Origin of the sequence: Streptosporangium amethystogenes (assembly GCF_000721075.1) — a bacterium.
In the GTDB taxonomy this organism is placed as follows: domain Bacteria; phylum Actinomycetota; class Actinomycetes; order Streptosporangiales; family Streptosporangiaceae; genus Streptosporangium; species Streptosporangium amethystogenes.
Window position 1 is genome coordinate 1 of sequence record NZ_JOEQ01000032.1, and the last position, 95,712, is coordinate 95,712.

The following is a 95,712-nucleotide window of genomic DNA, read 5'->3' on the forward strand; positions in this document are numbered from 1 at the left end:
GCGGCTTCCTCCAGGTCTGTGTCCGCAGATGCCTGAATCACGGTACTCATCAGGTGTATCTCCTTGATCAGGAGTTACACCGAAAACCGTACAGTCCCGGCCAGCGGCGGACGTCCCGACCGGAAGAGTCATCGAGCGAATGACCGGGCAAGTGGTCCGGTGGCGTTGACGTGCGCATGGTGGGCCTCGCCTTCTGGGCCTTCGGTGCGGTCATCGTGAGCACGTGGTCGGGCAAGGGGGCCGATATCTGTTCGGGGTTGACCTCGCCGAGCAGGAGGACGCGGTGCTCGAAGCGTCCGGTGCGGTGCGGGCGGCCGGCTGTTTCCTTCTCTTTGACCTCGGCGGTCACCACCAGTTCCCGGTCGTCTGTCTCGACGTCGATGCCGGCGGCGAAGCCGTCGTGCACGATGCGTTCGCGGTTCTCCGAAAGGTGCAGCGCTATATCTCGTCACGCTGCTCGATCTTGGCGAAGTTGGACGGGACGTCATTGGGACCTTCAGCTGGGTAGAGAGCATTGATGGGTGATGCTTGCGCTGCCGGTCCCGGGGTGGACGTAGGTGCTCTTCTCCCTGGTTCCGGGGTCGGATCCGAACTGAGTAGGGGTGTTCATGGTGAGTCGGGTGGTGTGGCTGTCGCGATTGTCCCGGTCCGACGTCGGTCTGGTGGGTGGGAAGAACGCCTCGCTAGGCGAGATGATCCAGAATCTGGCCGGGAGCGGGATCCGGGTGCCCGAGGGGTTCGCGACCACGGCGGATGCCTATTGGGAGTTCGTGGCGGAGAACGGCCTGCAGGAGCAGGTGGCCGGGCACATCGCCCGGTTGCACGAGGGCGTCGAACTCGGCGAGGTCGGCCGGGCCATCCGGGATCTCTTCCTCGCCGCCGAACTGCCTGCGGCGCTGGCCCGTGAGATCGGGGATGCGTACCGGGAGCTCGCGTCGTCGGCAGGTCGCAGGGATCAAGAGGTGGCGGTGCGCAGCAGCGCCACCGCGGAGGATCTTCCGGAGGCCAGCTTCGCCGGCCAGCAGGAGACGTTCCTCAACGTCGTGGGCGTCGAAGCGCTCCTGGACGCCTGCCGCAAGTGCTATGCGTCGCTGTTCACCGATCGGGCGATCAGCTATCGAGAGCATCACGGGTTCGACCACTTGGCGGTGGCGTTGTCGGCAGGGGTACAGCGGATGGTCCGCGCGGACCTGGCCGGCGCCGGGGTGATGTTCTCCATCGACACAGAAAGCGGCTTCCCCCGCTCCGTATTGATCAATGCGTCGTGGGGCCTGGGCGAGACGGTGGTCAGCGGCCAGGTGGATCCGGACGAGTACGTGGTGTTCAAGCCGCTCCTGGGCCGCGGCGGGCTGTGCCCCATCGTGTCCCGCAGGAGAGGCGGCAAAGAGCGCAAGGCGATCTACGCGGCGGCCGGCACTCGGATCGTGGACACCTCTGCGGCGGAACGCCTCGGGCAGGTCCTCGATGATGGTGAGATACTCGCGCTGGCCCGCTGGGCCGTACAGATCGAGGATCACTACGGCACCGCTATGGACATGGAGTGGGCCAAGGACGGCCGCACCGGTCAGCTGTTCCTGGTCCAGGCGCGACCTGAGACGGTGCAGACGCGCAGGGAAGCCGCGACGCTGCGGGAGTATCGGCTCACCGACTCCGGTGCGCGGCTCGTCCGCGGGCTGGCGATCGGCGACGCCATCGCCGCGGGCAAGGTGTGCAACCTGCGCGATTCTGGGGAGATCGACCGGTTCGTGACCGGGGCGGTGCTCGTCACCGCGATCACCGACCCGGACTGGGAACCGATCATGAAGAGGGCGGCGGCAATCGTCACCGATCACGGCGGCCGAACGTCGCACGCCGCCATCGTCAGCCGCGAGCTCGGCGTGCCCGCCGTCGTCGGGTGCGGTGAGGCCACCCGCGTTCTCGCCGATGGCCTGCAGGTCACGGTGTCATGCGCGGAGGGGGATGAGGGCGTCGTCTACGAAGGAGCCCTCGCCTTCGAAGAACGCGACGTCGACCTCGGCGACCTCCCGGTGACCCGCACCAAGGTGATGCTGAACCTGGCCAACCCGGCGGCGGCGTTCCGCTGGTGGCGGCTGCCCGCCGACGGCGTCGGGCTGGCCCGCATCGAGTTCATCGTCAACAACCACGTCAAGGTCCATCCAATGGCCTTGCTCCACCCCGACCGGCTCAACGCCTCCACCAGGCAGAAGATCGCCGAACTCACCTGCGGATACGACGACAAGCCAGACTATTTCGTGGACACCCTCGCCCACGGCGTCGCCCGTATCGCGGCCTCGCGCTGGCCTGAACCGGTCGTGGTCAGGATGAGCGATTTCAAGACCAACGAGTACGCCCGCCTCATCGGTGGTGAGCCGTTCGAGCCCGCGGAGGAGAATCCGATGATCGGCTGGCGCGGAGCCAGCCGATACTACAGTTCCGGCTACCGGGACGGCTTCGCCCTGGAGTGCCGTGCCATCCGGCGGGTCCGTAACCAGATGGGACTGACCAATGTCATCGTGATGATCCCGTTCTGCCGCACCCTGGAGGAAGCCGACCACGTCCTCAAGGTGATGGCCGAGGAACACCTCGTGCGCGGCCTGGACGGCCTGGAGGTCTACGTGATGGCGGAGATCCCCGCCAACATCGTGCTGGCGGACGAGTTCTCGGCCCGCTTCGACGGCTTCTCCATCGGCAGCAACGATCTCACCCAGCTCACGCTCGGGGTGGATCGTGACGCCGAATCCCTGGCGCACCTGTTCGATGAGACCAATCCGGCCGTCACCCGGAGCATCCGGCACCTCATCTCCACCGCGCACGCCCACGGGCGCAAGGTCGGGCTCTGCGGGCAGCGGCCCAGCGACGACCCGAACTTCGCCCGCTTCCTCGTGACCGCCGGGATCGACTCGATCTCGGTGACCCCGGACAGTTTCTTCGCGGTCAAGGCCAATGTCGCCGCCGCTGAGCGCGAGAACGCTATCGCTCCATAGCAACGCGACGCAGGCGCCGGATCACGATGTGGCCGATGACCGGCGCCGGGGGGAGCCGAGCCCTCACCTGGCCCTCCGTTAGGGGGTACCACCCGGCACGGGAAATTGGCTCGTAACGCATGGGGGCATCGTGATCGTGGCGGGTGTGGACGGCTCGCGGGCGAGCCTCGTGGCGGTGGCATGGGCGGTACGCGAGGCCGCCATGCGAGGCGTCACGGTCCGTCTCGTGCACGTCATGCCAGGCCTGGATTCATCCGCGGGTGCTTCCTGCGAGCAGGTGCGGCGATGGTTGCGCAAGCATGCCATGGTGGTGGTGACAGACGCCCTGCGGCACGCGCGGCGGGAAGAGGGCGAAGTCGAGGCGGATACGCAGGTGCTGACCGGTGATCCTCGGCTCGGATTGGTCAGGGCTTCCAAGGACGCCGAACTCCTGGTCGTCGGAAGCCACGGGACGGGAGGGTTCTGGGAGCAGTTGGCCGGCTCGGTGGCGCTGGGCGTGCCTGGCCAGGCCAGCTGTCCGGTGGTCGTGGTACGCGCCCCACCCGAGCAGTCGCGCAACGAGGTGGTCGTCGGCGTCGACGGCTCGGCGGGCGGCCGTGCCGCAACGGATTTCGCCTTCGCAGAGGCCGCACTGCGCGGCGCCGAACTGCACGCGGTCCACGCCTGGAGCCCGGTGAGCGATGGCCGGGCGGCGAAGGGCCCCACACGGGAGGCGGGCAGGCGCCTGCTGGCGGAGACGGTCGCGGATTTCCGCACGCGCTATCCAGGGGTCAAGCTGGTGACGCGGTCGATCCGTGGACATCCCGTGGACGTGCTGCTGAGGGCGTCCGCAGGAGCCGGCCTGCTGGTCATGGGATCACGGGGGCGCGGCCCTGTCACCGCGTTCTTCGGATCGGTCAGCCATGCGCTGGTCCAGTACGCCGCGTGCCCGCTGGTCGTGGTCGCCGTGGCTGACGAGGAATGATCGGTGTTTGCGGGTTAGCGGGGTGAGCGTCCACAAGTCCAGGCCGGTCCGCTTGGGGAACGCGGTGGCCCGATAGCGTCTTCATGCCGCCGGAGCGGACCGTGACGTCGACGGGGTTAACACTGGTGCCGTGAACGCGGATGAGCACCAGTCCTGCCCACGGCCGACGCGAATGCGGACGTCGAGGAGGTCCTGCACCAGATGGTCGAGTACAAGATCCGTCGTCTGCCGGTGCTGGAGAACGAGGAACTCATCGGCCTCATCAGTCAAGCCGATCTCGCGGCGAAGCTGCCCGAGGACAAGGTCGGCGAGCTGGTGGAAGCGATCTCGGCAACCTCCCGCTGAGTGCTCCACGCGTCATCGCCGGGCGGGCAGGAGGCGGCCGGCAGCGGCAGACGGAGAATCGCGATTATGGCGGCGTCATCATCGAGATGCCCACCAGTGTAGGCGAGGAGATCGTCGCATACCCGCTCCAGCAGCCCTTGTGGGGCCTCCTGCGTTCAGGAGGCGATCCGATCGGCCATCGGATAGAAGCGCTTCGGTCACGCCATCGGTGTAGAGCAGTAGCAGATCGCCCTCCTCGAACCGGAACGAGCAGCCGGTGTGCCCCTGGTGTTCGCAGAGGCCCCCACCGCCCAGCGGCGGCGGCGGATGCTCGCACTGCAACGGCGTGACCCGGCCGGCGTGCACCAGCAGCGGCGGCGGGTGACCACAGCTCACCATGGTGAGCACCAGCTCATCGACTGCGATGTCCATCGCGGCTGCGGTCACGAAGTGTTCTCTTCGCCCTCGGGGCATTCCTCGGCGAACGGGTACGGGTTGAACCCAACGCTGTCCTCCAGATCAGCAACCAGCTCCGGCAGGGTCAGCCCCCAGCGGGCGGCCTCGCGGAAGGCACCGACGAGCGCGGCGGCGTGACAACCCTCTGACCCGCGGCGCGCCCATGCTCTCGCCGTGGTCGTGGCTGCGGGCAGGCCGGGAGGAGGTCTGAAGACTCAAAGTAGGACGTGCTCGTCCGGGGCGGGGGCGATCGCGTGCCAGCCGAGTTCGTCGCGGATGCGGCTCCGCAGCGTGGCGGCCGCGTCGGGCTCGCCGTGGACGACGTAGGTCGCCTGCGGCGGCTGGCGGGCGGTGTGCAGCCAGGCGATGGTCTCATCGGCGTCGGAGTGCACGGAGAACCCTGGCAGGTTCACGATCTCGGCTCGCACGGGCACGTAGCGGCCGTGGATCTTGAGTGCGGTGGCGCCGTCGACGAGGCTGCGCGAGCGCGTCCCGAGCGCGGCGAAGCCCACGATGAGTACGGTCATGCGCGGGTCAGGCAGCAGGTAGCGCAGGTGGTGTAGGACCCGGCCGCCGCTGGCCATGCCGGAGGCCGAGATGATGATCGACGGCTGGTCCGGCTCGTTGACGCTCATCGACTCCTCGACGGTGCGCAACTCCCGTAGCCAGGGCGGGGCCAGCACGTCCCGGGTGATTCCGGGGCGCAGCTCCGGCGAGCCGGAGGCGATCGCCTCCAGGTACACGTCCCGGGCGGCCAATCCCATGGGGCTGTCCACGTAGACTGGCACTTTGGCGATCATGCCCTTGTGCCGCAGCTCGTGCAGCCGGTAGACGATGACCTCGGTGCGGTCGACGGCGAAGGCGGGAATGAGCACCGAACCGCCGCGGCGCACCGTCCGGTTGACGGCCGTGGCGACTTCCCACAAGGTGCTCGCGTCGTCGTGGCGGCGGTTGCCGTACGTCGACTCGACCAGCAGCGTGTCCGCCCCGTGGAACGGCGCCGGCGGGTTGAGCAGCGGATGGGTCGCACGCCCGAGGTCGCCGGTGTGGACGAGCGTGGCGCCGCCAGGCAGGGTGATCTCGCTCCACGAGGAGCCGAGGATGTGCCCGGCCCGATGCAGGCGCAGCCCGATACCGGGCAGCTCGGCGGGCTGCTCGTGCTCCAGAGGAACGAATAGCTTCAGGGCCTTCTCGACGTCCTTCTCGTCGTAGAGCGGCAGGGCCGGACGATGCGTGGACCAGCCGTAGGCGTTGGCGTGCTCGGCCTGCTCAGCCATGAGCTTGGCGCTGTCGCGTAGCACGATCGCGGCCAGCCGCGCCGTGTCCGGCGTGGTGTGGACCGGCCCGCTGAAGCCCTGCCGCACCAGCGCGGGCAGGTAACCGCAGTGATCCAGGTGCGCGTGGCTGAGCACGATCGCCGACACCGACGAGGCCGGGACCGGGAATGTGGCCCAGTTCCTGCGCTGTAGCTCCCGCTCTCCCTGAAAGAGCCCGCAGTCGAGCAGGACGCGGTTCCCGTCAGGCAGGTCGAGCAGGAATTTGCTGCCCGTCACGGTGCCGACCCCGCCAAGGAAGGTCAGCTCCGGCGATCTCGTGCCGCTCCTGCCGATCGTCATCATTTGCCCCAGGCGAAGGTGTCGTGCCTCCACTCGAGCTCATCGATCACATCAACCACCCCGTCCACGCGGGCGATCATCCGCATGGCGATCGCGGTCTCGCTGCGGCGCTCCATCCAACCGCTCGGCGTCACGTTCCCCTGGCGCACCTCGACCGTGACGCTCGGGGTCTCCATCCACGGCGAGCGCTCCAGCACGTCCTCGCGGATCTCGCTGGCGATGTCGGCAACGGGGCGCACGAACACCTTCAGCAGATCGTGGCGGCTGACGATGCCTTGCAGTGTGTCGTCGTCCGCGACAACGATGAGGCGTTTGACGCCGTGCTCATCCATCAGGCGGGTGGCCATCACGACCGAGGCCGTGGCGGGCACGGTTACGGCGGTCGTGGTCATCACCTCGACGGCAGTGTCCCCGGTGGCCTTGCGTTTGACGTCGGGGCCTTTCTCGGACGGGCGGTGGCGCAGCCGGGCGCGCACCGGCGGCTTGTAGCCCTCGGCGTAGTAGCGCTCGCGAAACTCCTCCTTGCACAGCAGGTCCGCCTCAGACACCACGCCCAGGACGTGGTTCTCGGCGTCGACCACCGGTACGGTGCTGCCGCCGTGAACGATGAGCACCTCGGCGACGTCCTTGAACGGGGTAGTGCCGTTGACCGAGGCAACCTCTGAGGTCATGATCTCCTTGACCGTGGTCCGCACGGTGGCTCCTCCCTTCGAGACTTGCCTGTCCTCACAGCAGCGCGGGACGCGTCCACGCAGGTAAGGCGGAGATCCCGCACGGCGGAGCCGTTCGTCAGAGCTGCCTTATACCGGCCGCCGTTGCAAGCGCTCGGTCATCCGGATGTGGCCGATCGCCGGATCATGGTGAGCCCGTCGTTTCCGGTCGTGGAGAGCCCAGCTCACCCTCCGGCCGCCGATTTGCGGTAGTGGCCGGTCCCCTCCCTGCCAGGCAGCGGATCCAGATGTCGATGCGCGCCCCCGCGCGGGGAGGCAATGCTGTGGCTCGGGTGTCGAGCGCGGAGCAGTGAGTGGTCGGCGCGGCCGGTCCGCATGGCAAGTGCGCAGCCGACAGCCCCGCCTTCGGCCGGGTCGGCTGCACTGTGCAACCGCAGGGCGCAACCCGGCCGTCCGCGCCTTCCGACCGCTCCGATAAGGGGTGCCGCTCAGGCAGGCGCATAGGTGAGGCAGTCCGCGGCGTTCTCCACATAACCGACCGTGATGCCGGGAGCCTGGCATTCGAACTGGACGTTGTGCTGGCAGTCGGACATCTTGCAGGCGCCGACGTGGCCTACGGCTAGGGGTCGCCTCCCTTGGCCGGAGCCTTGAAGTAGGTGTCGCAGTGGGCATGACGGACGTCACCTACGGTGATGGCCAGTGCGTGACAGCTGCGGTCGGTGTTGTACGCACACGCATCCACTTCGCATGCGTTGACAACAGGCATCTCCGTCGAAATCCCTCCGGAACGTGACATGAGGCCGAGGCCGATGAGCGGCTCCCCAGGACCGCTCGGTGATGCTGCCCCGGCTTTCAGGAGCCACTCTGCGTTGCCATGAAGCGGGGTGAAAGCTTGGCATTGCGATGGTCGGGTAGTTCCCGCGGCTTGGCGATCGACCATCAGGTGAGCGGGATGTGGGCTTGGCCGATGATGGGGCCGGAAGACGCGGACGCGCCCGGCCTGGCAGGCATGGTCGGCCATCCGTGTCGGCGGTCGGGCGGCGAAGCTGTCCCCGTTCGGCTCCTCGCCCGCCTTCCTCACCGTGCAGCGCGTTGGCCAGCCGCACCTGGTAGCGCCGCTCTCCCCGGCGCTCGGCTTCGGCGTCATGCTCGGCCTGGTCACCCTCGCCGGTGTAAACGCCGAGCGTCATCAGCGCGGTCACCAACTGGTGCACCGAGGCAGGCTGTTCGGAGCGAGGCGCGGCGGTCATGGCGCTCACCGCAGTCCGTGCGCGGCCGCGGTACGGGCATAACCGGCCAACTCGGCCAGGCCGAGGCCCGAGCCCATGAGCGTCATCACCGATGCCCACAGGTCCGCGGGAAGCGGGAGCTCAGGCCGGGCCGGCGGGGAACAGCACGCGCGGCTCCAGATCCAAGCGCGTGATCGGTGCCTGGTCCGGCGGCGTCAAGTTGATCACCCAGTTACCGAACCGGCGCACCGTGTGCGTGATGTACGGCGAGATCGTGGCCAGGTCGTCGACGTCGACCGGCTCCCCCTCGCCGGCCAACTGATTGGCCGCGTCCGTGATATCGCAGGCGGTCGAGTAAATCACGCAGTTCGCGATCAGCTCGTTAAACTTGATCACCTTCTGCAGCGAGGCGGTGGTCCAGCGCAGCGGGGAGACTGGGTCGCCGACCTCCCGCGGCTTGATTAAAGCCTCGAGCGCCGGCACCGGCCAGGGTCATGCTCAGTGGCCGGCCTGCGTCCACCGCCAGGACGACGCACCCGTCCCAGCACCGCCGCACCGCCCGCGAGCTCGACGCGTCCCCGCGCGATCGTCGACTGCGACACCTCCGCCAACCGGGCCACCACCGCGATCCCGCCATGCCCCAGAGAATCGGCCTCCGACGCCAGATACAGGCGCCGCTGCCGCTCATCCAGGTGCGGCAGCAACGCCGAGAACTTCACATCGAGCGCCGCCAGAGCCGTCTCCGAAATCCCCACGGACGCCCAGATATCACGCCACACACCGACGTCGCTCTAAAACCGTCAGTAATTTCCTTACGGCTCCTCACCAGTTGGTCTCTCCCGCGAAATATTTGGCCGCCCGGCGCAGGATGTCGCGCTCCATCTCCAGCTCCCGGATGCGGGCCTTGAGCTGCTTATTCTCCTCTTCCAGCACGTCGTCGGACGATAGCGCGCCACGCGCCGGCCTCCTCACCGGGCCCCGCTCCTTCGCGCCCGCAGTGCCGTCCGCCTGCGCCTGACGCACCCAGTTACGCAGCGTCTCCCGGCTGATCCCCAGGTCCTCAGCCACCGAGGCCAGCGTCCGTCCCGGATCGGACAGGTACAACGCGACGGCATCCGCCTTGAACTCCGGCGGATACGACTTCATCGCCACGTGGAACTCCTTGTCTCCGGATTTCCATCATCCGGTATTCAAGGTGTCCACACCTCGGGGGCAGGGCCCCTGGTCCTCAGCGACGCCGAGCGGGAGCAGTTGGTGCGCTGGGCCAGGCGGGCGAAGACCGCGCAGTACCTCGCCCTGCGGGCCAGGATCGTGCTGCGCTGCGCGGAGGGCGGGACCAACCGGCAGGCCGCGATGGACCTGGGCATCGACGAGTCGACGGTGGAGCGCCGGCGGGCCCGGTTCATCGCCAAGCGTCTCGATGGTCTGCAGGACGAGCCGCGGCCCGGCCGGCGGCCGTCGATCCTTCTCGACCAGGTCGAAGACGTCATCGTCGCGACGCTGGAGTCCACACCGGGCAGCGACACGCACTGGTCGCGGGCCTCGATGGCCGCCCGCACCGGGCTGTCGAAGTCGACCATCGGGCGGATCTGGAAGAAGTTCGACCTCAAGCCCCACCTGCAGGACGGCTTCAAGCTGTCCACCGACCCGCAGTTCGTCGACAAGGTCGTCGATGTCGTCGGCCTGTACCACAACCCTCCCGAGCGGGCGGTTGTGCTCTGCGTCGACGAGAAGAGCCAGATCCAGGCGCTGGACCGCTCCCAGCCGGTGCTGCCGATGATGCCGGGCATGCCTGAGCGCCGTACCCACGACTACCTGCGGCACGGCATCACCAGCCTGTTCGCCGCCTTCAACATCGCCGACGGCGCCGTCATCGGCGAACTCCACCGCCGCCACCGGGCCATCGAGTTCAGGAAGTTCCTGGTCACGATAGACAAGGCCGTGCCCCGCGAGCTCGACGTGCACCTGGTGTGCGACAACTACGCCACCCACAACACCGCCGAGATCAAAGCGTGGCTGGCCAGGCACCCACGCTTTCACGTTCACTTCACCCCGACCGGCTCCTCCTGGATCAACCAGGTCGAGCGCTGGTTCAGCCTGCTGACCGACAAGCTCATCCGCCGCGGCGTCCATACCTCCGTCAAAGCCTTGGAAGACGACATCAAGGCCTGGATCGACACCTGGAACGAGGGCCCGAAACCCTTCACCTGGACCAAGACCGCTGATGAGATCCTCAACTCCCTGGCCGACTACCTCGCCAGGATCACTCCGCCAGCCACCGAAAACAAGCAAACAAATTAGACCCGCTATTTCAGGCGCAGGACACTAGCCGCGGCTACTCGCCCGTCTCACCGTCCACGGCCTCCCGGAGGAGGTCGGCGTGGCCGTTGTGGCGGGCGTACTCCTCGATCATGTGGACCAGGATCCACCGCAGGGACGGGGTCTCGCCGCCTGACCAGGACCGCTTGGCCAGGCGGCCGGGGTCACCCTCTTCGAGGGCACGGGCGACCGCCTCGCGTGAGCGGTCGACGGACTTCTGCCAGAGAGCGAACAGCTCCTCGGGGGAGTCGTCGGCGGCGGAGTTCCACTCCCAGTCCTCGTCGGCCTTCCAGTCCACCGTGTCCCACGGCGCGGGCCGCTCCTCGCCGCTCAACCAGCGGGTGAACCAGTCGTCCTCGACGTAGGCCAGATGCTTGAGCAGCCCACCCAGCGTCATCGTCGAGACGCCGACCCTGGCCGTGAGCCCGGCGTTGTCGAGACCCCGGCACTTCCAGGCCAGGGTCGCACGCTGATAGTCGAGGAAGCCTAGAAGGGTTGCCGTCTCGTCGCCCGCGAGAGGCGGTTCGGGCCGACCGTGCTCGTCCACATCAGTCATGACCGGCAAGCATAGCAACTGTGATCACGGATGGTCAGGGACCAGCAGCCCCCTGTTCTGGGTACGTGACATCCGATCTGACCGTGATCAGACGCAGCTCGGCGGTGTAGAGCTCGCCGTCGGCGTCCGGCAGCCAGAGGTGCTCCACGTCCGGCAACATCTCGGTGAGGGTGATCTCGCCATCCTCCGACTCCGCGGTGCGGCGGATCAGCTTGGCCAGCAGGTTCACCATCGGCAGGCTGCGGAAGTCCACCGCCAGCGGCTTCTTCTCGCTCGGCACCCGGACGAAGCCGCGTTCGGGCAGGCCGTGCCGGAGCCGCCAGAGGCGGGCGGCGGCGTACCGCGAGCTCTCGTCCTTCAGCGCGGCCCAGGCGGGCTCGGCGGCCGGGAAGGTCCAGGCCTCGCGGCTCATGACCAGCCGGTCGATGGTGACGCGCGGCCGGTGCGGGGCTCGGCCGAGCGGGCGGAAGGAGTTGACCGTCAGCGCGGTGAGCAGGTCTCCGGCGGCCTCCAGGAAGGGGTGGGTCCTGCTCTCCTGGCGATGCCGGACCACGAGGTCCTCGCCTTCCCGCGTCACGAACAGGTCCACGATGGAGTGCAGGGTCACGCCTAGCGGAGGGTCGGCCGACTCGACTCCGATGCTCAGGTAGGCGTTGCTCGGCAGCATGAGTTCCGGGGCCCGGGACATGCGGGAGGTGGTCAGCGGCGAGTCGGCCCGAGGGACGATCAGGAGCCGGCCGTCCGGATGGGTGGCGGCCATCGCCTCGCGCAACCGGCCGGGATCGGGGTGCTGACTGACGAAGCTCCTGTTCTCGATGGTGTTGGCCGCGCAGTGCAGCTCGCCGAGCACGTAGCCGGCCTCGCCTCGGGCCAGGGCCTCGGCGTCAGGAGCGATCAGCATCAGGTCAGGGGAGAACCAGCGGGCTCCGCTCCACCGCGGCGGCCCCGCCGGGAACTCGAGAGCGACCTGATCGGCGATGTCGGCGGCCGAGATCTGGTGCTCTCGGGCCTGGGGCTCGCAGATCTCGGCCGAAGGCAGGCCGAGGATCCTGGCCCACTTCTCCTGGAACTCCGCCACCACCTCGTGGACGATCTCCGACTCCGGGCTGAGCGTGAGCTGCCCGAGCTCCGGCATGAGCGTGGTCAGGAGCTGGAGCAGCGGCAACTCCTCGCGGCCGGTCCTGGCGCTCTCCCGGTCGAAGGTCTGGCGGGCCAGCACGGCATAGCGGTCGCCGACCGTGTTGACCAGCCAGGACGCGCTGTCGAGCAGGAGCCCGAGCGGCGCGGCCAGGGTGGCGATCGCCTGGTCGCCGATCCGGGCCTGGGCCGAGCGGACGGTGTCCTGGTAGACCAGGGTACGGCCAGCGTACAGGCCACCCGAGCGGCGGCCGGCCTCGCGGCCGGTGAGCCGTTCGAAGGTGTCGGCCAGCTCCTGCTGGGCCTTCATCAGCAGCTCGGCGTCGCCGGCGGCGGCCACGCCGTCCCGTGCCGCGACCAGCTCCTCCAGCGGCAGCCGGGCCAGATCGCGGACCGACGGGTCGGCGATCGCCTCGATCCTGGCCGCCAGCGTCCGCTCCGGCCAGGTCTCCAGCGGGCCGGACAGGTCGATGCGGATGGCGCCGACCTCGCGCAGCCGCAACAGGGCCGCCACCGTAGCCGGGACCGGCGGGTCGCCGACGATCTCCCGCACGGTCCGCCGGCCGTCGCACCGGGCCAGGACCCTCAGCTCGGCGATCGTCAGCGTCACCGGCCGGTCGAAGGGCCGGCGCAGCAGCCCGCCGGTGAGCGAGGCCGACCGCGCGCGCCGGGGCCGCAGCCAGGGCCACACCTCCGGCCGGCCGGCGAGCGTGTCGGCCAGCGTGCCGATCGCCCAGTCCTCGAAGTAGGTGGTCCGGCTGGACAGGAAGCCCGTGCCGGGATCCACGACGATCCCGATCTCCTCCGGCACCACGCGGGCCCAGCCGAACGGGCCGAAGAAGCCGACCGTGTCGTTCTTGAGGCAGTAGCGCTGCAGGTAGGTCGCTATGGTCAGTTCGTGGCGGCGGCCGCTGCGGTTGGCACGCGACTCACCCGCCGCCGCCTTGTCCAGCGTGAAGCGGACCACCTGCGGGCTCTGCCAGGCCACCGCCTCGCGGAACTTGCCGTCCGCCGCGATCCGGCCGATCGCGGCGTTGAGCCGCTCGGAGGCGGCGGCGTAGGCCTCCGGATAGCCGGATCCGGAGTCCGCCGCAGCGGCGAGCTCCTCGTCGCAGATCTCCAGGAACCTCCTGGCCGGGAATCCGGCGCCGCGCAGCGCGACGTCCCGCCAGGCGGACCAGCCGGTACGGCCCAGCGGCGCGAGATGGCCGGCCATCAGTTGTCGATCTCATCCAGGAGAGCGGCGAACTCCGCTCCGCCGAACCGCTCACCCTGAGCCTGGAGGATCAGCTGCGCCAGCCCCTCCACGGTCGGGGCCTCGAAGACCTGCCGGAGGGAGATCTCGATCACGAAGGACTCCCTGATCCTGGCGGTGAGCTGGGTGGCCAGCAGGGAGAAGCCGTTCAGCTCGAAGAAGGTGTCGTGGACGCCGACCCGCTCGGCCTGGAGCAGCTCCTCGAAGATCTCGGTCAGGCGGAGCTCGATCGGCGTGCGAGGAGCCACATAGGTGTCGGCGAGGGAGAGGTCGGACTCGGGCAGCGGAAGCACCGCGAGGTCGTAGCCGCCGTCCGGAGCCAGCTCCAGGCTCTCCTGGAGGAGCAGGTGGCCGGGGATCAGGCGGTCGGGCAGCCGGTTGCGCAGATGCTGCGCGATTTTGACCGTGCCCTCCTCGGGGTCGGGCCCGACCAGGTAGGCGACCAGCGCGAGATCACCTTCCGCCATGACCTGCTCGGTGACCAGCGCGTCGCGGATCTCCGGGAGCTCGCGCAGGATGGCCACGACGTCCCTCAGGTCGTCCCCGGGGTTCTCGCCGGCCCTGGCGACGAACTTCAGCGTGCCGTCGGTCCAGCGCCGGGCCAGGTCGCCGGTGTGGTCGCTGCCCACGCACAGCTCGGCCACCTCGCCGGTGGCCGCGTGCCGGTCGCCGGGGTGGCTCAGCCGTACGGCGGGGCCGTTCCCGAGCGGCACGACCGTCGGCGCGGACTCCTGGCTCCAGTCCGCCGGGACCGGGTAGGCGGCGGCGGGCCGGCCGTCGCGGCCGAGGCGGTGGACGCCGACGGCCCGGCAGTCCGGGGCCAGGTTGCGCAGCGTGGTGATGTCGCAGGCCAGCAGGTCGCCGGAGTTCTCGATGAAGGCGTGGCGCAGAGCGGGCAGGTGGCCGCCGGCCAGGGATCGCAGGATCGGCGGCGTCAGGTAGACGACGGTAATCTCCTCGGCGCGCAGCCAGTCGAGGAGGTGTTCGCCTTCCTCCCGCAGGACCAGGGTCCCGCCGGCGGCCAGCGCGCTGGAGATCGCCGAGGTCACGTGCCCGGACAGGCCGGACAGTACGGCGAAGCGGTCGTCGGCGGTGAAGTCGGCTTGCGGAGCCGCAGGTCCGGGCAGCGCCAAGGGCAGATCGGCGTGTGGAGCCGCCGGTCCGGGCGGCGACGAGGGCGGATCGGCTTCCGCGTCGTCGGGTCCGACGAAGGGGCTGAGGTCGAGGACGGCGGCCGATGCGCCGGCTGCCGGGCTCACGTCCGCCACCACGTCCACTCCGAGAAGGTGGACGGGCACTGACCCGCTGTCCTCGATCACCGAGTAGGGCACCTCGGCCGCCACGCAACCCAGCACCGCGGCCACGAACCCGGCCGACTCCCGGCGCACCACGCCGTAGTGGGCCCGGTCCCGGCCGGCCAGCGTCTTGGCGACCCGGCCGCTGGCCTGGGCCAGCCACCGGTGGCTCCACTCCCCTTGGCCGTCGCGGACCGTACTGCCCGGCAGTCCCGGACGGTGCTCCGCCTCTCCTGACGGGAACTCCTCATGAGCGTCGGGCAGCGGGTAGTCCAGGATCTTCCGCTCCGGATCGGCGACCGCCGTCTCCAGCAGGGCCTGGAGATGCGTGAGGAAGGTCCGCATCATCTCCGGGTCGTAGCGGTCGGCGTTGAAGTCGAGGAAGATCTGGAGCGCTTCGTCGATCTCCTGCGCGGTCATGGTGAGGTCGAACTTGCTGGGCAGCGTGATCGCCTCCAGCGGCTTGACCTCGATCCCGCCGATCCGCTCCGGCTCCGGGCTGTCGATCATGTTGAGCAGCACCTGGAAGAGCGGAGAGCGACGAGGGTCGCGCGGGACCTGGAGTTCCTTGACGATGACGTCGAAAGGAGCGTCGGCGTGGGCCAGGCCGTCCAGCGTGACCTGCCTGGAGCGGCCGAGTAGCTCGGCGAAGCTCGGCTCGCCGGAGAGGTCGGCCCGGAAGGGCAGGGTGTTGACGAAGAAGCCGATCAGCCCGTCGGTGCCCTCGGCGGCGCGTCCGGCCACCGGCACGCCGATCACCATGTCCTGCTGGCCGCACCAGCGGGACAGGACGGCGGTCACGCCGGCCATCATCGTCATGAACATGGTCACGCCGTGCCGGCGGCACAGCTCGTGCATCGCCGAGGTCAGCGAGGTCGGCAGGGCGAGTTCGAGGTGGTGGCCGGGAGACTGGCGCAGCGGGGTCAGGCTCTGCCTGGTGGGCAGCGCGAGCGGCGGCGGCGGGTCGGTCAGCCGCTGGCTCCAGTAGCCGACCTCTCGCCGCAGCGCGTCCCCGGTCAGGGTCTCGCGCTGCCAGACCGCGTAGTCGCGGTACTGGATCGGCAGCTCGGCCAGTCCGGCGCGTTCCACGTCACCCCCGGCCTCGTAGAGGGCCGACAGCTCGCGGACCATGAGGCCGACCGACCAGGCGTCGGAGACGCTGTGGTGCATGGTGACCGACAGCAGGTGCTCGTTCTCGTCCAGGCGGAGCAACGCGCAGCGGAAGAGCGGCCCGGCGGCCAGGTCGAACGGGGTGGCGGCCTGCAGATCGGCCAGTAATCGAGCGGCCTCGCGCGGATCGGCCGGCCCGCTGGTGAGGTCGGTGAAGTCGAGGGCCCAGTCGTCGGGAAGCTCGTCCACGACCTGTGTCGGCCGGTCGTTCACCACCGGGAAGCGGCTGCGCAGCGTCTCGTGGCGCTGGAGGATCGCGCGGATGCTCGCCTCCATCGCGGCCAGGTCGAGCGGGCCGGTCAGCAGCCGCCGGCCGTGCACGTTGTAGGCCGCGCCGGGCCGTACCTGGTCCTCCAGCCACAGGCGCTCCTGCTCGTAGGAGAGCACCGGCTCGGCGTCGGCCGGCCGACGGCCGACGGCACGCGTACCGGGCACCGGCCGGGCGCCGGCGACCACCGCGGCGACCGTTGGTGAGGCGTAGAACTCCTTGATCGGGATCTGCAGGCCCACCTTCTTGCGGATGCGGGCCACGACCTTGGGGACGAGCAGCGAATGACCGCCCAGCTCGAAGAAGTCATCGAAGATCCCGAGATCCGGGCAGCCCAGGGCCTCGCGCCAGATGGCGGCGACGGCCTCCTCGTCGGATGTACGGGGAGCGTGTGCCATAGCCACAGGGTAGGCAGGCCGTACCGGCAGGGCGATGCCCCACTTCATGTGACATCTCAGCGCGCAAGCCGCTGGGTACCTTCGTGGTCCGGAGGTACGATGCGAAGCGATCTTCCTGACTTCCCCACGGCTGCCGACACGACCACCCTGGCCGAGCTGCTGAGCTGGCGGGCCAGCCGCCAACCGGAGCGCGTCGGCTTCGTGTTCATGGGCGAGCACCTCGGCGACGAGCGTCCGGTGACCTACGAGCAGCTCGACCGGCGGGCCCGGGCCGTCGCGGCCGAGCTGCGGCGAGCCGGTGTCGGCTTGGCCGACCGCGTCCTGCTGCTCTACCCGCCTGGTAAGGACTTCCTCACCGCCTTCCTCGGCTGCATGTACGCAGGCGCGGTGGCGGTGCCCACCTTCCCGCCCGACCCGATGCGGCTGGAGCGGACGCTGCCTCGCCTGCTGACGATCGTGGCCGACGCGCAGCCGGCCGCGCTGCTCACCATCGCGGCGCTGCTTCCGCTGGCCGACCAGCTTCCGCTGGGAGAGCTGGCCTGGATCGCGACCGACACCGCGCCGGACACCGACGACCGGACCGGATCCGGCGCCGACGCCTCCACCCTGGCGCTGCTCCAGTACACCTCGGGCTCCACCGCCGAGCCCAAGGGTGTGATGCTGACCCACGGCAACCTGCTGCACAACTCCGGGCTCATCCAGGAGCTCTTCGGCACTGACGAAGAGGTCCGCGGCTTGAGCTGGCTGCCGCCGTACCACGACATGGGCCTGATCGGCGGGCTCATGCAGCCGCTGTTCGCCGGGTTCCCGATGTGGCTGATGTCGCCGATCGACTTCCTTCGGCGGCCGGCGAGCTGGCTGGAGGCCATGTCGGGGCTGGGGCTGACGCTGAGCGGCGGGCCGAACTTCGCCTATGACCTGTGTGTCCGCAAGACCACGCCGGAGCAGCGGGAACAGTTCGACCTCAGCCAGTGGAGCGTGGCCTTCAACGGGGCCGAGCCGATCCGGCGGGCCACGCTGGAGCGCTTCGCCGAGGCCTTCCGGCCGGCGGGTTTCCGGCCCGAGGCGTTCTTCCCGTGCTACGGCCTGGCCGAGGCGACGCTGATCGTCAGCGGCGGCTTCGGCGTGCCCGCCGGAAAGGGGCCGGTCGGCTGTGGCCGGAGCGGCTCTGAGCAGGAGGTGCTGATCGTCGATCCGGTGACGGCGACGCCATGTCCCGCCGGTGAGGAAGGCGAGGTGTGGCTGCGCGGGCCGAGCGTCGCGGGCGGCTACTGGAACCGGACGGAGGAGAGCCGTGAGGTGTTCCAGGCCGTGTCGGCCGAAGGCGGCGGGCCGTACCTGAGGACCGGTGACCTGGGCAGGTCGGCCGATGGCGAGCTGACGATCACGGGCCGGCTCAAGGACCTGATCATCGTCAGGGGCCGCAACCACTACCCGCAGGACCTGGAGGCCACCGCCGAGCGGGCCGACCCCGTGCTGCGGCCGGGCTGCGGGGCCGCGTTCACCGTGAACGACGAGCCCGCGATCGTGCATGAGATCGTCCGTGGCGTTGAAGACGTGGACGTTGCGGCGGTGGCGCGGGCGATCCGGACTCTGGTGGCCGAGGAGCACGGCCTCCACCTCGGACTGGTGGTGCTGATCCCGGCCGGGCAGCTGCCCAAGACCACCAGCGGCAAGGTCCGCCGCCGGGTCTGCCGGGACCTGCTGCTGGCCGGAGAGCTGCCCGAGGTCGGCCGCAGCTCGATCGACCTGGAAGGTTTCCTGCGCGAGCAGACCGCCGCCGTCTGCGGCCTGCCCGCCGAGGATCTCGCGCGCGAACTTCCGCTGCTGGCCCTGGGCCTCGACTCGCTCGCCGCCCAGGAGCTCGCCCAGCGGGTCCAGACCGAGCTGGGAGTACGGCTTCCGCTCGAAGACCTGCTCGGCGGCGCTTCCCTGGCCGACCTCACCTCGCTGTCCGACTTCGCCTCGCCGGCGGCCCAGGAGGCCCAGGCGGCCGAAGGCACCGCGCAGGTGTCGGAGGGCCAGCGGGAGTTGTGGCTCCTGCACCGGCTCGACCCGGAGAGCACCGCCTACACCACGGCCGCCGCCTTCCGGCTGCACGGCTCGCTCGACGAGGAGGCGTTACGTCGGGCCTACGGCCGGCTCCAGCAGCGGCACCAGGCCCTGCGGACGGTCTTCGCCGACCGGGACGGCGAGCCGGTGCCCGTCGTCCGAAAGAACTGCCAGGGCTTCTACTCGGTGGCCGAGCTCGGCGAGGCCGGGCTGCAAACGAGGCTGGAGCACGACGCGAACCGGCCGTTCGACCTGGCCATCGGCCCGTTGGCCCGGCTGCACCTCTACCGGCTCGCCGACGGCACGCACGCGTTGCTCTTCGCCGCGCATCACGTCGTGACCGACTTCTGGTCCACGATGATCCTCGGCCGGGAGCTGGAGGCCCTTTACGGCGAGGAGAGCGGCGGCCCGGCCGCTGAGCTACCGGCGCCGGCCGAGGCCGGCTCGTTCCCGCGATCGGAGCAGGCGGGACGGGGAGACCGGCCGGTGCTCAGCGGTCCGGGCGGGACCCGCAGGTTCCGGCTCGGCACGTCCCTGGCGGCCGGGCTGGCCGATCGCGCGGCGGCCGAAGGCACGACGCTCAACGTCTTCCTGCTCGCCGCCTACCAGGCACTCCTGCACCGGGTCACCGGCCAGGACGACCTGACGGTCGGCGTCCCCTTCGCCGCTCGCACGCATGCCCGCCTGACCGGCCTGGTCGGCTACTTCATGAACCCGGTGCCGATCCGGAGCCAGGCCCGCGACAGCTTCCGTGAGCTGCTGGCCGAGACCAGGAGCCAGGTGATCGGCGCGCTGGAGCGGCAGGACCGCCGTGACGGCGACCGCTTCCGGGCCATGTTCGTCTTCAACCAGCCGGCCTCCGCCGACGTCGCGACCTTCCCGGCGCTGCTGCTCGGTCACGCCGGCCTCCGGCGCTCGTTCGGCGGGCTGCGGGCCGAGTCGTTACCGGTCGGGCTGCGCGAGTGCGCCATGGATCTGGAGCTGTCGCTGACCGTCCTCGACGGCGACGTCCATGGCTGCCTCCGCTTCCGGACCGACGCCTTCGACGAGGAGGCCGCCGACCGGTTCGTCCGACACTTCACCGCCCTGGTCGAGGCGGTGGCCGCCGAACCCGCCGCCGTGCTGGGCTCGGTGCCGCCGGCCACCGCGCAGGAGCTCGATCTGCTGCTCGGCGAGTGGAGCACCGGCGGGCCAGCGAGCGGCGCGGAGGTCCCGGTGTCCCGGCTCATCGAGGAGCAGGCCGCGCGCTCGCCGCATGCGACCGCCATCGCGGCGGGCGGCGAGTCGCTGTCCTACCAAGAGCTGGACCAGCACGCGAACCGGCTCGCGCACCTGCTGCGGGCCAAGGGCCTCGGCTCCGGCGGGAGAGTGGGCATCTGCCTGGAGCGAGGCTCCGGCATGGTCGTCGCGATGCTCGCGGCCGGCCGGGCCGGCGCGACCTACGTGCCGATCGACCCGCTGACCCCGGCCGGCCGCGTGGCCGCGGTCTTCGCCGACGCGCGCGTGGACGTCGTGGTCAGCGAGGAGGCCCTGGCCGGGAAACTCCAGGACGTCGCCGTCCCGGCGGTCCTGCTCGACGCCGACCGGCCGGAGATCCTGAGCAGCCCGGTCACCGCGCTCGCGCCGCCCGAGCCGGGTGATGCGGCCTACGTCGTCTACACCTCCGGCACGAGCGGGACGCCGAAGGGAGTGGAGGTCCCGCACCGCGCGCTGTCGGCCTTCACCCGGCAGGCCGCCGAGCTGTACGGCATCGGCCCGGCCGACCGGGTCCTGCAGTTCGCCTCGATCGGCTTCGACGCCAGCGTCGAAGAGATCTATCCCACCCTCGCCCACGGCGCTCGCCTGGTTCTGCGCACGGACCGCATGCTGGCCGACCCGGGTGCCTTCCTAGCCGCCTGCGAGGCCCAGGGAGTGACCGTGCTCGACCTGCCCACGGCCTTCTGGCACGAGCTGGTCGACGCGCTGGGCGCGGACGGGACGCTGCCGGCCTCGGTGCGGCTGGTCATCATCGGCGGCGAGAAAGCGCTGCCGGAGCGGGTGGCCGCCTGGCAGTCCAAGGTCGGGAACCGGGTCCGGCTGGTCAACACCTACGGGCCGACCGAGGCGACCGTGGTCGCGATCGCGCATGAGCTCGACTCGCCCATCGACGCACCGGACAAGCCGGGCCGTGGCATGGCACGGACGGCTCGGGCAGTGCCCATCGGCCGGCCGCTGGGCGGGGTCCGGGCCTACGTGCTCGACGCCGTCGGCTCGCCGGTACCCGCCGGGCTCACCGGCGAGCTGTATCTCGGCGGCGCCGGCCTGGCCCACGGCTATCTCAACCGGCCGGGCCTGACTGCCGAGCGGTTCGTGGCCGACCCCTTCGGCCCTCCCGGCGGGCGGCTCTACCGCACTGGTGACCTGGTCCGCCACCTGCCGGACGGCACGCTGGCCTTCGTGGCCCGCGCCGACCGGCAGCTCAAGCTGAGCGGCTACCGAGTGGAACCCGGCGAGATCGAGGCGGCACTGCGCGCGCTGGACGAGGTCGGCGACGCGGTCGTGACCCACGACGGGCAGTCCCTGCTCGCCTACGTGACGCCGCAGACGTGCGAGCCCGCCGAGCTGCGGACAAGGCTGCTCGCGACCCTGCCCGGCTACATGGTGCCGGCCCGTTACGTGCCGCTGGCCGTACTGCCGAGGACCCTGAACGGCAAGATCGACCTCCGCGCGCTGCCCGAGCCGCCCGAGCAGGTACGGCGGAGCGTCCCGAAGTCCTTCCAGATACCGGAGGAACGCGCGCTGGCGGGGATCTGGCGCGAGGTGCTCGACGTGACGGAGGTCGGCCGGACCGACGACTTCTTCATGATCGGCGGCCACTCGTTGTCGGCGACCAAGATGCTGGCGCGGGTCAACGACGTGCTCGGCCGGGATCTGCCGCTCCGGGTGGTGTTCGAGACGCCGGTCCTGGCCGCGCTGGCGGAGCTGATCCGCCTGGCGCCGAAGGGGATCTCCCGGCGGGTGCCGCCGGCGCCGCGCGACCAGCCGCTGCCGCTCTCCTTCGTGCAGGAGCGGATCTGGTTCCTGCAGCAACTGGACCCGGAGGGCACCACCTACAACGTGCCGCGTGCGCTACGGCTGCGCGGCAAGCTCGACGTCGGCGCGATCGCCAGGACCCTTGACGACCTCGAGATCCGGCACGAGATCCTGCGCACGACCTTCCCCGAGGACGACGGCGAGCCGTTCCAGGAGATCGGCGAGCCGCAGGGCATCCCGGTGACCGTCGTCGACGGCACCGAGGAGGGGCTCAAGGAGTTCATCCTCGCCGCCGGGCAGGAGCCCTTCGACCTGGCCAAGGGTCCGCTGCTGCGGGTCACGCTGGTCCGCCTGGCGCCGGAGGACCACGTCCTGGTCGTGGTGGAGCACCACATGGTCCACGACGGATGGGCCCAGGGAGTCTTCCTCCGCGACTTCCTGGAGCTCTACGAGGCCCACGCCACCGGCCGGCCGCCACGACTGCCCGACCTGCCCGTGCAGTACGCCGACTTCGCCTTCTGGCAGCGGCGGACCTTCCAGGGTGAGCGGCTGGACTCGCTGGTCGACTACTGGCGCGAGCGGTTGCGCGGAGCGCCGCCGCTGCTGTCGGTGCCCGGCGACTGGCCCCGTCCGGCGGTGCTGGGCTCGCAGGGCGGCGAGGAGACCCTCTACATCGAGGCTCCGCTGGCGGCCAGGCTCCGGGAGTACGGCCGGGAACACGACGCCACCCTGTTCATGACGATGTTCGCCGCCTTCGCGGTGCTGCTGCGCAGGCGCAGCGGGCACGAGGACATCGTGGTCGGCAGCGGCATCGCCAACCGGCAGCGGCCCGAGCTGGAGAACCTCCTCGGGATGATCATCAATACCGTGCTGATGCGCGTGGACCTCTCCGGCGGTCCAGCCTTCCCCGAGGTGGTGGATCGCGTGCGGGAGTCGTGCCTGGCCGCCTACGCGCACCAGGACATGCCCTTCGAGAAGCTGGTGGAGGTCCTGCGTCCGCCGCGCAGCCTCAGCCACACGCCGCTCTTCCAGACGATGTTCAACTTCCTCGACACCCCGATGCCCTCGCTGCTGGTCCAGGGGCTGGAGATCGAGGTGCTGAACGCGCACAACCGCTCATCCAAGTTCGACCTGAACGCGGTGGTCATCCCGCACGCAGCCGAGCGGCTCGGGGTGATGTCGGGGGAGACCGGGCCGGAGCGGATCGCGGTGCTGCTGGAGTACAACGCCGATCTCTTCACCGCCGACACGATCCGCGGCCTGCTCGCCGAGTACCTGCAGATCCTCACCGAAAGCGTCGAATCATGAGCTCGCTGCCCGCGCTGTTCCTGGAGAACTGCGTCAAGTATCCGGAGCGGACGGCAGTCGTCGCCGGTTCCAGGACCCTGTCCTACCAGGAGCTGGCCGAGGCGGCCGGAAGCCTGGCGGCCGAGCTCGGCCGCCGTGGCGTGAGCCGTGGCGAGCTCGTCGGCGTGCGCCTGGCCAGGTCGGCCGACGCCGTGGTGGCCATCGTCGGCGTGCTGCTGTCCGGCGCGGCGTACGTGCCGCTCGATCCGCGCTATCCGGCCGACCGGCTGCGGCTGATGACCGAGGAGTGCCGGATCACGCACACCGTCGGCGAGAACGTGCCGGTCTGGGGCCATCCGGCGGCGAGCGTCCAGCCGGAGCTGGACGAGGACGACGCCGCCTACGTGATCTACACCTCCGGCTCCACCGGACGGCCCAAGGGCTGCGTGGTGACCCACGGCAACGTCCTCAGCCTGCTCGACGCGGCGCTGCCGCTCTTCGACATGGGACCGGACGACCGGTGGGCCCTGTTCCACTCGATCAACTTCGACTTCTCGGTCTGGGAGATCTGGTCGGCGCTGGCCACCGGCGCCGCGGTGGTCGTCGTGGATGAGGATGCCTCCCTCGACCCCGGCGAGCTGCTCGACCTGCTGATCAGGGAACGAGTCACCATCCTGAACCAGGTCCCGTCGATCTTCCGGATGCTGATCGAGGCCCACGAGGACGAGGGCTGCCCGCCGCTGCCGCTGCGCTACCTCATCTTCGGCGGCGACGCCGTCGACCTGGAGGCCACCTCGCGCTTCCTGGCGTCGCTGCCCGCCGCCGCCAGACCCGTCGCGATCAACATGTACGGCATCACCGAGACGACCGTGCACTCCACCTTCAAGGAGCTCGACCCGGACACGCTGCGCGGCTCCAATCCCTCGCCGATCGGCAGGCCCCTGTCCTCCCTGGGCATCACGCTGCGCGACCCGGACGGGGTGGAGGTGCCCGACGGCGAGGTGGGTGAGATCTGGGTGTCCGGGGCCGGCGTGGCCGCAGGCTACTTCCAGCGCGACGAGCTGACCGCCGAGCGGTTCGTGGTGGTGGACGGCACACGGCACTACCGCTCCGGCGACCTGGCCCGGCGGCTGCCGGACGGGGAGTTCCAGTACCTCTCCCGGGCCGACCGCCAGGTGAAGCTGCGCGGGATGCGCGTCGAGCTGCCGGAGATCGAGGTCGCCCTGCGGGCCTGCACCGGGGTGAAGGAGGCGGCGGTGCTGCTGGAGAGCGACGAGGCGGTGGGCGAGCTGCTGGTGGCCTACGTCGCGGCCGGGACGGGCTTCGACCCGGGACAGGCCCGGGCCGAGTGTGCCCGGGTCCTGCCGTCGCACATGGTGCCCACCAGGTTCGAGCGGCGCGACTCGCTGCCGCTCTCGCCTTCGGGGAAGGTGGACTACCGGGCCCTCAGTAGATGACGCGGTTGTCGGCCGCCGGCCGCCAGCCGCGCGAGCCGCGGAGGTTGCGGGTGATGTTGAGCCGCTTGAGCCAGCGGTCGGAACCGTCGTAACGGGCCTGGAACGACCTGCGGCCGTGCACCGCGCGGAAGTTGTCGACGAACACCAGATCGCCGGGACGCAGGCGGACGTCCCGCATCTTCGCCTCGATCTGCGCGCACAGGGCCTCGAAGGCCCGCAGCGAACGCTCGGACCAGCCCTCGGTCTTCATGTGATACGGATCGAGCGCCATGTAGGGGTCGACGTTGTCGCCGAACAGGATCGGCCGCTTGACCGGGTCGTCGTTCCACGACTGGATGAGCTCGAAGCTCCGGATCCGGAGCCGGTCCACGACCGGGTCGCCGGTGGACTGCCGCGCGTTCTGCGGCTGGTGCGAGTTGTCCGGCATCTGGGTGAACTCCGGCTCGAACAGGGCCGCGACGTCGAGCGAGGACCAGTCGAGGTCGGCCGCGTCGCAGATCATCGTCGCCACCGCGTCCGGGTTCTTCAGGCACATGAGCGCCACGTAGTCGCCGCGGCAGGGATGGAAGGCGTCCTCGGTGTGCCAGGAGAGGTGCTGCAGGCTGTTGGAGCCGATCTCGTAGTTCTCGTGGCCCTTGATCGGCAGCACGTCGTGCATGATCCGGCCGTCCTGCTGGGTCGCCCAGCCGAAGACGTCGCCCAGCACGGACGCGCAGAGCAGGAAGAATATCTCCTGGGTGAAGGCGGGCGAGCCGTACTGGCTATCGCGCCAGTGTTCGGGAGTGGGCCCGAGCAGCTCCTCCTCCATCGGCAGGCCGGAGACCACGCAGACGGCGGAGGGCTCGCTGAGGCGGTATTCCTCCAGGAACTCCACCAGGCCCACCGGGAAGGACCTGGCCAGCACGCGGGCCCGGCGGATCAGCGTGTCGTCCTCAATGGTGTCGTGGGTCTTGGCCAGCTCGGCGAGCAGCGGCGCCACCTGCGCCACGTCCTTGTCGCTCAGCGCGTATTCAGGCACGGCACAGTCCTTCCACGTAGTCCTTGGCCCCGTGGAGCTCTTTGCGCATCCATTCGAGCTGTTCGGCGTATTCCTCGGGGGAGTCGCCAGGCGACTTCACATTGGTCATGATCAACTCGCTGCCTAGGTGGTTGGGGGCGACCCGGTAGGGGATGAAGACCTCGGCGCCGTCGGAGAGGACCACTTTGTGGTCCAGCAGCAGCAGGTCCCGGTCGAAGCAAGTGGCGAGCACGACCGGCCCCTGCGGGCCTGTGACGTCGAAGGTCTTCTCCGACGTCCTGGTCACCGCGAGGGCGAAGGGCGAGAACCTGGGCCACTCCTCGACGTCGGCCATCGCCTGCCAGACGAACTCCGGCGGGGCCTCGATCGAGACGCTGTAGGTGTCGGACCGCTCAGTGCGGTGCTCCATGCACATCCTCCTCCAGTCTGGCGGCGAGCTGTCGTAGCGACGGGTTGGCGAACAGGTCGCGGACCGGCACCTCGACGCCGAAAGCGACGCGGAGGCGGGCGACGAGCTGCGTGGCGTGCAGCGAGCTGCCGCCCAGGCCGAACAGGTCGTCGCCGACGCCGACCTGTTCGGCCTCGAGCAACTCGGCCACCGTGGCTACCAGCCAGCGCTCGGTCTCGGTGGCTGGCGGCAGGTACGGCTCCGCCGCCTGGACGGGCGGCCCGGCCGGCTCGGCGGCCAGCGAGCCCCGCTCGGCGTCCAGAGCGAGTGCCGTGGTGAAGCCGCCGGCGTGCTCCGCGTGGGTCAGGACGAGGGTCGGAGCAGCTGCCTGGCCCGGAGCGGTGACCTGGCCGGAGCCGGTGGCCTCGCCGGAGGCCGGCTGCTCCTCCGCCGTGACCTGTACGGCCTGGCCGCCCACCTTCCAGACCGCCAGCAACGCGGTGATCAGGTCGGCACCAGGCGGCAGACACAGGCCGACGGTGTCGCCGGCGGCGACGTCGGCGCGGCGCAGCCGGTTGGCGATCCGGCCGGCCGCCGCGTCGAGCTGCCGGTGCGTCCAGCGCGTGCCGTCGCCGTCGACCAGAGCCGCTTCGCCATCACCGGGATGCCGCGCCAGCAGCTCGGTGTCCCGCAGGGCCCGCTCGCGTTCGGCGGCGGTCAGGATCTCCAGGTCGGCGGCACGGCGCTCCGGCGCGGCGACGCCTTCGGCCAGCGCGGTGAGGTAGTGGTCGATGAACCGGTCGATCCGGTCGGCGTCGAACAGGTCGGTGGCGTACTCGACCGCCACCGGGAGGCTGCCGTCCGGCACGTCCGCGACGTCCACGGAGATGTCGTAGAGGGCATAGCGCTCCGGCACCACGATGGGCTCGATGCTCACCTCGCCGAGCGAGAGGTCGGTGGCGCCGATGGCGCGGGGCAGCAGGGTGAGACCCACCTGGAAGAGCGGATTGCGACCGGCCGCCCGCTCCGGCCGCAATGCGTCCACGACCAGGCTGAACGGCACGTCCTGATGCGCGGTGGCGTTCAGGATGGTCTCGTGGCAGCGGCGGGCCAGCTCGCCGAAGCTGGGCTCGCCGTCGAGGGAGGTCCGCAGCACCACAGTGTTGCCGAAGAAGCCGACCAGCGACTCGATGTCGGGCCGGGTCCGGCCGGAAAAGATGGAGCCGATCGGCAGGTCCCGCTGCCCGGTGTAGCGATGCAGCACGACCAGCAGCGCCGCCTGCAGTACGGCGAGCAGAGAGACCTGGTGTTCGCGCGCGCAGGCCCGCACGGCCTGGCTCAGCTCGGCGGGCAGCTGCTGGTCGAGCGTGTCACCGAGGCCGGTGGGCCGCTCCGGCCGCCTACGGTCGGCGGGGAAGTGGACGGTGGGCAGCCCGGCCAGGTTCTCCCGCCAGTAGCCGAGCCGGCGTTCCAGCTCCGCGCCGCGCAACCGGCGGCGCTGCCAGGCGGCGTAGTCGGCGGGCTGCACCGTCAGCGGCTCCAGGCCGGCCTCGCCTCCTGCGGCGTAGAGGGCCGACAGCTCGCCGCCGAGCACCGCGGCCGACCAGCCGTCCGCCACGATGTGGTGGAAGACCAGCACCAGCGCGTGATCGTCCGGGGCCAGCCGGGCCAGCGCGTACCGGAAGACCGGCCCACGCGCCAGGTCGAAGGGCCTGGTGCACTCCTCGGCGGCCCAGCTCTCGACCTGGTCGGCGGGCAGGTCGATCGGCTCCAGTCGGACGGCGGCGGGCGGGTCGATCACCTGGATCGGCAGGCCGCCCTCGTTCACGAACCTGGTCCGCAGCGCTTCGTGCCGCGTCACGAGGCCGTGCAGGGCCCGCTCCAGCACCTCGACGTCCAGCCGGCCGCGGATCCGCAGCGGGAAGGGGATGTGGTAGGCGGTCGAGGCGGGGTCGTACTGGTTCATGAACCAGACCGCCTCCTGCTGGAAGGTGCAGGCCAGCGAGCCGTCGCGAGCGACCGGGACGGGACCGGCGTTCAGCGCCGACCGCTCGGCGAGCTTGCCCGCCAGGCGACGCTGCAGCTCGGCGATCTCCTGATCCAGCTCGTCGTCCAGCCCCACGCCTTGCTCCGCGTCCGCCTCCGGCGTGGTGTCCGGCGCCGGGCTGCCGCGGCCAGCGTCCAGGAGGGCCTGGGCCATCCGGCGGACGCTGGGATGGGAGGCGAGCAGGCCGACGCTCGCGCCGTCGATCCGGCTGACCACGCGCACCGCGGCGAAGGAGTCGCCGCCCAGGTCGAAGAAGCTCGCGGTCGGGTCGAGCTCCGGCAGGGCGAGGATCTCGCGGAAGACCTCCGAGATCTTCTCCTCCAGCAGCGCCGCCTCCGCGCTGAGCGGTTCGGCCGCCGTCACGGAGGCGGCTGGAGCGGCCTGCGCGACGGAGTCGGGACCGGCCGCGCTGATCACGGCCGCGAGGTGGTCGGCACTGGCCAGCGACTCGAAGACGGCGTGCAGGCGGGCCAGGACGTCGTCGATGAAGCCCTCGTCGAACCGCTCGCGATGGATCAGCACCTGCAGCTCGGAGACCGGCTGCGGCGCGACCGTCAGCGTCAGCGGGAAGCTGATCTTGTCGTAGAGAGCGTCCCGGTGGAAGGCGGGCTGTCCGGGCTGCCCAGAGCCTGCGGAGTTGACGGCCAGAGCGGCGTTCTCCAAAACCACCAGGCTCTCGAAGAGGGACCGGCCGGAGGCGCCGGCCCAGGTCTTGATGTCGGCCAGCGGTGTGTACTCATACCGGCGCGTCTGCGCGTAACGCTCCTGGATATCACGCAGCCAGGCGCCGACGTCGCCGTCGTCCGGCACGCTCACCCGCACCGGCAAGGTGTTGGCGAACAGGCCGACCATCCGCTCGACCTGCGGCAGCTCGGCCGGCCGGCCGGAGCTGGTGGAGCCGAAGACGACGTCCGAGCGGCCGCTGTAGCGCCGCAGCACCGCGGCCCACGCTCCTTGCACCATCGTCCCGAAGGTGACGCGGTGGCGTGCCGCGGCCTCCCTCAGCCTCTGGCCGAGCCGCTCGGGCAGGTCCACCGTCTGGCGGGTGACCTCTCCGGTGCCGCGCAGCGGGTCCCAGGACCTCAGCGGGACCAGGCGGCTGGGCTCGACGCCGGCGAGCGTGCGGGTCCAGAAGTCCTTGGCCGCCTCGGGGTCCCGCTGCTGCAGCCAGGCGATGTAGTCGCGGTAGGGCGGCGGGTCGGACGGGCTGGCTCCGCCGGTGAAGCGAGCCATCACCTCGGTCATGACGACCGCCACCGACCAGCCGTCCAGCAGCAGGTGGTGGTAGGTCCACGTCAGGCTGTGCCGGTCGTCGGCGAGCCGGACCAGGTGGAGGCGTTGCAGCGGCGCGGCCGTCAGGTCGAAGCCGGCCGCGCGGTCCTCGACGTGCAGCCGTTCGAGCCGGTCACGCTGCTGCGCGGCGTCGAGTCCGCGCCAGTCGTGCCGGTGCACGGGCAGTTTCACGTCCCGGTGGACGACCTGCAGCGGCTTGTCGAGCCCCTCCCAGTGGAAGGAGGTGCGCAACGAGGGATGCGCTTCGAGGACAGCGTGCCAGGTCTCCTCCAGGGCCTGGTCGTCGAGCGGCCCCTCCACCTCGTACATGTGCTGGCTGAGGTACATGTCGGCGGCGCCGTCGTGCGTGCTGTGCAGCAGCATGCCCTGCTGGAGCGGCGAGAGCTCGTAGATGTCCTCGACGTTGTCCATGACCTACTCCACTCTCGACAAGGTCTCCAGCAGTTCCGCCGGCGCGTCCTGGAAGCGGTGATGGCGTCCGGGGAAGATCAGGAAGGTGGTCTCGCCGCAGCCGGCCCACCCCTTCATCTCCTCGGGTCCCACCTCTTCGTCCTCGCTCCAGCCGATGGCGGTGATCGGGGTGGCGAGCCGTACCGGATCGGGCACGAGGTATCGCCGGCTCACCTCGACGTCCACCCGGAGGATCTTCAGATAGATGGCGACCAGCTCAGGATGCGGCGTGTTGCCCTGGTCCCGGATGGACTCCTCCAGCTCCGCCCGGAGCTCGGCGTCGCTCATCTTCAGCATCCGGCCGACCGGCCCGTCCTGCGGCGCGAGCTGCGAGGAGACGAACAGCCGCGTGGCCGGCCGGCCCGCCCGCTCCAGCCGCAAGGCGACCTCGTAGGCGGCGTAGGCCGACCAGCAGTGCCCGAACAAGGCGAAAGGCACGTCCAGGTACGGCCGGAGCCCCGCGATCATGGAGTCGGCCAGGGCCTGGAACGTGTCCGGCATCGGGTCGTCGAAGCGGCTCAGCCGGCCCGGCAACTCCACCGGCAGGAACTCCACGGAGTTCCGCTCCGGAGGCCAGGCGCCGAACACGCTCGTGCCGCATCCCGCGTGCGGGAGGCAGAACACCCGTCCGGCGGCGCTCGGCGAGGGCTCACGTTCCAGCCAGGCCGTCATCTCAGCGTGCGCTCAACGGACGCAGGTCGGTCCAGGTCCGCTCCACGTACTCCAGGCACGCCTCGCGGCTGTCCTCACCGTGGACCGTGCGCCAGCCGGCTGGCACCGGGAGGTGGCCCGGCCAGAGCGAGTGTTGCTCCTCGTCGTTGGCCAGCACCAAAAAGACGCCATCGGGATCATCGAACGGGTTCATGCCAAGGACTCCTTCGAGAGGTGAGAAGAGGAACCGCTTCTACCGGGGCACCGCCGTACCGAGGACACGCACGCGGTCACCGGCCAGCGTCATCTCCAGGCGGCCACCACGCTCGGACAGTTGCAGCGCGGTGAGCCGGGCCAGGTCCAGCCGGGCGGCCCAGTGAGGAGCGAGCTTGCAGTGCGCGGTGACGCACACCTGGTCCTCGTTGACGCCGAGCGCCGGGAAGAAGGTGCGGGAGACGAAGTCCACCCCGGCCTGCTCCGATGCGGCGGTCACGATGTGGCCGCGGTACGGCTGGGCCGCCAGCGCGGCGAAGTCGGGGTCGACGGCGGCCACGGCCTGCGCCGAGTCCACCTCGACCAGGATGTCGTCGCTGGAGACCGCGCAGCGGGCCGCGCCGATGCCCAGCGCCTCCAGCAGCCCGGCGGGCGGCTCGCACGGCACGGGCGGAGCCGCCGGCAGCTCGATGGAGACCAGGTGGCCGTCACGCTCGGCGTGCAGGACGCCGTTGTCGGAGACGAAGGTCAGCCGTTTGAGCTCGTCGTCCAGGTCGAACAGGTGGCGGGCACTGGCGATGGTGGCGTGCCCGCAGAGGTTGATCTCCTTGTACGGGGTGAACCAACGCACGCGGTACTCGTCCGGCGCGACGACCGGGACCACGAAGGCCGTCGTCGGCAGGCCGATCTGGTGCGCCTCCCGCTGCATCGCCTCCTCCGCAGGGAAGGCCCGCGTGACCACGACCGCGGCCGGGTTCCCGGCGAAGTTCGCGTCGGCGAAGGTGTCAAACACGTGGAACCGCATGCGCGGGAAGCTCCTCCCAGGTGCGGAAGACGCGGTCGATGGCCTGGCCCATCCCCCACACCTCCTGGTACGGCGGGCCCTCCGGCCCGTTGTCGATGTCCCGCTGCCGCGCGTAGGCCGCGATGGTCCAGTCCGGCGTGGCGGGATAGCGGTGGTGGTAGTCGTGGTTGGGCAGGTCGCCCACGATCACGAGCAGCCGTGACGGCAGGTGGTAGCCGAGGGTCAGCGCGGTCCAGCGAATCCAGGCCCACACCCCGTCCCCCTTGGCCGGCACCGGCCCGCCGCAGAAGCGGGCGGAGGTGTTGGCCGCGGTGTAGAAGCGGTGGCCGAACTCGGGATTGCGCGGCGCGAGCCACTCGTGCTCGCCGAGCCGGTCGAGCAACGCGCTGAGCTGCGCGAAGACGATGACCGGGACGGCGAAGGCGAGCAGGAGGACCAGCAGGCCGTTCGCGAACCAGAACGGCAGCGACAACCACCAGCCGAACCAGAGAGCGAACAGCACGCGGCGCACCAGGCCGCCTCGCAGGTTGCTGACGACCCGGCCGGCGAAGCCCTTCCAGTAGAAGACCGGCGAGAGGAAGACCAGCCACGCGCGCCGCCACAGCCGAGCCCGGGTCATCCCGGGCCGGAAGCCGAGGTCGGCCAGGAACTGCACCGGTGGGTCCACCTCGGTCGCGAAGACCTCCCGCCGGTGGTGGTTGTCGAAGTGCTCTTCCTTGAAGTCGCGGAAGGTGTGGAAGACGCTCAGCACTGTGACGGCCTCGCCCCAGAACCGGTCGCCCGAGGGACGGCCCGAGAACCTTCGGTGCAGCGCCTGGTGCGCGATGACCAGGACCATCATGCGGGCCCCGGTCACAGTCAGGACCCAGCCGGCCAGGAGCGCCAGGACCCAGAACCCATGCGTCGTGGCCACGGCGACGGTCGAGACCGCCAGGCCGGCGAAGAACAGCGTCAGGGTCACAGCCAGGTAGGAGGCCCAGGTGTGGCGGAGCAGCGGCCGCTGGCCCGGCAGGGCCTTACCGGTCTGCCAGGTCCAGAAGTGCTGCGTCCACGACGGGAAGCGCAGGTAAGTGGCGCGAACGTCTTCCACGGTTCACGCTCCGAGACCGGTCTCCGTCGACAGCCGGTCGAAGAAGCGCGTCCAGAGCCGCCACATCTCGTCGGCCGCCTCGAAGACCAGTCGGGCCTGCTCGGGGCTGTAGTCCGCCATCAGCGTGTGCTCGGCCTCCTCCACGTGGTCCGGCTCCTGCTGGACGTGGATGGAGACCCACTCGTTGTCGCTGATGCCGGTGGCCCGCTCGATGGCCGCGCCGATGCTGGAGACCATGAGCAGGTCGGTGTTCTCGGTGGCGAAGATGAAGCCGATGGCGCTCTCCCGGCTCTCCGAGCCGCGGCGGTAGCCCTCGACCAGAGCGGCGGTCTCCTCGAACGGCTCGGTCTCGGTGACCCGCGCGCGGTCGAAGCCGCACTTGTCCATCGAGTTGACGTAGATCACCTCGTGGGCCTGCTCGACGTGGCCGCCGCCGGCCTCCTGGTTGAGGATGCGCGCGATGGCGCTCTTGGAGGCGATGTCCGGCAGGACCGCCACGCAGCGGGCCAGGAAGGTCGGGAAGTAGTGCAGCGGATGCCACCACTGCTCGATGAGGACCTCCGCCTGCTCCTTGGTGACCGCGGAGGACTTCACTGCGGCGAAGAAGGGATGGTCGCGGAAGGCCTGGTAAACGGCGCTCTCATTGAGCTGCTCGTTGAGGGACAGTGTCGCGGTCATGCTTGCCCACTCCCTGAGGGTCGATCCAATGTGAAGTACTGGTGCAACTCGGTGGCGTGGGGCAGCACAGCGGGATCCGCGCTGGCACGCGAGAGGTCGAGCATGGTCTCCCAGACGAAGCCGTCGCCGCCGTCGCGGCGGAAGTGCGTTTTGACGACGATGGCGAAGACCTCGTTAAAGGTGTCCATGGTCAGCACCGTCGACAGCCGCGCCAGTGCCGCGCGCTCGGCGTCGGGAAGTGGCGGCCGCTGGACGATCCGGCCGGGCTCGATCGTGCCGTTCCCCTCGTCGGGGATGGTGAGGATCGGGCCGTCCTGGGGCCGGTCGGCGAAGTCGAAGATGATGTGGATGCGCGGCTCGGCGGAGAAGGAGGCCACCGAGTGGATCTGCGAGGCGTCGAAGTGCCACACCTCGCCGGCCTGCATCCGGTAAACCTGGTTGTCCTCGCTGAAGAAGCAGTCCTCGTGCGTGGCCAGCGGGATGTGCAGGCGGTGGGCCGAACGAGCGTCCTGCGGGATCTCGGCGAGCTCGATGTAGTCGCGGTGCGGGACGATGACGCTCTTGGCGAAGACCGCCAGCCGGACGAAGGTCAGCCGCGTTGTGTTGGCCACCGACGTGATGATCTCCTGGATGTACGGCAGCTGCCTGCCGTACTCGGTGAAGGTGGAACGGTCCTGGTAGTCGTAGTTGGTGAGCAGGCCGTCACCCTCGTCGCCGCCGGTGGCCCAGAGCATGGCGCTCTTCCACGGGCCGCCGATGAGGTAGTTGCTGTAGGCCTCGGAAAAATTGAAGGTCAGCGCGTGCTCCAGGTCCTTGGCGAGCCGGGCCTGGTCGAGCTGGAGCGTGCTCACGTACTGGGTGCGCATCAGACGGTCCTTTCCAGCCGGTCGACCGGGGTGAACGGCTCTCCCCAGAAGTTCTCGCCGTGGAGCCGGTTGAGCCCGTGGTCGTCCTGGCCGGCGACCAGCACGCAGCCGTGCCGGTCGAGGTTGAAGCGGTGGCCGAACTCCTCGAACTCGGTCATGCCGCCGTAGACCCGGACGTGCGTGGGGACGGTGCGGATGGCGAAGCCCATGCGCTGCCGGTTGCTGATGTTGGGGTTGGAGCCGTGGATGCAGCGCGCGGTGAAGATGATGAACTCGCCGGGCTTCATCTCCAGGTGACGGACGTCCTGCTGGTCCGGGTCCCAGTTCTTGTCGATCTTGATGTCGTTGTAGTTGTAGCCGAAGAAGGAGTTGTCCTTGGCGGCGTTGTTCCACTTCATCGGCGCGGTCTCGTCGTAGCGCCATTCGCGGTGGCTGCCGGGGATGACCTTCATGCAGCCGTTCTGGATGGTCGCCTCGGTGAAGGCGACCCAGGCGGTGAGCTCCATGGGGTTGCCGGGGACGCGGTCGGTCGCCTCCAGCATGCCCTTGTCGGCCTCGCCGATGGCGTAGGTCTCGACCTGGTGCCAGCCGGTGCCGGTGTCGCCGGGGTTCTTCGGGAAGAACTCGGTGCGCCAGCAGATGACGTCGGAGCCGATGAGGGCCTGCTTGCGCCGGACGATCTCGGGCTCGGTGATCAGCTTGCTCAGGCCCGGGATGTCGAGGTGCCGGTCGTAGTTGACCGGGTTGTCGAAGGCCTTGCGTGCGTTGTTCTCGGGGTCCAGCAACGCCTTGCGCTGGATCTTCCACCACGCCTTCATCTCCTCCGGCTCCCAGAGGGTGAAGGGTCCGATGTAGCCCTGCTCCGCGAATGCGGCGCGGTCGGCGTCAAGATTCATTATGTGCACTCCCCTGGCGTTCCAGCGCGGCGTCCAACTCTTTGGCGGTCTGACTGACGTGTTCGGCTCGCATGAGTCCCCAGTGGTCGCCCGGCACGGGGATGACGGTGAAGGCTCCCGTGCAGAGCTTGCGCAGTGCCGCGGCCGACTCCGCCTGCCGTACGGGATCCGTGCCGGACGCCTGGAACAGGTGGACGGGACCGGCGTAAGGCGGCGGCTGATAGGCCATTGCCGCCGCCATGCAGGCCCGCGCGGTGTCGAGAGTGGCGCGCAGGTGCCGGCTGGAGGCTCCGTCGGCGATCGGGGTTCCCATGAGCTGGATCCAGGTCTCGCCTGAGGTCAGGTCGCGCAGTCCGGTCCCGGTCGGGTCGTCCAGCTTGGTCACCACCTGGTCGAGCAGGCCCAGGAAGGGGGTCTCGGCCATCGGCAGGCCGGTGATCGGGTCGATGACCGGGTTGGCGTCGAGCAGGCCGAGGAAGCCGATCTCGGCTCCGGCAGCGGTGAGCTGCTGGGCGATCTCGAAGGCCAGCACGCCGCCGAAGGACCAGCCGGCCAGCAGGTAGGGGCCATCGGGCTGGATCGTGCGGAGCTGCTCGACGTGGATCGCGGCGATCTCCGGCAGGGAGAGCCCGAAGCGCGGCGGGTCGCCGGTCCAGCCGAGGCCGAGGATGCGGACCGGAGCCTGGGAGGCACGGGCCAGCTCGCGGTAGCCGAGCAGCTCGCCGCCGAGCGGGTGGGCCAGGTAGAGGCTGCGTCCGCTCGGGCCCTGCCGTACGGTGACGATCTGGGAGGACTGGCGCTTGGCCGCCGAGACCGGGCCGTCGGTGCCGAGTGCGGCGACGAGGTCCTCGACGGTGCTGGCGTCCAGCAGGACGGAGAGCTCGATCTGGCGGCCGATGGCCTGGCCGAGCTCGGCGACCACCCAGGTGGCCAGCAGCGAGTCGCCGCCGACGTCGAAGAAGTCGTCGTCCTCCTCGAAGTCGTCGTGGCCCAGGACCCGGATCCACAGGTCGGTGACGAGCTGGGGGAGATCCTCGGTGGGCTCCGCCTCGATCTCGGGCAGCGGCAGCGCGGCCAGGGCGGCTCTGTCGATCTTGCCGGAGGTCGTGCGCGGCATGGACTCCACGAACAGGACCCGGGAGGGGACCATGTACTCCGGCAGCAGCTCGCGCACATGGTCGGCGACCTCGCGAGGCGACAGCGAGCCCTCGGTCTGCACGTAGGCGACCAGCACGGACAGGCCGCCCAGCACCTGGCGCAGGCCCACCACCGCGGCGCTCACGTGAGGATGGCCGACCAGGACGTGCTCCACCTCGCCGGGTTCGACGCGGAACCCGCGGATCTTGAGCTGGTCGTCGGAGCGGCCGACGAACTCGTAGGTCTCGTCGTCGGCGCGGCGCACGAGGTCGCCGGTGCGGTAGAGCCTGCCGCCCCACGGGGAGGCGACGAAACGCTCGGCGGTGGCCGCCGGCGCGTTGTGGTAGCCGCGGGCCAGGCAGTCGCCGGCGACGTAGAGCTCGCCGACCTCGCCGTCGGGCACCTCCTCCAGCCGCTCGTCCAGGACCCGGCAGGTCACGCCGTCGACCGGCGTGCCGATCGCGGGCAGCGGCGGCCAGGTCGAGGGGTCGCCGGGCAGCGTGAAGCTGGTGACCAGGTGGGCCTCGGTCGGCCCGAAGTGGTTGTCGAGGCGGCAGCCGTCGAGAGCGGTGAACAGCTCGCGGATCGCCGGGGTGATCAGCAGCCGCTCGCCGGCCGTGACGACGTGCTTGAGCGAGGCCGGCACCAGCCCGCTGCGGGCGGAGGCCTCGGCGAGCAGCTGGAGAGCGACGTAGGGCAGGAACAGCCGCTCGATCCGCTGGCTCACGATGGTGTCCAGGAGGGCTCGCGAGTCCCGGCGGGTCTCCTCGGCGGCGACGATCAGCGTGCCGCCGGTCGCCAGGGTGGAGAGCACCTCCTGGAAGGTCACGTCGAAGGAGGCGGCGGTGAAGTGCAGCGTGCGCAGCCCCGGCTCGCCGCTGGCGACCTGCCAGCGGATCAGCCGGTCCAGCCCGCGGTACGGCATGGCGACGCCTTTGGGCACGCCGGTCGAACCGGAGGTGTGCAGCACGTAGGCCGGCGCGTCCAGCGAGTACGGCTGCGCGTCCGGCCCGTCGGTCGCGGCCAGACCGTCGCGGGTGATCGTGACGCGGGCCGCGAGCCGGCGGGTCAGCGTCTCCAGCCGCGCGGGCGGCAGGTCGGAGTCGATCGGGCAGTAGGCGCCGCCGACGGCCAGCACCGCCAGCATGGCGACGATCGTCTCGGCAGAGCGGCCGAGCAGGACCGCGACCGTTTGCTCAGGTCCGGCTCCCGCGTTCCGCAGCCGGCCGGTCAGGTCGTCGACCCGGCTGATCAGCTCGGCGTAACTCAGCGAAGAGCCATCTGCCAGGTCCACGAGCGCGCAGGCCGCGCCGTCGGTCCTGGCTTGCTCCCGGACGGCTTCGAAGGCGAAGGAAACAGCCAAGCGAGGCTCCTCAGATGGCGTCTGCGGCTTTCGCATCGAAGCTATAGGCGCCCCTCGCGGTCCTGGAGTCACCGGAACAGGGCACAAATCGCCGGTTTAGCCGATTTGTCCGGTGAACGTGGGACAGGCGCTTCCCTTGAATCCTCCGACGGCCTCTTCTTTCACTAGTCGCGACAGAGGTGAGGAGCGATCTTGATCAACAGCCAGAATTCCACGCAAGAGTGTGTCGGGCCCATCGCCATCTCTCCCGGCACCGTCAACGCGCTCGACGGCCTGGCCAGGAGCGCCGGGACGGACGATCTCGCCCCGTTCACCGTCTGCGCGGCGGTAGTGGCCGACCGGATCGTGGCCCCCCGCCGGGTCCGGGTGATCCGCGGCGACCTGGAGGAGGTCGTGCCGCTGGCGACCGGGCCGGTGGATCCCGACCTTAGCCTCGGGGACGCCGTGGCCCGGATGAACCACGGCCGCGACACCACCCGCTCGGCCGAACCTGCGGACGTCACCGTGCTGCTGTCCAAGGACGGCATGCAGCTCTACGTCGAGACCGAGACCGGTGCCGAGAGCTGGGCCCAGACCTTCACCCGCCTGCTGGCCGGCGCGGCCCGCCGTCCCGACGCGCCGCTCAGCCTTCCCTCGCTGCTCCACCGGCCGCTCACCCGGCCCGTGGAGGAGCAGGCCGAACGCACTCCGGACGCCGTCGCCCTGCTGGACGAGGACGGCCTCACGCTCACCTACCGCGAGCTGAACGAGCAGGCCAACCGGCTGGCGCACTTCCTGATCGAACACGGCGCCGCCCGTGGCACGCGGATCGGCATCTGCATGGAGCGGAGCGTCGACCAGATCGTCGCGATCCACGCCGTGGTCAAGACCGGCGCCGCCTACGTTCCGCTCGACTCCGACCTGCCGGACCTGCGGCTGGCCTACATGCTGGAGGACGCCGCGCCGCTGCACGTCCTGACCGACCCGGCCTGCCGTGATCGCGTTCCGGAGGGCTCCTGGAGCGTCCACGACCTCGGAGCCGACCGCGAGCGCTGGGCCACGCGGAGCACCGCCAACCCGATGATCGAAGGAGCCGCCGCCGACCTGCTGCACATCCTCTACACCTCGGGCACTACCGGCCCGCCCAAGGGTGTGGCCTATCCGGCGGACGGCGCACTCACGCACCTGGAGTGGATGCAGTCCCGCTATCCCTTCCGACCCGGCGACACCGCCGTCTTCAAGACCTCTCCCGGCTTCGACGTCTCCATCTGGGAGATCTTCTGGCCGCTCTACCACGGCGCTCGGCTGCTGGTCTGCCGTCCCGGCGGCCACCGCGACCCAGGCCATCTGGCCAGGCTGGTCGAGGAGTACTCGGTCTCGGCCTTCTTCCTGCCGCCGACCATGATGGCCCCCTTCCTGGAGGAGGTGCAGCCGGCCGGCGCCGCCGCCCTGCGCCGGGCCTTCTGCGGCGGCGAGCCGGTCACGCCGCGGATCCGCGACACCTTCCACACCACGCTGCCGGCGGCGACCCTCGTCAACTGCTACGGGCCCACGGAGGCGGGCAACGTCACCGACCTGGTCCTGCCGCAGACCCCGGGCAAGCCCGTCCCGCTGGGCCAGCCGTCGGCCAACTTCCGGCTGCTCGTCCTGGACGAGAACCTCCAGCCGGTGCCGGCCGGAACGCCTGGCGAGGCCTACATCGGCGGCGATCCCGGCCTGGCCCTGGCCTACTGGCAGGCTCCGGGACGCACCGCGGAGCGCTTCGTCGCCGATCCCTACGGGCCACCGGGCTCGCGGCTCTACCGCACCGGCGATCTCTGCCGGCAACGGGACGACGGCCTCCTGGAGCACCTGGGCCGGATCGACCGGCAGATCAAGATCCGAGGGCTGAGGGTGGAGCCCGGCGAGGTCGAGGCGGTGCTCGGCGCGCATCGGGCGGTCGCCGACTGCGCGGTCATCGCGCACGGCGAGCCGCTGCGGCTGCTGGCCTTCGTCGTACCTCAAGGCGACGGATTCGACAGCGAGGAGATCCTCGCTCACGCGGCGGAGAGGCTGCCCGGCCACATGGTGCCCGCCCGTGCCGTGGCGGTCCCGCGCATCCCCGCTACGGTCAACGGCAAGATCGACCGTGAGGCCCTGCTGAACCTCCCCGCACCTCAGCCACCCCGCGAGATCGTGCCGCCCTCCGACGAGATCGAGGCAGCCCTGGCCGAGATCTACAGCCGCGTCCTGGACGTCGGACGGGTCAGCGTGCTCGACACCTTCACCCATCTCGGCGGCGACTCCGTGCGTGCCTTCCGGCTCCTGGCGGCCTGCGAGGAGCGCTTCGAGGCCCGGCCCGCCGTCGCCGAGCTGCTGACAAGTCCCCTACGCGAGGTGGCCGCGGCGATCAAGGCCGCCGGACGGTCCCCAGTAGATGGGACAGGTAACGGATCGGCACCCGAGCCTACGGTTTCCCCATGAGCCAGCTCGCGAACCTGACCATCCTTGAAGTCGATGCGCTGACCGACCTCGACGGCGGCCTCAACCTGACTGACGGCCATGCGCGGCTGGTTCTAACGGAGGAGCAGGCCGCCATCGTCGCCCGAATCCCCGAGATGTTCACCGAGGCCTGCCGCCGGCCCTTTCCCGACGTAGAACGGGAGGCCCACCAGGCCTTCCTGGCCGCGATCGGCCAGCACAGCGCTCCGGTCGGCACCGGCCGGATCCTCAGCTGCTACTCCTCGACCCTGGCCACCGACATCGTGGCCCGGGCCCTGCCCAGCGGCGCCACGGTTGCCGTCCTCCACCCGACCTTCGACAACATCGCCGATCTCATGGTCACCCGCGGCCTGACGCTGGTGCCGCTGTCGGAGGCCCAGCTGCTGAACCAGGAGTGGCCGGGCTCGCCGGTCAGCGCCATCGCGGTGACCCACCCGAACAACCCGACCGGCCTGATCACGCCGGAAGGCCACCTGCGGTCCCTGGCCGAGCACGCCGTACGGCACGGCCAGACGGTCATCATCGACGCCAGCTTCCGCGGGCAGGTCCGTGAGGCCCAGTACGACACCTACGCGGTGCTCGACGAGGCCGGCGCTGACTGGATCGTCATCGAGGACACCGGCAAGCTCTGGCCCACCCACGAGCTCAAGATCGGCCTACTCGCCTACAGCGAGCGGACGACCCTGCCCATCATGCGGGCCTTCTCCGAGTCGCTGCTGGCCGCCTCGCCGGTGGTGCTCCAGCTCATCAAGGAGCTGTCGGCCGACTGGGTCAACGGCGGCTACGAGCGGGCCAGGGAACTGGTGGACACCAACCGGGCCACGCTGGCCAAGGCGATCGAGCCGGTGGGGCTGCGGCTGGCCGATCCCACCTCGCAGATCAGCGTCGCGCGGGTGGAGCTGCCCGCCGAGGGGCTCGACTCCTCGCTGCTGCACAAGGCCATGCTGACCAAGGGCGTCCACGTGCTGCCCTGTGCCCCCTTCCACTGGGCGGATCCCGAGGAGGGATTGCGCTACATCCGCCTGTCGCTGGCCCGGCCGTACCAGACCGTCGAGACCGGAGCCCGGCTGCTGGCCGCCGCGTATCGGGAGTTGCGGTGAAATATGACCCGTTCGACTACCGCGTGCACGAGGACCCCTATCCCGTCTACGCGTGGATGCGGGACAACGCGCCGCTGTACCGGAACGACGAGCGTGACTTCTGGGCGTTGTCGCGGCACGCGGACGTAGGAGCGGCGCTGCGCAATCCGGCGCTGTTCTCCAACACCTACGGCATCTCGCTGGAGCCGGAGCTCTGGGGAGCCCACGCGCAGAAGACCAGCTTCTTCCTGGCCATGGATCCGCCGTCGCACGGCGTGCACCGCGGACTGGTGTCCAGCGTGTTCACGCCGCGGCGGATCGCCGCCCTGGAGCCCCGGGTCCGGGAACTGGCCCGCGAGCGGCTGGAGCCCCTGCGGGACCTGAGCCGCTTCGACTTCGCCGCCGACTACGCCGCGGCCCTGCCCAACGACGTGCTGTGCGAGATGCTCGGCATCCCGGCGGCGGACTGGGACCAGATCCGGGCCGACGCCGACCAGATGAACCAGCGCGAGGACGGAGTGGACGAGCGCGGCCCCAACTCGGTGGCCGCTGCGCTGCGGCTGGCCGCCTACCTGGGAGCCTTCGTCGTCGATCTGCGCCGTGACTCTGGGGACGACCTCACCTCCACCATGATCAAGGCGGAGGTGGACGGAGAGAAGCTCACCGACTCGCAGATCGTCGGCTTCCTGTTCGTCATGATCGGCGCCGGCAACGAGTCCACCGGCAAGACCATCGGCAACGCCTGGTACCAGGGCTGGCTCCACCCCGAGGCCAGGCGGAAGGGCCTGGCCGGCCGGGCCGCCGACTGGTACAGCGAGACCCTGCGCTACGACTCGGCGAGCCAGATGACCGCGCGGCTCGTCACCGCCGAGACGGTCGTCCACGGCACCAAGCTGCCCGTGGGAGCCCGCGTGGCGCTCCTTCCGGCCTCGGCCAACCGCGACGAGCGGGCCTTTCCCGACCCGGACCGCTACGACCTCGATCGCGACACCCGGAAGATGATCAGCTACGGCCTCGGCCCGCACCACTGCCTCGGTTCGGCGCTGGCCAATCTTGAGATGGAGGTCGCGCTAGACGAGATCGGCGTCCTGATCGAGGACTACGAGCTCGATCTGGCCGGTGCCCGCCGGGTGCACTCTCCCCACCAGCGTGGGTTCGCCTCCCTGCCCACCACGGTCCAGCGCCGTTCCCGGCCACGGGGGTGAACCTTGTCCATCTCCATCTCACGACAAGGACGGTTTCCCCGTGACCGACTTCGAGATCCGCGCGAACGACCGCCGCCTGCCGGACGCTGAACGCGCGGAGATCCTCGCCGCGCCGGGATTCGGGCAGCACTTCACCGACCACATGATCACCATGCGCTGGTCGGCGGGCAGCGGCTGGCATGACGGCCGGCTGGAGCCCTACGGTTCGTTCACCCTCGACCCGGCCAGCCTGGTCTTCCACTACGGCCAGGAGTTCTTCGAGGGCATGAAGGCCTACCGCCGGGACGACGGCTCGGTCGCCCTGTTCCGGCCCGAGGCCAACGCCGCGCGGTTCAACCGGTCGGCGCGGCGCATGGAGATGCCCGAGATGCCGGTCGAGATCTTCGTCCGGGCTCTGGAGCTCCTCGTCTCCCAGGACCAAGCGTGGGTCCCGCACACCTTCGGCGAGAGCCTCTACCTGCGGCCCTTCATGATCGCCACCCAGCGCGGCCTGGCCTTCACACAGCCCTCCTCCAGCTACCTGTTCTGCGTCATCGCCTCTCCCGCCACCGCCTACTTCGGTGGCGGGACTCCGCGTGCGCTGACCGTCTGGTTGTCGGAGGACTACTCGCGCGCGGCCCCCGGCGGCACCGGCTTCGCCAAGGCCGGCGGCAACTACGCCGGTGCCTACGCCGCCTCCCGCCAGGCCGTCGAGCAGGGCTGCGACCAGGTGGTCTGGCTCGACTCCGGCGAGCACCAGTGGGTGGAGGAGATGGGCGGCATGAACCTCTTCTTCGGGTACGGCGAGCGGATCATGACTCCGTCGCTCACCGGCACGCTGCTGCCCGGCGTCACCCGTGACTCGCTGCTGACGCTGGCGCCTCGCCTCGGCATCGAGGCCGAGGAAGGCCGGATCTCCATCTCCCAGTGGCGCAAGGAGTGCGAGAGCGGCGTCATGACCGAGGCCTTCGCCTGCGGCACGGCCGCCGTGATGGCGCCGGTCGGCACGGTCCGCGGCGTCGGCAAGGAGTGGCTGATCGGCGACGGCCGCCCGGGCCCGGTCACCCTCCGCCTGCGCGAAGAGCTCCTGGGCATCCAGTACGGCCGCCGTCCCGATCCGCTCAGCTGGGTGCACCGAGTTTGCTGAGCAACTGCTCCAGCTGATCGGCCGACACTCGCGCCAGCGGGAAGTCCGCCGGCGCCGGTCCCGCGCCGATCAGCTCTCGCAGCTTCTCGAGGTAGCCGTCGGCCAGAGCCTGGATGCTCTGGCAGGCGTGCAGGTCCTCGCTGTAGCTCCAGCGGACCACCAGGCTGCCGGCCACGATCGAGGCCTCCACCTCCACCGGATACGGCCGCCGCCCGTGCGGGCTCGCCGCGTGGCTCAGCAGCCGGTCCAGCGGGCCCAGGTAGGAGAAGCGGAGCTCGGCGGGGGAGTCCGGCAGCGGGTCGGAGCCGTGATGCAGGAGCCGCCAGCCGATGCCGCCCAGCGGCGCGGCCTTGGTCGCCGTGACGCCGTCGAGCAGCACCGGGTAGGAGCGGCTGAACCAGCCCACGGTCCTGGTCAGGTCGACGTCGTCGAAGATCGGCTCGCGGTCGTGCCGTTCGAGGTCCACCACGTGACGCTCGGCCCCGGTCCATCCGCTGAGAGTCCGGCCGAGGGCCGTCAGCAGGATCGTCTCGATCCCCTGCGGACCCCGCGACAGGGCGGCGGTGGCCTCGGCGTCGAGCGTGGCGACCACGCTCCGCTCCGAAGAGATGAGTCCGGCGTGCTCGGCCGAGCCGTCGTAGGGGAGCCGTCCGACGTGCTCGGACAGCAGCGCCGACCAGTGCTCGCGCTGCGACTGCACGGCAGGCGTGCCGGCGTGCCGGCTGAGCCGCCGGGCCCAGGACTGCCAGGAGGTGGTCTTGTCCGCGAGCTCCCGGCCGGCCAGCAGGGCCTCCAAGTCCTCCAGGAGGATCCGCATGGAGGTGGCGTCGGCGGCCAGGCGGTGGACGGTCAGGACGATCCGGTCCGGCCGTCCGGCGCCGGAGTGCACCAGCGCCAGCCGCAGCAGCGGGCCGACCGCCAGGTCGAGCTCGGCCTCCGGGCTCTCGGCTAGCTGCCGGATCCGGCCGGCCCGCTCCTCCTCGCCGAGGCCGGACAGGTCGTGGACGTCCACCGGGATCGCGTCGCCGCACGGCGCGATCCGCAGCCTGGTCCGCTCGCCGGCCATCAGGAAGCGCTGCCGCAGCCCGTCGTGGTGGGCGACCAGCCGCTCGGCGGCCTGCCGTACCTGATCGGGATCTGCCGTGCCGGACAGCTCCAGCGTCGCCGAGACGGTCCAGCGGCGCGGCTCGTCGTGTCCGGCCAGCGCGAACCGCTGCTGCTCCGCCACCAGGTGCACCGGTCCGGTCACCTCGCCCTGCTCGGCGTCGACCACGGCTCCCGCCACCGCCACGCCGGCCAGCAGGCCGACAGTCGGATTGGCGAACAGGTCGTACGGCTCCAGCCGGATCCCGGCCTCCTGAGACCTGGCCACCACCTGGATGGCCAGGATGGAGTCACCGCCGATCTCGAAGAAGTTGTCGTTGACGCCGATCTCGTCGACGCCGACGACTCCCGCCACGATGGCGGCCAGCCGCTGCTCCAGCGGCGTCCGGGGAGCCACGAACTCCTCGGACAGCTCTGGCCGCCCGCCGTCCGGCGCGGGCAGCTTGGCCCGGTCGACCTTGCCGTTGTGGTTGAGCGGCAGCTCGTCGATGTCGATGAAGACCGAGGGCACCATGTACGGCGGCAGCGTCTGCTCCAGGAAGCGGCGCAGCTCCGCGTGGCTGACCGCCGGCTCGGGACGCCGCACGATGTAGGCCACCAGCCGCCGGTCACCGGGCGTGGGCTCGTGGACCGTCACCACCGCCGCGGCGAGTCCGGGATGCTCGCTCAGCATCGACTCGATCTCCAGCGGCTCCACCCGGAAGCCGCGGATCTTGATCTGGGTGTCGACGCGGGAGATGAATTCGAGGCTGCCGTCGGCGCGCTGCCGGATCAGGTCGCCGGTGCGGTAGAGACGCCGTCCGGGACGCGCGGGGTCGGCGACGAAACGCATGGCGGTCAGACCGGGCCGGCCGAGGTAGCCGCGGGCCACGCTGGCCCCGCCGATGTACAGCTCGCCGACGCCGCCAGGCGGGACCGGCCGCAGCCGGCTGTCCAGCAGGTGGAGCTCGGCCGAGGGGATCGGCGTGCCGATCGGCAGGTTGGGCCAGTCGTAGTCCGGGTCGGCCGGGTCCAGGCGGTAGAAGGTGGAGCTGACCGTGGTCTCGGTCAGGCCGTAGACGTGCATCAGCGGCACGCCGAGCCGCCGCCACAGGGCCAGCCGCTCGGGCAGAATCCGCTCGCCGCCGATGATCACCAGTCGCAGGCTCGGCGGCAGTTCCCGGCCCTGCCGGTCGAGCTCGCGGACCCACTCGTGCCAGTAGGCGGTGGGCAGCTCGATGACGGTCATCCGCTCGCGTTCGATCAGGTCGGTGAGATCGGCCTGGCCGCTGATGAAGTGCTGGGTGGGGATGACCACCGCGCCGCCTGCCAGCCAGGTCGGGAAGAGCTCCTCGACGTGCACGTCGAAGCCGGCCGAGGCGAACTGCAGGAACCGGTCGCCGGAGCCGAGCCCGAGCCGGTCGACGATGTCACGGGCGAAGACCGCCAGGGACCGGTGCTCGATCATGGTGCCCTTGGGCCGGCCGGTCGAGCCGGAGGTGTAGATCACGTAGGCCAGCGCGTCCGGGCTCGGCGCGGGCAGCTCGCCGTCGAGCTCGTCGAGCGGGTCGTCGAGATAGACCACCTGCTCCGGCAGGCCGTCACCGGGAACCATGTCCCGCTGGGTGACCAGAGCTCCGACCTCCGCGTCGGCCAGCATGAAGGTGATGCGCTCCGGCGGATAGGTGGGGTCCACGGGGACGTAGGCGGCTCCGGCCATCAGGACGCCGAGGATGGCGACGGGCAGCCGTGGGGAACGCTCCACCAGGATGCCGACCTTGGTGCCCTCGCCGACTCCTCGTGCGCGCAGGTGCCGGGCCAGCCGCTCGGCCTCCCGGTTGAGCTCGCCGAAGCGGGTCGGGACGCCGTCGCAGACGACCGCCGGAGAGTAGGGGGCCAGCGCGACCCGCCGGCGGAAGAGCTCGATGAAGGTCGGCCCTTCGGCGCTCTCCCTCTCCGCTTCCACGACGGGTTCGGGGCCGCCGAGCACCACACTCTCCACCGGCTGGTCCGGCGTGGCGACGATCTGGCGCACGATCTCATGGAGCTGGTCGGCCAGGAGCCGCACGGTCTCCGCGTCGAAGAGCTCGGTCATGTACTGCCACTGGAGCTCCAGCCGGTCGTCCTTCGGGATGACCGCGACGGTCAGGTCCACCGAGGCCAGGCCGAGATCCATCGGCTCCGGCGTCAGCCGCAGTCCGGGCAGCTCCAGCGCGGTGTCGGGGACGGTGAGCACGTTGAGCCACATGCCGCTCAGCGAGGTCTGCGAGGCTTCGCGGCCCAGGCCCAGGGCCTCGATCAGCCGGTCGAACGGCACGTCCTGGTGGTTGAGAGCGTCGGAGACGGTGTCACGGGCCTGGCGTACGACCTCGCGCAGTGTGTGGCCGGAATCGAGCCGCATGCGCAGCGGAAGCGGGTTGGCGAAGCAGCCGATGAGCCGCTCGGTCTCGACCCGCGTGCGGCCGGAGACCAGGGAACCCACGACGAGGTCGTCCTGCTCCAGGTGCCGGTGCATGAGCACCGAGCAGGCGGCGAGCATGACCGTGCCGAGCGAGGCGCCTTCCTGCTCCAGGAAGCGGCGCAGCTCGGCGCTGAGCTCGACAGAGAGGTGGACCGAGACCACGTCGCCGGTGAAGGCCGGCCGGGCCGGATACGGCCGGTCGGTCCGCAACGCCGAGCCGGTCGGGATGCCCTCCATCACCTCCCGCCAGTACTTCACCTCCTCGGAGATGCGCTGCTCGTCGAAGAGGTCGCGCTGCCAGGCGGCGTAGTCGCCGAACTGGATCATCGGCGGCGGCGGGGGCACTCCCTGGCCGCTCTGCGCGAGATAGAGCTGCGCGACCTCCTGCACGATGATCGACAGCGACCAGGCGTCCGAGGCGGCGTGGTCGGTGGCGAACAGCGCGACCTCGGTCTCCTCGGCCAGGTGGAACATGGTGATCCGGAGCCGCTGCGGGTCCTTCGGATCGAACCGGCGCGAGACCTCCGCCAGGCAGCGCCGCCGTAATTCGTCCCGCTGTTCGTCCGGTGCGAGGTCGGACAGGTCGACGACCGGGATCGGTACGCGGCTCACCTCGTGCACCGTCTGGATCGGCGTGCCGCTCGCGTCGAGGCCGAAGGTGGATCTGAGCACCTCGTGCCGCTCGACCACCTGGGTGAGCACCGCGCTGAGCAGATCCAGGTCCAGCTCGCCTTCGATGCGGAAAGCACCGGTGATGTTGTTGGCGCCGCGGAAGCGCTCCACGGCCCATTCCCGCTGCTGCGCGATGCCCAGCGGGGTCGGGCCGGAACGGTCTCGCGGCCTGATCCTATCGTCCGGCGGGGACACCCGTGCTGACATCAACTCGGCGAGCCTCCGCTCGAGAAGCTCCCGCTTCTCGGGGGGCAGGGCGGCGATCCGACTCAGCTCATCAGTCACTCGGCAACCGTAGGCTGCCCGGCGATAACCGAAATGTCCCGTGAAGTCGGGACGGTAATGAAGAGAGGGAAATCTATAGCTTTGTGGCGGGTCCGCGTGTCGCGAAGGAGTGTTATGAAGCCGTTCGATGACAACCCGCGCAGCGCCAGCCGTACTGTTCTCGGCCAGCGATGATGGCGACGATGGCCATGCCGCGGTGCGTGCACGAGATGGTGGCCGAGCAGGCCGCCCGCACGCCGGATCGGATCGCGATCAGTTACGTGGGGGCCACCCTCACCTACCGCCAGCTCGACCGCGCCGCCGATGCTCTGTCGGTACGGCTGCGCGAGGTCGGGGTCGGCGGAGGGGCGGTGGTCGCCGTCGTCATGGGCCGCACGCCTGAGCTCATCGTCACTTTGACGGCGATCCTCAAGTCCGGCGGCGCCTATCTCTATCTCGACCCCGCCGAACCGCAGGCCCAGCGTGCCCGGATCGTGCGGGACGCTCAGGCCAGGTTCGCCGTCGTGGGTGTGGATTTCCTTGATCACGCGCCGGAGGTGGCCCAGGTGCTGCCGCTGGAGCGTGACATGATCGCTTTGGCTGGCTCCGCGACCGATCCCCTCGGCGGGCTCACGCATCCGGACACCCCGGCCTACGTCTGCTACACCTCCGGCTCGACCGGCGAGCCCAAGGGAGTGGTGGTCTCTCACACCGCCATCTGGCGGCTGATCGACCAGCCCACCTGGATCGACGTCCGCGACGACGACGTCTTCCTGCAACTGACCCGGGTCGGGTTCGACGTCTCCACTTTCGAGATCTGGATGCCGCTGGTGCGCGGCTGCCGGCTAGCGCTCGCGCCGACCGGGCACGCCGACCTGGAAGAGATCGTGGCGGTGGTCAAGGCGGAGGAAGTCACCGTCCTCTGGCTGACCACCGGCCTCTTCCACAAGATCGTCACCCATCACCTCGACGGCCTGGCCGGCGTCCGGCACCTGCTGGCCGGCGGCGACGTCCTCTCGCCGACGCACGTGCAGCGGGTGATGTCCCACTATCCCGGCCTGATCTTCACCAACGGCTACGGCCCGACGGAGAACACCACCTTCAGCACCTGCTGGACGACGAGCCAGATCAGCTCCGCCTCGCGGGTGCCGATCGGCATCCCTATCGACGGCAGCACCGCCGCCGTGCTCGACGACCGGCTCCGGCCGGTGGCGCCGGGCGAGATCGGCGAGCTGTGGGTCGGTGGCCACGGCGTGGCCATCGGCTATCTCAACCGGCCCGGCGCGACCGCCGAGAAGTTCGTGGCCGACTGCGACCCCTCCGCACCACCAGGCAGCCGGATGTATCGCACCGGCGACCTGGCGCGCTGGGAGGAGGACGGCACGCTGGACTTCCTCGGCCGGGCCGACCGCCAAGTCAAGATCCGCGGGTATCGGGTCGAGCTGAGCACCGTCGAGGTGGAGCTCTCCTCCTACGAGGAGGTGGAGCAGGCCGCGGCCCTGACCTACACCGACGGTGCCGGCGACACCAAGCTGCTCGCCTACGTCGCGGTCGGCCAGCAGGTGGACCCCGAGGAGCACGGCGCGTTCGGCGTGACGCTGCGTGAGCGGCTGCAGGCGGTCTTCCCGGCGCATCTGGTGCCGTGGGCGGTCATCGTGCTGCAGGACATCCCGCTCAACCCGAACGGCAAGGTGGATCGTTCCGCCCTGCCCACCAAGATCCCTCGCAACGTGTGGAACGACTACGTCGAGCCGCGCGACCCGACCGAACAGCTCCTGGCCGAGATCTGGAGCGACGCGCTGGACGTCGAGCCGATCGGGGTCGAGGACAACTTCTTCGAGCTCGGCGGCCACTCTCTGCTCGCCGCCGAGCTGCTGGCTGTTCTGCACCACACCTTCGACGTCAAGCTGCCGGCCCGCACGTTGTTCCTGCGGCCAACCATCGCGGATCTCGCGGAGGAGCTGCGTCGCCAGGGCGTCGACAAGGAGGCCACCAATGCGGGAACCCGATAGCGGCTGTCCGGTCGGCGGGCTGGCGGACCCGATGCTCTACACGAGCCTCGACTTCCGCGAGCGCTGGGACGACCTGCGCGACCTGGACCACCTCGAATGGCAGCAGGCCGACGAGCGCAACGGCTTCTGGTCGGTGCTGAAGTACCACGACGCCGACCGAGTGCTCCGCGACGCGGCCACCTTCACCTCCGAACGCGGGACCTTGCTCAACATCATCGGAGTGGAGGACCCGGCCGGCGGCAGGCAGATCGCCGCCACCGACCCGCCGCGCCACACGATCATGCGGGCCCGGCTGCAGAAGGCCCTGTCCATCAAGGCCGCCGAACGCCAGCACGAGCTCATCCGCGACCTGATCCTGGAGATCATCCAGCCGCTGGCCGACGACGGATCGTTCGACTTCGCCCAGGCCATGCTGATGTTGCCGGTCGCGGTCGGCGGCGAGATGATGCGGCTGCCCCGCTCGGACTGGCCCCGGCTGGAGAAGCTGCTCAACGCCTCGATCGCGCCGGACGACCCCGAGTACCGGATGCCAGGCGGCCCCAGGAGCACGCTCGACCAAGCCCACCGCGAGCTGTTCGCCTACTTCCAGGACATCTACCACGAGCGCCACCGCAACCTCGGCGACGACCTGATCAGCGTCCTGATCACCACCGAGGTGGACGGCCGGACCATGACGCCGGGCGAGGTCATGTCCAACTGCTACAGCGTGCTGCTCGGCGCGGTGGTGACCACGCCACACTCGCCGAACTACGTCATGTCCGAGCACATCGGCGACGGGTTGCTGGAGAAGTGGGCCGCCGACCAGTCGGTTACCGTCTCCGCGGTGGAGGAGGCCCTGCGGCTGGCCTCGCCGGTCAGCCACTTCATGCGCTACGCCGTCAAGGACACCGAGGTCCACGGCACGGAGATCAAGGCAGGGGACGCGGTGGTCACCTGGCTCGGCGCGGCCAACCGCGACGAGGAGGTCTTCCCCGACGCGCAGCGCTTCGACCTGCGCCGCAGGCCCAACAAGCACCTGGCCTTCGGGATCGGCCCGCACTACTGCGTCGGCCACACGCTGGCCCGGGTCACCCTGCGGATCCTCTTCACCGAGCTGCTCACCCGCTTCACCGGCTTCGAGCCGGCCGGTGAGCAGGTCCGGATGCACTCCAACTTCATCTCCGGCTACAAGCACCTGCCCATCGCCGCGAAGGTCATCGCCTGACCCGAACTCCAGGAGGCCCGTCCCATGTCCCAGCAGAGGCAGCGCGACAAGTGGCTGCCCGCCATGCCCTCGGCCTCGGCGACTGGACGGGTCTTCCTGATCCCGTACTCGGGCTGCGGAGCCAGCATGTACCGCAGGTGGCCGCGGCAACACGACGGCGTCGAATTCCTGCCGGTCGAGCTGCCCGGACACGAGACACGCTTCGCTGAGCCCACCTACCAGAGCTACCAGGAACTGGCCGCGAGCATGGCGGACGCGCTGGAGCCGTACCTCGACGTGCCCTTCGCCTTCTTCGGCCACTGCGGCTCGGCCCTGGCCGCCTACGAGACCTCGGCCGAGCTGGTGCGCACCGGCAGGCCCGCGCCGGCCAACCTCTACGTCTCCTCCGAGGTCGCTCCGCAGGACGGCCCGGCGGGCCGCTTCCTGTCCATGAACGACGTCGAGCTCGGCGCCGAGCTGGAGAAGCTGATCCGCGAGCTGGGCGGCACGCCTTCGCCCGAGCTGATCGAGCTCTACGTCGAGGTGCTCCGCTCCGACGTCGAGGTCAACAAGCGCTACGTGGTGCCCGATCCACTGCGGCTGCCCGGCCCGATCACCGCGATCGGCTGGACCGAGGACGACGAGATCCCCTACTCGACCATGGGCGGCTGGGACGCGTGCGGCGAGGCGACCTCAGTGCTCCTGAGGGGCAAGCACCATCGCTTCCTTGACGGCTCCGCCGACCTGCTGGAGGTGCTGTGCACGGGTCTCAAAGCCAAGCGCTGACGGGTGACCGCCGCTGGCTCAAAAGATTCAGCCGCCCCTCGCCGGGCGGCGTCCAGCTTCTCTGCTTCCACAGCGGCGGCGCCAGCGCGGGCATGTTCCGCCACTGGGCCACGCTGGCGGCCCCGGGCATCGACGTGGTCGCGGTCCAGTTACCCGGCAGGGCCGACCGCTTCGGCGAGTCTCCCTACCGCCGGATGGGCCCGCTGATCGACGACTTCATCACCGCCGTCGAGCCGCTGCTGGCCCAGCCGTTCGCGCTGTACGGCACGAGCATGGGTGCCCGCGTGGCGTGGGCCTTCGCTCACGAGTTACGTGAGCGGGCTCTGCCGCAGCCGCGTGCTCTCTATGTGGCGGCCAGCGCCGCTCCTTGCCTGGACGACGGGAACTGGACCTGGGAGGGCCGGGACGACGGCCTGGAGGGTTACGTCCGCGAGATGGGCGGCACTCCGGCCGAGGTGCTGGCCGAACCCCAGCTGCTCGCCGTCCTGCTGGCCACGCTCGACGCCGACCTGACCGTGCTCAGCACGCATGGCTTCCAGCCTGCGGCTCCGCTCGACCTGCCGATCCACGCGTTCGCCGGCTCGGATGATCCGGAGTCGCCGCCTGAGCGAATGATGGGCTGGAAGGCCGAGACCACCGCCGGGTTCGATCTCACCTCTGTTCCCGGCGGTCACTTCTTCGACCGGGAGGGCGACAGCCTGGTCATCGAGACGATCGGGGCCGACCTGGGCTTGGGCAGGGAGAAGCCATGACCGGCATGCGAACCTTCGTAGTGGTCTGGAGCGGCCAGTTCGCCTCGATGGTCGGCACCAACCTCGGCGGCTTCGCCCTCGGGGTCTACGTCTACCAGCAGACCGGCTCGGCCATCCAGCTCGGCACCGTCTTCGCCATCGCCTTGCTGCCCTCGATCCTGATCTCGCCGCTGGCGGGGACCTTCGTCGACCGGTGGGGAGCCAAACGAGCGCTCCTGCTGAGCAACATCGGCGCCATGGCGATCACCTTGACCCTGGCGGCGCTGCTCGTCACCGACACCTTCGCCATCTGGCACGTCTATCTCGTCGTGGCCGGACTCTCGTTGCTGTCCGCCTTCGAAGGGCCGGCCTTCGGCTCGCTGGTGCCGTTGCTGGTGCCTAAGGAACACCTGGGCCGCGCCAACGGCCTGCGGATGTTCGCGCTGTCGGTGAGCGAGCTGCTGGCTCCGATCTCGGCGGGTTTCCTGCTGCTGCTCATCGGCATCGAGGGCATCGTGCTCATCGACGGCCTCTCCTTCGGCCTGGCTCTGATCACGCTGCTGGCCGTACGGGTGCCCAGCCCGAGGCCGCGCAAGGCGGTGCAGACCGAAGGTGAGCCGGAGGAGGAGCCGCGCGTGCAGTTCAGGGAGGCCTGGCGTTACGTGGCCGCCCGCACGGGCCTGCTCGCTCTCATGATCTTCTTCGGCGCGGTGAACTTCAGCGCCGGCTTCATCGACCTGCTGATCACTCCGCTCGTGCTCTCCTTCGCCTCCTCGGACGCGCTGGGCACGGTCATGACGATCGGCGGTCTCGGCATGCTCGTGGCCAGTGGAGCGGTGAGCATTTGGGGTGGGCCGAAACGCCGGGTCCGCGGCCTGTTCGTGATGAGCCTGCTCCTCGCGGCGGCCACGGTCATCGGCTCGTTGCGGCCGAACGTCGCGATGGTCGCCGTGGCGGCCTTCCTCTTCATGGGGGGCCTGGCCGCCTTCATGGCCACCAACCAGGCCGTCTGGCAGTCGAAGGTGGAGCCGGGGATGCTGGGCCGGGTCGGCGCGCTGCAAAACATGGTCATCTCGATTCCGCAGCTCATCGCCTACTGCGTGGCCGGCCTGCTGGCCGAGCGGGTCTTCGAGCCGCTGGTCGGCCGCGATGCGGTCGCCTCTCCCAGCCTCGCCGTGCTCATCGGCGACGGACCGGGGAGAGGCATCGCCTTGCTAATCATGGTCATGGGAGGTCTGATCTTACTCTCCGTGACCATCGCCGCACTCCACCCGCGGCTGCGGCGTCTGGAGGACGAGCTCCCGGATCAAATTCCAGACGAACAAATTCCGGCGAGCGGCCTTTCCGGAAATAGTTGAAATATCTCCTGACCACAAGACTAACTCAGAATCATGAAGTTCTACTTCATAGTGATTTCTATTGCATTGGTCAGTGGTTCTGGCGATGATTGACGAAGTCACCGTGGAGTGGGGCCACGTACGATTCGCCTGGGAACGATCCAGCAAGCACAGGAGATGCCGATGATCAGGGTCGCCGCCATCGCGGATTCGCCGATTTACTTGGTCGGTCTCGTCCATACGCTGAAGACCGCCGGAATGACCGTGACCTTCGGATTCAGGATCGACGAGGAGCAGCTGTCCTGGGACGTGGACGTGGCGCTGCTCGACATCAACTCACTCACCCCGGACGATGGCCTCTCCTACATCAGGAGGCTCTCCGGACGCGCGGGAATCCTCATGCTCCACGAGGACCGCGTGGATCTCGACCCCTACCTCTACGCGGGGGCCTGTGGCGCCATCAGTATCCGGGAATCGGCCCGGAACGCGATCTCCACGATCCAGGCCGTCGCCTCCGGAAACCGCGATATTCCCGCGGCCAAGGGCTCTCAGCCGGCCCGCGCCAAAACCGCCGGAGTGCCGCTGTCCGGACGCGAGAAGCAGGTGCTCTACCAGATCTCCCGTGGTCTGACCCACGGGCAGATCGCCACCAGGCTCGGCATCAGCCCGCACACCGTCGACACCTACGTCAAGCGCATCAGGACCAAGCTCGGAGTGGGGAACAAAGCCGAACTCACCCGGGCGGCCATCACTGCGCGGGCCAGCTAGCGTATCGAGCGAGGAATGAAATCATGAAATTAGTCCTTGCCGAACTCGAAGAATGGATGCGCCTCTATTACCACAAAGTCGATCACGATATCGGCAGCAGTGGTGTGCGCGATATGACCATTAATGAACTGGCATCCATCTGTGAATTTGAGCTTTCCGAGCTCGGGCCGATGATATTTCATGACAGCGAGAGTTTCGGCGGTAGTCGTTTACGGAGAGCGCTCGCCGACCGCTGGACCGGCGGTGACCTGGACCCGGTGATGGTCACCCACGGTTCCAGTGAAGCGATCTACATCGTGATGCACACCCTGCTCGACCCCGGCGACGAGGTCATCGTCGTCGATCCGGCCTACCAGCAGCTGTACGACATCGCCGCTGGTCTGGGCTGCCGGATCACCCGCTGGGCCCTCAACCGGGACGATGGCTTCTCCGCCGACCTGAGCTCGCTCAGGAGGCTGGCGAGGGAGAGCCGTCCGCGGATGATCGTGGTCAATTTCCCGCACAATCCCACCGGCGTCTCCATCACCCCGCAGCAACAGCGCGAACTGATCGAGATAGCCGAGGAGGCCGGCGCGTGGCTCGTGTGGGACCACGCCTTCGGTGAGCTGACCTACACCACCGAACCCCTCCCGCTGCCCTTCGGCTCCTACGCCAAGTGCATCGCTTTCGGCACCTTCTCCAAGAGTTATGGCCTGGCCGGTCTGCGCGTCGGCTGGTGCCTGGCGCCACCGGAGTTGCTGCACAGGATGGCGGTGCTGCGTGACTACATCGCTCTCTACGTCTCGCCGATCCTGGAGTTCTTCGCGGAGAAGGCGGTCAGGAACGCCGACCGCATCGTCTCCCTCCAGCGCGAGCACGCCAGAGCGAACCTGAAGACCCTGCTGGACTGGGCCGAAGAGCTGCCCGGCCTGGTCAAGGTCCGCCCGCCGGCGGGCGGGGTGGCCACCTTCGTGGAGTTCCCCGGCCATCCCGACGTGACCGGACTCTGCCGCCGCCTGGCCGAACAGGAGCGAGTCCTGCTCGTCCCCGGACACTGCTTCGGCGAGTCCTTCAGCGGTTACGCGCGGCTGGGCTTCGGCGGCACCTCGACCGAGCTGAGCGCCGGTCTGGCCGGCATCCGCCGACTGCTGCTCGGGTGACGCCCGCGTGAGCAGCCTGCTCGCGATCAGCGACCTCCACATCAGCCATCCGGACAACCGGCACCACCTTCACCGGGTCCTTCCCTACTCCCCTCGCGACTGGTTGATCGTCGCCGGCGACATCGCCGAGCGGAAGAGCGACATCCGGTGGGCACTGGAGATGCTCAGCGAGCGGTTCACCAAGGTGATCTGGGCTCCGGGAAACCACGACCTGTGGACGACCTCCGGTGACCCGTCGGCTCCCCGAGGCGAGGAGCGTTACCGGGAACTGGTGAAGCTGTGCGGAGAGCTCGACGTCATCACTCCCGAGGATCCCTACCCGGTCTGGGAAGGAGACGGCGGGCCGGTGACGGTGGCTCCGCTCCTGCTGCTGTACGACTACAGCTTCCGGCCGGAGGGCACGTCGACCAAGGAGGAGTCGCTGGCCCTGGCCTACGACACCGGCGTGGTCTGCACCGATGAGATGTTGCTGCATCCGGACCCGTATCCCGGCGTGGAAGCCTGGTGCGAGGCCCGGGTCGTCGAGACCGAGCGGCGGCTGGAGGAGCTCGACCCCCGCATCCCCGTCGTCCTGGTGAACCACTATCCGCTGGTGCGGGAGCCGACGCGGGTGTTGCGGTATCCGGAGTTCGCGCAGTGGTGCGGCACGGAGCGGACCGCCGACTGGCACCGCCGTTTCAACGTGGCGGCGGTCGTCTACGGCCACCTGCACATCCGCCGGACCACCTGGCACGACGGAGTGCCGTTCATGGAGGTCTCCGTGGGCTATCCCCGGGAGTGGCGCCGCCGCGGCCGTTATCCGGAGCCGGTCAGGGTCCTCCCGGCATGATCGAGGAGCTGCTGCCGGCCGCCGTCGTCACGGCCGAGGCCTTCGACGACCCGCCAGAGCTCGGGCTGCCGCCGGGCCCGATCCTCAAGGACCAGTGTGGTGCTCCGCGGTGGCCTGAAGGGGTGGTGGGCAGCATCACGCACTGTGTCGGCTACCGCGCGGCGGTGGTGGCGCGGCGCTCGACCCTGGCCACCGTGGGAGTCGACGCCGAGCCGAACGAGCCGCTGCCGGCCAACGTGCTGGAGCTGGTGGCCTCGGCCGCCGAGCAGGCCAGGCTCGCCGGCCTCACGGCGGCGATTCCCGGCGTGGCCTGGGACCGGCTGCTGTTCAGCGCCAAGGAGTCGGTCTACAAGGCGTGGTTCCCGCTGACCGGGCTCTTCCTCGACTTCGACGGCGCGGACATCACCTTCGGCCACGACCTCGATGGCGGGATCGGGCGGTTCACCACCCGGTTGCTCGTGCTCGGCCCGATCGTGAAGGGGAAGCGGCTCGACGTCTTCGCCGGCCGCTTCGCCGTACGGGATGGGCTGGTGCTCACCGCGGTGGCGGAACCAGCCTGAGCGTGTTCTCGGCCAGCGACTCCACCCGCTCGCGTGACCACACCATCGGGGCCGTGCGGCCGGTGCGCCACAGCTCCAGCTGGTCACCGTAGTTGGCGTGGAAGGCATGGCCGGAGTTGCCGGAGAGCTGGGACCAGGCCGAGCCGTCCAGGTTGGCCAGGTCCACGATCATCCGCATGGAGGGCACGAAGTCGACCTCGTAGCCCTGCTCCGGCGTCCAGCCCGTGGCGTTGACGATGTCCGCGCCGCCGGCCGCCGCCACCGGGGAGAGGTTGAAGAGCCACTCGACCGGCGCGATGCCGGACTCACCGAAGGTGGCGTTCCGCAGCGTCAGTGTGTGGAGATCACCCCATCGCCAGTCCTTCGGCTCGTCGCCGAGCAGTTCGGTCAGCTCGGTGGTCGCCTCGTTCATCGCGGTCACGAGCATGTCGTTCATCGACTCGGCCTTCGGCGTCGTCCTGTCGTCCCACCACGGCGAGGACGGCTTGCCGAGCAGCGGCCGGAGGATCTCCCACGAACCGTCGCCGCTGGCCGGCTTCTGGCCCTCCGGCACCTCGTCGAAGGTCCGCAGCAGCAGGTGCCGCAGGGTGGCGTTGTAGAAGGCGGCGGCGGCCGAGTCAGCCGGCTGCTGGAAGTCCCAGCCGCGCAGCAGCTCGCGGGCCGGCGCCGAAGCGCCGCTCAGGCCCTGGGCCGCCAGCAGGACCGGCACCAGCTCCGGCGCGAAGCCGTTGCGGTTGTCGAACTGCATCTCCCGCATGTCGTCCAGGTCGAGCTTCCCGCGGGCCGCGCGTTCGGCGATCAGGTCGAACACCCGCTGGCTGCGGTAGCCGTACGACCAGTCGGCGGTGAGGTAGGGGCCCTTGTCCGGCCTGGTGACCGCCTGGTTGGCGGTGACGATCACGCCGCCGGGCGGGTTGTACTGCTGAGGCAGCTCGGCGAAGGGCACATAACCCTTCCAGTCGTAGGCGGGATCCCAGCCCAGAGCGGGCCACTGGCCGTCGCCCTTGCCTCTGACCGGCACGCGGCCCGGGGCCTGGTAGCCGATGTTGCCGTCCACGTCGGCGTAGACGAGGTTCTGGGAAGGCACGTCGAACAGGGCGGCCGCGGCTCGGAAGTCCTCCCAGTCCGCCGCCCGGTTGAGTGCGAAGATCGCCTCCACGGTGCGGCCGGGAGTGAGTGCGGTCCAGCGCAACGCCACCCCGTAGGGGCTCTGCGAGGCGGCGGGAGGCACATTGGGAGCTTCCAGGTCGAGGCTGGGTGTGGGCTGCGGCGTGGCGGCCTGGTGGCTCGCGATCCCGAACAGCTCCGCCGACCGGTCCGACAGCAGCGGGCCGTGCTTGGAGGAGCGCACGGTGATGGGTACGGCTTCGCCGCCGGCGACCTTGATGACCTCCTGGCGGACGGTGAGGTCACGCCAGGCGGAGCCGCCGAGGTACCGGTCGCCGTCGATCTTCTCCAGGTAGAGATCGGTGACGTCGGGAGCCAGGTTGGTCAGGCCCCAGGCGACGCGGTCGTTGTGGCCGATCATCACGCCGGGCAGGCCGGACAGGGTGAAGCCCTGGACGTTCAGCCGGCACTCGCAGTGCAGGCCGACCTGGTACCAGACGTTCGGCTGGGAAGGGCTCAGGTGCGGGTCGTTGGCCAGCAGCGGCTTGCCGGAGGCGGTCAGCGCGCCGCTGACCACCCAGGAGTTGGAGCCCACGCCGGCGCCGTTCGAGCTCAGCAGGCCGGGCAGGCCCGGCAGAGCTCGCAGCGCGGCCAGCGCCGGGGCCGCCTCCTGGTAAGCGCGACGCGGCGGGGTCGCGCCGGACATGACGGTGACCGGAGGCGTGCCGCCGTCGACGATCGGCCGGTTGCGGTCGTACGGGTAGGCCGGGAACAGCTCGCCGATCTGCGCGCGGCTGAGGCCGTGCGCGAGCAGCGACGCGCGGGCGACCTCGGCGCTCAGGTTGCTGCGCAGGTCCCACGCCATCGCCTTGAGCCAGGCGATGGAGTCGATCGGGTCCCACGGAGCCACGGTGTAGCCGTCGTTCTGCAGGCCAAGGACGGTGTACTCCAAGCTCTTGGCGCCGGTCGCGTCGGGGCCGCCGTTGTCGGCGATCCAGGCGTTGACCCCGTCGGCGTAAGCCTGGAAGTAGCCGCGGGCCTCCGGGGAGATGAGCCGCCACTCCTGCTCGGCCACCTGCCGCCAGCCCAAAGTGCGGAAGAAGGCGTCGGTGCTGACCAGCGAGCCGCCGAACAGCTCCGACAGGCGGCCGGAGGTCAGGTGGCGGCGGTAGTCCATCTCCCAGAAACGATCCTGCGCGGTGACGTAACCCTGGGCCTTGAACAGGTCGGCCTCGGTGCGCGCGTAGATCTGAGGCACGCCGTGCCCGTCGCGGAGGACCTTCACCTCCGCGGACAGGCCGGCCAGCGTCAGCGTGCCCTCGTACTGCGGGAACGGGCGGCGCACTGTCCACACGCCCAGCACCGCGCCGGTGAGGGAGAGGACCACCACCAGGATCAGGCCCCATCGTGCCACCCGCCGGAGCCGGCCGCGCTTTTCTCGCATGACGGTTACGGCCGGCCGTACAGGTACTCGTTGAGGTCCTGCGGCCGTGTCATCTCCGGGCACTCGTCGGTGTAGTAGTTCATGCCGACCGCCATGCGCAGCCCGGGCTCGCGCAGCTGGCGCACGTAGTGCGGGAAGCGCCGCGCGTCGAAGAAGACGATGTGCCCGGCCACCGGGTAGAGGATCGAGCAGTCCTCGTCGACCTCCTCGACCGACTGGACCCGGTCGTCGTTGGCCACCACGAGCTCGCCGCCGGTGCCACGGGGGTGGTCAGTGACGTAGAGGAGCGCTTCGACGGGGTTGGTGTCCACGTGGCACTCGTAGCGGTCGCCGCCTTCCTGGACGTTCATGACGACCGCGTAGCGCCGGTCCTCGGTCGGATAGATCCGCCGACCGGTCGCACTCTCGTACAACTCGCGGAAGTAGCCTCGGTACAGGTCGATCAGCCAGGGCAGGCGGTCCCACATCAGGTGACCCCGTACGGTCATGATCTGCAGGGATTTCACCTCGGGACCTTCCCGGGAGGTGGAGTGCGGCGGGACCAGGTGCTTGGTGATTCGGTCGTTGCGGGCGACCTTCTCGATCTCCTCGCGCCAGCCGGTGGGCAGCGTGGAGGTGACATCGAAGCTCAACCAATTGAACCGATTAGCCGAGAACATGTGCATATCGTGGCCGACGATCCAGCTGAAGACCGTTCCCCGCTTTAGGGGACGCCTGAGGTGAGAAGCGGTCGGCTAGAGTGCTTCGGGACTGCTTCGGGACGATGGGCCTCTGGAAGGGGCGCCGACGATGATCGTAGCTCTACCCGCCAACGAAGTGAGCTGGGAAAACCTGCAGACGGTCTTCGGCAAGCGTGGCGAGGCAGCCCAGTGCCAGTGCCAGCGGTACAAGATCCGGCATGTCGAGTGGTTCAACCACACTCTCGCCGACCGCAAGCACCGCCTGCGCGAGCAGACCGACTGCGGATATCCCGGCTCCGGCACGACCAGCGGGCTGGTGGCCTTCCTCGACGACGAGCCGGTCGGCTGGTGCGCAGTCGAGCCCCGCACCGAGTATCCACGGCTGCTCGACACCCGGGTCCCCTGGCTGGACCGCGACGAGGACGTCAAGGATGCCGGCGTGTGGGCGGTCACCTGCTTCTTCACCAGGGCCGGTTACCGCCGGCGAGGAGTCAGCGGAGCCCTCGCCCACGCCGCGGTCGAGTTCGCCCGCAAGGCTGGAGCCCGCGCGCTGGAGGGTTATCCGATGCTGACCTCGGAGGGACGGGACGTGCCCTGGGGTGAGCTTCACGTGGGCAGTCGCAGCATCTTCGTAGAGGCCGGATTCCGCGAGATCGCTAAGCCCACACCCAGGCGGGTCGTGATGAGGATCGACTTCTAGAGACTTCTAGAGCTTGCGCACCATCTCGAAGCGTTCGGCGAGGTCGGCGAAGACGTCGCCGGTCAGGTTGCCGACGCTCACCCGGATCATCCCCTGGTCGCCCGGGACGAAGGCCGTTCCCGGGATGACCAGGGTGTCGAGGCGGATCGCGAGGTCGCGGACGACCTCCTCGGTGGGCCGCCCGGCGAACGGATGCCTCACCCACCCGAAGAACCCGCCCACCGACACGAGCTCGAACCCGCCCGGCCGCGCGGCCATCGCCTCGGCGAAGCCACGCCGCCTGGCGGCCAGCTCGCCAGCCCGCTCACGCCGCCACTGCGCAGCCCCGGTCAGCCCGGCCCAGGCGGCCTCCTGCCCGATCCTCGGCGCGCAGATCGCCACGCAGTCGAGCAGCTTCAGCACCTCGCGGTTGACCTCCGGCGAGGCCACCAGGGCCCCGACCCGATAGCCGGGCAGCGCGAAGTCCTTGGAGAAGCTGTGCAGGCTGACCACCGTCTCGCCCCAGCCCGGATCGGCGAAGAGCTTGTGCGCGGGCTCCTCGGTGTCGCGGAAGGAGCGGTAGGTCTCATCCAGGATCAGCGCGATCCCCTTGCGCGCGGCGAACTCCGCGAACTCCGCGATCACCTCCGGAGCGAGCGTCACGCCGCTCGGGTTGCCCGGCGTGATCAGCACGATCGCCCGCGTCCGCGAGCCGACCAGCGTCTCGGCACGTTCCACCGTCGGCACCAGGTCCGGGCCCGACTGTAGGTAGACCGGCTGGATCCCGGTCAGCCGCAGCCACATGTCGTGGTTGGGATAGAAGGGCAAGGCCAGGATGATCTCGTCACCCGCCTCCGCCAGCGCGGCGGCGATCAGACAGAACGCCTGGTTGCAGCCGGCGGTCACGATGACGTTCTCCTCGCCGATCCGCCCGCCGTACGCCTGGGTGAGCTCCTCCGCGAACCGCTGCCGCAGCCGTGGCAGACCGGCGATCTCCACGTAGGCCCCGCCGTCCGCCTGCCGCGCGACCGAAGCCACGTGCTCGACCACCGCCGGCGCGGTGGGGTACGGCGGAGCCCCCTGCGCCAGGTCGAGCAGATCGCGTTCCTTGCACCGTTGGTCCAGGAGGAGATAGGCCGCGTCGAAAGGGGAGTCGATCTGCTGGCGCGTTCGCGGGTTCAGTCGCATCAGATCAGCGTGGCTTCACTTGCCCGCCATGCGTATCCCCGATTCACGGGACACGCCGGAGGCACATGGAGCCCGCCGAACCCTCGACTCGATCAGAGGCCCTGAAGATAATGATCCAATGGCACCTTCCGATGCGCAGGATCTGCAGGGCTCCTCCTTCACCGGCGCCGACCTGACCGGGTCGAGATTCCGTGACTGCGATATGCGCCAGGTAAGGATCATCTCTTCAGTCCTGGTCGACGTCTCCGTCTCCGGCGAGATCGAGAACTTCACCGTCAACGGCATCGACGTGACCGGATACGTGGCCGCCGAGCTCGACCGCCGCCATCCCGAGCGGGTTCTCGTGCGGGAGATGAAGACGGTCGCCGACCATCGCGAGGCGTGGCGGACGATCGAGACGCTCTGGGCCGAGACGATCGCGCGGGCCGAGCGCCTGCCCGAGCCGCTCCGGCACGAGCGGGTGGAAGAGGAGTGGTCCCTGGTGGAGACCCTCCGCCATCTCGTCTTCGCCACCGACCTGTGGGTCTCCCAGATCATCCTCGACCTCCCCTCTCCCCACTATTCCGCCGCCCTCCCGCCCGGCGACTACCCTTCCGAGGCGCTGCCGGAGCTCGACCTCGACGCCCGTCCGTCGTACGCGGAAGTCCTCGCGGTACGGCTGGCGCGGATGGCGCTCGTGCGCGACCTCCTCGACGACCTCACCGAGGACCGCCTCCACAGCGACTGCCCGGGAAGCCTCCCCTCCGCCTGGGACGAGCCCTCGCCCCCGGTGCACGAAGCCCTGGCCGTCGTGATGGATGAGGAGATCGACCACCGGCGCTACGTCTTGCGCGATCTTGGAGCTCTGGAATCACGCCGCAGTTGACCAATGGAGAGTCATGCTGCTGTCGTCGTCGTCCGCCCCCGTAGCCGCCATCGCCTCGCACACGCTGCTCCTCTTCCTGTTACAGCTCGGCCTGCTGCTCCTGCTGGCGATGGCCCTGGGCCGGCTCGCCGTGCGGCTGGGCATGCCGGCTCTCGTCGGCGAGCTGCTGGTCGGCGTCATCCTCGGCCCCTCCCTCCTGGCCTGGGCCGCTCCTGACTTCCAGCGCTGGCTCTTCCCCGCCCAGGCCGGACAGTTCCACCTGCTCGACGCCGTCGGACAGCTCGGCGTCCTCCTGCTGGTCGGACTGACCGGCATGCACATGGACATGGGACTGGTCCGCAGGCGGGCCGGCACCGCCGCCGGGATCAGCCTCGGCGGCCTGATCGTGCCGCTCGGCCTGGGCATCGCCACCGGATTCCTGTTCCCCGGGACGTTGGTACCGGACGGAGTCGACGTCACCGTCTTCGCGCTGTTCATGGGGGTGGCGATGTGCGTCAGCGCGATCCCGGTGATCGCCAAGACGCTGCTGGACATGAAGCTGCTGCACCGCAACATCGGCCAGCTCACGCTGACCGCCGGCATGATCGACGACGCCTTCGGCTGGTTGATGTTGTCGGTCGTCAGCGCCATGGCGGTCAGCGCCATCTCCACCGGCACCGTGTTGTTCTCGGTGGCTTGCCTGCTGGCCATCGTCCTGTTCGCGTTAACGCTCGGCCGCCCGGTGGTCCGGGGAGCCCTGCGGGTCGCCGACAGATCCGGCGACTCCGCGCCGGTCATCGCGGTCGCCGTCGTGCTCGTCCTGCTGAGTTCGGCCGGGACCCACGCACTCGGCCTGGAGGCGGTCTTCGGCGCCTTCGTCGTCGGCATCCTGATCGGCACCGCGGGCCGGGAGTACCTGCCCAAGCTGGCTCCGCTGCGCACGGTCGTCCTGTCGGTGCTGGCTCCGATCTTCTTCGCCACGGCGGGCTTCCGGATGGACCTCACCTCGCTGCTCCAGCCCGAGGTGCTGCTCGCCGGCCTCGCCGTCCTCGCGGTTGCGATCATCGGCAAGTTCGTCGGCGTCTACGTCGGTGCCAGGCTCAGCAGGCTCAGCAACTGGGAGGCGCTCGCACTCGGCGCTGGCCTCAACGCTCGCGGCGTGATCGAGGTCGTGGTGGCCATGGTCGGCCTGCGGCTGGGCATCCTCAGCGTGGAGAGCTACACCATCGTGCTCCTGGTGGCGGTGGTGACCTCGCTGATGGCGCCGCCGATCCTGCGGGTGGCGATGGCCAGGGTGGAGACGACCGCGGAGGAGCAGCTGCGCGAGGCGGAACACCGGGCCTGGTCCAGCTCTGGCTGAGCGCTTGCTTGGCGGTAGCCGTACCGACAACACTGATCCTGCGTCCCAGCTCGGTACGGCTCGCACTCCCGCTTGGCGCTACGCCATAGGCATATTTGGCACGTCGATCCCGATCAACATGATCAAGGGATCGATGATCCTCTACTACGTAGACATTCTCGGGCTCGACGTGCGCGCTTACGGCGTGGTCCGGTCCGTACCACAGCCCGCGCGGTGACCGTTGGAATCGGGCACGATATAGATGCCGAGCATCGAGGTGGCGTACTCGGCGTCGATGGCGTAGCCGTCGTCATGGCGGTCGCAGACCGTGATGTGGCTGCGGTCGGCCGAGACACGCACACTGCCGGCCGGCGTCTCATAGAGCCAGCCAGAGGATGGCGAAGCGGCTGATGCAGAGCCGCTGAGCAGGCCCAGCACGGCGCTTCCCAACAGTCCCGTGTCGTCATCGGCTGCGAGGTGGACCGCTGCATGACGCGCATCTCGATGCCGGTTGACAGCGTCGCCGAGGCTCGCGCTCTGCTCTCCAGCCACCACTACGGCTGGTACCTGGCCCGCCGCGCCGACGGCCGCCTCGTCGACGGCTGCCAATGGCACCTCGGCAGCTGCTGCATCCAGCACGCCCACCGCCCCAGCTACACGCTGGATCCCACCGCCGTACTGCCCGGCGACGTCGACCACCCCGCCGAACCTGGACACGCCGACCAGCTCGACCTGTTCGCCTTCATGGAGGCAGCGTGATCGTCCTGCCCGATCTCAGCCACGTCGATCCCGCAAAGCTTCAGCGTGGCCACATCGTCCGCCTGGCCGAATCGGAGATCCTGAGCGCCGGCGACGCGTACGGCCTCGTGCGCGCCAAGAAGCACTTCGGAGGTGGCTACTGGCGGATCCGCTGGGACCTGCTCAGCCTCCCCGAACCCGGCTGGCCGAGCACTGGCATCCTGCACGTCCGCGTCGGCCTCGTGCCGTGCGTGTCCCAGGAGCAGTGGCGGCAGATGCCGCGCAGCCCCTACCCCGTGCGCAGAAGCAACGAAGGAGAAAAACCATGACGACCCCCGTGCTCTCCGGTATCCGCCGTCCCCTGCAGCAGGGCGCCTCCCGCGCCCTGGTCGAGCTCCTGGACGCGGACCTGGCGGAACTCAACAGGTACCTCCCGAAGGAGGGCCCCGACGCGGGAACCCTGCTCGGCGTCCACGATGACGGCGATGTTCACCGGCGCGTTAACGCCGTCGACGACTGGGCGCGCCATCTGGGCGTCACCCCGGCCTGGGAGCAGAACGGCGCCGGCGGCGAGTACTACGCCGCCGCCCAGTATCAGGGTGTCCGCGTCCACGTCGGCGTCTGGCTCCCCGAGGCGCCGATGGCGGTGGACGCCTGATGCGCGCCATCGTGGATGACCAGAATCGGGAGGCGGCGACCGCCGCGCAGGAGAGTGCGAAGGAGGCTGCGCTGCGCGGTGTGCGTCAGACCCACCAGGACCGCATCACGGCGAAGGGTGCCGAGGTGCGCGCGGTCGTCGCAGCCCGGCACGCCGGCTGGGTGTCACCGCCGAAGACATCCGCACGATCCTCAACGAGGATCACCCGCTGCCGGAAGGCCCCCAGATCATCACCGTGACTCAGGTCGGCGACTGGGTCGTCGCCGTCGAGGAGTGCGGTTGGCGCGGAGCGGACTCCCGAAGTCTCGCAAACCTGTCAGATGGTGGTGGCGAGGCCGTAGCCGTGATGCGGCCTGACTACGCCGCCCGGCACTACCTCGCCTATGCCGTCGACGGGGTGCTCGTCACCGACATCGACCCGACGCTCCCGCCCAACCGGCGGGGAAGCGATCCGGACCGACTCAACGACCATCTCCGGGATCTCGGCATCGATCCGGAAGCCGCCGACCAGATCGACAATCCCATCGAGGCGGCCCTTGCGATCGCCGCTCGTGTCACGGGCGTCGTCCTCACTCATCGGCATCTTCGCCGACCGATCCTTGGCGCGGCCATCCCCGGCGCCTACTGACGGGGGCCCGTTGGATTCTGCGCCATTGCTGCTGGGCCCCCTGACGGCGATAGATCCCCTTTGAGGCGCCTTCGCCGCTTGGCCGACCATCCGGTGGCTGAACGATCCGGCGGCGCAGGCGCCAGAGTTCGTCGTCCAGGAATCGGCCAGGGAATGTCTCCACAGCGACACCGGCACCGGTCAGGTCACCGCTGGCGCATCACGCAGACGCCCGCAGACGCGGCACCGCCCGGTAGTCCTGGCCGTCCAGCCGCTGAACCTCCGCCGCCGGAACACGACGGCCGACGACCCGCGGCCGCCGCGGCGAGAAAGCCAGGTCGTCGACGATCCGCAGCAGGTCGGCCCACCACATCCGCGGACCGCTCTGCCACCAAGCGCTCAAAAACAGTGACGCCCCTTCATGCGTCACCAGCGGCGGCGCAGTCAACGTGCGGCAACAGGCGCCACGGAAAACGCCGTAGTTCTGACCGTCGATCATGCCGATGTCGTCGATCAGCGCCTGCGCCGGCCAGGACGGGCGCACAGAGCGGCTCGCTGCTGCCCTCGTCGTTGTGCACCCAGACGACGTCGACCACCGGCGGCCCATCCGGCGGGGTCCGCTTACCGCACCACAACACCACCGCGCTGCGATAGATCACCAGCGGCGGCAACGCAAGAGGAACCAGGGCACGCACACGGCGACCCTACCGGCCAGCCCCGCGATTTCCGATCACCCGTTCGGAAAACCATCCGGGCGTCGACGTCAGCCCCCAGGTCTTCGCCGGAAGACGGCGGCTGACGCGCAGTCGCGCGTGCTCACCGAAACGGCCAGGTGATCTGCGGCGAAGGGGGAAAACAGATCTCGCAGGTGACGACGGGGCAGGCCACCGCGCAATCCGGCCGCCCGCACCAGTGCCGGACCGCCGAAGCGGTGACCTCACCGCAGGCCGTCGTATGAGTCGGGGTGGGACTGATGTCCTCGTTCAGCGCATTACTCCTGCGGGGATCTTCATGATGGGCGCCCCTCGGCGCCCCAAGTGTGGCGGTCGGTGACCGGCTGGCGATTATGCCGTGCAATGAGCACCCACCGATACCGCCGCGACCGGGCAAGCAGCCGGAGGCGTCGACCGGCGGCTGGTCCAGCATCAGTTGGTCTGTTTCCAGGCGATGAGCTGGAAGAGCCGGGCGGTGTGCGTATAGGGCGAGCGTGCGGTGGTGGCGAGTTCGAGGCGTTCGAGGTCCGCGTAAAAGTCCGGTTCGTGCTTGCGTGCGTCGTCGGTGATGTAGTCGCAGAAGCTGCGGATGCCGTAGTGGGCGATGTCCCGGCATCCGAGCTTTCGCAGGGTGGGGATGATCTCTTCGGCTGTGTGGAGTGTCAGCGCCGAGTCGAACGTCTGGGTTCGAGCCTGATCGGTGTCGAGTGCGGCGAGCGCGGCCGCAGGGTCCATCTCCCGGACGGCGATGTTCAAGGGCGCCGAATGCCGGTTGATCGCCATGACGGAGACCAGGCCGCCAGGCTTCAGCGGGGCAAGTACCGAGGTGAGAGTCCCCGGGATGTCATCCATGTATTGCAGGAGGTTGTGGCAGAGCACGACATCGAACTCCCCGTTGGCGAGGTCGCGGGGCAGATCGGTCGCGTCGGCCTCAACGCAGTTGATCAGCGCTGTCACGCCGCCTGCCACGGCTCGCTCGGTGGCTGCGGTGAGCATGGCGGGCGCGTAGTCGACGATGGTGACGTGGTGCCTGCGGGCCGCGAGGCGGATGGCGTCGCCACCATCGCCGCCGGCGAGGTCGAGGATCCGCAGCGGTCCGCCGCCCAGGCCGTCGAGGTGACGGAGCAGGTTTGCCTCGGCGATCGAGTAACGCAGTCGGCCCCAGGGGGCGTCCTGGAGTTGCCCCGGTTCGGTAGACACATCAGGGCTTTCGGCTACGCGGCAGCATAACCGTCTTCTTGAATGGGTTTGAGGGCTTGGCGTCGCTCGTATTCGGCAGGGCTGAGTTGTCCGTTGGCGGAGTGACGACGGCGCGGGTTGTAGAACCCCTCGATGTAGGCGAATACAGCGCGCTCGGCTTCTGATCTGGTACGAAAGGTCCGCCGGTCGATCAGCTCGCACTCCAGCGAGGCGAAAAAGCTCTCGGTGATGGCATTGTCGAAGCACATGCCGGTCCGGCCGGTCGAGGGGCGCACGCCGGCCTGCTCACAACGTTGACCGAACGCGATCGAGGTGTATTGGGTGGATTCAAGTGGTCGTTGCAACACCTCGTTGCTGGAGGTGTTGCTGGTGGGTTTGGGGAAGCAGCAGAGGGCTGTCAGGTTGTATCGCGGACAGATTCCCTCGCCGGGGCGGCCGACGGTCGCGTGGCGTGAGGATCGCGTCCGGTTCTGGCAGGCGATCGCGCGGGGATCGAGCTCAGAGGATGCCGCGGCCGAGATCGGCGTGTCGCCAGCGGTGGGGACTCGCTGGTTTCGCCAGGCTGGCGGGGTGGGACCGTGTCTTGCCCCGACGGTGTCGGGTCGTTATCTTTCGTTCGCCGAGCGTGAGGAGATCGCGTTGTTGCGTGCGCAGAACGCCGGCGTGCGGGAGATTGCGCGGCGCCTGGGGCGTTCGCCGTCGACCATCTCGCGGGAGATGCGGCGGAACGCATCCACGCGGACGTATTCGGTGGAGTATCGAGCGTCGGTGGCGCAGTGGCATGCTGAGCGCCGAGCCCGGCGGCCGAAGACAGCGAAGCTGGTCCAAAACGATCGGCTCCGCGAGTACGTCCAGGACCGGTTGTCCGGCGCGGTCCAGACCCCCGGAGGGAGAGTCGTTGCGGGACCACGGGTGCAGGAGTGGAAGGGACGCAACAAACCTCGGCGGCAAGATCGCCGATGGGCGACGTGCTGGAGCCCGGAGCAGATCTCCAACCGGCTGAAGGTCGATTTTCCCGAGGATGACTCCATGCGGATCTCACACGAGGCCATCTATCAGGCCCTGTTCATCCAGGGTCGGGGAGCCCTACAGCGCGAACTGGTCGCCTGCCTGCGCACCGGCCGCGCGCTGAGGGTTCCACGAGCACGCTCGCGACAGCGCGCCGCCGGCCACGTCACACCAGAGGTGATGATCAGTCAACGGCCCGCAGAGGCGGAGGACCGCGCCATACCGGGCCACTGGGAAGGCGACCTCGTCATTGGCGCCGGCCGGTCCGCGATCGGCACGCTCGTGGAACGCACGACACGGTTCACCATGCTGCTGCACCTCCCGCGAATGGACGGCTACGGCATCGAATCACGAGTGAAGAACGGCCCGGCGCTGGCTGGCCGTGGCGCCGAGGCCGTGAAAGACGCGATCACTGTCACGATCGCCACGCTGCCTGAGCAGCTACGCCGCTCGCTGACGTGGGACCGCGGCAAGGAACTGGCCCAGCACGCCCAACTCCGCATCGACACCGGGCTGCAGGTCTACTTCGCCGATCCACACAGCCCCTGGCAGCGGGGAACGAACGAGAACACGAACGGCCTGCTACGCCAATACTTTCCCAAGGGCACGGACCTATCGCGGTGGGAGGCCGACGAACTCACAGCCGTGGCTCACGCACTTAACAACCGACCCCGCAAAACTCTCGGGTGGAAGACACCCACCGAGGCCCTGAACGAGCATCTACGATCAGTCCAGGAAGCCGGTGTTGCGACGACCGGTTGAGCCCAAGCTGGCTGCCCTTGTCGCTGTGATGGATCACTCCGGAGCTGGGGCGGCGCTGGTGGATCGCCATCGCCAAGGCGTCGGTGACCAGTTCGGTGCGCATGTGCTCGGCCATCGCCCAGCCGACGATCCGCCGGGAGAACACATCGAGTACGACCGCCAGGTAGAGGAAGCCCTGCCAGGTCGGCACATAGGTGATATCGGCGGTCCAGATCCGGTTTGGCTCGGCTGCGGTGAACTTCCGTTGCACCAGATCGTTCGCGGCGGCCCCGCCGTCACAGATCGTCGTTCGCGTGCCCTTGCGACGGCTCACCCCGGCCAGGCCGGCCGCGCGCATCAGCCGGGTCACTCTCTTGCGGCCGACACCGATGCCGTCGAGCTCGCGCAGGTCAGCATGGATGCGTGGTGCCCCATAGATCTCATCGGAGGCCGCATGGTGGCGGCGGATCTTCTCGGTCAGCTCCGCGTCCTGCCTGGCACGCCTCGACAGACCGCGCTTGGCCCAGGCGTAGTAGCCCTGGCGCGACACACCCAGCGCCCGGGCCGGCAGGGAGACATCATGGTGGTCTTTCTCCGCATCGATCAGCCGAAACTTCATCTCGGCCGATCCGTCTCCCGCGCGAAGAAAACCGCAGCCTTACGCAAGATCTCCTTCTCCTCGCGGAGAATCTTGTTCTCGCGACGCAGTCTGGCCAGTTCGTCCTTCTCGGCGCTGGTCAGGCCGTCGGCGCGGCGGCCGTCATCGAGGTCGGCCTGGCGCACCCAGACACGGATCGACTGCGCGGAAGGCTGGAACTCCTTGGCGAGTTCCTCCGGCGACCGTCCCGCGCGCACCAGCTCCACCATCTGCCGGCGAAACTCCGGCGGATAGTTGTTCGGCACAGTGGACTCCTTCTTTTCGGGAACCAGGGTTCCTCAGAGATCAGGTGTCCACCAAACCGGGTCAACTCCAGACCTTCGTGCGGGCGGGCCTGGAGGTGTTCATCCCGATGAGCAAAATCGACCAGGACGCCGCTGGCACCACTATCGCCATCCTCTGCGGCTCGCATCTGGACACCTGAGCCTCCCCTCGTAACGTGCAGGCCTGGCAGACAGTAGTGCGCATGGGCTACGTGCGCACCGTCGACCGCTGGGACAACCCGATGGGCAAGGCCGGACTGTAGTGGGTTGTCACACGGTGACCCGCGTGACAACCGCCCATATCGGTGAGTGAGGCCAATCGCTCCGATGCGGTAGTCGTGTTGAGACGCGGCCTATCCCTGAGGTGCGGTCGTTGTCTGGCTCTGCTGTGGTGGATGGGCTTCGCTGGCCTGGCTGGCGAGGAGCCGGCTGATTGTCTGCTGCGCGGCGGCTTCGCGTTGTTCGGCGGCCTGGGCGCGGTGGTCGGCCTGCTCCAACGCCTGCTGCAAGGTCCCCAATTGGGCGGTGGCCACCGCGGCGGCGGTCCGGGCCTCATCGCGTTGATCACGGATCTGCTGCAGAGCCTGAGCTTGGGCGGTGAGTTCCCCGCGGACCCGGCCGGTCTCGGCGCGAGCCGCCTCAGCTTCCTGGTACGCCTGCTCACGGGCGGCCTCAGCGCGTTCGGCGCGGCTACCAACGGCGTTCAGGTCGGTACGCGCTTGATCAAGAGTGGTGGCCTGCTCGGCCAGCGCTGATTTCAACGTGGTGGTCTGCCGATCGTGTTCGGCGGCCGCGGCGGTGGCTTGTCGGCGTTCGGCGTCCAGGACTCCCTGCAGGGCGTCGCGCTCAGAGGTGGTCCGCCGGACTGCGCGTTCGGCGGCTGCAATGCGCTCAGCGGCTGCCGTGGCGTCTTGTTGGGCGCGAGCGCGTTCGGATTCGTGCTCGCCGGTCGCCCGCCAGGCTACCCGTTCGGATTCCTCAGCACGTTGTTGCGCTGCGGCGGCCTGCTGAATGGCCTTCTCACCTGCGGCGATCGCAGCTTCGGCCTTGTCCTGGGCGGCGGCGGCGCGCCGTTCGGCAGCGGCGATACGTTCGGTGGCACGCTGTTCGGCGGCCGCGGCGGCAGCGCGGGCCTCTTCGGCGGCCTGCTCGGCGGCATCGATCTGGGTGAGCGCGCCAGTAGTCGCAGCGGTCAACGCCTCGTTGAAGGCGGCCAGCTGAGCCGTCCACTGTTCACCTGCGCTCAGTAGGTCGCCACTCAACGCACCGGTTCGCCGTAGTGCTTCGGTGACCAGCGGGGTGTGGGTGGCGGTGCGAGCGCGGTGCGCGGCAGCGCGGCAGGCGTCCCCGCAGTACAGGGCCGGCCGTCCAGGGGTCCCCGTAGCGAACAGCGCAAATCCAACGGATAGGCCTCTGAGCTGCGGTTACACAGGTTTCTGGGACGGTTGTTGATCTCCTCGACTACGGTTCGTCATGGTTCGTGTGTTCTGTGACGTACGAGGTGGTTGATGTCAACGCGGTTCCTGTCGGATGAGCAGTTGGAGCGTCTGCGGTCGTTTCCGGATATCGGACGCGAGGAGCTGAACAAGTACTTCACGTTGACGCCGCGCGAGCATGGGTTCCTGGACGCACCGGGCCGGGGCCCGGAGGCTCGGTTGGGGCTGGCCGTTCAGCTGTGTACGTTGCCGTGGCTCGGTTACATCCCCGACGACCTCCTTGAGATCCCGCAGGCGGCGCTGCTGCGGCTGGCGGGCCAGATGGCGGTGTTCCCCGGGATGCTCGAACAGTACGACCGGGTGACGCGGAAGCGGCCACAGACCCGCAGCGATCATCTGAAGGCGGTTCTGAAGTACCTGACGTGGAAGAACCCCAAGCCGGGCAGTATCCAGTGGAAGGAGCTGGAGCAGTTCCTTTTGGATCGGGCGATGGAGCACGACACTCCGAGTCTGCTGTTCCAGCAGGCGGTGGAGCACCTGCAGGCCGCCCAGGTGGTGCGGCCCGGTGTGGTCACGCTGATGGAGCTGGTGACCACGGCCCGCGCGGCGGCGGGGAAGCTGACCACTCAGAAGGTCGGGCATCTGCTGACCCGATCCATGCGGGCCGGCCTGGACGGCTTGCTGCTGGATGATCCGGAGATCGGGACGTCCCGGCTGCGGTGGCTGACGACGCCGGCGGTGGAGGCGAGTGTCCCGGCGATCGGGGTGTCGGTCGACAAGCTGCTGTATCTGCGGGGGATGGACGCCCACCAGCTGGACCTGTCAATGCTGCCCCGGGAGCGGCGCCGCTTCCTGGCCACGGTGGCCCGCCGGTCCACGGTGCAGGGCTTGGAACGGCGGGCCGAGCGCCGCTACCCGATCTTGCTTTCGCTGGTCGCGCAGTCGGCGGTCGACCAGCTGGACGAGGTCATCGCCTTGTTCGACCAGGCGGTATCGGCGCGCGAGTCCCACGCGAAGGCCAAGACTGACGAGGCCCTGGCGGAGCGGGCCAAGAGGGGCGAGGCCCGTCAGCTGCTGATGGATGTGATCTTGCCGATGCTGAACGACCCGGGCATCCCGGACGAGGAGGTCGGCGGTCTGCTGCGCGACCAGATCGGACTCGACAAGCTCCGCGAGGTCGCCTCGGTGTCGTGGAAGCCGTTGCCCCGCGACCACGGGCGGCTGGCGGCGCTGGAGGCTTCCTACACCTACCTGCGCCGCTTCACTCCGAGGGTGCTGTCAGTGATCGATTTTCAGGGTGGGCCCGGCGCCCAGGATCTGATGACCGCGTTGATGATTTTGAAGGAACTGAACCGGACTCACGGGCGCAAGGTCCCGGCCGAGGCGCCGACGTCGTTCGTTCCGGCTCGGTACGCCGACTACCTGGCTAAGGCCCGTAAGGCCGGTGATGACACGGCGTTTCGGCACTACTGGGAGCTATGCGTGGTACTCGCCCTGCGAGACGGGCTCCGCTCCGGAGATGTGTTCGTGCCCGGCTCGCGCCGGTACGCCGACCCGGGCACCTACCTGTTCACCCCGGAGCAGTGGGAGGGCAAGCGGGCGGAGTTCTGCCAGCTGGTCCGCAGGTCCGCCACCGCGTCCGAGGCGATCGACCAGGTCAAGGAAGAATTCCACCAGGCGTTGGAGGAACTGGAGGAGACCCTGGCGAACGCCGCTCCGAACGACGTGGGCGCGGTCCGCCTGGACGAGGAAGGTCGGCTGGTCATCCCGCCACTGTCGGCCGAGGACATCCCCGCCGAGGCCAAGGCGCTGCGGGAGGAGCTGGCGGGGATGTTGCCGTTCGTGCCGATCGCCTCGCTGCTGATCGAGCTGGACGTCCGCACGAAGTTCCTGGACTGCTTCACCCATGCCGGCGGCCGGAAGATCAACCTGTCAGTGGAGACCCGCCGCAACATCCTCGCGGTGCTCATCGCAGGCGCCACTAACCTCGGACTGACCCGGATGTCGGAGGCCTGCGGCGTCTCCTACGACACCCTCGCCTGGACCCAGGAGTGGTACGTGCGGGAGGAGACGCTGCGCGAGGCCAACACGGTGCTGGTCAACCACCACTACCAGCTGGAGCTGGCCGGGAAGTTCGGTGGCGGAACCATGTCCTCCTCCGACGGCCAGCGCTTCCCCATCCGCGGCAAGTCGTTGACCGGCCGTGACATGAACATCCACGGGGGAAAGGTCTTGTCGACCTACACCCATGTCTCCGATCAGTGGTCCACCTACGGCACCAAGCAGATCGTCCCCACCACCCGCGAGGCTAACTACACCCTGGACGAGCTGCTCGGCAACGAGACCGACCTGCCGATCCACGAGCACGCGACCGACACCCACGGCGCCACGCTCGTGAACTTCGGGCTGTTCGACCTCGTCGGCAAGGCGCTGACCCCGCGGATCCGCGATCTGGGGAAGATCACGATGCAGCGGGTCGACAACCCGACCGCCACCAACGCCCTCTACCCGCACGCCGGACCTTTGCTGGCCGACCGGTGGAACGAGGATCTGATCCGCGCCACCTGGGACGACATGCTGCGGATGGCCGGATCGCTGAAGTTCGGGGAGGCGACCGCGTCCCTGGTGGTCGGGAAATGGTCGGCGGCCTCACGGCAGAACACTCTCGCAGCGGCGATCAAGGAATGGGGGCGCATCCGCCGCACGATCCATGCCGCCCGGTACCTGTCAGACCCGGTGTACCGGCGGAAGATCTCCCGGCAGCTCAACAAGGGCGAGAGCTTGCACGCGCTGCGCCGGGACCTGCACTACGCCCAGCAAGGCACGATCGTCCGGCCCCACCTGACCGACCAGACCGAGCAGTCCTGGTGTCTGACCATCCTCACCAACGCCGTCATCACGTGGACGACGGAGTACTACGCAATGGGCATCAAGGAGCTGCGCGAGCAGGGCCGCGAGGTCCCCGACGAGCTGCTGTCGTTCATCGCACCAGGCCACCGAGAGAACATCAACTTCTTCGGATTCATCGAGGTCGACATCGAAGGCGAGACCGCCAAGCTCGACGACGGATGGCGGCCACTGCGCCCGACACTGGTGAACGAGGCCGGCACCACCTTCCTGCTCAACCCCTGACCTGGCGATTGTTATCTTGGGTTCGTGGCCGCTTCTCGCAGGCCAGCGCGAGATGATCTTTTCTTTCACGTGTGCCACGTTGGCTGATCTTCGCGGTGCTCAAGGTGCCGACGCCAAGAGTGGCACAGGCGTCGCCGATGAGATGGCGCAGGGCCCGGCGGCGTTGCATCATCCAGAGGGTTCCAGGCTGTCCCGCAACCAACGGTCCCGCCGACTGTAACGCTTTGCTGCTTTCGGCCCCGCTCGCGCCGGTTCGGGGGGCACTCTGGAGGCATGTCGAAGACGACGCCCGAGGCGGGGCGAGCGACGGGTTCGCGGCTGTGGCGCGGCATGGCGATCATCGCGTTGGTGGTGCTGGCGGCCTGTCTGGTGGCGGGGCTGCTGTGGTTCTTCGCCGACCCGCTGAACCTGCCCCCGAAACTGCTGGACAGTTTGGACCAGCGGGCCAGCGTGATTGGCATGTTCTCCGGCATGCTGCTGGGCGCGGCCGGGCTCGTGGTCGCGGTGCTGGCGTTGCGCGCGCAGGCCCGCGCCGGCCGCATCCCGGCCGGCATCGCCCCGCCCGAGACGGCAGCAGCCGCGCAGCAGGCTCCGCCGGTGGCGGCCGATGGCCGGCGACCGGTCTCCGCACCCGCCGACGCGGGCGACAACGGGGGCGACGAGCGCGCCCCGCAGCCTAGTGACACCGATGAGCCGTCCACCGGCACCGGCAAATACGTGGTGGACCTGCGGCATGCCCACGCCGTCCAAGTCGGTGAGCACCTCACCCAGCACAACACCTTCCACCCGCCCACCGACCCCGCCTGACCCGACCTGACCCCCGCAGGACACGAGGCCCCCGATGGATCCGCAGCCCGCTCCCGGCCCGCCTGCACCTCCTGCCGGGCCGTCCGCAACGCCGACCGCCGAGTCGAATGCTGAGCCGGGCGGGGACGGCCCGCAGTACGTGATCGACGCGCGTACCGCGACCGGGGTGCAGATCGGCGAGGGCAACACCCAGATCATCTACAGCTACGGCCGTCACACCTGGAGCGACACGGCGGGTGTGCCGCCGCTGGTGGACGTGCGCGGCACAGTCGACTCCCCCTACCGCGGACTGAACGCCTTCCAGGAACGCGACGCGGCCTACTTCTTCGGCCGCGAGCAGGTCACCGGCCGGCTCATGGCCCGCCTGTCCCGCCAGGCGGCGGCCGGCGGCCTGCTGATGGTCTCTGGGGTGTCCGGCGCGGGCAAGTCCTCCGTGCTGCGCGCCGGGATCCTGCCCCGGTTGCGCGGCAGCGGTCTGGACGGCGCGCCGCACGCGGCCCGCTGGCCCTGCCTGCTGTTCACCCCGACCCGGACCCCGCTGGAGGAACTGGCGGTCCGGGTCGCGGCCCTGGCCGGGACCGATGCCGGCACGGTCCGGCACGCCCTGGCCCAGGATCCGGAAGGGTTCGCCCTGACCGCCCGCCAGGCCGCCCTGCACGCCGGCGCCGCACCACCAATCCCCCCACCACCAACCCCGCCGGTGCCACACCCGCCGACATCAGAACCGGACGGGCAGGAGCCGGCAATCCCAGAACCGGATGGGCAGCGGCGGCTGGTCCTGCTCATCGACCAGTTCGAGCAGTTGTTCACCCAGTGCGCCGACGACGGCCAGCGCGCCGCGTTCATCACCGCGCTGCACGCCGCCGCCACCGTCGGGCACGGCCCCGACCAAGCACCGGCGGCGCTGGTGGTGCTGGTGGTCCGGGCCGACTTCGAGGCCCGCTGCGCCGACTACCCGCCCCTGGCCCAGGCGGTCCAGGACCGTCACCTGCTCACCGGAATGACCGAGCGGCAACTGCGCCTGGCCATCACCGAACCGGCCCGCCGGGCCGGCTCGGAGGTGGAGGACGACCTGGTCCAGACGCTGCTGCGGGAGATCCACACCCGCCAGCCCGCAGCACCCGGCCCGCCCTCCACCGCGGCGGCCGGCGGCGCCGGGACGCTGCCGCTGCTGTCCCACGCGCTGGACCAGGCCTGGCGCCACCGCACCGGCCAGCTGCTGACCCTGGCCGACTACGAGCGCACCGGCGGCATCGAAGGCGCGGTCGCCGACAGCGCGCAACGCGTCTACAACCGGCTCACCCCCGCCCAGCAGGACCTCACCCGGCAGATCTTCCTGCGCCTGACCACCACCGGCAGCGACGGCATCGACACCGCCGATCGCGTCCCCCGCGCCGCCCTGACCTACGGCCGAACCCCTGCCCAGGTAGGCGAGGTGGAGGCGGTGCTGGAGGCGTTCGCCGCCGAACGCCTGCTCACCCTGGCCGCCGACACTGTGGAGATTAGCCACGAGGTACTGCTGCGCGCCTGGCCCTTGCTCGGCGAGGAATGGCTGGCCCAAACCCACGCCGACCGCCTGATCCACACCCGGCTGCGCGCCGCCGCCGCCGAATGGGCCCCCAGCCGCGACCCGTCCTACCTGTACACCGGCAGCCTGCTGGAAACCGCCGTGGCCCGCCTCGCCGACCCCGCCTTCCCTCTGCCCCTCACCTCCGCCGAACGCGACTTCCTGGCCGCCGGCACCCATGCCGAGCAGCGCCGGACCCGCCGCCGCCGCGCCAGCACCACCGTCTTGGTGGTGCTGGTCGCGCTCCTGGCCACCGCCACGATCTTCGTCCAGCGCAGCCGGCAAGACGCCGTGCGCGAACGCGATACCTCCATCGTCGCCCTGCTCAGCAGCCAGAGCGAAAACACGGACGACAGCGACCCTGTCCTGGCCAAACGGCTGAGCATGGCCGCCAGCAGCATCAGCGACTCGTATAGCGAGGACAGCCCCACCGCGCAACAGGTCGACTACAGCCTCAAGGCCGCAGCCATCCGCCCCGGAATCGCCACTCTTGTCGGCCACCAGGGCGGGGTCTCCTCGGTGGCGTTCAGCCCGGACGGCCGCACCCTGGCCAGCGGCGGCGGCAACGACGGGACCCAGGAAAGAGCCCAGCTCCCCGGCCACCAGGACGGGGTCTACTCGGTGGCGTTCAGCCCGGACGGCCGCACCCTGGCCAGCGGCGGCGGCGACGGGACGGTACGGCTGTGGAACACAGCCAACCACCGGAAAATAGCCACGCTCCCCGGCCACCAGAGCTGGGTCTACTCGGTGGCATTCACGCGAGACGGCCGCACACTGGCCAGCAGCGACGGGACGGTGCGGCTGTGGGACGTGACCAGCCACCAGGAAAGAGCCCAGCTCCCCAGCCACCAGGGCGGGGTCTCCGAGGTGGCGTTCGCACCGGATGGCCGCACCCTGGCCAGCGGCGGCGGCGACGGGACGGTACGGCTGTGGGACGTGACCAGCCACCAGGAAAGAGCCCAGCTCCCCGGCCACCAGACTCCGGTCAACTCGGTGGCGTTCAGCCCGGACGGCCGCACCCTGGCCAGCGGTGGCAACGACGGGACGGTACGGCTGTGGAACACAGCCAACCACCGAGAAACAGCCCAGCTCCCCAGCCACCAGACCCCGGTCAACTCGGTGGCGTTCACGCCGGACGGCCGCACCCTGGCCAGCGGCGACGGCGACGGGACGGTACGGCTGTGGAACACAGCCAACCACCGAGAAACAGCCCAGCTCCCCAGCCACCAGGGCGGGGTCTCCTCGGTGGCGTTCACGCGGGACGGCCGTACCCTGGCCAGCGGCAGCTACTACCGGACGGTGCGGTTGTGGGACACGGCCAACCACCGGGAAACAGCCCAGCTCCCCGGCCACCAGGGCGGGGTCTCCTCAGTGGCGTTCGCACCGGATGGCCGCACCCTGGCCAGCGGCGGCGGTAAAGACGGGACGGTGCGGCTGTGGGACACGGCCAACCACCGAGAAAGAGCCACGCTCACCGGCCACTGGGAAATGGCCCAGTTCCCCGGCCCCCGGGGCGGGGTCTCCTCGGTGGCGTTCGCACCGGATGGCCGCACCCTGGCCAGCGGCGGCGGCGACGGGACGGTGCGGCTGTGGGACACGGCCAATGGCCGGGAAACAGCCCAGCTCCCCGGCCACACGGGCTGGGTCTACTCGGTGGCGTTCAGCCCGGACGGCCGCACCCTGGCCAGCGGCGGCGACGACGGGACGGTGCGGCTGTGGGACACGGCCAACCACCGAGAAAGAGCCACGCTCACCGGCCACCAGAGCCCGGTCAAGTCGGTGGCGTTCACGCCGGACGGCCGCACCCTGGCCAGCGGCGGCGGCGACGGGACGGTGCGGCTGTGGGACACGGCCAGCGGCCGGAAAATAGCCCAGCTCACCGGCCACCAGGACGGGATCTCCTCAGTGACGTTCGCACCGGACGGCCGCACCCTGGCCAGCGGCGGCGACAAAGACGGGACGGTGCGGCTGTGGAACGTGAGTTATCTCGTCAATACCATGTCGTTTCTGTGTTCTCAGGTGGGGCGCTCCTTTACTCCGGAGGAATGGAAGCGGTACGTGCCGGAAGGCCCGGCGTACCGAAACAGTTGCCCCTGACCGGGCATGCGCCCGGAGCCGCTCATCCAGCGTGAGTGCCCCGAAGCCCCTCAACCGGAGCATCAGCTGACCCAGCCACGCACGTCGCTGCGAACTGCATCACCTACCTGATCGCGCATCACAACGCGCCCCCTGCCCAGAGCGTTGCAGCGGGGTGCTGGACCTTTGGTAGAGGTCAATCGCCACACGGAACTCATCCGAACACCGGACCGTGCGCAGGCACGCCTGCTCAGGCCGCCTGGCCGCAATACCCGCGTTTCGCCCGACGTCCTCACCCGCCGGCAAGCCCGATCGGGTGGCCGCCTCCCACACCCGTACCGTCCTGTCCCAACCGGTGCCGGCCGAGAATCGCCGATACCGGGCAACCCTCATGCTCACTTCCGGCGCCGCCACTTGGATGTACGTGATAATGGCCTATTATCACGTACATGAGCGTTGAACAATCTTCGCCGGGCTGGGGATCCGCCCTCGCGGCCGGTGCGCGACTCGGGCACGTTATCCGGTACATCGCTCCCGTGTCGGGCGGCGAGCGGTGAGCGCGGCCAACGCGAAGGTCACCGCGCTACGCGGCACCGCGATCAACCTCGGCGACGCGGCCGACGAATTCCTGTCCACCCACCGGGTCGCCAACGACAACACCCGCCGCGCCTACGCCTCGGCCATCGACCGGATCATCGCCGCGGTCGGCGGCCGCGAGCGGCTCCTGGCCGACGTCGCCGACACCGAGATCGGCAATGCTCTCACCATCTTGTGGGGCGGATGCGCGCCGGCCACCTGGAACCGCAACCGCGCCGCCGTCTCCTCCTGGCTCACCTGGTGCGCCACCAAGAAGAGATGGGCGGCGCCGTCGGTCCCCGCCGACGTCGAACGTCGCCGCGAGAGCGTCGACCACACCAAGGCCGTCGCCAAGACCAAGCTGGAACGGCTGCTGTCCCGGCGCGACCTCCCGCTGCGGGACAAGACGCTCTACCGGATGCTGTACGAGACCGCCGCCCGCGCCTTCGAAGTCCTCTCGTTGAACGTCGAGGACCTGGACCTGGAGAACCGGCGCGCGCCGCTGCGGTCCAAGGGCGGCGACATTGAGTGGGTGTACTGGGACGCCGGCACCGCCCGCCTCCTACCCCGCCTGCTCCGACTGCCCAACGGCCACCCCGACGGGCTTGTCCGAACGCGCGGCCCGCTGTTCCTCGCCGACCGACGCCCTGTCCCCGCCCGGCGTCCCAGCCCCGAGCACATCTGCCCCCACACCGAACGACCCCGTTTGGGCTACGACCGGGTGCGCGTGCTCATGGAGCGGCATCTCGGCCTCGACCCGCACCAGCTGCGCCATTCGGCCGCCACCCACCTGGGCGAACAGAAAGTGCCGCTCCAACTCATCATGGCCAAGACCCGCCACAAGAACCCCCGCACCGCCATGCGCTACACCCGCCCCGGCGGCGAGGCCGTGGCCGAGATCACCAGCATCCTCGCCCCGCCACGCCGAACCCACTAACCGCAGGTCAGATCCATATCCGTTGGATTTTCGCTGTTCGCTACGGGGACCCCGTCCACTGCGGCGGCCACTGCGGTTGGAAGGCTCCAGTCGGTTGACGCACCCAGAACGGGCGCACATCCGTCTGGTGTCGGAGGTGTCGCTGCTCATGTCGAGGTTCACGGGGTGCTCGGGCGCGCCGGAAGGGTCATCGATCACTCGATGAGATTAGCAGCGTACCGTTTGCGAACGATTGGCTTTCGTACGCGAAAAAATGAAAATCTAAGGACGGCGCGAGTTCAGGCTGACCCGCGATAACCTCGCTTATCGCGGGTCAGAGCGGCCCCCGCAACGAGGCCTCCGGAGGCTGCCGAGTGACACATAACGGGCAGCACGAGGAGCCGCTCGCCGGGCGAATCGTCCGAGTGGGGGAGCAGGGCGCGGGGAGCGCGATCACGACCGCCGGTGCGAGGCGGCACACCGCGGCGGACTACGCGCTCAGCGACCAGGCCCGGGCCCGCATCGCCGACGGCGTACCTCCCAACACCCGGCGCGCGTATGAACGCCAATGGGCCGTTTTCTCCACCTGGTGCATCGAGCACGGCCGGGTCGAGTTGCCCGCCACCGGCAACACGCTGGCCGAATACGTCGAGACACTATGCGGGGCCGATCGGGCTCCGGCCAGCATCGAGCAGGCCATCGCCTGCGTGCGCACCATGCACCGCCTGGCCGGCCACCCCAACCAGCCCGCCACCGACGCCGCCCGCCTGGCGCTGCGCGCCTACAAACGCGCCCGCGCCGAGGCCGGCACCCGTGGCCAGCGCGAAGCCCCACCGGTTGGCATCGACGCGCTGCGCGCCATGGTCAGCGCCTGCGACCTGAACACCCGGATCGGCCTGCGCGACCGGCTGCTGCTGGTGCTGGGCCTGGCCCTGATGGGCCGCCGCTCCGAAATCGTCGCGCTGAACTGCGACGACGTCCGCGAAGTCCACGACGGACTGGAGGTCACCATCCGCACCTCCAAAACCGACAAGGACAGCCGCGGCGAGACCATCGCCATCCCACGCGGCAGCCACCCGCTGACCGACCCGGTGGCCGTCTGGAGAGACTGGACCGCCGTGCTCGCCGAGGCGGGGGAGACCTCCGAGCGGCTGCTGCGCCGCGTCGACCGCCACGGCAACCTCGGCCCCCGGCTGGGCGCCGACGCCGTCAACGTCATTGTCCGCGACCTCGCCGTCCGCGCCGCCGTCCCCGGCGCGGAGACCTTCACCGCACACAGCCTGCGGGCCGGCGGCGCCACCGTCGCCTACGCCGCCGGCGTCCCCATCTCCGTCATCGCCAAGCACGGCCGCTGGGCCCCCGCCTCCCCGGTCGTCCTGCGCTATATCCGCGCCGTCGACCGCTGGCGTGACAACGCCATGCGAGGCGTCGGCCTGTAACTCACGCAAAATCGGACGAAACTATCCTGGCCCTCACCGGCCAGACCAGCCAAAACATGCTTGTGACCTGCGCCGGTCCGCGCATTATCCGTTGCATCCAATTGGAGGGAGGACCTCATCACCGAGCGCAAGAGGCTGAAGGAAGCCGCCCCCTGCGCATCACGAGGACTTCTCTGAGCGTCCCTGAGACGCTCACGCCCTTCCGCCACAGCGGCCGTCGGCACCGGAGAACGCCCCTCCCGACACCGTGGCCCGCCCGGCCCAATGGGTACGGGCATCGAGCCTGACCAGATGAAGAGACGGGCATCCGACCCGATGAGCCACCCGTCGTTGACGGAGGCGTCACTGACATTCTGATGACGATTTCTACTGACAGCAGGTGACGAGCCCTAAGGTCAGAGCGTCTTTCCCCTCATCATGCCGTCCCGAAAACGTCACGTGATATCAGTGCCGCCGACCTGTCCCGCGCCGATCTTTAGCAGCAAAGAAGCTCTGTGCTGACGTAACGGCGAATCCTGCCACCGTCGCCCATGCTTTCATCGCTGAGCCAAGACGCGCCTGGGTCATGGTCCTGCGCTAGGCCGCGGCCGCCAGCGCGACCACACATCCTGCGCAGCGCCGACCTTGTAGCCAGCAGGCGCCTCCACCGACGTGACGCGGCCTCAGAGAAGATCACCGCAGGTGATCATCGGAAGTCGAAAGTGCCCTGACCTGCGCACTGACAGCTCATGCAGATTTCCACTGACATCTCGCTGCAGATTTGCACTGCAGATTTGCAGATTTGCAGCAGCCGCCACAGGCCTTCCCGGATTCTAACTTGCGGGAATTTACATTCCCGGTAGTTACCTTCGTGCGGCAGAGACGCAACAAATCTCATTTATTGATTTTGAATTTCTGGAAAATCAAAGATGCTACGCTGGGGTCATGCGAGAGTCAGTCGCGGTGACGCCGTGTAAGCACTGCGGGACGCCGATCGAACAGAAGCCCGGGCGGGGGCGACCAAGGGCGTACTGCGCGCAGGGAGACTGCCAGGCGGTGGCCAAGCGCGAACGCGAGATGCGACGGGCGACGCCGGGGCTTGAGGGGGCACTGGCCAGAGCCGAGGAGTTCTACGAGCGCATGGAGAAGGGAATGATCGCGGCGATAGCGCCGCTGGCGCAGGTGCTGTCCGAAGAGCTGAGCCCCGCGGGGGTGGAGGCCAAGGTGAGCGCGGTACAGGCCGAGGCACACACCCGGGTGGCGATCGCGCGCACCGAGCGAGAGCAGGCCTTCGAACAGGTACGGCTGGCACGCGAGGCCTCCGAACACGCCCGGCGCGAGCGGGATGCGATGACGCTTCAGGTGGAGGAGGCCAACGCCGAACGTGACATCGCGCTGGCCGACGCCGAGACCGCCAGGGAACAGGCACTGGCCGCCCTGCACGAGGCGGCCAGCACCGAACGCCGGGCCAGGCAGGCAGAGCAGGAGGCCACCCGCAGAGCACAGCGGGCCGAAGCGGCCAGGGACGCGGCGCTACGGGAGATGGCCGAGCGGGTGGAGGCCGCCGAGAACGAGGCGCATCGGGCCGGAGCGCAGGCCGTACAGGATCGACAGCTTGCCGAGCAGGCGCACGCGGAGCGGGAGCGGGCGCTGGGGGAGAGCAGGATCGCCCAAGACGCCAAGGGCGTTGCCGAACGTGCCGTCGCCGCGGCCTCGGCGCGAGCCGAGGCCGCCGAGGCCGAACGGGACAGAGCGCTGGCACGGGCCGACGCTGCGGCGACGGCAAGTGCCCAGGCTCTGGCCGAAGCGGCCGAGGCACGGACGCGGGTTGAACGGGCGGAGAACCAGGCGGCCGAACTGGAGAAGCGGACAGTGCGCCGGCTGGCCAAGGCCGAGGAACGTGCCGCCGAGAAAATCGCCGAGGCGCAGGATCGCGCGGCGGTCAAGGTCACCGAGGCGCTCGCCGAGCGAGACGACACGCGCATGCGGCTGGCCATGGAGCAGATGCGCCTGTCAGATCTACGTGAGCAACTGGAGACTCTGCGCGCCGAGACCGTCCTGCTCAGAGAACGCGCGATCACCGCGGAGTTGCGAGCACGGGACGGAGGATGAGGAACAGACACCTGAGACGTGATCCGGGGTTGAGGAATGTCAGCTTCTCAGCCCTGAAGAGCTGAGCTTGCAGCTCCTCGCCGTCGATGGCTTCGACGGTCTGGTCCGCGTCAGGCGGCGTGACTCACTGCCCAGCTTGTGACACCGCGTGCGGCGATGTCACGAGCCGCGTTGACGTCGGCGTGCTCAGCGAAGCCGCACGACGTACAGACGAAGGTTTCCTGGTCCGGCCGGTTGCGTTTGTCGACGTGGCCGCATGCCGAACAGCGACGATTCGGTGCTGGCCGCGCTGGCGCACGCCCGCGAGCACTCACCCAAGTGGCGCGACTTCATCCCGCTGCCGCGCCCGGTTGAGGAGGATGAGCCGGAGTCGGGCATCGCGTTCGCCTCGGGCAACTGGCGGCGCGCGGTGACCGACCGGCGCCGTCCCGGCATGGTGGCGCGCCGGCACTTCGAGGCGATGGTGTTCTGCTACCTGGCCGAGGAACTGCGCACCGGCGACGTGGCCGTGCTCGGCTCGAACGAGTACGCCGACTGGGGCGCCCACCTGCGCCCTGGCCGGAGTGCCAGTCGAAACTGGCCGCCTTCTGCGAGAAGGTCGGGCTGCCCGACACCCCCGCCGGCTTCGTCCCACCTCAAGGACGCCCACCTGAGCGCGGCCGCGCACCTGGACGCCGGCTACCTCGACAACGCCGACCTGGTCATCGACGAAGGCGGGGTGCCCACCCTCAAACGCCGCCGCGGTAAGGGCACCGACGCCGAGGCCGAACGGCTGGCGGCGGAGATCGAACGGCGCATGCCCGAACGCTCACTGCTGTCGATCGTCGCGCGCACCGCCCACTGGCTCACCTGGTATCGCCACTTCGGCCCCGCCTCCGGCTCCGACCCCAAGATCAAAGACAAGCTGGGACGGTACTCGCTGGCCGTGTTCACCGGCGGGATCAACATCGGCCCGTACGAGGCGGCCAAGCACATCGCCGGCGTCACCACTCGCGAGCTGTCGATGGTGCGCAACCGGCACATCACCCTGAAGAAGCTGAACGCCGCGATCGCGGATGTGGTCAATGCCTTCGCCGAGCTGGATGTGGTCAAGGCCTGGGGGATGGCAGCACGGTGGCCGCCGACGGCACGCAGGTGGACACCTACATCGATAATCTCCTGGCCGAGACCAGCATCCGGTACGGAGGATTCGGCGGCATCGCCTACCACTACATCTCTGACACCTACGTGGCGCTGTTCTCCCGGTTCATTCCGTGCGGGGTGTGGGAGGCGGTGCACCTGATCGAGGGGCTGCTGGCCAACACCTCCGACATCCAACCCTCCACCGTGCACGCCGACACCCAGGGCCAGAACTTCCCGGTCTTTGCCCTGGCGACGTTGTTCGGGTTCGACCTGATGCCGCGCATCCGCAACTTCAAGGACCTGATCTTCTTCCGCGCCTCCGAGAAGATCGCCTACCCGCACATCGACCAGCTGTTCGGTGAGAGCGGCCGCAATGTGATCGACTGGAAGCTGATCGAGAAGCACTGGATTGACCTGATGCAGGTGGCGATCTCCATCAGTGAGGGCCGCCTGTCCTCGGCCACGCTGATGCGGCGTCTGCGGTCCCACTCCCGCTAGAACCGCATCTACAAGGCCTTCCGGGAGGTCGGCCGTAGCGTGCGCACCGTCGCCCTGCTGCGGTATCTGGCCGACCCGGCGCTGCGAGCGCGGGTCACCGCGGCGACCAACAAGGTCGAGTCCTACAACGGGTTCTCCAAGTGGCTCGGCTTCGGCGGCGTGCTGGCCGACAACGACCCCGAAGAGCAGGAGAAACTGATCAAGTTCAACACTCTGCTGGCCAACCTGGTCGTCTTCCGCAACGCCCTGGACATCTCCGAGGTCGCGCGGCAGCTGGTCGCCGAGGGCTGGAACATCACCGCCGACCAGCTCGGCTAGATCGCTCCCTACCTGCGGGCCCACATCAGCCGCTTCGGCGCGTACGCCACCGACGAGGTTGCCCACGCGCCCGAGCCGTTGGACGCCCGCCACCACTGGTCAGCGACCTGGTCCACGAGCTTGTCCGTACTGGGCGCGCTTGAGGAGGTGGAGCGCGGTCGCCGCGACACTGTCGTGCTGTCGGATCGCTGACGACCGGCGTCCCGGAAATTCTTCAAAGAAATCCGGGTGGCGGTGTCGGATCGGGGTGGTGGTGTTCGTAGCAGGGGTGAGGCCGCCCACGGGGGGGTGGCGCCAAGTAGAGGAATCGCGATCATGAAGCTGACTACTATGACCCAGATCTCCATTGATGGAGTGATGCAGAACAACGGCGCCCCCACGGAGGACCACCCGAATGGATTCGAGCGCGGCGGATGGGCCCTGGGGAAGGGCGACGACGAGACCAGGGCGTTCATCACGCAGACCTACCAGCGCGCGGAGGCGTTCCTGTTCGGCCGGCGCACCTACGAGCTGTTCGCCGACTCCTGGGGATCAATCGACCAGATGCGCGCACATCCCATCGGCGTGGCCTTGAACGAGGCCCCCAAGTACGTTGCCTCGACCACGCTCACCGCGCCGCGTTGGGAGGACACGACCGTTCTCCGCGGTGACCTCGCGGCGGCCATCACTGAGCTGAAGGCCAAGCCTGGGGGCGAGCTGCAGGTGCACGGCAGTGGCGCCCTGGTCCGGTGGCTGCTGGAGAACGATCTGGTCGACGAGATGACTCTGATCGTGATCCCGGTGATCGTCGGCCTGGGCGCGAGACTGTTCCCGGAGACCGGTCCGGATCTTGCGCTCGACCTGATCGAGTCGCGGGTCGACTCGAAGGGCGTGACGATCCAGGTCTACCGGCCCGCCGGGCGCCCGCGGTATGCAACGGCCTGAAGTCCCTGACCACCGAACCACGCTGTCTTGACACCACAGGAGATGATCTTCAGATGCGGTACCTGGTTTCCGTGATCGATGACAAGAGCAATCCTGGCAGCACGGACAGGCGGCCTGCCATCAGCGCGTTCAACGAACGACTGATCGCCGAGGGCTACTGGGTTTTCTCGGGCGGACTCGCGGACACCGACGCGGCCACGGTCATCGACAACCGGGGCGAGCAGGCGGTGTTCAGCGACGGGCCTTTCGTGGAGTCGAAGGAGTACCTCGCCGGCGTCTGGGTGTGGGAGGCCCCCGATCTGGATGTGGCGCTCAAGCTCGCCGCCGAGGCGTCGAAGGTCTGCGATCGGAAGATCGAGGTGCGGCCGTTCCAGTGAGCGACGTCGAGGAGGCGATCACCCGGGCCCACCACGATGAGTGGGCCCGGGTGGTCGCCGCCCTGGCCAGGCGCTTTGGTGACCTCGACATCGCCGAGGAGGCGGTGGCCGAGGCGTTCGCGACCGCCGTGGAGCGGTGGCCGGCCGACGGCGTACCGCCCAATCCCGGCGCCTGGCTGACCACCACCGCCAATCGCAAGGCCATCGACCGGATCCGGCGTGAGAACAAGCGCGACGACAAGCACAGGGAGGCTCAGATGACGTACGACGACCCGCCCGAGCCTGTTGGCGCCATCGATGACGACCGGCTCCGGCTGATCTTCACCTGCTGTCACCCGGCGCTGGCGATGGAAGCCCGCGTGGCGTTGACCTTGCGCATGGTCGGTGGTCTGACCGTGCCCGAGATCGCCCGTGCCTTCCTGGTGCAGGGGACCACCATGGAGCGGCGCATCACCCGCGCGAAGGCCAAGATCAAGGCGGCTCGCATCCCCTATCGGATGCCGTCCGCGGACGATCTGCCGGCTCGCGTCTCCGGCGTCCTGGCCGTCCTGTTCCTCGTCTTCAACGAGGGCTACCTGGCCAGCGGCCCCGACACCGATCCCGTACGACATGATCTGACCGCCGAGGCGATCCGGCTCACCCGCCTGATCCGCGCGCTCCTGCCGCAGGACGGAGAAGTGGCCGGGCTGCTGGCGCTGATGCTGCTCATCGAGGCCCGCCGTGCCGCCCGGGTCTCGGCCGGCGGTGAACTGGTCGCGCTCGACGAGCAGGACCGTGAGGCCTGGGACGCGGAGCTGATCGCCGAAGGTCATCGGCTGGTGCGCGAGCGCCTGGCCGCTGCCGCTGCCGGGGTGGCTCCGGGTCGCTATCAGATTCTCGCGGCGATCAACGCGGTGCACACCTCCGCCCGCGACATCGGCGACACCGACTGGCCGCAGGTCCTCGGCCTCTACGACCAGCTCGTCCGCCTCGACCCCTCGCCGATCATCGCCCTCAACCGGGCCATCGCCGTGGCCGAGCTCGACGGGCCGGAGGTGGCGCTGGCCATCGTTGACGGTCTCGCCGAGGTGTTGGCCGGCTATCACGCCTACCACGCCACCCGTGCCGACCTGCTGCGCCGGCTGGGCCACAGCCGGCAGTCACGCGCGGCCTACGACCGGGCCATCGAGCTGGCCGGCAACACCGGCGAGACCGCCTACCTCACCCGCCGCCGCGACCAACTGCGGTAGCGCCCGCGTTTGAAGAGCGCACTTGATACAGAGATGAAGGGCGACGCGGAACGCTGCACCGTTGACATGTTCAGACGCCAACCCTTCTCGCCGAGCAACGGGGCCCCGGACTCCCGAAGCTGCGGCGGGCCGCAAAGACATCCCAGGAGCTTAGGTGTCAAGCGGCAAGGGGTTTGGTGTGGTGTGACCAGGCGGTTGCCTCGTCGTAGAGAGTCCTGGTCTTCAGGGTCGCCGAACTCTGCCAGCACCCGGGTGCCCAGGACCGGTCCCAGCCCAGGCTGCGACAAGACGATCTCAGCGGCCGGGTGCCGGTCGAAATGGTCCCCCACCTGCCCTTGCAGAGCCTTGATCTGCTCGCCCAGCACGGTGAGGACCGCAACCGCCGAACCCACCGTGGCGGCGTAGGCAGCGGTCACGGCCGTGGGCCGGCCCAGGTGCGCGGTGCGCAGCGCGGCCTGGATCGCGGCGGCCTTGCCGGTAACACCCTGGCGGCGAGCGCGTTTGAGCGCTGCGCTGATCTGGCCGATGGTCAGCTTGGCCGCCGACGCGGGATCAGGGGCCTTGGCCAGCAACTCCAACGTGTCGGCCGCGGCCAGGTCCTCGAACGCCTGCAGGGCGGCGGGGAAGTAGTCGCGCAGCGCGTGCCGCAACCGCTGAGCATGGCGGGTCCGTTCCCAGATCAATGCCTTGTGCGCCTGGGTCACCACCTCGATCGCCTCGGCTTCGGCGCTGTCGCCGGCGACCGGGCGCAGCTGGTGGGAGTCGGTGCGGACCATGTCGGCCAGCATGTGAGCGTCGGCCGCGTCGCTCTTGGCGCCCGAGACGTGACACTTATCTGGGGTATTCAAGCGACGTAGCTGGTCAGCCGCTTGACGGCCGTTAAGGGATGTAAGGCAAGTGGGCCGGCTGCGGCTGAGGCGTCTGGTGCCAACCAAAGGTCAGATGAGCGCCGTCAGCAGGCTGCAGGCGCCGGCGGCGATGCCCGCGCCGACCGAGCAGATGACGATGCCCTTGGCGAAGCCGCGCAGATGGAAGCCGAGGTCGCGGTAGTCGGACATGTCCTCGGTGCCGGGCAGCACGACCAGGGCGGGCCGCCAGGTGACCACGATGAGCCAGTCCAGCACGATCAGGTCGAACAGGTTGAAGGTCTGCAGGATGATCCAGGCGTAGGCGAAGGCGATCAGCAGCCCGGCGTCGGGGGGAGCTTGGTGAGGTGGGTCAGTGCGAGGGCCAGGATGGCGACCACGCCGATGGCGACGATGAGGCTGGCCAGGCGGGTGACGCGTTGCCCGCGCGGGCTTTTCGGGCCGTAGCGGTCGCGGATGGCGGGCGGGTAGTCCTGGACCATGAAGTCGCGGGCGGTCAGCGCGCCGCCGAACAGGACGGCGGTGAACAGCGCGCTGACCGCCAGTCCGTAGATCAGTGCCCAGCTTGTCAGCGCCGCCCACGGGGTCGCTTGCTCCACTGATGTGCTCCTCTGCTGGCGGTTCAGGCGGTCTGGAGCATGGCGGCCAGGTCGTCGGGGATGGGCATGGGCTGGGTGAGGCCGACGCGGGCGCGGCCGGTGTTGCCCTCGGGGTAGCGGCCGAGCGCCGAGCCTGGGGCGGCGACGATGATCCGGATCACCTGGCGGAACGCTTCGCGGCGGTCACGTTGGCGGACGGCGAGGATGAACATCGCGATGTGGTTGGCGGTGTGCGGCCAGGGCCAGGGCTGGGACAGGATGTGGGCGCGCTCCAGGTGCCACCAGTGCGCCTCGTCGTTGGTTGTTGTGCGGGCGGCGCGCACTGGCTCAGGCATCCGGCCGATCATCACGCATCCTGATCGTCGTGTCGATGCTGACGGTGGCGCGGGCGTCGCGCTGGCAGCACCCGTCGGCGCAGTCCTCCTCGCTCGCCGCGGCGGCCTCGCCCGCCTCGCCAGCGGGGGCGAGGGGGTGCGGGCAGCAGGCGTCCCCGCGCCAGGCTTCGCGGCCTTCCTTGACCGCAACGGCGGCGATGACCAGGGCGGCGATCGGGTCGGCCCAGGACCAGCCGAACAGGCTGTTGAGCGCCAGGCCCACCAGGAGCACTGCCGACAGGTAGGTGCAGAGCAGGGTCTGCTTGGAGTCGGCCACCGCGCTGGCGGAGCCCAGTTCGCGGCCGGCGCGGCGCTGCGCGGCCGACAGGAACGGCATGACGATCAGCGACAGGGCGGCCAGGATCAGCCCCGGGGTGGAGTGTTCGGCCTCGCCGACGCCGAGCAGGGCGCGGACGGCGTCGAAGGTGACGTAGGCGGCCAGCGCGAAGAACGAGATCGCGATGATCCGCAGGGCGGTCTTCTCGCGGCGTTCGTGGTCGGCGGCGGAGAACTGCCAGGCGACCGCGGCGGCGGAGGCGACCTCGACGATGGAGTCCAGGCCGAACCCGATCAGGGCGGCGGAGGAGGCGATGGTGCCGGCGGTGATGGCCACGACGGCTTCGATCACGTTGTAGGTGATGGTGGCGGCGACCAGCAGTCGGATGCGGCGCTGAAGGACGGCGCGCCGGTCCGGGGCGGGCAGGTTCAGCATGGTCACGACACCGCCTCCCCGTCGATCTTGCCGCCTGTCCGTTCGCCGAGGCGCTCAAGGTCGTGGTCGAACTCGGCCTGCAGAGCGCTGTGGGCGTCTGCCGGGCGCGGCTGGGTGCCGTGAACGGGGCAGAGCACCACGGCGTGGCCGGTGGCGGCCAGCAGGTGTTCGGCGGAGGCAAGCAGGTCCATCAGCTCGGGCCGGGTCAGGGAGTAGAAGGATTGGCGTCCTTCGGCGCGGTAGTCGACCAGGTCGCAGTCGCGCAGGCAGGCCAGGTGCTTGGACACCGTGGACTGGGCAAGCCCGAGCTCGGCGGTCAGGTCGACCACGCGGGCCTCGCCGCGGGCCAGCCGAGCCACGATGCGCAGCCGGGTCTCATCGGCCAGGGAGTGAAACAGCGCCGCCGCCGGAGAGATGCCCGCGGCGATGTCGGCGCTGACACACCGGCCACCATCAGAATCAATCGCCATATGACGATGATAGCCCAGTTTGGTTATGTATTGGCAGGGGTGCGCGAGGCGGAGCGTCCGGGACGGGGTGGGGCCGGGGGAGCCAGCGTGGGAGAAGGGCCGGTGGAAGCGCGAGGATCCCGGCAACGTGAGGGTTGCCGGGGATCTTGATGTGCAGAGCTTGGGCGGTGGATCCTTGTCCCGCGTCACTGAGCCGAATCCTGTCCTGTCATGTGCTCACCCATGCCCATCATCCGGTGACAGTCGGCCATCACGTGGTCATGTTCGCCGGTGGTCGGCGGGTCGGCGGGCATCTGGGCGAGTGTCCAGGTTCGCTGAGATCAAGCCTGATGACGATCTCCGTGAGGGCTTTGGCGAGGGTGCGTTCGAGGGTGGTCATGATCAGGGCTCCTGGCTGGTCGTCGAGGGGTGCGGCGCGGTCCGGGGATGGCCGCCATGACGCCAAGGCTGTCCTGGTCAACCTGCCGCCGGCTCGGCGAGCCGGGCCTCCAGATCGGCGATCATCTGGGACAGCAGACCGGTGTTCTCCTGCCGGACCACCTGCGGGCCGACCTTGTCGAGACCGGAGACCTTCGCGATGCACTCGTCAGCGGCTTTGGCCATCGTTTCGAACTCCTTGCGCGCGATCGAGTGCGGGTTGCCGGCCTCGAACGTGGTGGCGCGGTGCACGTCCTTCACCGACGTCATCGCCGCTCGTGCGGCGGCCATCGCGTCGCGGGCGCTGAACTCATCGCCGTGTCCGTTGCGCATGTAGCGGATCACCCAGACCCGGCGCCGGGCAGGGTCGGTCGACGGCATGAACCGCTCCAGACGATCGCCCCGGTTGGCCGCGATCACGCGGACAACGCCGACAGCCCGCCGCAGCCGGCGACCGTCGGGGATCATGACGCCGACGGCGATGTCGGCGTAGCTGACCTCGCGCCCGTGGTTGCTGCGCAGCCAGATCATCACGTCCGCGACGTCGTTCTCGGCCTGCGTCCAGCCCAGCCCATCGCGCCGCTCCGTGATGTCTGCCGTGGGCTCACAGCAGCTTGCCGTTCTCGTCCGGGAACTTCGCTAGCGCGGCGTTGTCCAGGGCGGAGCCGGTGGCGAGGTCGCGGACGGCGGTGATGGCCGCTTCGGCGCCGTCGCAGAGTTCGGCGATGGCTTGGGCGCGGTCGGCGGTGAAGCGGATCTGCTGTTTGTGCAGCAGCGACAGCGCCCGGGAGGCGGCCATGCGGATCTCGGCCATGGCGTTGAAGACGTCCATGGACGCATCGGCCTCGGATCCGTCACGGACCGCGCGGGCTTGGGCGGCGAAGGCCTCCCGCTCCGAGCGCCGGGCGCTGTCGTACTCGCTCTGCCGCTGCCTGGTGACCTCTGCGGCCGCGGCGCGGTCGGCCGCATCGGCGGCAGCCCGGCGCGCGTCGAACTCCTTCAGGGCCTCCCGCGCCGCCAATCGCATCGCCTCATCAGCCAAAAGCGCGGTCTTGACCGCCTTGGGGTGGGTCATGACGTAGGTGATGGCCGAGGGGCGGGTGCCGGACTTTTCCGCCTCCCGCTCGATCGCCTCGCGCCGCTCGGGCGAGATGTTGCGGGCGTCCCAGCTGCGGTAATAGCCGTTCTTGCCATAGAACGGATACTGCTTCTCATCGGGGAGTTCGACGTCCGCGCCCGGATGCAGGTCGAGGGCGAGCGGAACGATGCCGTTGGCGGCCAGCCGGTTCCATGCCTCCCAAAGGGCCATGACCCGCTTGGCGCTGGTGCCGGCCCGGCGGGCGAACTCCCGGGCGCTGATGCGCCGGAAAGTGTTTCGGTCGAAACACTTTGTGGACTTCTGTTCGAATCCGACGCCGTTGCCTTCCCCGGGTGTGACCCGCCGGGCAACCAGATAGGCCAGTAGCCACGAACCTTTGCGCTCCAAGGTGGCGAACTGGGCGATGTCCGCGCCGAGGGCATCCTCGCCGTCGTCGCCCTCGCTCTCGATGGCCTGCTCGGGCGGGTCGTCGCCCATCACGCTGCCGATCGTCTCGTCCATCACGTGGTCACGCTCTCGCGCCGAGCACGACGCTGCGCCGGGATGCCGACCGCGTGGATAGCGATGACCTGGCGTGCCCATTTCATGAACACGTCCAGATCGTCCAGCGCGACGGCGGCGTCGGCCTGCTGCGTGACATCCAGCTGCACCAGATGCCGGAAGCGCTTATTCCCGCAAGTTGCCCCCGGCAAAATCGGGGCAAAACGGACAACTTCCGCTCGGGTCGGTGACCGGGCCCGGCGCGCCTGCCGGGCGCGCTCCGGAGCCGTTCGCCTCCGGCGGGCTGCTCGGTCCGGGCGGGCGGAAGGTGACGCAGAGGCACTCAAGACAATCTCAAGCGTGACCTTCTACACCTACAGGGGTGACTACGACTCCGCCGCGGCAGCGCCGCTCACTATCTCGCCGCACACTGCTCCTGGGCGGACTCGGCGCCCTCGCCATCGGCGTACCGACCACGGTCGCCTGCACCCGCACCTCCGCCCCCACACCGAGCGCCACCGATCTTGTGCTGAGCACCACCCTCACCGGCCACACCGACAGTGTCTTCTCGGTGGCGTTCAGCCCGGACGGCACGACCCTCGCCACCGGCAGCCTCGACAACACGGTGCGGTTGTGGGACGTGGCCGGCCGCAAAACCGTCGCCACCCTCACCGGCCACACCAGCGAGGTCTGGTCGGTGGCCTTCAGCCCGGACGGCGGATTCCTCGCCAGTGGCGACGGCGGCGACGACACGGTGCGGTTGTGGGACGTGGCCGGCCGCAAAACCGTCGCCACCCTCACCGGCCACACCGACGATGTCTCCTCGGTGGCGTTCAGCCCGGACGGCACAACCCTCGCCACCGGCAGCCTCGACAACACGGTGCGGTTGTGGGACGTGGCCCGCCGCAAAACCATTACCACCCTCACCGGCCACACCGGCTCTGTCTCCTCGGTGGCCTTCAGCCCGGACGGCAAACTCCTCGCCAGTGGCGACGGCGGCGACAAGAGCGTGAAGTTGTGGGATGTGGCCGACCGCAAAACCATTGCCACCCTCACCGGCCACACCCGCGCTGCCTTCTCGGTGGCGTTCAGCCCGGACGGCACAACCCTCGCCACCGGCAGCGCCGACAAGAGCGTGAGGTTGTGGCCGACCCGCTGACCCAGTAGCTCATCACCACTGCAGCCCTACCGCCAACATCCGGTCCGATCCTCCCGAAGGCCCGCCCGGCGCGGCCGCGCTCCGGAGCTGTTCGCCTCCGGCGAGCTTCTCGGCCCGGGCG

General features: G+C 69.5%; 80 protein-coding genes and 4 pseudogenes. 40 read left to right on the plus strand and 44 right to left on the minus strand.

What is annotated here, in order from left to right; translation table 11 throughout:
- Window positions 1-67 precede the first annotated feature (67 nt).
- A complete protein-coding gene (locus IG98_RS47625; protein WP_051753312.1) occupies window positions 68-406 on the minus strand; it encodes an Hsp20/alpha crystallin family protein in 339 nt (112 codons plus the stop codon).
- A 202-nt stretch (window positions 407-608) separates the two neighbouring features.
- Here IG98_RS47625 and ppsA point away from each other — a divergent pair, with 202 nt between their 5' ends.
- The 3 genes from ppsA (at window position 609) to IG98_RS49345 (ending at window position 4,293) form a co-directional block, all read left to right on the plus strand.
- Window positions 609-2,984, plus strand: a complete 2,376-nt coding sequence (gene ppsA / locus IG98_RS0134100) for a phosphoenolpyruvate synthase (protein WP_030921889.1) — start codon at window positions 609-611, stop codon at window positions 2,982-2,984.
- Window positions 2,985-3,114: 130 nt separating this feature from the next.
- Entirely contained in the window at window positions 3,115-3,948 is an 834-nt protein-coding gene (locus IG98_RS0134105; protein ID WP_030921891.1) for a universal stress protein, read from the plus strand.
- A gap of 153 nt (window positions 3,949-4,101) precedes the next feature.
- Entirely contained in the window at window positions 4,102-4,293 is a 192-nt protein-coding gene (locus IG98_RS49345) for a CBS domain-containing protein (RefSeq protein ID WP_281178567.1), read from the plus strand.
- Window positions 4,294-4,371: 78 nt separating this feature from the next.
- Here the strand turns inward: IG98_RS49345 and IG98_RS54965 are convergent, their stop codons facing one another.
- The 4 genes from IG98_RS54965 to IG98_RS54665 form a co-directional block, all read right to left on the minus strand.
- Window positions 4,372-4,746 (minus strand): SpoIIE family protein phosphatase, encoded by a 375-nt coding sequence (locus tag IG98_RS54965; protein WP_084195849.1) that lies wholly within the window; start codon window positions 4,744-4,746, stop codon window positions 4,372-4,374.
- Between the two features lie 197 nt (window positions 4,747-4,943).
- Window positions 4,944-6,347: an MBL fold metallo-hydrolase RNA specificity domain-containing protein gene (locus IG98_RS0134115; protein WP_211264250.1), complete on the minus strand. Its 1,404-nt coding sequence runs from the start codon at window positions 6,345-6,347 to the stop codon at window positions 4,944-4,946.
- Window positions 6,344-7,039: a CBS domain-containing protein gene (locus IG98_RS0134120; RefSeq protein WP_030921898.1), complete on the minus strand. Its 696-nt coding sequence runs from the start codon at window positions 7,037-7,039 to the stop codon at window positions 6,344-6,346. The genes IG98_RS0134115 and IG98_RS0134120 overlap by 4 nt, the downstream gene beginning before the upstream one ends.
- A 595-nt stretch (window positions 7,040-7,634) precedes the next feature.
- Window positions 7,635-8,162, minus strand: a complete 528-nt coding sequence (locus IG98_RS54665) for a DUF1540 domain-containing protein (protein WP_342666872.1) — start codon at window positions 8,160-8,162, stop codon at window positions 7,635-7,637.
- Here IG98_RS54665 and IG98_RS51155 point away from each other — a divergent pair.
- Window positions 8,098-8,307 (plus strand): hypothetical protein, encoded by a 210-nt coding sequence (locus IG98_RS51155; protein ID WP_157594682.1) that lies wholly within the window; start codon window positions 8,098-8,100, stop codon window positions 8,305-8,307. The two genes, IG98_RS54665 and IG98_RS51155, sit on opposite strands and share 65 nt — an antisense overlap.
- 78 nt (window positions 8,308-8,385) lie before the next feature.
- Here the strand turns inward: IG98_RS51155 and IG98_RS53775 are convergent, their stop codons facing one another.
- The 3 genes and pseudogenes from IG98_RS53775 to IG98_RS0134140 all read right to left on the minus strand — a co-directional run.
- Window positions 8,386-8,640 (minus strand): Tn3 family transposase, encoded by a 255-nt coding sequence (locus IG98_RS53775; protein ID WP_342666873.1) that lies wholly within the window; start codon window positions 8,638-8,640, stop codon window positions 8,386-8,388.
- Window positions 8,641-8,643: 3 nt separating this feature from the next.
- Window positions 8,644-8,999: pseudogene (locus tag IG98_RS45645) on the minus strand (ISAzo13 family transposase); the annotation flags it as partial.
- A 94-nt stretch (window positions 9,000-9,093) separates the two neighbouring features.
- Window positions 9,094-9,396: pseudogene (locus IG98_RS0134140) on the minus strand (transposase); the annotation flags it as partial.
- Between the two features lie 36 nt (window positions 9,397-9,432).
- Between IG98_RS0134140 and IG98_RS0134145 the strand changes: the two are divergent.
- Window positions 9,433-10,545: an IS630 family transposase gene (locus IG98_RS0134145; RefSeq protein WP_037971991.1), complete on the plus strand. Its 1,113-nt coding sequence runs from the start codon at window positions 9,433-9,435 to the stop codon at window positions 10,543-10,545.
- Between the two features lie 34 nt (window positions 10,546-10,579).
- Here IG98_RS0134145 and IG98_RS0134150 read toward each other — a convergent pair whose 3' ends face one another.
- The 3 genes from IG98_RS0134150 to IG98_RS51160 are packed head-to-tail and all read right to left on the minus strand — an operon-like array spanning window position 10,580 to window position 16,642.
- Window positions 10,580-11,119, minus strand: coding sequence for a DinB family protein (locus IG98_RS0134150; RefSeq protein WP_030921910.1), 540 nt, complete (start codon window positions 11,117-11,119; stop codon window positions 10,580-10,582).
- Between the two features lie 34 nt (window positions 11,120-11,153).
- Window positions 11,154-13,472, minus strand: a complete 2,319-nt coding sequence (locus IG98_RS0134155; protein WP_030921913.1) for a lantibiotic dehydratase — start codon at window positions 13,470-13,472, stop codon at window positions 11,154-11,156.
- A complete protein-coding gene (locus IG98_RS51160; protein ID WP_169750234.1) occupies window positions 13,472-16,642 on the minus strand; it encodes a condensation domain-containing protein in 3,171 nt (1,056 codons plus the stop codon). Before IG98_RS51160 ends, IG98_RS0134155 begins: the two co-directional genes overlap by 1 nt.
- Window positions 16,643-16,741: 99 nt before the next feature.
- Between IG98_RS51160 and IG98_RS0134165 the strand changes: the two genes are divergently transcribed.
- Together IG98_RS0134165 and IG98_RS0134170 are read left to right on the plus strand one after the other, a co-directional pair.
- The gene (locus tag IG98_RS0134165) at window positions 16,742-23,014 is read left to right on the plus strand and encodes a non-ribosomal peptide synthetase (protein WP_030921918.1); all 6,273 of its coding nucleotides are present in this window, start codon (window positions 16,742-16,744) and stop codon (window positions 23,012-23,014) included.
- On the plus strand, window positions 23,011-24,450 hold the full coding sequence (locus IG98_RS0134170; RefSeq protein WP_051753316.1) for an amino acid adenylation domain-containing protein: 1,440 nt from the start codon (window positions 23,011-23,013) through the stop codon (window positions 24,448-24,450). Before IG98_RS0134165 ends, IG98_RS0134170 begins: the two co-directional genes overlap by 4 nt.
- Here IG98_RS0134170 and vioC read toward each other — a convergent pair.
- From vioC to IG98_RS0134225, 11 genes are read right to left on the minus strand one after another with little or no spacing between them, the layout of a single operon-like run.
- Window positions 24,440-25,468 (minus strand): arginine beta-hydroxylase, Fe(II)/alpha-ketoglutarate-dependent, encoded by a 1,029-nt coding sequence (vioC, locus tag IG98_RS0134175; protein WP_037971974.1) that lies wholly within the window; start codon window positions 25,466-25,468, stop codon window positions 24,440-24,442. The genes IG98_RS0134170 and vioC overlap by 11 nt on opposite strands.
- Window positions 25,461-25,877, minus strand: a complete 417-nt coding sequence (locus tag IG98_RS45650) for an SRPBCC family protein (protein ID WP_037971975.1) — start codon at window positions 25,875-25,877, stop codon at window positions 25,461-25,463. Before IG98_RS45650 ends, vioC begins: the two co-directional genes overlap by 8 nt.
- Window positions 25,861-29,607: a condensation domain-containing protein gene (locus tag IG98_RS0134185; RefSeq protein ID WP_030921924.1), complete on the minus strand. Its 3,747-nt coding sequence runs from the start codon at window positions 29,605-29,607 to the stop codon at window positions 25,861-25,863. Before IG98_RS0134185 ends, IG98_RS45650 begins: the two co-directional genes overlap by 17 nt.
- A gap of 3 nt (window positions 29,608-29,610) precedes the next feature.
- Window positions 29,611-30,318, minus strand: a complete 708-nt coding sequence (locus tag IG98_RS0134190) for a thioesterase II family protein (protein ID WP_030921927.1) — start codon at window positions 30,316-30,318, stop codon at window positions 29,611-29,613.
- Window position 30,319: 1 nt separating this feature from the next.
- The gene (locus IG98_RS0134195; protein WP_030921930.1) at window positions 30,320-30,511 is read right to left on the minus strand and encodes an MbtH family protein; all 192 of its coding nucleotides are present in this window, start codon (window positions 30,509-30,511) and stop codon (window positions 30,320-30,322) included.
- A 39-nt stretch (window positions 30,512-30,550) separates the two neighbouring features.
- Complete coding sequence (locus IG98_RS0134200; protein ID WP_030921933.1) at window positions 30,551-31,315, minus strand: PhzF family phenazine biosynthesis protein; 765 nt, start codon at window positions 31,313-31,315, stop codon at window positions 30,551-30,553.
- Window positions 31,296-32,405 carry a fatty acid desaturase gene (locus tag IG98_RS0134205; RefSeq protein ID WP_030921936.1) on the minus strand — a complete coding sequence of 370 codons (1,110 nt, stop codon included), beginning with the start codon at window positions 32,403-32,405 and terminating at the stop codon, window positions 31,296-31,298. Before IG98_RS0134205 ends, IG98_RS0134200 begins: the two co-directional genes overlap by 20 nt.
- 3 nt (window positions 32,406-32,408) lie before the next feature.
- Window positions 32,409-33,083 carry an iron-containing redox enzyme family protein gene (locus IG98_RS0134210; protein ID WP_030921939.1) on the minus strand — a complete coding sequence of 225 codons (675 nt, stop codon included), beginning with the start codon at window positions 33,081-33,083 and terminating at the stop codon, window positions 32,409-32,411.
- Window positions 33,080-33,949: an aspartyl/asparaginyl beta-hydroxylase domain-containing protein gene (locus IG98_RS0134215; protein WP_030921942.1), complete on the minus strand. Its 870-nt coding sequence runs from the start codon at window positions 33,947-33,949 to the stop codon at window positions 33,080-33,082. Before IG98_RS0134215 ends, IG98_RS0134210 begins: the two co-directional genes overlap by 4 nt.
- On the minus strand, window positions 33,949-34,845 hold the full coding sequence (locus IG98_RS0134220; RefSeq protein ID WP_030921945.1) for a chlorinating enzyme: 897 nt from the start codon (window positions 34,843-34,845) through the stop codon (window positions 33,949-33,951). Before IG98_RS0134220 ends, IG98_RS0134215 begins: the two co-directional genes overlap by 1 nt.
- Entirely contained in the window at window positions 34,835-37,345 is a 2,511-nt protein-coding gene (locus tag IG98_RS0134225) for a non-ribosomal peptide synthetase (protein WP_030921948.1), read from the minus strand. The genes IG98_RS0134220 and IG98_RS0134225 overlap by 11 nt, the downstream gene beginning before the upstream one ends.
- Window positions 37,346-37,537: 192 nt before the next feature.
- On the opposite strand from IG98_RS0134225, the gene IG98_RS0134230 reads away from it, so the two are divergent.
- From IG98_RS0134230 to IG98_RS0134245, 4 genes are read left to right on the plus strand one after another with little or no spacing between them, the layout of a single operon-like run.
- The gene (locus IG98_RS0134230) at window positions 37,538-39,787 is read left to right on the plus strand and encodes a non-ribosomal peptide synthetase (protein WP_063766338.1); all 2,250 of its coding nucleotides are present in this window, start codon (window positions 37,538-37,540) and stop codon (window positions 39,785-39,787) included.
- Entirely contained in the window at window positions 39,784-40,905 is a 1,122-nt protein-coding gene (locus tag IG98_RS0134235; protein ID WP_030921954.1) for an aminotransferase class I/II-fold pyridoxal phosphate-dependent enzyme, read from the plus strand. The genes IG98_RS0134230 and IG98_RS0134235 overlap by 4 nt, the downstream gene beginning before the upstream one ends.
- Entirely contained in the window at window positions 40,902-42,089 is a 1,188-nt protein-coding gene (locus IG98_RS0134240) for a cytochrome P450 (protein ID WP_030921957.1), read from the plus strand. Before IG98_RS0134235 ends, IG98_RS0134240 begins: the two co-directional genes overlap by 4 nt.
- A gap of 40 nt (window positions 42,090-42,129) precedes the next feature.
- Window positions 42,130-43,215, plus strand: coding sequence for a branched-chain amino acid aminotransferase (locus tag IG98_RS0134245; protein WP_030921960.1), 1,086 nt, complete (start codon window positions 42,130-42,132; stop codon window positions 43,213-43,215).
- On the opposite strand, the gene IG98_RS0134250 is transcribed toward IG98_RS0134245, so the two are convergent.
- The gene (locus tag IG98_RS0134250; RefSeq protein WP_030921964.1) at window positions 43,190-47,716 is read right to left on the minus strand and encodes a non-ribosomal peptide synthetase; all 4,527 of its coding nucleotides are present in this window, start codon (window positions 47,714-47,716) and stop codon (window positions 43,190-43,192) included. The two genes, IG98_RS0134245 and IG98_RS0134250, sit on opposite strands and share 26 nt — an antisense overlap.
- Window positions 47,717-47,898: 182 nt before the next feature.
- Between IG98_RS0134250 and IG98_RS0134255 the strand changes: the two genes are divergently transcribed.
- The 9 genes from IG98_RS0134255 to IG98_RS0134295 all read left to right on the plus strand — a co-directional run bounded on the left by IG98_RS0134255 (window position 47,899) and on the right by IG98_RS0134295 (window position 57,040).
- Complete coding sequence (locus IG98_RS0134255; RefSeq protein ID WP_211264251.1) at window positions 47,899-49,707, plus strand: non-ribosomal peptide synthetase; 1,809 nt, start codon at window positions 47,899-47,901, stop codon at window positions 49,705-49,707.
- Complete coding sequence (locus IG98_RS0134260; RefSeq protein ID WP_030921970.1) at window positions 49,691-50,911, plus strand: cytochrome P450; 1,221 nt, start codon at window positions 49,691-49,693, stop codon at window positions 50,909-50,911. The genes IG98_RS0134255 and IG98_RS0134260 overlap by 17 nt, the downstream gene beginning before the upstream one ends.
- Window positions 50,912-50,935: 24 nt before the next feature.
- Entirely contained in the window at window positions 50,936-51,676 is a 741-nt protein-coding gene (locus IG98_RS0134265; RefSeq protein ID WP_037971980.1) for a thioesterase II family protein, read from the plus strand.
- Window positions 51,649-52,428 carry a thioesterase II family protein gene (locus tag IG98_RS0134270; protein WP_211264252.1) on the plus strand — a complete coding sequence of 260 codons (780 nt, stop codon included), beginning with the start codon at window positions 51,649-51,651 and terminating at the stop codon, window positions 52,426-52,428. Before IG98_RS0134265 ends, IG98_RS0134270 begins: the two co-directional genes overlap by 28 nt.
- Entirely contained in the window at window positions 52,425-53,765 is a 1,341-nt protein-coding gene (locus IG98_RS0134275) for an MFS transporter (RefSeq protein WP_211264253.1), read from the plus strand. Before IG98_RS0134270 ends, IG98_RS0134275 begins: the two co-directional genes overlap by 4 nt.
- A 162-nt stretch (window positions 53,766-53,927) precedes the next feature.
- The gene (locus IG98_RS0134280; RefSeq protein ID WP_030921982.1) at window positions 53,928-54,512 is read left to right on the plus strand and encodes a response regulator transcription factor; all 585 of its coding nucleotides are present in this window, start codon (window positions 53,928-53,930) and stop codon (window positions 54,510-54,512) included.
- A gap of 56 nt (window positions 54,513-54,568) precedes the next feature.
- Window positions 54,569-55,651, plus strand: a complete 1,083-nt coding sequence (vioD, locus tag IG98_RS0134285; protein WP_245651844.1) for a capreomycidine synthase — start codon at window positions 54,569-54,571, stop codon at window positions 55,649-55,651.
- A 7-nt stretch (window positions 55,652-55,658) separates the two neighbouring features.
- The gene (locus tag IG98_RS0134290; protein ID WP_030921989.1) at window positions 55,659-56,480 is read left to right on the plus strand and encodes a metallophosphoesterase family protein; all 822 of its coding nucleotides are present in this window, start codon (window positions 55,659-55,661) and stop codon (window positions 56,478-56,480) included.
- The gene (locus tag IG98_RS0134295; protein ID WP_030921992.1) at window positions 56,477-57,040 is read left to right on the plus strand and encodes a 4'-phosphopantetheinyl transferase family protein; all 564 of its coding nucleotides are present in this window, start codon (window positions 56,477-56,479) and stop codon (window positions 57,038-57,040) included. The genes IG98_RS0134290 and IG98_RS0134295 overlap by 4 nt, the downstream gene beginning before the upstream one ends.
- On the opposite strand, the gene IG98_RS0134300 is transcribed toward IG98_RS0134295, so the two are convergent.
- Window positions 57,015-59,591 carry a penicillin acylase family protein gene (locus IG98_RS0134300; protein WP_030921995.1) on the minus strand — a complete coding sequence of 859 codons (2,577 nt, stop codon included), beginning with the start codon at window positions 59,589-59,591 and terminating at the stop codon, window positions 57,015-57,017. The genes IG98_RS0134295 and IG98_RS0134300 overlap by 26 nt on opposite strands.
- 5 nt (window positions 59,592-59,596) lie before the next feature.
- The gene (locus IG98_RS0134305) at window positions 59,597-60,223 is read right to left on the minus strand and encodes a 2OG-Fe(II) oxygenase (RefSeq protein WP_030921998.1); all 627 of its coding nucleotides are present in this window, start codon (window positions 60,221-60,223) and stop codon (window positions 59,597-59,599) included.
- 157 nt (window positions 60,224-60,380) lie between these two features.
- Here IG98_RS0134305 and IG98_RS0134310 point away from each other — a divergent pair, with 157 nt between their 5' ends.
- The gene (locus IG98_RS0134310; RefSeq protein WP_030922000.1) at window positions 60,381-60,971 is read left to right on the plus strand and encodes a GNAT family N-acetyltransferase; all 591 of its coding nucleotides are present in this window, start codon (window positions 60,381-60,383) and stop codon (window positions 60,969-60,971) included.
- 6 nt (window positions 60,972-60,977) lie between these two features.
- Here the strand turns inward: IG98_RS0134310 and IG98_RS0134315 are convergent, their stop codons facing one another.
- Window positions 60,978-62,138, minus strand: coding sequence for an aminotransferase (locus IG98_RS0134315; protein WP_030922003.1), 1,161 nt, complete (start codon window positions 62,136-62,138; stop codon window positions 60,978-60,980).
- 118 nt (window positions 62,139-62,256) lie between these two features.
- Between IG98_RS0134315 and IG98_RS0134320 the strand changes: the two genes are divergently transcribed.
- Together IG98_RS0134320 and IG98_RS0134325 are read left to right on the plus strand one after the other, a co-directional pair.
- Complete coding sequence (locus IG98_RS0134320; RefSeq protein WP_030922006.1) at window positions 62,257-63,003, plus strand: DinB family protein; 747 nt, start codon at window positions 62,257-62,259, stop codon at window positions 63,001-63,003.
- 13 nt (window positions 63,004-63,016) lie between these two features.
- Window positions 63,017-64,342, plus strand: a complete 1,326-nt coding sequence (locus IG98_RS0134325) for a cation:proton antiporter (RefSeq protein WP_030922009.1) — start codon at window positions 63,017-63,019, stop codon at window positions 64,340-64,342.
- A gap of 177 nt (window positions 64,343-64,519) precedes the next feature.
- On the opposite strand, the gene IG98_RS51165 is transcribed toward IG98_RS0134325, so the two are convergent.
- On the minus strand, window positions 64,520-64,759 hold the full coding sequence (locus tag IG98_RS51165; RefSeq protein WP_157594683.1) for a hypothetical protein: 240 nt from the start codon (window positions 64,757-64,759) through the stop codon (window positions 64,520-64,522).
- 51 nt (window positions 64,760-64,810) lie between these two features.
- Here IG98_RS51165 and IG98_RS0134335 point away from each other — a divergent pair, with 51 nt between their 5' ends.
- The 4 genes from IG98_RS0134335 (at window position 64,811) to IG98_RS47630 (ending at window position 66,345) form a co-directional block, all read left to right on the plus strand.
- Window positions 64,811-65,080: a hypothetical protein gene (locus tag IG98_RS0134335; RefSeq protein WP_030922011.1), complete on the plus strand. Its 270-nt coding sequence runs from the start codon at window positions 64,811-64,813 to the stop codon at window positions 65,078-65,080.
- The gene (locus IG98_RS0134340) at window positions 65,077-65,388 is read left to right on the plus strand and encodes a hypothetical protein (RefSeq protein ID WP_030922013.1); all 312 of its coding nucleotides are present in this window, start codon (window positions 65,077-65,079) and stop codon (window positions 65,386-65,388) included. The genes IG98_RS0134335 and IG98_RS0134340 overlap by 4 nt, the downstream gene beginning before the upstream one ends.
- Complete coding sequence (locus IG98_RS0134345; RefSeq protein ID WP_030922015.1) at window positions 65,385-65,717, plus strand: hypothetical protein; 333 nt, start codon at window positions 65,385-65,387, stop codon at window positions 65,715-65,717. Before IG98_RS0134340 ends, IG98_RS0134345 begins: the two co-directional genes overlap by 4 nt.
- Window positions 65,718-65,946: 229 nt before the next feature.
- On the plus strand, window positions 65,947-66,345 hold the full coding sequence (locus IG98_RS47630; protein ID WP_281178568.1) for a DUF6461 domain-containing protein: 399 nt from the start codon (window positions 65,947-65,949) through the stop codon (window positions 66,343-66,345).
- Between the two features lie 199 nt (window positions 66,346-66,544).
- Here IG98_RS47630 and IG98_RS0134360 read toward each other — a convergent pair whose 3' ends face one another.
- From IG98_RS0134360 to IG98_RS0134370, 3 genes and pseudogenes are all read right to left on the minus strand, one after another.
- Entirely contained in the window at window positions 66,545-66,868 is a 324-nt protein-coding gene (locus tag IG98_RS0134360; protein WP_030922023.1) for a hypothetical protein, read from the minus strand.
- Window positions 66,869-67,469: 601 nt separating this feature from the next.
- On the minus strand, window positions 67,470-68,237 hold the full coding sequence (locus IG98_RS0134365) for a class I SAM-dependent methyltransferase (protein ID WP_030922026.1): 768 nt from the start codon (window positions 68,235-68,237) through the stop codon (window positions 67,470-67,472).
- Window positions 68,238-68,251: 14 nt separating this feature from the next.
- Window positions 68,252-68,560: pseudogene (locus IG98_RS0134370) on the minus strand (IS3 family transposase); the annotation flags it as partial.
- A gap of 52 nt (window positions 68,561-68,612) precedes the next feature.
- Here IG98_RS0134370 and IG98_RS49380 point away from each other — a divergent pair.
- On the plus strand, window positions 68,613-70,007 hold the full coding sequence (locus tag IG98_RS49380) for an IS30 family transposase (protein ID WP_425428142.1): 1,395 nt from the start codon (window positions 68,613-68,615) through the stop codon (window positions 70,005-70,007).
- Here IG98_RS49380 and IG98_RS0134380 read toward each other — a convergent pair.
- Together IG98_RS0134380 and IG98_RS0134385 are read right to left on the minus strand one after the other, a co-directional pair.
- Window positions 69,904-70,605, minus strand: coding sequence for an IS3 family transposase (locus IG98_RS0134380; protein ID WP_084195853.1), 702 nt, complete (start codon window positions 70,603-70,605; stop codon window positions 69,904-69,906). The genes IG98_RS49380 and IG98_RS0134380 overlap by 104 nt on opposite strands.
- The gene (locus IG98_RS0134385; protein WP_030922038.1) at window positions 70,602-70,889 is read right to left on the minus strand and encodes a transposase; all 288 of its coding nucleotides are present in this window, start codon (window positions 70,887-70,889) and stop codon (window positions 70,602-70,604) included. Before IG98_RS0134385 ends, IG98_RS0134380 begins: the two co-directional genes overlap by 4 nt.
- Window positions 70,890-70,933: 44 nt before the next feature.
- On the opposite strand from IG98_RS0134385, the gene IG98_RS54440 reads away from it, so the two are divergent.
- Window positions 70,934-71,068, plus strand: coding sequence for a hypothetical protein (locus IG98_RS54440; protein ID WP_281178565.1), 135 nt, complete (start codon window positions 70,934-70,936; stop codon window positions 71,066-71,068).
- A gap of 192 nt (window positions 71,069-71,260) precedes the next feature.
- Here IG98_RS54440 and IG98_RS51170 read toward each other — a convergent pair whose 3' ends face one another.
- On the minus strand, window positions 71,261-72,169 hold the full coding sequence (locus tag IG98_RS51170; protein WP_157594685.1) for a coiled-coil domain-containing protein: 909 nt from the start codon (window positions 72,167-72,169) through the stop codon (window positions 71,261-71,263).
- Window positions 72,170-72,415: 246 nt separating this feature from the next.
- Here IG98_RS51170 and IG98_RS0134410 point away from each other — a divergent pair, with 246 nt between their 5' ends.
- The 6 genes from IG98_RS0134410 to IG98_RS0134435 all read left to right on the plus strand — a co-directional run bounded on the left by IG98_RS0134410 (window position 72,416) and on the right by IG98_RS0134435 (window position 84,947).
- Window positions 72,416-75,475 carry a Tn3 family transposase gene (locus IG98_RS0134410; RefSeq protein WP_051753321.1) on the plus strand — a complete coding sequence of 1,020 codons (3,060 nt, stop codon included), beginning with the start codon at window positions 72,416-72,418 and terminating at the stop codon, window positions 75,473-75,475.
- 273 nt (window positions 75,476-75,748) lie between these two features.
- The gene (locus IG98_RS0134415) at window positions 75,749-76,282 is read left to right on the plus strand and encodes an RIP homotypic interaction motif-containing protein (RefSeq protein WP_030922050.1); all 534 of its coding nucleotides are present in this window, start codon (window positions 75,749-75,751) and stop codon (window positions 76,280-76,282) included.
- Between the two features lie 139 nt (window positions 76,283-76,421).
- Window positions 76,422-79,946, plus strand: coding sequence for an nSTAND1 domain-containing NTPase (locus tag IG98_RS0134420; protein WP_051753322.1), 3,525 nt, complete (start codon window positions 76,422-76,424; stop codon window positions 79,944-79,946).
- Between the two features lie 532 nt (window positions 79,947-80,478).
- A complete protein-coding gene (locus IG98_RS0134425) occupies window positions 80,479-81,438 on the plus strand; it encodes a tyrosine-type recombinase/integrase (protein ID WP_051753323.1) in 960 nt (319 codons plus the stop codon).
- Between the two features lie 353 nt (window positions 81,439-81,791).
- Complete coding sequence (locus tag IG98_RS52795) at window positions 81,792-82,856, plus strand: tyrosine-type recombinase/integrase (RefSeq protein ID WP_211264254.1); 1,065 nt, start codon at window positions 81,792-81,794, stop codon at window positions 82,854-82,856.
- Window positions 82,857-83,780: 924 nt separating this feature from the next.
- Window positions 83,781-84,947: a coiled-coil domain-containing protein gene (locus IG98_RS0134435; RefSeq protein ID WP_030922062.1), complete on the plus strand. Its 1,167-nt coding sequence runs from the start codon at window positions 83,781-83,783 to the stop codon at window positions 84,945-84,947.
- A gap of 110 nt (window positions 84,948-85,057) precedes the next feature.
- Here the strand turns inward: IG98_RS0134435 and IG98_RS49385 are convergent, their stop codons facing one another.
- The gene (locus IG98_RS49385; protein WP_245651841.1) at window positions 85,058-85,261 is read right to left on the minus strand and encodes a zinc ribbon domain-containing protein; all 204 of its coding nucleotides are present in this window, start codon (window positions 85,259-85,261) and stop codon (window positions 85,058-85,060) included.
- On the opposite strand from IG98_RS49385, the pseudogene IG98_RS48200 reads away from it, so the two are divergent.
- The 4 genes and pseudogenes from IG98_RS48200 to IG98_RS0134465 form a co-directional block, all read left to right on the plus strand.
- Window positions 85,216-86,957: pseudogene (locus tag IG98_RS48200) on the plus strand (transposase); the annotation flags it as partial. The gene IG98_RS49385 and the pseudogene IG98_RS48200 overlap by 46 nt on opposite strands.
- Before the next feature lie 243 nt (window positions 86,958-87,200).
- Complete coding sequence (locus IG98_RS0134455) at window positions 87,201-87,809, plus strand: dihydrofolate reductase family protein (RefSeq protein WP_030922071.1); 609 nt, start codon at window positions 87,201-87,203, stop codon at window positions 87,807-87,809.
- A 53-nt stretch (window positions 87,810-87,862) separates the two neighbouring features.
- Window positions 87,863-88,186 carry a YciI family protein gene (locus tag IG98_RS0134460; RefSeq protein ID WP_030922074.1) on the plus strand — a complete coding sequence of 108 codons (324 nt, stop codon included), beginning with the start codon at window positions 87,863-87,865 and terminating at the stop codon, window positions 88,184-88,186.
- Window positions 88,183-89,415, plus strand: a complete 1,233-nt coding sequence (locus tag IG98_RS0134465; protein ID WP_030922076.1) for an RNA polymerase sigma factor — start codon at window positions 88,183-88,185, stop codon at window positions 89,413-89,415. Before IG98_RS0134460 ends, IG98_RS0134465 begins: the two co-directional genes overlap by 4 nt.
- Here IG98_RS0134465 and IG98_RS0134470 read toward each other — a convergent pair.
- The 10 genes from IG98_RS0134470 to IG98_RS51175 form a co-directional block, all read right to left on the minus strand.
- Window positions 89,382-90,263 (minus strand): IS110 family transposase, encoded by an 882-nt coding sequence (locus IG98_RS0134470; protein ID WP_211264255.1) that lies wholly within the window; start codon window positions 90,261-90,263, stop codon window positions 89,382-89,384. The genes IG98_RS0134465 and IG98_RS0134470 overlap by 34 nt on opposite strands.
- A gap of 90 nt (window positions 90,264-90,353) precedes the next feature.
- On the minus strand, window positions 90,354-90,539 hold the full coding sequence (locus tag IG98_RS0134475) for a hypothetical protein (protein ID WP_051753324.1): 186 nt from the start codon (window positions 90,537-90,539) through the stop codon (window positions 90,354-90,356).
- Window positions 90,540-90,595: 56 nt separating this feature from the next.
- Window positions 90,596-90,880 (minus strand): hypothetical protein, encoded by a 285-nt coding sequence (locus tag IG98_RS0134480; RefSeq protein WP_051753325.1) that lies wholly within the window; start codon window positions 90,878-90,880, stop codon window positions 90,596-90,598.
- 23 nt (window positions 90,881-90,903) lie between these two features.
- Complete coding sequence (locus IG98_RS0134485) at window positions 90,904-91,215, minus strand: DUF3703 domain-containing protein (protein ID WP_245651842.1); 312 nt, start codon at window positions 91,213-91,215, stop codon at window positions 90,904-90,906.
- On the minus strand, window positions 91,208-91,966 hold the full coding sequence (locus IG98_RS0134490; protein ID WP_051753329.1) for a cation efflux transmembrane domain-containing protein: 759 nt from the start codon (window positions 91,964-91,966) through the stop codon (window positions 91,208-91,210). Before IG98_RS0134490 ends, IG98_RS0134485 begins: the two co-directional genes overlap by 8 nt.
- Window positions 91,967-91,968: 2 nt before the next feature.
- Window positions 91,969-92,436: an ArsR/SmtB family transcription factor gene (locus IG98_RS0134495; RefSeq protein ID WP_084195854.1), complete on the minus strand. Its 468-nt coding sequence runs from the start codon at window positions 92,434-92,436 to the stop codon at window positions 91,969-91,971.
- Window positions 92,437-92,686: 250 nt separating this feature from the next.
- Window positions 92,687-92,815, minus strand: a complete 129-nt coding sequence (locus tag IG98_RS54445) for a hypothetical protein (RefSeq protein WP_281178566.1) — start codon at window positions 92,813-92,815, stop codon at window positions 92,687-92,689.
- Window positions 92,816-92,892: 77 nt separating this feature from the next.
- Entirely contained in the window at window positions 92,893-93,387 is a 495-nt protein-coding gene (locus IG98_RS0134505; protein ID WP_211264256.1) for a hypothetical protein, read from the minus strand.
- Between the two features lie 70 nt (window positions 93,388-93,457).
- Entirely contained in the window at window positions 93,458-94,453 is a 996-nt protein-coding gene (locus IG98_RS0134510) for a hypothetical protein (protein WP_211264257.1), read from the minus strand.
- Window positions 94,453-94,602: a hypothetical protein gene (locus IG98_RS51175; RefSeq protein ID WP_157594687.1), complete on the minus strand. Its 150-nt coding sequence runs from the start codon at window positions 94,600-94,602 to the stop codon at window positions 94,453-94,455. The genes IG98_RS0134510 and IG98_RS51175 overlap by 1 nt, the downstream gene beginning before the upstream one ends.
- A gap of 212 nt (window positions 94,603-94,814) precedes the next feature.
- Here IG98_RS51175 and IG98_RS0134520 point away from each other — a divergent pair, with 212 nt between their 5' ends.
- Window positions 94,815-95,591, plus strand: coding sequence for a WD40 repeat domain-containing protein (locus tag IG98_RS0134520; protein ID WP_084195855.1), 777 nt, complete (start codon window positions 94,815-94,817; stop codon window positions 95,589-95,591).
- Window positions 95,592-95,712: the final 121 nt, after the last annotated feature.

Excerpts from the sequence above, each read along its gene's own strand:
- ppsA (WP_030921889.1), top strand. The coding sequence starts at position 609 with ATGGTGAGTCGGGTGGTGTGGCTGTCGCGATTGTCCCGGTCCGACGTC.
- IG98_RS54965 (WP_084195849.1), bottom strand. The coding sequence starts at position 4,746 with ATGCCCCGAGGGCGAAGAGAACACTTCGTGACCGCAGCCGCGATGGAC.
- IG98_RS0134115 (WP_211264250.1), bottom strand. The coding sequence starts at position 6,347 with ATGATGACGATCGGCAGGAGCGGCACGAGATCGCCGGAGCTGACCTTC.
- IG98_RS54665 (WP_342666872.1), bottom strand. The coding sequence starts at position 8,162 with ATGACGCCGAAGCCGAGCGCCGGGGAGAGCGGCGCTACCAGGTGCGGC.
- IG98_RS0134150 (WP_030921910.1), bottom strand. The coding sequence starts at position 11,119 with ATGACTGATGTGGACGAGCACGGTCGGCCCGAACCGCCTCTCGCGGGC.
- IG98_RS0134155 (WP_030921913.1), bottom strand. The coding sequence starts at position 13,472 with ATGGCCGGCCATCTCGCGCCGCTGGGCCGTACCGGCTGGTCCGCCTGG.
- IG98_RS51160 (WP_169750234.1), bottom strand. The coding sequence starts at position 16,642 with ATGGCACACGCTCCCCGTACATCCGACGAGGAGGCCGTCGCCGCCATC.
- IG98_RS0134165 (WP_030921918.1), top strand. The coding sequence starts at position 16,742 with ATGCGAAGCGATCTTCCTGACTTCCCCACGGCTGCCGACACGACCACC.
- IG98_RS0134170 (WP_051753316.1), top strand. The coding sequence starts at position 23,011 with ATGAGCTCGCTGCCCGCGCTGTTCCTGGAGAACTGCGTCAAGTATCCG.
- IG98_RS45650 (WP_037971975.1), bottom strand. The coding sequence starts at position 25,877 with ATGGAGCACCGCACTGAGCGGTCCGACACCTACAGCGTCTCGATCGAG.
- IG98_RS0134185 (WP_030921924.1), bottom strand. The coding sequence starts at position 29,607 with ATGGACAACGTCGAGGACATCTACGAGCTCTCGCCGCTCCAGCAGGGC.
- IG98_RS0134190 (WP_030921927.1), bottom strand. The coding sequence starts at position 30,318 with ATGACGGCCTGGCTGGAACGTGAGCCCTCGCCGAGCGCCGCCGGACGG.
- IG98_RS0134195 (WP_030921930.1), bottom strand. The coding sequence starts at position 30,511 with ATGAACCCGTTCGATGATCCCGATGGCGTCTTTTTGGTGCTGGCCAAC.
- IG98_RS0134200 (WP_030921933.1), bottom strand. The coding sequence starts at position 31,315 with ATGCGGTTCCACGTGTTTGACACCTTCGCCGACGCGAACTTCGCCGGG.
- IG98_RS0134210 (WP_030921939.1), bottom strand. The coding sequence starts at position 33,083 with ATGACCGCGACACTGTCCCTCAACGAGCAGCTCAATGAGAGCGCCGTT.
- IG98_RS0134215 (WP_030921942.1), bottom strand. The coding sequence starts at position 33,949 with ATGCGCACCCAGTACGTGAGCACGCTCCAGCTCGACCAGGCCCGGCTC.
- IG98_RS0134220 (WP_030921945.1), bottom strand. The coding sequence starts at position 34,845 with ATGAATCTTGACGCCGACCGCGCCGCATTCGCGGAGCAGGGCTACATC.
- IG98_RS0134235 (WP_030921954.1), top strand. The coding sequence starts at position 39,784 with ATGAGCCAGCTCGCGAACCTGACCATCCTTGAAGTCGATGCGCTGACC.
- IG98_RS0134255 (WP_211264251.1), top strand. The coding sequence starts at position 47,899 with ATGGCCATGCCGCGGTGCGTGCACGAGATGGTGGCCGAGCAGGCCGCC.
- IG98_RS0134260 (WP_030921970.1), top strand. The coding sequence starts at position 49,691 with ATGCGGGAACCCGATAGCGGCTGTCCGGTCGGCGGGCTGGCGGACCCG.
- IG98_RS0134265 (WP_037971980.1), top strand. The coding sequence starts at position 50,936 with ATGTCCCAGCAGAGGCAGCGCGACAAGTGGCTGCCCGCCATGCCCTCG.
- IG98_RS0134275 (WP_211264253.1), top strand. The coding sequence starts at position 52,425 with ATGACCGGCATGCGAACCTTCGTAGTGGTCTGGAGCGGCCAGTTCGCC.
- IG98_RS0134280 (WP_030921982.1), top strand. The coding sequence starts at position 53,928 with ATGATCAGGGTCGCCGCCATCGCGGATTCGCCGATTTACTTGGTCGGT.
- vioD (WP_245651844.1), top strand. The coding sequence starts at position 54,569 with ATGCGCCTCTATTACCACAAAGTCGATCACGATATCGGCAGCAGTGGT.
- IG98_RS0134295 (WP_030921992.1), top strand. The coding sequence starts at position 56,477 with ATGATCGAGGAGCTGCTGCCGGCCGCCGTCGTCACGGCCGAGGCCTTC.
- IG98_RS0134300 (WP_030921995.1), bottom strand. The coding sequence starts at position 59,591 with ATGCGAGAAAAGCGCGGCCGGCTCCGGCGGGTGGCACGATGGGGCCTG.
- IG98_RS0134310 (WP_030922000.1), top strand. The coding sequence starts at position 60,381 with ATGATCGTAGCTCTACCCGCCAACGAAGTGAGCTGGGAAAACCTGCAG.
- IG98_RS0134315 (WP_030922003.1), bottom strand. The coding sequence starts at position 62,138 with ATGCGACTGAACCCGCGAACGCGCCAGCAGATCGACTCCCCTTTCGAC.
- IG98_RS0134320 (WP_030922006.1), top strand. The coding sequence starts at position 62,257 with ATGGCACCTTCCGATGCGCAGGATCTGCAGGGCTCCTCCTTCACCGGC.
- IG98_RS0134325 (WP_030922009.1), top strand. The coding sequence starts at position 63,017 with ATGCTGCTGTCGTCGTCGTCCGCCCCCGTAGCCGCCATCGCCTCGCAC.
- IG98_RS0134335 (WP_030922011.1), top strand. The coding sequence starts at position 64,811 with ATGACGCGCATCTCGATGCCGGTTGACAGCGTCGCCGAGGCTCGCGCT.
- IG98_RS0134345 (WP_030922015.1), top strand. The coding sequence starts at position 65,385 with ATGACGACCCCCGTGCTCTCCGGTATCCGCCGTCCCCTGCAGCAGGGC.
- IG98_RS0134380 (WP_084195853.1), bottom strand. The coding sequence starts at position 70,605 with ATGAAGTTTCGGCTGATCGATGCGGAGAAAGACCACCATGATGTCTCC.
- IG98_RS0134410 (WP_051753321.1), top strand. The coding sequence starts at position 72,416 with ATGTCAACGCGGTTCCTGTCGGATGAGCAGTTGGAGCGTCTGCGGTCG.
- IG98_RS0134415 (WP_030922050.1), top strand. The coding sequence starts at position 75,749 with ATGTCGAAGACGACGCCCGAGGCGGGGCGAGCGACGGGTTCGCGGCTG.
- IG98_RS0134435 (WP_030922062.1), top strand. The coding sequence starts at position 83,781 with ATGCGAGAGTCAGTCGCGGTGACGCCGTGTAAGCACTGCGGGACGCCG.
- IG98_RS0134455 (WP_030922071.1), top strand. The coding sequence starts at position 87,201 with ATGAAGCTGACTACTATGACCCAGATCTCCATTGATGGAGTGATGCAG.
- IG98_RS0134460 (WP_030922074.1), top strand. The coding sequence starts at position 87,863 with ATGCGGTACCTGGTTTCCGTGATCGATGACAAGAGCAATCCTGGCAGC.
- IG98_RS0134485 (WP_245651842.1), bottom strand. The coding sequence starts at position 91,215 with ATGCCTGAGCCAGTGCGCGCCGCCCGCACAACAACCAACGACGAGGCG.
- IG98_RS0134490 (WP_051753329.1), bottom strand. The coding sequence starts at position 91,966 with ATGCTGAACCTGCCCGCCCCGGACCGGCGCGCCGTCCTTCAGCGCCGC.
- IG98_RS0134495 (WP_084195854.1), bottom strand. The coding sequence starts at position 92,436 with ATGGCGATTGATTCTGATGGTGGCCGGTGTGTCAGCGCCGACATCGCC.
- IG98_RS54445 (WP_281178566.1), bottom strand. The coding sequence starts at position 92,815 with ATGACCACCCTCGAACGCACCCTCGCCAAAGCCCTCACGGAGATCGTC.
- IG98_RS0134510 (WP_211264257.1), bottom strand. The coding sequence starts at position 94,453 with ATGGACGAGACGATCGGCAGCGTGATGGGCGACGACCCGCCCGAGCAG.